The organism is Acetobacter pomorum, assembly GCF_002738225.1.
In the GTDB taxonomy this organism is placed as follows: domain Bacteria; phylum Pseudomonadota; class Alphaproteobacteria; order Acetobacterales; family Acetobacteraceae; genus Acetobacter; species Acetobacter pomorum.
Genome location: NZ_PEBQ01000135.1, coordinates 1 through 87,136, shown reverse-complemented (window position 1 = coordinate 87,136; position 87,136 = coordinate 1). Strand labels below are relative to the sequence as shown.

Sequence of the window (87,136 nt, the reverse complement as noted above, 5' to 3'; positions counted from 1 at the left end):
CGATGCACAGCGCCTCGGCGTCACAAAAATCGGGATCGTCGGACAGGAACAGTTCGCCGACGGGAAATGAGGCACGATTTGCCTCTATTGTTGCAGAAGAGTATCTGATTTCTGCGTCATTTTTTATTCATGAATAGCGGTTGATTGTCATGCTCCATACATTCCAGTCTCAACGCGGGATGGTGACATCACCGCACCATCTGGCAAGCCAGAGCGGTCTTTCCATCCTCAAGCAGGGTGGTACAGCCTTGGAAGCCGTTGTAGCAATGGCTTCCACCTTATCTGCTGTTTACCCACACATGACGGGTCTTGGTGGGGATGCATTCTGGTTAATTTCATACCCTGATGGTCGGGTAGAAATTATAGAAGCTTGCGGAGCAGGTGCCCTACAAACTTCGACAGATGCCTATCGCAAAGCCGGCCATACAACTGTTCCGTGGCGTGGTGGCTGGGCCGCCAACACAATGGCAGGCACTGTTTCTGGCTGGCAATTGGCCTTACAGCAGAGTGCGGCTTGCAAAAATACTCTTCCACTTCATGCACTTTTGGAAGACGCCATTTGGTATGCTGAAAATGGTTATGTTGTTTCGGAAAGTGAGGCCGCGCTTTTGCATTCCAAACAAACTGAACTTTTGCAAAATACAGATTTTGCTCAGTCTTATGCCCCCAATAGCCGTTTGTTCCAACATGGCATGGTGCGTAAGAACCCAGCATTAGCAAATACATTGCGCCAGCTTGTTCAAAATGGGCTACAAAGCTTTTATAAAGGTTCTATTGCTGAAAACCTGTTGCATGATCTGAAACGAGTAAACAGCCCTTTAAGTGCTGAAGATTTTTCATCTCATGAAGCTGTTTTCAAAAAACCTCTTTCTGCAAAATTGAAGCATGCACATGTTTACAACGCTCCACCGCCTACGCAGGGTGTAGCTTCTTTGGCTATTCTGCGGCTGTTTGAAAAACTTGGCGTGCAGGAAGGTGAGGGATTTGCCCACATACATGGGCTGGTGGAGGCTACAAAACAGGCTTTTCTGTTCCGTAATGCCCATGTGGGTGACCCACGATGGATGACGGAAGATGCCCAAGCTTTTCTGGATAATGAAAAACGCTGCATCGAACTGGCACATAAAATTGATATGCAGCGTGCTGCCCCTTGGCCTCAACCCTCTCAGGCAGGTGATACCACATGGATGGGAGCGATTGATTCCTCTGGCATTGCCGTCAGTATGATCCAGAGCCTGTATTTTGAGTTTGGATCAGGTGTTTTCCTGCCTCAGACAGGTATTTTATGGCAAAACCGCGGTGCTTCTTTCCAACTGGAAGAGGGAGCATGGAATGCTTTTGTTCCTGGGCGCAAACCTTTTCATACCCTCAACCCGGCACTCGCACATTTTGATGATGGCCGGGTGATGGTTTACGGCACAATGGGTGGGGAAGGTCAACCTCAGACACAAGCTGCGGTTTTTACCAGATACGCACAGTTTGGTACCCCCTTGCAGCAGGCTGTTACGGCGCCTCGTTGGCTTTTGGGCCGCACATGGGGCAGCGAAAGCCAATCCTTGAAAGTGGAAAGTAACATGGATGCAGGTGTTGTGGCTAAGCTGGAAAAAGCCGGCCATGCCGTAGAGCGTGTTGCACCTTTTTCTAGTATGATGGGGCATGCAGGAGCACTTGTGCGCCACGCAGATGGTGTATTGGAAGGTGCAGCTGACCCTCGTAGTGATGGATGTGTGGCAACTTTTTAAATGTGTGATGCGGCCATTCTAAGGCCGCACATATACTGGCTGACCATTTACCCATGTTGCTTTTATGCAGCGATCATCCCCCAAGACAATCAGGGGAAAGAGGGTGTCTTGCACAGTCTGACAATGAGCCGTTCTTTGTGCTAATATAGGGGTAGCTGCTGGATCCATTACACATAGATCGGCTTCCATTCCTGGTGCAATCCGGCCAATTTTTTCATCCAGCTTGAGAGCTTGCGCTGCTCCGGCTGTTGCAAGCCAAAATGCCTGAATGGCTTGCAGCCTCTCACCACCGGCCATGAGAGAAACTTTGTAGGCTTCCCCCATTGTACCAAGCATGGAAAGAGTGGTGCCCGCACCAATGTCTGTGCCTAGCCCAACATGCACTGGCCGGTTTGGCTGAGTGGCATCAAATAACCGGAACAAGCCACTGCCCAAAAACAAATTGGATGTAGGACAGTGGGCAAGTGTGCACCCGGCATGATGGCAATGCTGGAAATCTGTTTCTTGCAAATAAATTCCATGCCCAAAAATAGAGCGCGCGCCTACCAACCCGGCTTGCGCATACACATCCAGATAAGATGTGGTTTCAGGAAATAGGCTGGAAACAGTTTTAATTTCATCCATATTTTCAGCCAGATGCGTTTGCATAAAAACATCTGGATGGCGTGCCAACAAATCTCCTGCCATTTCCAACTGCTCTGGTGTGCTGGTAATGGCAAAGCGGGGTGTTATCGCATAGAGCTGGCGCCCGTTATTATGCCAGCGCTGGATTAAAGCTGTGGAATCATCATACCCACTTTTAGCGGTATCCCGCAGATTATCTGGAGCATTGCGATCCATCAGCACTTTGCCAGCAATCATACGCGTACCGCGTTTTTCCGACTGTCTGAAAAACGCATCAACCGATTGCGCATGAACTGTACAGTACACAGCCGCCGTTGTTGTGCCATTGCGCAAAAGTTCATCCAGAAATGCACTAGCTATAGCTTCTGCATAAGCGGAATCATTAAATCGCGCTTCCGTTGGAAAAATATATTCTTCCAACCACGGCAAAAGTTGCTGCCCCCATGATGCTATGGCTGGCATTTGTGGATAATGAACGTGCGTATCAATAAATCCTGCTGAAATAATACTATTTGGGTAATGTGTAACAGGGATTGTACTATCCAGCGTGGGTGCAAGATCAGCATACGGCCTACAATGCGTTATGCGGCCTGCTTCCATTACTATCAGGCCATCTTCTTCAATCATCAAGCTTTCTTCTGGAGGCACCAGAAATGGATTGCCCTCAAAGGTAATATAGCAACCACGGATAGCTGTTCTGGCCTGAATTTTTTGCATAATTTTAGAGCTGTTCCAAAAAGAAATTTTCAATTTCACTAATAATAAAACGTGCGGCCGTAGAAAGCTGGCGCGAACGATCTACACACAGCGCCAAGGATAGCGGCGTAAGTTTTTTATGGATAATAGGAGTAAAAGCCAGCTGTTTTTTTTGCACCTCGTCATACGCATCCAGATAACTCAAAATGCCAATACCCGTACCTTCCAGCACCAGAGATTTGATCATCTGAATATTATCTGCGCGTGCTACGGCAGCAATTTCGATACCAGTTTCTGCTTCCAAAAGCCCAATAGGTCGCCAGAGAGCTAGGGGAGGCGCGGGCACAATAACCGGATATTCTGCCGCAAGGCTAAAACGTGCCTCGCTTAACGCCGCAACGGGATGAGATGGCAAAGAAATAAAGCCAAGGGGAATTTCCTTATGTGCCCGTACGGTTAATTCCCGCATGTGGCTGGGGTTAAACATAAGGGCAAAATCCGCATGCCCCTTAACCAGAAGTTCACCCATATTCTGGCTTTTACGCACATGCACACTCACCAGAATACCGGGGTGGCTTTCACGTAGTCGGCCCAAAAGAACAGGCAGGAAACCTTTGGTTAGTGCATCTGGAATAAGAATATCCGCAGTGCCCTGGCGCAACCCTTTAAGGTTATCAAGCTGGATTTTAAGCGTATTTAAATCGCGCGACCAGTGGCGGCAGGATGTCAGCAGCAGTTCCCCCGCTGTTGTCAAGCGCAGTCCCGTGGGCAGGCGCTCGAATAACAATGTGCCCAGTAATTTTTCGCCCTGAAGAATCTGTCTATCAATAGCGGAAGCAGCAATATGCAGTTCGTCCGAAGCCTTGCGGATTGAGCCATGCTGGGCAACAGCCATGAAGTAACGAAGAAAACGGGAAAAAACCGGCATTTGCTTTTGCTCTCATTTTGCGAACGCACCATGCTGAAATATGTCATATACAAGAACGATGCGGATGTGAAACATTATGCGTGATTTTATCGTCGTTGTCAGGGGCATGAATCAGATTGTTTTCTGGCAACGCATATTTCGGACTGATATGCAGGCATGGAACAGCTTAATAAACGTGTGCGTGATGATCTCGCAAAAATTCAGTATGCAACAGGCAACTGGTGTATTCCTCACAAGCATGATGGTGAAGATGTTCTGGATGTTGCCATTATTGGTGGGGGACAGGGTGGTTTAGCCACCTGCTTTGGGCTGAAGCGGCGCGGTATTACCAATACCTGTATTTTTGATACGGCTCCCAAGGGCGGAGAAGGGCCGTGGGTGACATTTGCACGGATGCTTACGCTGCGCACACCCAAATATGTAACTGGCCCAGACCTGGGTATTCCCTCTCTCACCCCTCAATCCTGGTATGAGGCTCGCTACGGAGCAGCTGCCTGGCATACGCTGGATAAAATTTCCCGCCAGGATTGGCAGGCTTACCTAGACTGGGTGCGCGATGTTCTGGCTTTGCCCGTAAAAAATGAACATGAGCTGATAGATATTGAGTGGCAGGATAAGCTGCTAAAACTGACATTTTCCTGCGCCGGTGGTGTTAAAAAACAAATTTGGGCGCGCAAAATTGTGCTGGCAACGGGTATTGAAGGCGGTGGCGCATGGCATGTGCCAGACTTTATTACCAAAGCTCTGCCCAAAACACGTTATGCGCATACCTGCGAACAGATTGATTTTGAAAAACTGCGCGGCAAGCGGATTGGCGTGCTTGGTGCCGGAGCATCTGCCTTTGATAACGCAGCAACTGCTCTGGAGCACGGAGCCAAACAGGTTAACCTGTGTTTGCGCCGCAAAAAAATTCCATCTGTAAATCCATATCGCTGGATGGAAAATGCCGGTTTCCTGAGCTATTTTTCAGAACTCGATGACCTCACGCGCTGGCGCTTCATGCGTCGGATTTATGATCTCAATCAGCCGCCCCCGCAGGATACATTCTGGCGGTGCCGCAGCCACCCCAACTTTGCTTTTCATACAGGCACGCCGTGGCTTTCTGTGCGCGAAGAAGGGAAAGACGTGGTTGTGACCACACCGCATGGTGAAATGCGTTTTGACTTTCTGATTATTGGCACTGGTTTTGTTATTGATCTGGCCCAACGGCCGGAACTGGCCAAAATAGCATCTCATATTGCGCTTTGGCGGGATTGCTTTGCCCCACCTGAAGATGAACAGAACACTCTGCTGGGCAGTCATCCATATCTGGGTGAACGCTTCCAGTTTCTGCCGCGCAATGCATCCGATCCATTAGCTCCCATGCTGGCCTCCATTCATAACTTCACGTTTTCCGCCACACCCAGTATGGGGCTTTCTGGTTCCTCCATTAGTGGCATGCGCTATGGGGTGGAAAAGCTGACATTTGGTATCGGGCGCGACTTGTTTGTACAGGACGGTGAAAAGCATCTGCAAAGCCTTCTGGATTACAATGTAGATGAGTTGGTCAGCTTGGAACCACCTCAGTTTGCCTGATAATCTGGAAAGTAAATAAATGATGCAGAATTACCCGCGCGATATGATTGGATACGGTGCTTGCCCGCCAAATCCACATTGGCCCAATGCAGCCCGTATAGCTGTACAGTTTGTAGTGAATTATGAAGAAGGCGCCGAAAACTCCGTTCTTCACGGAGACCGGGGGTCTGAAGCATTTCTGTCTGAAATGATCGGCACAACCTCCATAGTGGGGGAACGCTGCATGCAGATGGAAAGCCTGTATGAATATGGCAGTCGTGCGGGGTTCTGGCGTTTACATCGGTTGTTTGAGCAGGCAGGTATCAAGCCCACTGTATTTGGTGTTGCCACAGCCATGGCACGCAACCCTGCAGCCGTTGCCGCCATGCAGAAAAGTGGGTGGGAGATTGCATCTCATGGTCTGCGCTGGATAGATTACCAGCATGTGCCAGAAGATGTTGAGCGTGAGCATATTCGCCAAGCCATAGAATTGCACACACAGGTTACGGGAGAACGCCCCTTAGGATGGTATCAGGGGCGCACAAGCCCCAACACGGCACGCCTTGTGGCTGAAGAAGGCGGCTTTGTGTACGATGCGGATTCCTATGCAGATGACCTTCCATATTATGACAGAACCTACGGCAAGCCACAGCTGATTGTGCCTTATACGCTGGACGTGAACGACATGAAGTTTGCGGCCCTGAACGGCTTTACAGAAGGCGAACAGTTTTTCTGCTACCTGCGGGACTGCTTTGATATGCTGTATCAGGAAGGCGGGCGCATGATGTCTGTTGGGCTACATTGCCGCCTGGCGGGAAAGCCCGCACGTGCATGGGCTGTTGCCAAATTTCTAAAACATATTCAGCAATATGAAAATGTATGGACACCAACCCGGCTGGAAATAGCCCGGCATTGGTTGCAGGTGCATCCGGCATGATGACCTTGCAGGATGTAAATGCTCTTTCTCCCCAACAGTTTGTTGAAACATTTGGGGGCATTTACGAACATTCTCCGTGGGTGGCAGAAGCTGCTGCAGCGCAGCGTCCCTTCACCTCATTTGAACACATGCAACAAGCGTTTTCCAATGCCGTGCAGCAGGCGCCAGAAAGCCAGAAGCTCGCTTTGGTAAAAGCGCACCCAGAACTTGGGCACCGTATGGGGATTGACCCGGCACTAAGTGCTGAATCAACACAAGAACAGGGAAGTGCTGGGTTAGATCGGCTTTCGCCGGCAGAATATACCCAGTTGCGTAACCTGAATGATGCGTACCAGCAAAAGTTTGGCATGCCGTTTGTTATTTGTGTCCGCAAAGCTACCAAAGCCATTATTCTAGAAGCAATGGAACAGCGTCTTGCAAGCTCTTTTGCCACCGAGCTTGCAGAAGCACTCAAGCAGATTGATGCCATAGCAGCCTTGAGATTACGCGATAAGGTGCAAGTATGAGCTCTCTTTCCACACATGTTCTGAATACTGTTTCCGGGCGCCCAGCCAGTGCTGTGCAGATCCGCCTTTTTGCAGGGAATACCCTTTTATTTACCGGGGAAACAAACGCCGATGGCCGCTGCCCTGAAATAAGGGAACTTGAGCTTAAAGCGGGACAGTATCGGCTGGAATTTGAAATTGGTGCCTATTTCCAGCAACAGGGCATGAATTTGCCAGAACCGCTTTTTTTAGATGTCGTGCCAATTGTTTTTGGACTGGGCGAGGCCATGCACGCCCATGTGCCATTGCTTGCCGCGCCTTATAGTTATTCCACTTACAGGGGAAGCTGAAAGATGAAAGCTGCCAGAAATGTTCCGCAAGCGGTTCATCCTGTAGATGAATTTCTGCCTTTCTGGCAGTTGGGTGTTTATGGTTTGCAGCATGTTCTTACGTTTTATGCTGCATCTGTTATCGTGCCCATTCTGCTTGCCAGCGCTCTTGGTCTTTCTCATGATGCGCTGGAACATCTTATTGAAGCTGATCTTTTCACCTGCGGCATTGCCTCGCTTATCCAGGCTGTGGGCATTGGGCCACTCGGGGTAAAACTGCCTCTTCTGCAAGGTGTTACATTTGTTTCCGTCACCCCCATGATTGCCATTGGCACTGCAGCAGGAGGGGGTATTGAAGGACTGCATCAAATTTTTGGTGCCGTTATTGTGGCGGGCATTTTTTCCTACTTTATTGCGCCGTTTTTTTCCCGGATGATCCGGTTTTTCCCACCCGTTGTCACGGGGTCTGTCATTCTGGTTATTGGTCTGGCGCTTCTGCCTGTGGCGGCAAATGATATTGTCAATGGTCAGGGCACGGGTACCATGCAAAACCCTGTCAGCCTGCGCAATGTTGCCTATGGTCTGGGAACGTTGCTTTGTATTCTTGCGGTTCAACGCTTCTTTAAAGGTTTTTTAGGCACAATAGCTGTGCTGATTGGCCTTATAATGGGCACTTTGGTGGCATGGTTTTTGGGTGATGCGCATTTTGGGGATGTATCATCCGCGCCATTACTGACAATTGTACATCCCCTGCATTTTGGCATGCCCAGTTTTCATATTGTTCCCATTCTCTCACTGATTATTGTGATGATGATTTCCATGTTGGAAACAACAGGGGACGTATTTGCCACCGGTACGATTGTGGACAAGACCATTACCCCGCGTGATATCACGCGTGCTATTCGGGCAGATGGTGCCGCCACAGTTCTGGGTGGGATCTTCAACTCCTTTCCCTACACCTGCTTTGCTGAAAACGTAGGCCTTGTACGCCTTACGGGTGTAAAAAGCCGGTGGGTTGTGGCTGCCGCAGCCCTTATCATGATGGTTATGGGGTGCCTGCCTAAACTGGCAGTACTTATGGCCTGCGTGCCACTCCCTGTTTTAGGGGGTGCTGCTTTGGCCATGTTTGCCGCTGTGGCCGTGGTGGGGATCCAGACATTGGCGCAGGTGGATTTCGATAATCAGAATAACGGCATTATTGTTGGCACCAGCGTTGGGCTGGGCATGCTTGCCACGGCGCAACCCCACATTGCAGACCATTTTCCTGCATGGGCCCAGATCATTTTTGGCAGTGGCATCACACTTGGGGCCATGTCTGCTGTTATCCTGCACCTCATCTTCAATCACGGCACGCATGATGATGTTGTTGTGGAAAATTTAGAAGTGACACCCCAGCCAGCAACCACGCATCCGGAAATGTGGAAGAATGTTGTTGTAATCTCAGAAGACAAACTTGGGTCTCGTCCTCCCAAATCCTGCTCCAGATAAATCCTGACCACTGCTTCTTCTACAGAGACCCCAAAATGCGACACCATATAAGGTTTTATCTGGGCCAGACCCTGCATGAAGTGTCTGATATTTCGCCCACGCTCACAGTATTGGACTGGCTGCGTGAACAGCAAGGACAAACCGGCACCAAGGAAGGTTGTAACGAGGGAGATTGCGGTGCCTGCACCATTATGACCGTGCGGCTTGAAAGCGGCCAACTGACATGGCGCAGTGTCAATGCCTGTATCCAGTTTTTATGGATGCTGGATGGTGCGCAGCTTTTTACCGTTGAGCATTTGCAAAACCCGGATGGCTCCTTGCACCCTGTGCAACAGGCTATGGTGGACATGCATGGATCTCAGTGCGGGTTTTGTACGCCCGGCTTTGTAATGTCCATGGTGGCTTATGTGCAAAATGGCGGGGGAGAAGACCCCAAAGCCATCAATACAGCTTTGGCTGGCAATTTATGCCGTTGTACCGGGTATGCACCCATTGTACGGGCCATGCAGCATGCATGCCGCATTATGGTAGAGCAGGGAAACCATTTTGATGTTGCAAAACAGAACATCATTCTACGTCTTTCAGCCCTGCAGGATGACAGTAGCGTAGATATTCAAAGTCACTGTGGCCGTATAACCCTGCCGGCCAGTTCCAATGTGCTTGCTTCTGTTTATCTGGAAAATCCGCAGGCTACTCTTGTTGCTGGCGCCACAGATGTTGGCCTTTGGGTTACCAAACATTTGCGAGACCTCCCTCATGTTATTTCTGTAAGATCAGCCAAAGATCTACACAAACTGGAACAACGTGATGGCGGCTTATGGATAGGCGCAGCCGTAACCTACACACAGGCCATGCCCGCTTTGGCAACCCATTTGCCAGATGCACTGGAAACCATAAAACGCATAGGCTCCACGCAGGTCAGAAACGCAGCCACTGTTTGCGGTAATATTGGCAATGCATCTCCCATTGGGGATGGCCCGCCATTGTTTATGGCTGCCAATACCATACTACATTTGCGACAAGGGCATATACGGCGGCAAATACCACTGGAAAACTATTTTCTGGAATATGGAAAACAGGATCGCCAACCATCCGAATTTATAGAAGGCATATTTATCCCGGATCAATCCGCACAAACAGTTATGCGCGCCTATAAGGTTTCCAAACGGTTTAATCAGGATATCTCTGCCATTATGGCTGCCTTTGCCATTTCTGTGGGCACAGATGGCACAATTACGCAGGCACGTCTGGCTTTTGGCGGAATGGCAGGCATTCCCTGTCGTGCCAAAATGGCCGAGAAAGCCTTGCTTGGCCAAAAATGGGATACACCCGCACTGGAAGCCGCACGCACAGCCATATTGAATGATTTTACGCCTTTAACGGATATGCGGGGCAGTGCCTGGTATCGTTCTACTGTTTCCGCCAATCTGTTAACGCGTTTTTTTGAAGAAACGGCACAACACGGTAGCGGTCAACCTCTCCGTCTGGAAGGTTGGAGAGAGATTTCCCATGCTTAAAAACCATAAAAGCGAACAGAAAATTGTTCCCGGTGGTGCCACACAAAATCTCAAGCACGAAAGTGGGCGACTACACGTTTCCGGTAAAGCAACGTATATTGATGATATTCCCACACCTGCAAATGTTGTGCATGTTGTACCCGGCCTGAGCACCAAGGCCCATGCGCGTATTGTCTCGATGGATCTGGATGCTGTTAAACGTTTTCCCGGTGTTTTATATGTTCTGACAGCGCAAGATATATTGGGAGAAAACCAGGTCAGCCCAGTTGGTGCGGGGGACGAGCCACTTTTGGCCACAGATGAGGTTTTTTATTACGGACAACCTCTTTTTGCTGTTGTTGCAGAAACTCGTCTGGCTGCGCGTAAAGCGGCACGTTTGGCAAATATTGTTTACGAAGACCTGCCCACCATTCTCTCCATCAAAGAAGCGCGCGAAAAAGACGGCGGTATGGTGTGCCGACCGTTGGAAATGGTGCGCGGCCATGCTGAAAACGCACTTAATAACGCGCCCCAGCGGCTTTCCGGGCGTATTACTGTGGGTGGGCAGGAGCAGTTTTATCTGGAAGGGCAGGCTGCACTGGCCATAGCGGGTGAAGAAGGAGAGATGCGTGTATGGTCTTCCACCCAGCACCCAACAGAAACTCAGCATATGGTAGCGCATATTCTTAACCGCCCCAGCAATCTGGTTACGGTGGAAGTGCGCCGTATGGGTGGGGGCTTTGGAGGAAAGGAAACACAAGCCAATGCGCCTGCCTGTTTGGCAGCTCTGGCCGCAGAAATAACCAAACGCCCCGCCAAATTTCGCCTTGATCGTGATGACGATATGATCATGACAGGCAAACGACATGATTTTATGATTGATTATGATGTCGGCTTTGATGCGCAAGGCCATATTCAGGGTGTGGATATGTTGCTGGCGGCACGGTGTGGATGGTCGGCAGATCTGTCTGGTCCGGTCACAGATAGAGCCTTGTTCCATGCCGATAATGCCTATTATTACCCAGATGTACGGCTACGTTCAGAACCTTTTCGCACCAATACGCAGTCTAACACGGCTTTCCGGGGGTTTGGTGGCCCACAGGGTATTGCCGCAGCTGAACGGATTATAGACGAAATTGCCTTTGCCACCGGGCTAGACCCGCTGGATGTACGTTTGCGCAATACATACGGCACGCAGGACAGAAACATCACGCCATATTTCATGACCGTGGAAGATTCAATTTCCAAGGAAATCATGGAACAACTTGCCAAGGAATGTGATTATCGCAAACGTCGGCAGGAAATCCGTGCTTTTAACCGTACCAATCAATACATCCGGCGCGGCATAGCGCTTACGCCTGTAAAATTTGGTATTTCCTTTACCGCCACGCATTTCAATCAGGCAGGCGCCTTGGTGCATGTTTATACGGATGGCTCTGTGCAGGTAAACCACGGTGGCACAGAAATGGGGCAGGGACTCCATACCAAAATGGTACAGATTGCCATGCGGGAATTCGGCCTGAGCGAAGACCGCGTGCGCATTACGGCCACAACCACAGGCAAAGTGCCTAATACATCTGCTACAGCAGCCTCCAGCGGAGCTGATCTGAACGGCATGGCGGTGTTGGATGCCATTAGCAAGATCAAAGATCGGCTAATCAGCTTTGCCGCAACACATTGGCAGGTGGCACCAGGCACAGTTCAGTTTACGGCCAATGGCGTGCAAGTGGGGGAAAACCGCATCCCATTTGCAGATGTGGTGAAGGCCGCCTATATGGCCCGAGTTTCACTTTCTTCATCAGGTTTTTATAAAACGCCCAAAATTTCGTGGGATGCAAAAACCGGGCGGGGTCGGCCATTTTACTATTTTGCTTACGGCGCCACCTGTGCAGAAGTTGCAGTAGACTTGCTAACTGGTGAAAACCGCATGGAACGTGTAGATATTCTGCACGATGCCGGACAGTCCCTCAATCCAGTTCTGGATATTGGCCAGATTGAAGGCGGCTTTATTCAAGGCGCTGGATGGCTCACAACAGAAGAACTGGTGTGGGACCAAAACGGCCGCCTGCGCACCCATGCTCCAAGCACTTATAAAATTCCAGCCTGTTCAGACAGACCTCCTGTTTTTAATGTCAAACTGCTGGAGCACGCCCCCAATAGGGAAGAAACCATATTCCGCTCCAAAGCTGTGGGGGAACCTCCCTTTGTGCACGGTTTTGCCGTGTTGCATGCTATTTCTGATGCCATAGCAAGCATTGCGGATTATCGCATCTGCCCTCAACTGGATGCTCCAGCTACACCTGAACACATTTTGCGTACAGTGGAAAAGCTCAAACAACAGAGCAAAGTACCGCATTAATGCGGAGTTGATCATGCAAGAGGTTGCAGGGGTTCTTCAACACTGGCACCGCCATCCAGAACAGCTCATTCTTGTGCGTGTGACTGAAACCAAAGGTTCAACCCCGCGTGAAACAGGGGCGTTTATGCTGGTTGGCACCTCTTTTCTGGCCGGAACGGTCGGGGGTGGGGCTTTGGAATATGAGTGTGTCTCCCAAGCACGCCAAATGTTGTGCCAGCATGAAAAACTGCGTGAAAATGAATTTATTTTAGGTGGGCAAAACACCAATCAGTGTTGCGGCGGCTGGGCCCGTGTGCGGCTGGAACGCGTAACGCCTGATCTTGCACGCGATCTGGAAAACAATATTCGCCATCAGTTGGAAGCACGCCCTACGCTGCTTATGTTTGGGGCTGGGCATGTTGGCCGGGCCTTGGCGTATGCTCTGGCACCCTTACCCTTAAGGTTGATCTGGATAGACCCCAGAGCAGAGGAATTTGGTAACGTGCCCCCAGGTGTAGAAACCCATATCACCAACCAGTGGGAAGCACTGTTACGCGCCGCACCTGTCGGGGCAGGTGTGCTGGTGCTGACCCCCAGCCACACATTGGATGCGCTGATTGTGGAAGCTGCTTTATTGCGGAATGATTTATCTTACGTAGGCCTTATTGGCTCTGCCACCAAACGCAGACGGTTTGAGCACAGTTTCCGCCAACTTGGTATAGAGGAGGCACGTTTACAATCTCTTATTTGCCCAATAGGAGAACGCGGCATAAAGGATAAGCGGCCAGAAGTTATTGCCGCGCTTGTTGCCGCGGAAGTGGTGGAGCATGTGCTCCACCCATCCCAATAAATTTTAGGCCAATTCTTTTTCTGGCAAGGGCACGCATCCCGCCAAACCGCTATTTTTCAATGCGCGTGCTATGCTGAACAATGCCGCTTCCCGCCCTGGTGCTGCAACAAGTTGCAGACCAAGCGGCAAGGTGCCCGTGTTTTTCAACGGCAGGCATAATACTGGCAAACCAGGCAAACTTAACGGTTGTGTAAACAGGCCCAGATTGGCCCGGGCCGATACAGGCTTGCCATCCACCATAATTGTGGGCTCATCCAGCAAAGGTGCTTCACCCATAACCGCTGGGGCTATCAGAACATCTGTGTTCTGAAACACCTCATGGATTTTTTGCCTGAACCAGTTTCTAAAACGCTGTGTTTGCAAGTAGGTAGAAGAAGGCAACAAGGCACCTGCAATAAGGCGATCTCGCGTTGCGGGGTCATATTCCTCTGCCTGTTTGCGCAGGCGGGGCAGGTGCAGGTTTCCGCCTTCTGCCGCAGTTATTAAAAAGGACGCGGCGCGTGCACTTGCCACTTCTGGCAGTTCAATCGTGTTGGTGGCCTGCAGGCTGGCACAAACGCGGTCTAACGCTGCACCAAGAGCGGGTGCCAGATTAGATGCAAACCATCCTCCCAACCGCGCTACCCGAAGCGTATCTGCGGCAGGTTCTGGCGCTGGGCTACTGCCATCCATTACGTAAAATGTTGTAATCAGATCATCCAGAGAGGATGCAAAACTGCCCACAACATCCAAACTGGCAGAAAACGGATAGGCACCCGCACGGGGCAGGCGGCCAAAAGTGGGTTTCAGCCCCCACACACCGCATAATGATGCTGGAATACGAATGGACCCATTGGTATCGGAGCCAAGGGTAAAAGGCAGAAAACCCGCAGCAACAGCAGCGGCAGATCCACCAGATGACCCCCCAGCCATGCGAGCCGGATCATGTGGGTTACGGGTGGTGCCATAATGGGCATTTACGGTTGCAAACCCGTATGCAAACTCATCCATGTTCAATGTTGCAACAGGAATGGCCCCGGCAGCTTTCAGCCGCTGCACAATGGCAGCATCTTTTTGCGCTGGCGGCATATTGCGCAGCACAATAGACCCGGCTGTGGTAACATGCCCTGCAATATCAAACAGATCCTTCACCCCAAACGGCACACCTGCCAATGGTGGCAATGTGTGGCCTGCCTGCCGCATGGCATCTATTTTCTGGGCCTGCTCCAATGCTTCGGATTCAAAAATGTGTGTCACGCATCGGATATCATTATCCTGTGTGCGCAACGTGTTTAATGTTTCCTGAATAGTGGAAACTGCGCTTTTTTTACCAGTGCGAATAGCCTCCGCAATGGCAAGCGCGCTGGAAAAACGGGTCATGGCACGTACTCATAAGCGGGTTCACACGTATCGGGCAAAGGGTGCTGTTCAACCAGTTTGGCATAATGTGCCAACAGAGCAGAATTTCTTAAAACTCCAGGCAAGCATGTGGGGGAAAGCTCCAGCTCTATGGCTGTAGCACGTGCACGCACAAGATTTTCCTGATCAGAGGAAGGCGCAGTCATGGGCCTGGTTCCTTATAAAGCAGGGCGTTCAGTTTCCGGGCGAGCCGCCATGAGCGAGACATGGGCCGCCAGAATTTTCCATCCATTGTCAGTCCGGATCCATGTCTGCATCTGCCGACCGATCCGATCCGATCCCTCACGCTGAAATTCCAGACTGACAACGGCACTTTCATGACCAATGGTGGTAATGGTGCGCCGCAGATTGCGCCGGGGTGGGCTCCCGCCTTTTCTGGACCGGCGAAACGCTGCTATTTCTTCCGGTCCATACAGGTTTTCTCCCACACCGTAGCGCACTACCTGCGGGCCATTCCAGAACAGATCATCCAGAATCTGCACATCATTTTCAGCCAAAGCACGCTCATAAAGATCGGAGCAGGCTTCAACTTGGCGGAGTATTTCTGGATTATTCAGTTCCATCACGTTTTTCTCCGCTGGTTACGGCCATAATGCCATTGCGGCATCCACAGCAGCCCCACGCGGCGGCTTAAAGCCTTCAGCAGCCAAAGCCGCTTCCAGCGCACCCAATGTCAGCAGAACTTTGTGTTTGACAGCATTGTAACCCATGGTGCCAATACGCCAGATTTTGCCTGAAAGCGGACCAAAAGCCGTGCCGATTTCGATACCAAAATCCTCACGCATGCGCAGGCGCACTTTTTCGCCGTCCACACTGGCTGGTATCCATACACCAGTTACATTGGCCATACGGTGTGCATCATCCCCAAAAACGCTCAGCCCCATTGCGCGCAGGCCCGCAATAAGGGCTGTGCTGGCTTTTTTGTGGCGGGCAAAGCGGTTTTCCAACCCTTCTTCCAATACAATACAGGCGGCCTCTCTGGCGCCGTACAGCATGGTTGTTGCTTCTGTATGGTGGTTCAGCCGCTTTTCAGACCAATAATCCATGATCATGGCCAGATCGAAGTAATTGGATGGAATACGCGGGCGCTGCCCATCCGCACTATTTGCACTCCGAATACCGGCCTCTACATGGCGGCGGGCCATAATATGCTTTGCAGCCCTGTCTGAAATAGTAATGGGAGCTGAACCCGGCGGCCCACCCATGCATTTCTGCAAGCCGCCAGAAATAACATCAATGCCCCACTGGTCTGTGCAAACTGGCACGCCACCCAATGTGGCCGTGACATCTGCATAGGAAAGCACATTGTATTTCTTACACAATGCGCCAACGCCATCCAAAGGCTGCGCCATTGTAGTGGACGTATCACCATGAATACAGGCCAGAACCTGTGGCTGATGCTGCTGCAAGGCGGCTTCTATCTGCTCCAGCGAGGCAACTTCCCCCCAAGGCAGATCCAACGTGCAGATTTCTGCCCCAATACGTTCGGCAATTTCTGAAAGCAGCAAGCCAAAACGCCCGGCACGGACAATAAGAATTTTTGCACCGGGTTCCACCAGGGAAACAAGAGCGGCCTCAATGCCTGCGCGCGCAGTGCCATCTACCAGAAATGTCCAGTGGTTCTGCGTCATAAAAACCTGACGGTACAACGCCATGGTTTCGTTCATGTATTCCGTCATTTCGGGGTCAAACTGCCCCAGCATATCGGCGGACATGGCCCGCAGAACCCGCGGATGGGCATTGATAGGGCCGGGACCCATCAAAAGCCGCTGGGGGGGATCAATCTGCTTAAACATTGGTGGGATCACGCGGGTTTGCTCCATTACTAGACGCTTTTTTCTGATGGAATATTCTGAATGAAATCACACATGACACGCAGGGCGGTTTCTACATCCTCATCCTGCACAGCTTCTGCAGGATTATGGCTTATACCCCGTTCACAGCGGATAAACAGCATACAGACAGGTGCCAGTGCCGCCATGATCATGGCATCATGCCCAGCACCACTTACCAATGAATAGGCTGGTTGCCCCGTAACTGTTTGGATAGAAGCCGCAAGAATGGCGCCAAGCTGCGGGTTACATGGTGAGGCGGAAAGATCGTGCTGAAGAGTTAATGTCATGTCCACATCACGTTTCTGGCTGATCTCCTGCAAGGCATGGGTTATTTTTTCCGCCGCTGCATTTCTTACACTTTCAGTGCCAGCCCGCACATCAATACTGAACTCCACCCATCCGGGCACAATATTGGGCGCACCGGGTTTGACGCGCATCTGCCCAACTGTCGCCACCAGATCATCCGGCCCGGATTGCGCAATTTTTTCTATACAGGAAATAGCTTCCGCCGCCGCCGCCAGCGCATCCTGCCGCAGGTGCATGGGCAATGTACCCGCATGCCCGGCCATTCCTTTCATGACCACCTGAAAACGGTATTGCGCCGCAATGGATGTCACCAGCCCGACAGCATGGTGTAAGCTTTCAAGCACCGGCCCTTGTTCTATATGCGCTTCAAAATATGCCAAGACTTGGGAAGGCTTGTAGGCGGCCTCCAGATATTGCGCCGGATCCAGCCCATTTTCCTGAAGCGCTTGCTGGATACTCGTCCCTTTTTCATCCTCTATTGTCGGCAACTTATCCAAAGATCCGGCAACAGCGCGTGAAGTGAGCATGGAAACAGGAAAGCGGGAACCTTCTTCATCCCCAAAACCAATTACTTCTATAGCGAAGGGAAAACGTTTTTTTTGCGCATGAAAATACGCCACAGCTTCTATGCCCAGAATAACACCCAGCATGCCATCATATTTGCCAGCGTTTTTCACGCTATCAAGATGAGAGCCGATCAGAAGGGCTGGGGCATCAGGAACAAGACCTTCATACCGACCAATCAAATTTCCCGCGGCATCTATCCGGCAGTGCATACCGGCTTCTTCCATCCAAGTACGCACCTGCTTTACCGTTGCCTTATAGGCGGGAGAAAGATAGGCGCGGAACAAACCATGCGGCATATCTGAAAACGGCGGGTGACCCAGAAGATCACAACGCTGTACAGCTCTTTTCCCCGACGCATCTGCAACACTCGGAACATTGGGCAGGGTTTGCATGCGGGCCTCTAGGGTTGGGCAGTCAATAAAAAACGTTACATCTTTTGCCATATCAATGGCGTAACGAACTATACACAGGTTTTTCTCGTTCTCTCAAAAGCAAAAAAAGCAATGTTGCATTGCCAATTTCAGGGTGGGTAGTGCTCTTAAAACAGCAACAAGAGAGTGCCTTTTTTGTTTTTGTGCGTTCGGTCGGAACTCATTATATATCGAAATCGTATCGTTTATTAGCACGCTGCCCGGAGCCCTCATCTCATGTCGGAAGCTTACACAAAAATATCTGTTGATTTTCAAATGCCGCCTTCATCCAAGGCTGATTTGAAAAAAAAGGAGTGCCTCTCCCGCATCGTTGTTAAGCTGCCCTGCTGAGGAATTTTCTCATGTCCTTTCGGATTATTGCGCCATCGCGCCTTATCCTGTCCCGACTGACCTATCGTCAGCATCTTGCTGCTTTGTCCTGCCTTGTTAGTGCTGTCGGATTTTGCGCAAGCTTTTCCACAGCGCATGCACAAACGGCTACGCCCGCCAAAAAGTCCTCTCAACTTGCGCGTGCAGCTTCAACATCTTCCGCAGGACATGCCCGCACACGCTCCACAAAAGCTATTGAGGCGCATGGGGCAGAGGAAATTTCGGTAGGGTCCTCCCGTCGCAAGCGCAATGGCGGCGGCGGCATGATGCGGCTGGAAACAGCCCCCCATGCCGTACAAACGGTTACCAAAGAATATATTGATATGCGCAGCCCTGTTTCTACTGCGCTGGATCTGGTTAAAAACCTGCCAAGTGTGAACGTCACCACACCGGATACATCGGGCATGCAGGGCGGGCAGGTGCAGACACGCGGCCTGACAGACCGTGACATGGCCATTATGGTAGATGGCATTTCTGCCGGGCAGGCAAAATATCTGGCAGAAATTATTGATTCAGAAAACGTGGATGAAGTCAGCATCACACCTGGCAGTGCTGCGCGTGATCTGCCTGTAATGTCTGCTGCTGGCGGGGTGATGAACTCCAAATCCCATATCGCGTCACACAAATTTGGCGGTATGACGGATTTCTCCTACGGCACCAACAATCTCTCGCGCGAGTTCATTCGCCTTGATTCAGGGGATATCGGCAATACCGGTATTCGGGGGTACTTCTCGTTCTCTAATACGCATGCACGCAGCTGGATGGGCTCTGGCATCAATGAGCGCAAGCATATTGATTTTGGCGCACGCAAGGATTGGGAAAACGGCTCCAACGCAAACCTGTTTATCTCCTGGAACTCTGCTGACTGGACGATTGATAACTACCCCACTGAAGACCAGTTTATGCAGTACAAGCACACGGGGCAGGGTTGGGATCGTTCATCCCATCCGGGGAATGCAAACTACTGGAAAAACAATGCCGACCACTGGAACCAAATCTTCCTGAGCGCGCCTATCCACACCGTTATTACAGATAAACTCTCATTTGACCTGCATCCTTATCTCACCTACGGGCAGGGCTGGAGCGCTAAACCCAATGGTGCAGAAGCCAATCCTGCGGGTGATATGCAGAACACCGTTGGCTACTTTCAGGAACATGGCAACCGCGTGGTGGGGGCCACGGCATCGCTCGGCTACGATATTGACAGGCACAACCACCTGACATTCGGCTACTGGTATAACAACAGCGTATCAGACCGCAGCTACCCCACCAGCTTTGCCATGCCAGCAGGCGGCGCACCCAGCCCGAACTGGTCTCAGTATCGCATTGATAAGGGCGATCGGCAGGTTGCGGGGTATGAAATCCACTCACTGTTCATTCAGGACACAGCAAAATATCTGCATGACAAACTGCTGATTAACGGTGGCTTCAAGTTTGTCATGTCCAATGCATGGAACAAGGATTACTACGGCAGGCAGGGCCGCAACAGCACAGCACCATTGCCGCAGCTTTCCATTAGCTACAACATCAATGATCAGAACCAGATCTATGTGAATGCGGAAGGGGATTACCGGCAACCTACAGAAAACGATATGGGCTGGCTATACACGGATGTGCCAATCCTGAAGAACCAGTATTCCATTAAGGAAGAGCTGGGGTATCGCTACCACAACCGCTACATGATGATGGATCTGTCATTCTTCAACTACAACGTCACCAACCGTGTGGTTGACCAGTATCTGGGCATGAACAACTACCGGCCATTCTCCATCGGTAGCCAGACCATGCGCGGGCTGGACTTCATGATCGCCGGGCGTGAAATCCACGGCTTCAGCCCCTATGCCTCTGTGGAGTATCTGCATGCCACGCAGGACAGTAACGTGTTTGACCCGTATCAGAACGTCATGCTGCATTCCAAGGGCACGCAGGCTATTATGGCGCCGCGGGTTATGGCCAACTTTGGTCTGACCTATAAGTATAAAGGGTTCTTCGCCAACGGGTCCGTGCATTACACCGGTCCGCAGTCTGTCAGTGTTGCCGGGGACCAGAGAATACCGGGTTACGTGACCAATAGCCTGACTGTTGGGTATCATTTCAAGCCATTTGGCTTTGTGAAGTCTCCAACTTTCCGGTTGAACTTCACCAACCTGACAGGCTCCATTGTGCGCACGGGCGCCATGGGTGCTGTTTACAGCAAGCATGACCCCGGCACCGTTTATAGCGGTAGCTCCGCCGCTTACACAGGTTACGGCAATACCTTCATGGTAGAACCACGCTTCTCCATGACAGGCACAATTTCCACCTCTTTCTAATACCGTCCTGAACAAACTTAACGCCCCTCTCTTTGCTACAAAGGGAGGGGCTAGGTGTTTTTGCCATGTCACATAGATACTTGCTGAAAAATGCCCTGTGCCTCGTCACGATGAATGATGACAGGCAAGAGCTGAAAAACGGGTGGATTGTGATAGAAGAGCGGCAGATTGTCGCCCTTGGTGGTTTGGAAGACCCACACCCCCCGGCTGATACCGTGCTGGATATGTCTGGCCATGTGGTAATGCCCGGCATGGTGAACACTCACCACCACATGTACCAGTCCTTAACGCGGGTTATTCCGCAGGCTCAGGACGCATCCCTGTTTCAATGGCTGCAAACACTTTACCCCATCTGGGCACGTCTTACGCCAGAAATGGTCAAAGCCTCCACCCGTACGGCCATGGCGGAACTGCTGATGTCTGGCTGCACCACCACCAGTGATCATCTCTATCTCTTTCCCAACGGTTGCCGCCTTGATGATGAAATTGAGGCCGGGCTTGAAATGGGCATGCGGTTTCATGCCTGCCGTGGCAGCATGAGTGTGGGAGAAAGTGCTGGGGGGCTGCCGCCGGATCATCTGGTAGAAAAGGAAGCCGATATTCTGCGGGATACGCTGCGCGTTATTGAAACGTATCACGACCCGGAACCTCTTGCGATGCTGACTGTAGGGGGCGCACCGTGTTCTCCTTTTTCTGTCAGTCGGGAACTAATGCGCGATATGGCAGAGCTGGCCCGTGCCACCGGCACCCGGTTGCACACGCATCTGGCTGAAAACCAGCATGATGTGGCTTACAGTCTGGAGCGTTTTGGGCAAACGCCAGCAGAATATGCGGAAGATGTTGGCTGGGTTGGTGCAGATGTATGGCATGCCCATTGCGTAAAGCTGGATGAGGCAGGTATGGCCCGTTTTGGCCAAACAGGTACAGGCGTTGCGCATTGCCCATGTTCCAACATGCGTTTGGCATCTGGCATTGCCCCTGTTTGGGCCATGCAGCAACAGGGTGTTCCTGTCGGGCTGGGAATTGATGGTTCGGCTTCTAATGATGGCGCCAGTATTCTAGCAGAAGCACGCCAGGCCATGCTGGTTTCCCGCCTGTTATCTGCACAGGATGAACAGGCCATTATGCTAAAAGCGCGTGATGTATTGGCATTGGCCACGCGCGGAGGAGCCAAGGTTCTGGGCCGCTCCGATATTGGCCAACTGGCTGTAGGAAAAGCGGCTGATATTATTGCGTTTGATATGCGCAAGCTGGAATATACCGGCGCGTTAAGTGACCCGGTAGCTGCTTTGGTTTTCTGCACCCCATCTTCCGTTGCCTTCAGCATGGTTAATGGCAAGGTGCTGATACAGGATGGTCATTTCACAAAACTGGACGTAACTGCCGTCATAGAACAGCATAATCATCTGGCACAAAAACTGTATGAGGGGCGCTAAACGCCCCCATACGTTACCCTTTACTTGTGTTTTTGCACAAAATTGGCATGTAGCCGCTGGTAAATGTAATCTTCCGCTGTAATGGGCGGATATTTACCTTCTGGTCCTTCAATTACGGCTTCCCGATTTGCTTGACAGAAAAATGGAACAGACAGGCGCGGACCAAGATATTCTCCCGGTTGCGGCATACGTACACGGTGGAGGGTGGACTTCAGCTTGTCATCACTCCAACGCATCAGCATATCACCAATATTACAGGTCACGGCACCTGCAACGGGAACAACTTCTGTCCAGGCATTGGATTCAATTTCGTTGCCCGGACAAAGCTGCAAGCCGCCTTCACCTTCGCGCAGATGCAGGAGTGTCAGGCAATCAAAGTCTGAATGCGCACCAGCACGCCATTGTTTGAAGTCTTCCGGCTTGGCATTTTCCATGCTCATGTAATGGATAAGGCGCAAAGTGCATTGGTAGCCTAGTGAAGATCTTTTACAGCACTCTGCAAAGAAATCTTTTTCAAACCCAAGTTTTTCTGCAAAACAGGACAGTATTTTCATGGCAAGCTGCCAGTTATCTTCCTCAAATTGCAGAAGTTTTTCCTGAAACCCGGGAAGAAGCTGCTCATCTGGCCACAGGTTATCCATTTCCGGCAAAGTAATCTGGTAAGATTCCTTGTTATCCGGCGTGCCGGTTGAGGGACGCACCTGAGAACAATATTCCCACCCGGCATTTACGGTTGGTTTCTTTTTGAACACTTCTTTTTTAGACATAGGAAGCGCAAAAAATCTTTTTGCTTCTGCAAAGGCGCTGTCAATATCTTCCAGCGAGATACCGTGGTTGATGACCTGGAAAAATCCATCTTTTGTGGCGGCATTCCACAAATCATCCGCAATCTGGCTACGTCTGTTTTCGTAATCTGAAAGATCAATAACGGGAATGGAACGCGCGGAGGTTGTGCCCATACTGCCAATGGTGGCCTCACGCTTAAGCTCCTCCATAGCGTAATCTGGGGTGGTTTTGGTATTTAGAGTCATGGCGGTTCTCACACACAAATTGCAAACTGGCCCCTGAGGGCAGGCAGTTGGTTCAACCAGCATGAGGGAAAGTGTATGACGTAGCGGTGCAGGCTTCCCCCATGCCGGGTAGACCCAACATGGCGGAGCAATGCCCAGAATATTTTATTCCGACCGCTTCTACTCACTTGTTGCAGTATAGAATTTAATATTTCGAACAGTCAACAAAAAGGCATGGGTAAAGTGCCGATTTTTAATGCTGAATACGATTATATAGCACCAGTTTTCTGATACTGCTGGTGGCCATATAAAGAGCAAGACCTGTAAGGGTAATCATGAACAGCGCAGCAAACATGCGCGGAATATCCATTTGAAAACCGGCCTGTAAAATTTCGTAAGCCAAACCTGCGCTATTACCCCCTGTGCCTGCCACAAATTCTGCAACAACAGCCCCCACAAGCGCAAGGCCGCTGGAAATTTGCAAGCCCGCCATAAACATGGGCAGCGCGCTTGGTATTTGCAGGCGTAAAAGTGTTTTGAGGCGTGAGGCTTTATGCATTTTGAAAAACGCAGCCAACCCTGGATCAACACTTTTAAGACCCTGTAATGTATTGGAAATAATAGGAAAAATTGCAATTAAAGTTGCACAGACAATAAGAGCTAGCAGTGTTGTTTTTACCAAAATAATAATCAATGGAGCAAGAGCCACAACAGGGGTTACCTGCATAAGCACGACGTAAGGCATCAGGCTACGCTCTATCAGCGGATGTTGTACCAACACAAATGCAACCAGAACACCAAAAACCACAGAAACCAGAAGTGCAGCCAACGTAACAGTTAACGTGCTGTATAAAGCATGGCACAATGGATTAATATTGCTGAAAAGAGAGTGCGCAATATCAGATGGCGCAGGCATAAGATAAGGCGGAATGTGCCAGATATAACAGATACCCTGCCATAACAGAAGAAACAGAACGCCAACAGCCAAAGGCGCAAAAAGAGAGATCAGGCGGGCAGGCATAGATTAGGCCACCTTTGCAACAAGGGAGGAATGAGAGGCTTCAATCAACAGCTTGCTCAGATCCTGACAGATCATGGCAAACGTATCGCTCAGGCGAAAAGCCTCGTCTCTGGGAATGGCAGGATCAATTTCGTATTCAGCAAATATCCGTCCCGGATGTGCGGCCATAACCATCACCCGTGTAGAAAGAAAAGCGGCTTCGTACAAAGAATGTGTTACAAACAAGAGGGTGAGATCATCCTTGCCACATAAATTTGCCATGTCCTCATCCAGGCGGTTCCGGGTCAATTCATCCAGGGCGCCAAAGGGTTCATCCATCAGCAACAGATTAGGGCGCGTTACCAATGCGCGGGCAATGGAAACGCGCATCTTCATTCCCCCAGAAAGCTGGGCAGGAAAGCGCTCCGCCGCATGCTCCAACCCCACAACTTTCAGCGCCTCTTGCACGCGCGGTTCTGATACCGCAGGGGCAATACCTTCCAGATCCAGCGGCAGGCGCACATTTTTGCGCACTGTGCTCCATGGCATCAAAGTCGGTTCCTGAAACACAAAGGAGAGCCTGTGGTTTTCTTTACCCACTTCGCTAAAATCTTTGTTCCACCAGCTCAGGCTGCCCTCAGAGGGCTGATGTAAATTGGCAATCAGCTTGAGCAACGTGCTTTTGCCGCAACCAGAAGGGCCAATCAGGCTGATACGTTCCTTTGGAAAGATATCCAGAGTAATGGGCGCCAGACCCTGAACACCGTTTGGAAATGTTTTTTCAGCAGACTGAATGCTGATAACGGTTTCTTGCATGATGCATCCAAACTTTGCGGGAGAGGAACCAAAAGATCATTCGGGCAGCTGCACGTAAATGCACACAACCATGGATGTTTTGGCTAACCGGAACATTCCTGTATAGAAATGATTTATAATGTTTAGGCCATTCAATACTGCGAAGATCAAGGGGGAAATCGTTATAAAAAAAGCAATGGAGCGTACTCTATTTTACAGCTTCCCAAAGATCCACATTCCGTATGAACATATCGTTATCGAAATAAATATCCATGCCTGTGCAGGAACCCGGAATGTCTCTTACGCGTCGCTCATTGCTTTCAGTTGCCGCGGCATCATCTATTGCTGCTTTTACACCACTTTCTCGCGTGCATGCGGCAACTCCGGTCAAACTGCTGCTTTCATGGTTCGCTCAAGCTGAAGTGGGTGGGTTCTATCAGGCTCTGGCAAAAGGATTTTATGCGCAGGAAGGGCTGGATGTACAAATAGATATGGGCGGCCCACAGGTAAACACCATGCAGATTCTGGCCGCAGGACGAGCAGATTTTGTAACAGGTTACGATTTTCAAACCTTGCGCGGCATACAGGGGGGCATGCCGTTGCTCACCGTCATGTCCTCTTTCCAACATGATCTTCAGGGGTTGATGACGCATGACAACATCACAGACCTGGCCCAGTTACGCAATCATCCCATTCTGATTTCCAGCCCGGCCCATGCCTCTTACTGGGGGTGGCTGTGCAAAAAATTCGGTTACAGCCCAGCGCAGGCAAAACCTTATACCTTTAACTTGCAACCCTTTTTTCTAAACCCGGAAATGGCCGTGCAGGCCTATGCATCATCCGAGCCTTATGAAGCCCAACAGCATAATGTACCGGTACATTTTTTCCCGTTTGCAGATCTGGGCTACCCGCCATATGGCACACCCGTGCTGACAACGCATGAGTTTGCAGACAAAAATGATGCCACCACACAAGCCTTCGTGCATGCCTCTCTGTTAGGGTGGCAGGATTACATGCGTGATCCAGAACCAGGGAACGCCCTGATACGCAAAGCCAACCCTCGGATGACAGAAGGGCAAATTATGTTTGGCCATAACGCCATGGCCAAAGCCAATGTGGTAGAAGGCGGAGATACAAAAACACTGGGTTTGGGCTGCATGACAGAAGCCCGCTGGCAAGCAACGTATCAATTTATGGTAGAGAACGACCTGCTGGATAAAACCGTCAACTGGCAATCTGCCTTTACAAGCAAATTCACTGATCGCGCCAAGGTGATGCCCGCATGAATGATCTGGTCATCCGCAATGCATCGGGCATTCTTACGGGGCTAAAAGGGCCGCAGGAACGACGGGTAGGAGATATACGCATACGGGCAGGGCGTATTGTCAGCATTGGCCATATTCCAGAACAGGCGGGCGATACAGTCCTGGATGCGCAGGGGGGTGTGATTACGCCGGGGTTGGTTTCCACCCACCATCATTTGTTCCAGAGCATGCTCAAGGGAATTCCTTCCGCCATCAATGCTCCGCTTGAAAAATGGCTGCGGCTGGTGCCCAACACATATTGGCGGTATCTGGACGAAGACACGCTACAAACAGCGGCTCAGGTTGGCATGGCGGAGCTTCTGCTCTCTGGCTGCACAACAGTCGTGGACCACCATTATCTGTTTGCGCGCAGTTATCAGTATGATCCAGCCGCCGTTCTTTTTGAAACGGCCGAAAAAATGGGCATGCGGCTGGTTCTGGCCCGTGGCGGTACAACGCGCGCCCGCAAATTTGACACGGATGAAATTGTTCCAGCCCCCACGGAAACGCTGGATGACATGCTCAAACAGGTGAGTGATCTGGTAAGCAGATACCATGATCCGGCACCGGATAGCAGCCGGCGCATTGCCATTGCCCCCAACACCCCCACATGGGGTGTAACACCGGATGAACTGCGCACCTTGGCAGAAGCTGCACGCAGCATGGGCATTGGCCTGCACACGCATCTTTCAGAAACTGAAAATTATGTAAAATACTGCAATGAAATGTACGGCATGAGGCCTGTTCAATTTGTAGGGGAACATGGCTGGCTGGGGCCAGATGTCTGGTTTGCCCATTTGGTGCATTTGGATGCCAGTGAAATAGCCTTGCTGGCACAAACACAAACAGGCATGGCTCATTGCCCGCAAAGTAATGGTCGTCTGGGTTCTGGCATAGCCCCGGCACCCGCTTTGGAACAGGCAGGTGGGCGTGTTTCTCTGGCGGTTGATGGTGCTGCTTCAAACGAGGCCTGCGATATGGGGGCAGAAATGCACATGGCATGGCTTTTGCACCGCTTTGTGCACGGGGCAGATGCCATTCGTTGCGAGGACGTTGTGCGCTGGAGTTCTTACGAGGGTGCGCGTATTCTGGGCCTGCCAGACATAGGCTCTGTGGCTGAAGGCATGGTGGCAGATCTGGTTGTGCATGACATCAATCATCCACGCCACGCAGGATTGGCAGATCCGCTTATTGCCCCGGTGGCTTCAGGCGCGGCTACCGTACGCCATGTGCTTAAAGCAGGCAAACCCGTGGTTTACGAGGGGATGATTAAGGGCCTGAACATGCCAGAACTCATGCAGCATTCACGCCAAGTTGTAAAACGTCTGGCGCAGGCCGTATCTGTGTAAGGAAATTTGCCGCAATATCTATAGATTGAAAAACAGATACTTCAGCAAGATATTGGATGTATTGCAGATAGCAGGGAAAGAACAAGGCTATTGAGTGGCGTTTCAATACCATGTTTTTTCCCCGCTTTTACAACCTGCCCAGTTAACGCACCATATTCCAGCGCGCGCCCAGCCTGACGATCCTGCAACATGGAGGTGATGCTTTCTGCCGATATGGTCTGAAGCCACGCAAGACTATTTTCAATATGCTGCGTTGTCAGCTTTGCGCCTTCAGCCTGCCCAACCTTTACAGCTTCGGCCATTATCTGGCGTGCAGTTTCCAAAATAGCGGGATCTTGCATCACGCCCGTACTACGGCCAGTTAATGCCGTGATCGGGTTGGCGGTAATATTTGCCAGTAATTTCAACCAGAGAGCTGTTGTTATGTCTGCGGTTGTTTGCACCCGCATGTTTCCCTTTTGCAGGCTATCTGCAAAACAGTGCGCTGTTGCGGTATCTGGCAGGCATAAATCATGCTCTCCAATATGTTTCAGCACTACCTTACCGGGGCCAGAACGTTGTGCATTAAAATACACAATAACAGGTAAAATATTGGCCTGTGGTGCAAAACTGGCCACACGCTCTTTTTGCCCAAGCCCGTTTTGCGCAACCAGAAGAGTGGCGCTGGCACGGTTAAACGCTTGCAGCCAATGAGAAACACTCTGGGTTTGATGAGATTTCACAGCCAGAACAACTGTATCGCACTCACCAATCTCAGCCGGTGTCAGAGCATGACGAATACGGTGTGTATGCGTTTTTGCACCTTCTGTTTCTTCTATTTGCGCAAATGGTTGACGCGCGCCACACACCACAACCTGCCATCCCGCTTTTGCAAAAGCTGTGGCAAGGCAAAGCCCAACAGCACCAGCACCTATAAGAGCAACGGTTTTGATGTTTGAGGAAGGCTGCATGGTCATGGATGTCAAAACAAGGTCCGGCAAGTCAGAGGACGCATGTTTGATAATGCGCCCTCTGGTGAAGTAATCAGGATTTTTTCACAAATTCAGATTTCAGATTCATCGCGCCAAAACCGGCAATCTTACAAGCAATGTTGTGGCCATCGCCCGCATCCACCAGCCGAATATTTTTAACCTTGGTGCCGCCTTTAACTGCCTGAGAAGACCCTTTGATTTTCAGATCTTTAATAACCGTTACCGTATCACCATCGGCCAACTGGTTTCCATTGGCGTCCCGCACAACAGAGGTATCCGCTGTTGTGTCTGCATCTGCTGCCGCATCTTCATTCCATTCATGGGCACATTCCGGGCAAACCCATAGGTTTCCATCATGATAGGGATACTCGGACCCACAAGAAGGGCACTTCATTTTCTCATCCTTCAATTTTTCTGCCTGAAATCCTGCATCAACAGGGAAGGGCAGAAGATCTTTTGATAAATACCATTTATCATGGATGAATGTGAAATAAGACCCATTTCATATCCATAGAAAATTGTGATGGGCTAAATCCGAACTCTCAATATCAACCAACAAGCGGATATGGCAGATTATTGCCAGCATTGAAGAACAGGAGAAGATTTTTATGAAATCACGTGCCGCTGTAGCATTCAAACCAAACCAGCCATTGGAAATTGTTGAAATTGATGTTGCACCCCCGCAGGCAGGGGAAGTGCTGGTTAAAATTCTAAACACCGGTGTTTGCCATACAGATGCCTTCACCCTTTCCGGGAATGATCCAGAAGGGCTGTTCCCTGTGGTTCTGGGGCATGAGGGCGCAGGTATTGTTATGGAAGTAGGGGAAGGCGTGACCAGCGTTAAACCCGGAGACCACGTTATTCCGCTTTATACGGCAGAATGCGGAAAATGTGAGTTCTGTACCTCTGGCAAAACCAATTTATGTATTGCCGTGCGCGCAACACAGGGCAAGGGCGTTATGCCCGATGGCACCAGCCGTTTTTCCTACAAAGGCCAACCGCTTTACCATTACATGGGGTGCTCCACGTTTAGTGAATACACCGTGGTTGCAGAGGTTTCTCTGGCCAAAATTAACCCGCAATCCAACCCGGAGCATGTTTGCTTGCTTGGGTGTGGCGTTACCACAGGCATAGGGGCTGTGCATAATACAGCCAAAGTGCAGGAAGGAGATTCCGTAGCCGTTTTTGGTTTGGGTGGTATTGGTCTGGCTGTTATTCAGGGGGCCCGCCAAGCCAAGGCCGGCCGGATTTTTGCTATTGATACCAACCCAGACAAGTTCGAGCTGGCAAAAGCTTTTGGTGCAACAGATTTTATCAACCCCAAGGATTATGAAGCCCCCATTCAACAAGTCATTATTGAAATGACAGGCTGGGGTGTGGACCACAGCTTTGAATGTATTGGCAATGTGGAAGTCATGCGGGCCGCATTGGAATGTGCGCATCGGGGTTGGGGCCAGTCTGTGATTATTGGCGTGGCCGGGGCCGGGCAGGAAATTTCTACCCGCCCATTTCAACTTGTAACCGGGCGCACATGGAAAGGCACCGCATTTGGTGGCGTTAAAGGCCGCACGCAACTTCCCGGCATGGTGGAAGATGCCATGGCCGGTAAAATTGAGCTGGCCCCATTTGTAACCCACACCATGCCGCTGGAAGATATCAACACAGCGTTTGACCTAATGCACGAAGGCAAGTCTATCCGGAGTGTGATTCACTACACCCCGTAATATTTCACCTTCTGCTCACGGGCCATCCTGCTTGGCTGGTTTGTCTGATGATGGCGCACTGTGCGGAGCCTCCTGCGCAGGCGTGTCATCATCATCGTCATCATCATCCTTGTTGAACTGCTCCGTATTGAGGGATGATAAAGGCACGCCACGCAGCGGAGAGCGCTCTTCCACCGGAATATCGGGGCCTTTTGCATCCCACGCATCAATAGGTGGCAGCGGTTCTTGCGAGGGCTGATCAGCCAGCGGGTTGTTATCCAACACCTGCCGCGTATTTTGCGGGTAGCGATTCATAAAGCCAACCAGGGTGCCGTTCGTCCAGCCAAAGCCAATCTGCATGGGGTATTCCCCACCGCCCTTACCACCTGTGGGGCTGATCTCGGTAGCAGAAACATCGTATTTTTCCAGCAGCACACCGCTCCGTTCAAAGGTGCCAATCACGCGCGCCATCCAGCGGCGTGCAATATCGGCGGCAAATTCATGGTGCCCATATTGTTCCAGACCTTTAACAGCCATCCATTCCAATGGGGCCCAACCATTCGGGGCATCCCATTGCTGGCCTGTCGGGTGCTCGGTGGCTGTCAGCCCACCCACATGCAGCAAACGCGTTTTGAGTGTTTCCGCCACTGCATCCGCCTGATGCACACTGGCCTGATGCAAAAACAGGGGAACAGACGTGGCAATGGAGAGAATATCTGTCTGCTGCCCAATGCGCCAATTATAGTCAAAATAGGCACCCTGTTTTTCATTCCATAAAAACCGGTTTATGGCCGATCGCAGGATTTCTGCCTGCTGCGCATAGTAACCTGCCTTTTCCTGGTCGCCATTTAATGCATAGGCGTGGGAGAGTGTCTGATCCAGATGCACAATCAGGCAATTAAGCTCAATGGTCAGCAATGAAGTGGTCTGAATTGTTGTCAGCGTTTTGCCATCTGCCAGCCAGCGGGATGAAAAATCCCATCCGCTTTCAGCCGCCGCGCGCAAATCACGCCAGACCTCACCAGAAGGGCGGCTTGTTTCCTGCGCGGTGGCCATATCCTGCGGCCAGCTTTCATCACGTGGGGCGCTGCGTGTATCCCAATGGCGGAACATAAGTGTGCCATCTGGCAAACGCACAACATGGTGCCGCGCCATACCCGGCGGCAGATTGGCTGCGCCATATGTCCAGTAATCATACTCCTTCTGCAATTCAGGCAGGAAGGATGTATAGGCAATCTGCCCATCATGGCTGGCCAGTAAATCCAGCATCAGGGAAAAAAACGGCAGGCCGGAACGGCTAAGGTAATAGGTTCGGTTACCATTGGGCATATGCCCGTATGTGTTGATGAGCGATGCAATATCGCGCACCATATCGCGCATCAGATCTACATGATCATCCTCATAGAGGCCGATCATGGTGAAGTAACTGTCCCAATAATATATCTCGGCAAACCGCCCACCCGGAACAATATATTTATAGGGCAGGGGCAGCAGAGTAGACCACGGCATGGCCACATCCGGGTCTCGCGTTAGAACATCCCACATGCCGGAGATGTAATCATGCACACTTTCATCTGGCCTGCGGGTATAGGCGGCAGAGCGCAAGGCAGGGATGGTGAAGTGCTGGGTTACAAAATCCTTCAGGTTAAATCCTGGTTTGTCTTTTTCCTGTTTCCATAATGCCACCACATCTGTTGGCGAGCGGTCTGGCACAATATCCGAAACCACTTTTGGATCTGTAAACATGCGTGTTTGATGAATGGCCGCAAAAAGGCCATCAAACGCAATGGAGGGCGGCCGCATATCCTGCTCAACCGGAACAGGAACACTGCCCGTGCTTTTATCTGCAGCAACCACAGGCTTTGGCACCTCCGGCTTAGAGATTACTGGCGTTGGACTGCCTGGAGGTAAAGGTACCAAGCTAAGCAGCGGTTGCGCCCCCTCTGCATCTGCAGCGGCGGGTGTATCCTGCGCGAATGCAATGGGTGCCACGCTCAGAAAGGCAAGCAATGCCAGACTGCCAGCAGGAAGGGTGCGCTTATAAAGAGAACCAGTAAAACAGAGCATGCCAAAACATAGGCATTGCACCCACCCGCCTGCAAGAGCACCGTTCACCGAAAAATGGCGTTGCCTTAGTTGGCCTGTAGGGCTTCTCGCTTCATTTCCAGTTCCAGCCAGCGTTCTTCAGATTCTGCCAGCTTTGTTTCGAGCTTCTGTAAATCAGCCGAAAGTTTTTCAAACTGTGCGGGATTTTTTCCATATAAATCTGGATCTGCCAGTTTTTCACGCAGGGTTGCAGCCTGTGCTTCCAGCTTTTCCATTTCCTTGGGCAGATTATCCAGCGCAAACTGGTCCTTATAACTCAGCTTTTTGGTCGGGCCACGCGCAGCAGTTGTCTCTTTGGGTTTTGTGGGTTCGTTTTCCACCACAACGGCCGTTGTCAGCGGTTTCTGGTGCCGCTGAGCCAGCATGTCACTGTATCCGCCAGCATATTCTATCCAGTTGCCATCTCCCTCCGTCGCCAAGACGGATGTTGCAACCCGATCCAGAAAATCACGATCATGGCTTACAAGCAGCACTGTGCCTTCATAACTGGCGAGCATGTCTTGCAAAATATCCAGTGTTTCCAGATCCAGATCATTGGTGGGTTCATCCAGCACCAGCAGGTTGGAGGGCTTGGCCAATGCGCATGCCAGCATTAACCGCCCTCGCTCTCCGCCAGAAAGGGCACTTACGGGTGTGCGTGCCTGTTCTGGCCGAAACAGAAAGTCTTTCATATACCCCACAACGTGGCGCTTTTCCGTGCCAACCTGCACCATATCGCCTCCGCCTTCTGTCAAGGTATCGGCTAGTGTGCGTTCCGGGTTCAGGGTACGTCGCTGCTGATCCAGCGTGACCATATTAAGGGAAGGACCAAGTGAGATTGTACCACTATCGGGTTGGTCCAGCCCTGTTAGCATCCGCAGCAATGTGGTTTTGCCTGCACCATTGGCCCCTACAATACCAAGCCGGTCTCCACGTAGAATGCGCAGGTCCAAATGGCGAACAACCTGCTTTTCACCCCATGCCTTACTAATATCTTCGGCCACAGCCACCAGCTTGCTGGATGTGGCCGCAGCCTGCGTGTTCAGGGTAAGGGTGCCGGGTGCTCGAATGGCCTCCTTACGGGCTGTGCGCAAATCTGCCAGTTCCCGCACACGGCGTACATTGCGTTTGCGGCGCGCCGTTACGCCATAACGCATCCAGTCTTCTTCCCGCGCGATTTTCCGGTCCAGTTTATGCGCATCACGCTCTTCCTGTTCCAGAACCTCCTCTCGCCAGGCTTCAAACCTTCCAAATCCTTCATCAAGCCTGCGGGTTACACCCCGATCCAGCCACACAACAGAACGTGAAAGGGTGGAAAGCAGCCGCCTATCATGGCTGATAATTACCATGGCGCAGCCAAGGCTCAGCAGTTCACGCTCCAACCATTCAATGGTAGGCATATCCAGATGGTTGGTGGGCTCATCCAGCAGCAGCACATCGGGGGCCGCCGCCAATACACCAGCAATGGCACAACGCCGACCTTCACCGCCTGAAAGATTTTGCGTGCTTTCCCTACCTGTCAAGCCCAGAGCATCCAGCAATGGCGTGGCGCGCCATGCCATATCCGGGTCTCCAATCTGGCCCACAACGTAATCCGCCGTTGTGGCGTAGGCGCTTAAATCCGGCTCTTGCGGCAGATAGCGCAGGGAAGCACCGGGCTGGACAAACACAGACCCCGAATCTGGCTGAATAACACCCGCAGCAATTTTGAGCAGGGTGGACTTTCCCGAACCGTTTCGCCCCACAAGGCAGAGGCGCTCACCACGTCCAACGGCAAAACCGGCGCCATCCAGCAGCGGGTTCCCTCCTAATGTAAGAGTAATGTCCTGAAGATGAAGAAGGGGAGGATGCGCCATGCTGGAAAAAAATAATCCGTTTTGTAGAACTGGAAATGGAGACCGCTTTTTTGCTTATACGGCCTGTGTGCGTGCGCTGCTCACTGCCTGATACGTTGCAACAGCAAGGGTAAGGGGGTCAAACGGCTTGGTAATAACAAAACTGGGCTCCATGGTTTCCCCAGTTAGCAAACGTTCTGGATACGCCGTTACGTATATAACCGGCACACTGAAAGATGAGGTAATTTCCGCCACCGCCTGTATGCCATCCCCACCTGGGCCAAGGTTGATATCTGCCAAAATAAGCCCCGGTTTGGTTTCTTTCGCCAATTTTACCGCGTCAGCCTGCGTGTGGGCAATACCCGCAACCTGATGCCCACATTGCAGCACAAGCTGTTCAATATCCATGGCAATAATGGGTTCATCTTCTATAATCAGCACCGATGTCTGCACATTCTTGTGCAGGCGGCCCTGTGCATCTTCCAGTTCCTGTTCCGCCTGTTTAAGAGGCATACCCATAATACGGGCGGCCATTTCAACAGGCACTTCTTCCAACGTGATCAAAAGGAGAAGTTGGCGTTGCGAGACAGAAAGCCCTGCAACATCATATTCCGCAGCAAACCCTTTACGGGCAAATAGCCCTGAAATTGCCTCATAAAGCTGATAAAGAGGTGTAAAGCCTTCCTTCAGCCGTTGCGCAGAAAGGCCACGCAGGCTTTCGGCCACCAGCAGATCACCTTCTGGTTGGCTGCCTGTCAGCGCCCGCGCGTAACGTCTGCCATAAGGGAGGGCCCGGATCAGGCCGTCACGCAGCGACTCTGACATGGCAAGTCTCCTTCATAATGGGTCATGACAAAAACATGCGAGAACGCGAGGATGCACGCGCACCGGTTTTCCGGAAAGGGGATTTATCCTGAATCGCACTCCACATTCCACCCATGTTGCCACGCGGCGCACGTTTCGCACAGAACTTCTTGCAAGTATCCCTGCATTGCGTGGCTTTGCCCGCTTTTTAGCGCGAGATTCCAGCATTGCTGATGATCTGGTGCAGGATACAATAGTGCGCGCGCTGGACAAGGCAGACAGCTTTACACCCGGCACAAACCTGCGGGCGTGGTGCCTTGCCATTTTGCGCAATCTTTTTCTGGAACAACATCGCCGCCGCAAAAGAGAGCGTATTGCGCTGGAAGATTACGGGCATCAGCCCGCCCCAGCACCCGAATCGTCTTCCTCCACCCAGACCGAAATGCAGGAACTGGAACATTTCCTGTGGCAAATATCTCCATTGCTGCGCGAGGCTCTGGTGCTTGTAGGCGCACAGGAACTGACATACGCCGAAGCCGCAGAAATATGCGGTGTAGAAGTGGGAACAATGAAGGCACGCGTCTCTCGCGCACGCACAGCCCTTAAAAAAGTTATGGCCGCGCAGGATCAGGCAGAGCCCAAAAATGGATCAGGCAGGGCATAAACCCAAAATCTCGCGTTTTCGTGAAGTGGCTCTTGTTTTTGAATGTAACCTTTTCCTTCCGCCGAACATTGAAGGGGTAAGAGATCCACAAGGCGGAGAATATAAAAATGACAGCCTCTTTCCATGATCAGGTTATTGCCATTCTTCCCAAGCTGCGGGTGCAGGCACTGGCACTGACCCGTAACCGTTCTGTGGCAGAAGACCTTGTGCAGGATACGGTGTGCAACGCCCTTTCAGCCCAGGACAGTTTTGTTATGGGCACCAATTTTGCCGCATGGATGCACCGTATCTTGCGCAACCGCTTTATCTCTGACCTCCGCAAAAAGCGCGAAGTTGCGAACATTGATGATACGCCCCAATCCCTGTTGTCTGTCAGCGGACGACATGAGGACAGGCTGGCCCTAAAAGAGCTTGATGCAGCGCTTGCACGGCTGCCAGACGACCAGCGGGAAGCTTTGGTCTTGGGGGTTCTGGAGGGGATGAGTTATCAAGAACTGGCGGATATTGCCGGATGCGCTGTGGGTACAGCAAAAAGCCGGGTCTTTCGGGCACGCCGACAGCTGGAAATCTGGCTGATAGGGGAAGAAGACGACGTTTCTGGCAAAACTGGCACAGAGTCTGCCAGCAGGATGTCTTCTACCCGACGGAAAACCCGCACGGCCCGGAATACAACGCGCACCGCACAGCAGACGGCGTAACCGCAATGGCGTACGATACTGATGTCAGGGATGCAAAGCCTGCAGAGTCGTGCAAACACAGCACCCAACTGGCCATGCCCACATGGATGGTATGGCAGAAACCGGAGTTCAGGATGGGAAAAAGCAGAGACACGACCCCCTCCCGAAAGCCGAAAAAAAAGCGGGATAAAGCTTTTGACCTGTGGCTGAAACGCGGCCTACATCAGATGTTTGATAATGTTGTGAATGAACCCATACCTGAAGAACTGTTAAAGCTTATTCAGGAAGACCGTGAAAAACAGGATTAGGCACTTTGCATATCAGTGGGCGAGGGGAAGGCCCTGCAAGCCGGGTAGTGGCCTCCCTTCTGTCTGGCCTGGGGCGTATTTTCAGCACCACCAGCGCACGGATGCGGCTGTTGATCTGCCTTTCGGCCGTTCCTGTTATTGCCATTGGCGCTGTACTGGCACTGCATAATTATCGTGAGGTTACCCTTGGCAGCGCACAACGTGCTGGCAATGCCATTATGCGGCTGGACCTGCAATTTCGCCATGATACAGACAGGCTGCGTAGTGCCCTTGAAACCATAGGCCATATGGATCTGACACCGGATCAGATCGTTCACGCCCTTCGGTTGATGGAAACCATAAGTGGTCAGCGTTACTGCTTTCTTTCCGTCATGGATGATGAAGGCAAGCCCATTCAGTCTGTTTCGCCACAAGGGCGGGATTGTGCGGAGGTCGGGGCGCTTGCCATGCCCTCAGATGTGCATTCCACATTGCTGGAAGCCGTGCAAACCAGTGGCGGACCGGGGGAAGGTGGCGCTTTTTTACGTATTACAGTGCCAGCAGGCTTTCTTGCCCTACCTGAAGCCCATGGATACCTGATGGGTATTCTCCAGATATCGCGGCAAAGAGCCTATCTGGGCAGTGCTTCCGGTTGGCAGGTTTTTGCCGAAGATGACAACCCCATACAAGCCTGGTTGCTCATGCATAATGGCCAATTGCTGCCAGTGTGCTCGGATTGCGGGTGGCAATCTCCCCCACCATCCATTGTGCATGATCTCAAGAACGCGCTGGAAAATAGCGAGCGCAGCATTATTACGCTGCCAACCGGCCTTGGGGGCTACGCCCTGGGGGCAATAGCGGGGGGAGCGGATATTCTGGTTTCCACCCAGCGTACCTCCATGGAATCTGATGCCCTGCACACCATGATCCTGCAAATTGTCGGGCTATTGTTGCTGCTGGTTATTGGTTTGGTGGCCGTAACACTGGCAGCCAATATTGTGCTGATAGGCCCTTTGCGCCGACTGACATATTCTGTGCAGAAATGGCAGATGGAAGGCATTTTTGATGCTCGCATTACCCGCTCCATGCCCCTTGAGCTCCAGCGGTTGGGGCAGGCCTTTACCCGCGCCACCCGCCGCCTTTCCCGCCATGAGGCACGGCTGAAAAAAGCCATGGCGCATCAGGAACTCCTGATGAAGGAAGTGCATCACCGGGTTAAAAACAACCTTCAGATTGTGGCCTCATTACTCAATCTTCAGGCCAATCAGATTGAGCACCCGGAGGTCCGAGCGGAATTTGCGCTTGCGCGGGATAGAATTCGCGCACTGGCAACGCTGCACCGCACACTCTATGCAGAAGATGCCCTGAATAGTCTGAACATGTCTGTTTTTCTGCAGGAGCTATGTGAGCAGACACTCCATATTGCCGGAGAATCTGAATCGGGGCGCATTACGCTGGATGTGGTTTCGGACAGTTTTTGGATGGATCCAGATCAGGCCGTGCCGCTCGCTCTTGTTGTTACGGAAATTATAACAAACTCTATCAAATATGCATTCCCCAATGGGCAAAAGGGTACCATATACGTGGGCCTGCACCGTAAAAACGGGCTTCTTACTCTTCAGGTAGGAGACAATGGTGTCGGCTGCATGTGGGAAGAACCTCCAGCGCATCAAGGTATTGGGCTGAAACTGATTCATGCCTTTGCGCGCCAGCTTAAGGCAAAACTCACGTATAAAGGGGAAGGTGGCGTGCAATATACGCTTGTTATGCGTTTGCCTGAAAACCCGCCAGATACCAGAAAATAAGGCAAAAAATGGACGCTATGCCCAGATTGCAGCAGGGGCTGGCTTTCTAAACTGTTTGCGTCTTGCGTCTGTCGGTATAAACGCCTTGTGTTATGAGCAACGAGAAAGCAGCAATCCGCAACTGGACACGGACACAATCGCGTCTGGGGCGTCAGGCAGCGCGATCAGTGGTTGGAGCCGGGCTGCTCTCCAGTCTTGTCGGCATAGGGCAGGTCTGGTGTGTGGCCGTGGTGCTAGGGCATGCCCTGGTTAACTGGAAAATGGCAGATGCCACGGGCTCCATGCCTGTATGGCCGTTTCTGGCTTTTCCTGTTCTGGCCATTTTACGCGCTTTGGTTATGGTTCAGGCCGATACAGGTGCTGCACGCGCCGGTATTGCCGCACGCCGCCGCTTACGTGGTGAGGTTCTGGCCTCTGTCCTTACAGGTGGGCCGGCACTTTTACGCCGCGTGCATAGTGGTGTGCTCGCGTCCACCATTGTGGATCGGGTGGAAGCGCTGGACGGCTTTTTTGGCCGCTGGATACCGGCTTCCATTCTGTGGATTGCAGCACCAGTTGCCATTCTTATTCCCGTGGCCTTTGTGCAACCGCATGCGGCACTGGTTCTGGGGTTATGCGGCATAGCCGTACCTTTTGGGCAGGCGCTGTTTGGCATTGGGGCGGCCGTGGCCTCCCGCAATCAGTTTTTGGCTATGACACGCCTACAGGCGCGTTTTCTGGACCGGGTTAAAGGCATTGCCACCATTGTTCTGGCAGGGCGTGCGGAAGATGAAACCCGCAAACTGGGTGATGCAGCGGAAGAACTGCGCCAGCGCACCATGAAGGTGCTGCGGGTGGCCTTTCTGTCTTCCGCTTCCATCGACTGCGCCATGGTTGTTGCTTTGATTGCTATTGCCATTATGGATGGCCGGCAGGCTCTGGCCCTACAGGCGGAGGGGAGTGCCCCTGCATTGGTGCATGCCGTTACAGCGGGGCTGTTTGTTCTGCTGGCTGTGCCCGAGTTTTTTGCGCCCCTGCGTGGCTTGGCTCTTGCTTATCAGGATAGGGCACACGCCCAAGGGGCCGCCACGGCTGTTCTGGAACTGCCTGAAGCTCAGGAACGCCCTGCGCCGGAGGGTGCACGCACCGTTAACGCCAATGGTGTGATGGTCTCCTTTGATGATGTCAGCTTTTCATGGGATCCGGCCCGCGGTCTGGCGCTGGACCATGTTAGCTTTACCGTGCCTGCAGGTGAAACCTTGATTTTGGCAGGGGCTTCAGGCTCCGGCAAATCCACCATCATGGAATTGCTGCTGGGCTTTATTCAGCCCGATACAGGGCGCGTTCTGTTTAACGGTGCACCGCTGGATAGCATTGTGCCCGATGCACTGGCACGCATGGTCTCATGGATCGGGCAAAAGCCTGTTCTGTTTGCCGGCACGTTGCGTGAAAATATTCTGTTTGCAAAACCCGATGCCAGCGATGCAGAACTTCAGGCAGCCCTGAAATCTGCCGCTGTGGACCAGTTTCTACCCAGTCTGCCCGAAGGGCTGGAAACCCGGATTGGGGAAGGCGGGTTTGGTCTTTCCGGCGGGCAGGCGCAGCGTATTGCCATTGCCCGCGCTTATCTGAAAAATGCCCCGGTTCTGCTGCTGGATGAACCCACAGCGCATCTGGACCCGGCAACAGAAAAAAGCGTGTTTGAAAGCCTGCAACGCTTAGCCGTGGGCCGCACCGTTATTCTGGCCACCCATTCTGCCGCCGTGCATATGTTTAAAGGCCGCCGCATAGATTTGGCCGGTGGCCGCGTTATCAGCCGACAGGGAGCAGCCTGAGCATGACCTCTCTGCCTAACCCACGCCCCACCGGGGAACTAACAGACTGGCAAGCCATCCGCACGGTTTTTGCGCTCTGGCGCAAACAGGGTGTGCGCCTTGCCGGTGGTATTGTTCTAGCTCTGCTGGCTTTGGCTTTCGGGCTGGCGCTCATGCAAACCTCTGGCCTGCGTCTGGCCGGTTGCGTTATGGGCGAAATTGTTATTGCCACAGCCGCCTTGCGCTGGATTGGTGCTGGCCGTGTGATCCTGCGTTATGCAGAACGCCTGTTTGCGCATGATGCCATGTTCCGTGCGCTAGCTGATTTGCGTGTATGGTTTTTTCATTCTCTCGCACAAGGTGCTGCCGCTGGCCTGGGCTTTCGCAGAGCGGGAGATATGCTTTCCCGCCTTGTTTCAGATATTGGCACGCTGGATGGCCTTTATCTGCGCATTGTGGTGCCGCTTATCTGTGCATGCGTCACCTTTCCGGCTCTTGTCATTATCGCAGCGCATGCAAGTGTGTTGCTGGGGCTTGTGGTCGGGCTGCTGTTTGCGTGTTCTGCCTTTATTGTGCCGTGGATGATTGCACGCTCAAGCCGCGCATCCACTAGCCAGATCGTGCATCATCTGGCTCATTTGCGCATTACCGTTCTGGATCTGGTGGGTGGCCTGCGTGAAATCCGCGCTTTTGGCGCAGAAGGCCGGATGCTGGCACGGGTACAGGCGGCAGACGCTGCGCTCTTGCAAGACCAGCTTCGTCTGGCCCGACGTGCGGCCCTTGCCAATGCCATGGCTTTTTTGTCTGGACAGATTGCTGTGTTTGCCGTGCTGCTCAGCATTGGCGGTCTGTTTGCTGAGCATATTCCCGCGCTTGAAGGTGTGGGCATCCTATTCCTGACGGTTGCCGCTTTTGAAAGTGCTGCAGCCCTGACCCGTGCCGGGCTACAGGCGGGAGCAATGGGGGCGGCAGCACGCCGTGTGGTGGAAGTGGCAGAACAGCCATCTGCCGCGACTATTCCGGTTGCCGAGCAGACTGATGCGCCGCTGGATACGCATATTCACATTGAAGGCGTAAAGTTCCGTTGGGCCGCCAATCGCCCATGGGTGTTTGATGGCCTTACGCTGGATATTCCCGCAGGTGCGCGCGTGGCCATTCTGGGGCCTTCTGGGGTAGGTAAATCCAGCCTTGCCGCCCTGCTTCTCAAAGCAGCCACACCAGAAGCGGGCACAATCACACTGGGTGGAGAAGATATCTCTCACATCAAGGCAGATTCCCTGCGTCAGCGCATTGCATGGCTTTCTCAGGCTACACATCTGTTTGATGATACCATCCGCGCCAACCTGTTGCTGGGCCGGCCAGAGGCTACGGAAGAAGACCTGTGGCGTGCATTGGAAGAAGCCGCGATTGCAGATGTTGTGCGAAATCTGCCGGAAGGACTGGATACATGGTTGGGTGAGGGCGGTATAAAGTTATCTGGTGGGCAAGGGCGGCGTATTGCGCTGGCACGCACTTTGCTAACACAGGCCCCCATCATGATTCTGGATGAGCCCGCAACCGGGCTGGATGCCCAGACTGAGCAGGACTTTTTGCGCACGCTTAACACCGTTACAGAAGGGCGCACGGTTATCCTTATTGCGCATCGTCTGACCGGCGTGGAAAAACTGGACCGTATCTGGCGGCTTTCTGCCGGTGTAGCCAAGGCAGCCGTTGCATAAGCAAATCTATGTTGACGGAATGCCCCCGGCAGGGCACCAGTGAAGAAATAAGCACATATCTTGATTAGGACATTTTACATGCGCCGCTTGCTTCCTGTTGCTGGTCTCTGCCTTCTGGCTGCCTGTGCTGGCAACGCACCACGCAAATACGTGGTTTTCTTCTCCGCTCGCTCAACAGAGCTGGATGATAATGCCCGCAATGTTTTGTTGCAGGTGGCGGAAAAATCCAAAAGACATCCTTCCCGCATTGTAAAGGTAGAAGGTTACGCACGTGCAGGGCAGGATTTGTCTGCCGATGCGCTTCTGGCCATCCAGCGCGCCAAAGCCGTAGCACAGCAGCTGAGCGAAGATGGCGTGGCGGGTGACCATATCGTCCAGACCCCACGCGCACCTTCTAGCAGTGAAGGCATGCAGGTTGGCTCCCGCCGCGTGGAGATTGAACTGGTTAACCCCTGATAGAATGACAGAAACCGACTCCATATCCACGCACGCTCAGTATTCACGGAACATGCTGGAACGGGATCGGTTTGCTGGAAAACCGCCTCAGGAAGTCCTGCAGGCGGTTTTTGGCTTTCCCGGTTTCCGCAGCCTACAGGCGCAAGCTGTTGAATGCGTTATGGAAGGCAGGGATACGCTGGTGCTTATGCCAACCGGCGGCGGCAAAAGTGTCTGTTACCAAATACCCGCCCTGTGCCGGGAAGGCATGGGGCTGGTTATTTCTCCCCTTATTGCCTTGATGGATGATCAGGTTGCGGGCCTGCGCCAGCTTGGCATCAACGCAGCGGCTCTCCATTCTGAACTGGAAGGGGATGAGGCCGCTAAAATCCGTTCAGATCTAGCAAACGGACGCATAGACCTTTTGTATATCTCTCCAGAACGGCTGCTTTCATCCGGCACGCTGGATAGGCTGGTGCGCATACCGCTTTCAGTTATTGCGATTGATGAAGCCCATTGCATTTCAGCATGGGGGCATGAGTTCCGGCCAGAATATCGTGCTCTTACCGCGTTGCCTCGGCATTTTCCGCATGTACCACGCATTGCCCTTACAGCCACAGCGGATGAACGCACGCGCGAAGATATTTTAGCTGCGCTGGATATGCCGCATGCCGAAGTGTTGGTTTCCAGCTTTCACCGGCCCAATCTCAATATTTCCGTGCAGCCAAAGGCTTCTGAAACGCGCCAGCTTGTTACAGCGCTTGAGCGGCACAAGGATGCCGCCAGCATTGTGTATTGTGGCAGCCGTGCCCGCACGGAACGCATGGCCGCATCCCTGCGTGAACGTGGATGGCCTGCCCTAGCTTATCACGCAGGGCTTTCCCCCATAGAAAAACGTGCCGCACTTCTGCGTTTTCGGTCTGGGGAACCTCTTGTAATTGTTGCCACCGTTGCCTTTGGCATGGGTATAGACAGGCCAGACGTACGGGCCGTTGTACATCTGGATATGCCAGCCTCACCCGAAGCCTATTACCAGCAAATTGGCCGAGCAGGGCGCGATGGTCTGCCATCAGACACACTCCTGCTTTATGGCGGTGAGGACATGGCCCGTGCCCGTTACTGGCTGGATCAATCTGCCGCCCCAGAAAGCGAAAAGCGGGTTATGCGCAGCCGGTTGGAAGCCATGATCGCGCTGACAGAAACCACAGGCTGTCGCACCCGCGCGTTGCTCCACTGTTTTGGCGAGGAACTGGCCGAGCCCTGCGGCCACTGCGATAACTGTCTGCACCCGGTGTTAACCTTCAATGGCACGGAAGCTGCCCGCAAACTGCTTTCTGCCGTATATCGCACGGGGCAATGCTTTGGCGCGCTGCATGTTATCAGCGTGTTACGTGGCAAAACAACAGAAGCCGTAAAACGTAACGGGCATGACAAGCTGACCGTATGGGGAATAGGCAAGGATAAAAGCGAGCAGTTCTGGCGCGGTGTTGTTCGCCAGTTGATTGCTCGTGGTGCCTTGCGCACAGAAGGACAGTATGGCGGCCTGATTTTAAACCAGAATGTTGCCCGCCCCATTTTACGTGGGGAGGAAGAAATTCACCTGCGGGCAGACCCCGTGGTGGAAACTTCTGGCCGTACGTCAGACAGGGGCAGCCAAAGCGCAGGTGTTACCCTTACAGAAGACAGCAAAGCCCTGTTTGACGCCCTACGCCAATGGCGGCGGGAAGAAGCTCAGGAACAGGAAATACCGCCTTACGTTATTTTCCACGATTCCGTGCTGCGCGATATCGCCATGGAAAAACCATCGGATCTGGATGAGCTGGGAGATATCAAAGGGGTAGGGCGCTCCAAGCTGGAACGGTACGGAGAAGCTGTTCTGGAGGTTCTTGAAACAGCACAGGTATGACAGAGGCAGTGCAACAACGGCGGTTCCGTATTCTCAAACTGGTGCAGCAGCATGGCTATGCAACCAGTGAAGATTTGGCACGGGAACTAAATGTCACGGTTCAGACTGTGCGGCGGGATGTCAACACCATGGCCGCGCAGGGGCTTCTGGCGCGCCATCATGGGGGTGCCAGTTCTTTGTCTCCCTCAGAAAATATTGCATATTCCGATCGGCAGATCCTGCACCTGCGCGAAAAGGAAGCCATCGGGCGCGATGCTGCACAGGCAATTCCCAATGGCGCCTCACTTTTCATCAATATTGGCACCACAACAGAAGCCTTTGCCCAGTCTCTCCGCGCTCATAAGGCGCTGCGTGTGATTACCAACAATATTCATGTTGCCACGTTACTGGCACCTGCACCTGAATGCAGCCTGATTATTACAGGCGGGCATGTACGCCTGCGCGATGGCGGAATAGTCGGCCCCACGGCGGCCGCCATGATTGAACAATACAGGGCAGATTTTGGCGTAATCGGCATTAGCGGCATTGATGAAGATGGTACACTGCTGGATTTTGACGCCGATGAAATCAGCGCGGCACAAGCCATTATCCGCAATGCACGCACAGTTTTTTTGCTGGCAGACCATACCAAATTCCGCCGCAGACCCATGGCGCGGGTAGGGCATATTACGCAGGTTAACGCGTTTTATACCGATCAACCGCCCCCGGCGGGCATTCGCGCCCTGTTAAAAGAACATGATGTCAAGCTGCATATTGCGCAGTCATGATGCATCGTTTTCGTAAAGGAAAGCACGAAAACACGTCAAAAACCGCCATCTGGCCATATTGGCGCCATTCTTCTTGCGTTTTCTTTTCGAATACGAATAAAAGACTGAAGTTTGCGTTCTGACCGAAACCGGAAGAAACCATGACCACACCTACAGCATCTCCCGCCCGCATTTATGATCTGCTCATTGTTGGAGGAGGGGTAAACGGCGCAGGCATCGCACGAGATGCTGTAGGCCGTGGGGCCTCTGTTCTGCTGGTGGAGCAGGATGACCTTGCCAGCTACACATCCTCATCCAGCACAAAGCTGATCCACGGCGGCCTGCGCTACTTGGAATACTACGAATTCCGCTTGGTGCGTGAAGCCCTGATGGAACGTGAGCGCCTGTTGAAAATGGCCCCTCATATTATGTGGCCGCTGCGCTTTGTGCTGCCACACTCCAAGCTGGTGCGCCCGGCATGGATGCTCAAGGCCGGGCTGTTCCTTTACGATCACCTTGCTTCCAACATGACGCTGCCGAAGTCTCGCGGCATTGATTTTCGCACGCATTCATCCGGCGCGGCGCTGAAGCCCGAATACACCAAGGGCTTTGTGTATTCCGATGGTTGGGTGCAGGACAGCCGCCTTGTAGTGCTGAACGCCATGGATGCCGCAGAACGCGGCGCGGATATACGCACACGCACACGCCTGATTGCTGCCAGCCGCGCCAACGGCGTGTGGGAAGCCACGCTGGAAGATCGTGCAACTGGCAAAACCACAACCGTGCGCGCCAAAGCGCTGGTTAACGCCGCGGGCCCATGGGTTGCGCGCTTGTTGGCCGATACGCTGAAAATTCCCAATTCCAAATCCGTTCGGTTGGTCAAGGGCAGCCATATTATTGTGCCGCGTGTGTATGAAGGCCCACAGGCTTACATCTTCCAGAACCCGGATAAGCGCATTGTGTTTGCCATTCCATATGAACAGAAGTTCACGCTGATTGGCACCACGGATATTCCGTGGAAGCAGGAACCAAGCAAAGTGAACATTGCGCCTGATGAAGTGACTTACCTGTGTGAAAGCGTCAACCGCTACCTGAACGTGCAGGTGAAGGAAAGCGATGTGGTATGGAGCTACGCTGGCCTGCGTCCGCTGTATGATGATGCCTCTGCCAACGCATCTGCCGTAACACGTGATTACGTGCTGGATCTGGATACGCAAGACGGTGCGCCGCTGCTTTCCATTTTTGGCGGCAAGATTACCACCTACCGCAAACTTGCCGAACACGCGCTGGAAAAACTGGCGCCTGTTTTGCCCGCAGTAGCTGGCCAGAGCTGGACAGCACAGGAAGTTCTGCCCGGTGGGGATATGGGTGATGGCGGGTTTGATCAGGCGCTGGCACGCCTGCGCCGCACTGCACAGTGGTTGCCTGAAGGCTTGGCATGGCGCCTGATGCGTAACTATGGCAGCCGCACATACGAAATTATTGGTGAAGCCAATAGTATGCAGGATATGGGCGAACTGCTGGGTGGAGACCTGACATCACGCGAGGTGGATTATCTGATTTCTCGTGAGTGGGCCCGCACGGCGGAAGATGTTCTGTGGCGGCGCAGCAAACTGGGCTTGCATTTGAGCGATGCAGAAAAAGCCAAGGTTGATGCCTATATCGGGAAAAAAGTTGCCTGATATCTGAAAACCATAGAAGAGATTACGTCCTTTCCAACAAGAAAAATAATAATGAGGAAGGTCATGGAAAAAACAGGAAAAGCCCTGCTGGGTGAAATGATAGCCGAATGCCTGGCTGTTATCATTATTGTGACAATTGGGGATTCAGTGGCAGCAATGTACTCACTGTATGACCCAAGCCCTTTCAAGCAGGCTTACTGGGGTGTTGCCATTACATGGGGGCTGGCGGTTACGCTGGCCATCTATGTTACGGGCTCTGTATCTGGCACGCATGCCAACCCGGCAGTTACACTGGCTTTGGCATGCTACCGTGGTTTTTCATGGAAAAAGGTTCTGCCTTACTGGGCGGCACAAATTGCTGGCGGTTTTTTGGGTGCAGCACTTGTGTATGCCATGTACGGCTCTGTTATCCAGCATTACGCGCTGGCCAATCATCTGGACTGGGTGAATGACGGCGCAGCTTCTGGCGTTTTCTTTACCCATCCCGGCGATTTTGTAACTCCGCTTCATGCCATGATGAACGAGGTTATTCTCACCGCCATTCTGGTGCTGGGTATCTTCGCCATTACCTGTGAATACAATACCGTGGCCCCGCAGGCCAATTCTGGCGCGCTGTTTATTGGCCTGCTGGTTGCCATCTTGGGGGCTTCTTCCGGTTATCTGGAAGGCTGGGCCCTTAACCCTGCGCGTGATCTTGGGCCGCGCATTTTCTGTTTTGTTGCAGGATGGGGACGTGCCGCGTTTCCTTCCCCCGGCAATTATTGGTGGATGCCTATTGCTGGCCCCATGGCGGGCGGGTTGATAGGTGCCACGCTTTACCAGACACTTCTCCGCCCATTTATGCCCGCACGGGCCAGGGTGACCACGACGGCGGCAGACTGACCGCAACACGCAGAAGGAATACTCCTTAATGAGCAAGCAAGACTGTGTCCTGGCGATTGATCAGGGAACGACATCAACACGCAGCATTGTCTTTGATCGTAATGCGCAGGAACTCGCCGCCGCCAGAGAGGAGTTTCCCCAGCATTACCCCAAGGCAGGCTGGGTAGAACATTGCCCCGAAGATATCTGGAATGATGTTATCAGCACCGCACGGGCTGCACTGGAAAAATCTGGCGCAGCAGACAGAGTGGCGGGCATTGGCATTACCAACCAGCGTGAAACCATTGTGGTATGGGAACGCGCAACTGGCAAACCCATCCACCGCGCCATTGTCTGGCAGGACCGCCGCACGGCAAATGTCTGCCAGAAACTGCGTGACGAAGGTGCTGAAACACTGGTGCGTGAGCGTACCGGGCTTTTGCTGGATCCGTATTTTTCTGCCACCAAACTGGCATGGCTGTTGGACAATGTGCCGCAGGCACGTGCCCGTGCAGAAAAAGGCGAGCTGGCTTTTGGCACTATTGATTCCTTCATTCTCTGGCGGCTGACTGGCGGCAAGGTGCATGCAACAGATGTGACCAACGCAGCCCGCACCATGCTGTTTGATATCCATCGCCAACAGTGGGATGAAGACCTTCTGCGTCTTTTCCGTGTACCTGCGGCATTGCTGCCAGAAGTGAAGGATAGCAGCTGCATTTATGGTGAAACTGACCCCGAACTGCTCGGTCGGTCCATTCCTATTGCCGGCATTGCGGGAGACCAGCAGGCCGCTATGGTTGGGCAGGCGTGCTTTACACCCGGCATGGCCAAGGCCACCTATGGCACAGGTTGCTTTTTGCTGCTGAACACGGGGGATAAACCCGTAACATCACGCAACCGCATGCTCACCACCATTGCCTACCGTATCAATGGCAAAACAACCTACGCGCTGGAAGGCTCCATTTTTGTTGCTGGAGCGGCTATTAAATGGCTGCGTGATGGGTTGCACCTGATCACTCATGCCTCCCAGACGGATGATATGGCCACGCGCGTGCCAGATAGCCACGGTGTTTATATGGTGCCGGGCTTTGTGGGCTTGGGCGCCCCGCATTGGGACCCGGACGCACGCGGGCTGATCTGTGGGCTTACGCTGGATTCAAGCGCTGCACATATTGCCCGTGCGGCTTTGGAATCCGTGGCGTATCAGACGCTCGATCTGGTAACGGCCATGATGCAGGATGGTGGCGGCACCACAGACAGCATTCGTGTAGATGGCGGCATGTCTGCCAATGACTGGTATTGCCAGTTTCTTGCAGACATGCTGCAGGCCAAGGTTGAGCGCCCGCGGAATGTGGAAACCACGGCTTTGGGCGCTGGCTTTCTGGCAGGCATTGCAACCGGTGTGTGGGATAGTGAACAGACCGTTGCTTCCGAATGGGCACGGGGCGCACTGTTTGAACCCAAAATGGACAATGAGCAGCGCCGCACCATGATAGCTGGCTGGCATCAGGCCGTTAAGCGCACACTTAGCAACTATACAGGCAACTAAGCCTGTCATCTCTGGCAGGGCATTTTTCCTGCCAGAGCATTTTTTGTGCTACGAAAATATACATCAGTCTGGCTGATGGTCACTTTCTGCATCCGTGCCCGCGCCCATAACGGGAACAGATACTGTTTTTGAAGACCCACCCATAAATGTAAATGTAAACTGCACGGTCTGGTTGGGCTGTACGTTGCTGGAAAGGCCAAAGCAAAGCAGGTGATAGCCACCAGGCGGAAACACCAGCGTAGAATTGCCGGGCAGGGCCAGATGGGTAAACAGCACGCGGGTACCGGGCGTACTTTCCTGATCAGCATGGTGGCCCATAAGCTTTTGGCAGACAGGGGAGCTTACACCTGTCAGCAGGTGCGCTGTCTCACTGGAATTGGAGAGGGCAAAGTAAACTGTTGCGGGCTCTCCGGGCGGGGCAAGGTGTAAAGATGTGTTAAATATGGTAATATCTTTTTGAGCGTCTGTCTGTTCCGGCAACACAGGCAAAGGGGGCTGATTATCGGCCCACGCCTGCGGTATAGCATAGGCTGAGCAAGAAAGAGCTGCACAGAACAGAACAGCAAAATGGCTGCGTTTCATAATTTCTCCATCCAGAAGAGCCGCCACATGGTATGGACGAAACGGCCCAAAAGAAATAAGTGGTGCCTTTACATAAGCGCTCTTTTAACAACAGAAAACGCCAGCCAGAAATGCGCCTGAGGGAAGGTTGATACCACCATGCGTTGTCCTTTTTGCGGGAACCCGGATAGTCAGGTCAAGGACAGTCGCCCCAATGAGGAAGGGCTGGCCATTCGGCGGCGGCGTGCGTGCCTGTCCTGTGGGCAGCGTTTTACCACAGTAGAACGTGTGCAACTGCGTGAACTGGTTGTTGTGAAGAATGATGGCAGACGTGCCCTCTTTGATCGGGAAAAAATTGCCCGCTCCATTCGCATTGCCCTGCGTAAACGCCCTGTTTCTGAAGAGCAGATCGAGCAGATCGTAACGGGCATTGTACGCCAACTGGAAGGAAATGGGGATACAGAGGTAACATCCACCCGCATTGGTGAGCTGGCAATGGATGCCCTTAAGGAAGTGGATGGCGTTGGGTATGTGCGGTTTGCAAGCGTGTATCGCGACTTTACAGAGGCCAAGGATTTTTCAGAAATTCTGACCCTTATGGAAACCGGCAGCGCCCCAGCCCCCGAAAAAGACTAGACCTTGGAACAGAAAAACGCCATGAAACCCGGCTTTGCAAGTTGCTGGTCGGGCAGGAGGGATGGATGACAGAAATACAGGATGAACCCCGTTTAAAAGGGGCGCAGCGCCCCCGCACAGCAGCACGTGTTGCCGCCGTGCAGGCTCTTTTCCAGATTGACCAGAACGCAGACCGTCCAGAAGCCGTTATTGAGCAGTTTCTGGTCCATCGCTTCGGCACAACGCTGGATGGCGCAGGCTATGAAGATGGCTGTATTCCAGAAGCCGATACGCAGCTTTTCTGCCATATCGTGCGGTTGGTTACATCTTTGCGCACGCAGGTTACGCAGGAAATTGAAAAAACCCTTCCTGAAACATGGCCCATTACACGTCTGGATCCTGTTCTGCGCGTTTTGCTCCTTGCTGCCGCAGCAGAGGCTACAGAAGGCGATGCACCGGCACCCGTGCTGATCAATGAATACATGGATGTTGCCCATGCATTCTTCTTTGGTGACGAACCGCGCCTTGTAAATGGCGTATTGGATACGCTCTTCAAACGTCTGGCGGCGGAACGGACCCATGATACAGAACAAACCCAACAGCCAGACTGACCTGCCACAGGAATTTGCGTTTATACGGCAACATTTTTCTGCTCTGGCAGGGACCGCTGCTCTTGGTTTGAGAGATGACGCCGCTGTTTTTACACCGCCAGAAGGGCGGGAACTGGTAATTGCAGCGGATGGTATGGTGGAAAATGTCCACTTTTTACCAGATGATCCGCCAGAAACTGTGGGCCGTAAGTTGCTGCGTTGCAATTTGTCGGATCTGGCCGCCATGGGCAGCCGTCCTGAAGGCTGGCTGCTGACATTTGCGCGCCCGCCCCATATTACCGAGCATTGGGTGGCGCAGTTCTGTAAAGGGTTAAAAGCAGATCAGGAGCGCTTTGGTCTCCAGCTTTTAGGGGGAGATACAACCTCCACGCGGGGGCCGCTGGTGTTATCGCTTACCATTCTTGGCTCCGTTCTGCCGGGGCATGCCATTCGTCGACAAGGCGTACAGGCGGGCGATGGATTGTGGGTAACCGGCACTATTGGTGATGGTGCATTAGGCTTGCATGCACTGAAAGCTGAAATACCAGATCCATCCGGATATCTGGCGGAGCGTTACCGCTTGCCTCAACCCCGTGTTGGCTTGCCCTTATACGGCCTTGCTTCCGCTGCCATGGATATTTCAGACGGCCTGTTACAGGATGCAGGGCACCTTGCGCGGGAAAATACGCTGCATGTTACAATTCATGCAGATTCTGTGCCTCTCTCGGATGCCGCGCATCAAGCTGGATCAGAATGGTTGGAAACCTGCCTGACCGGTGGTGATGATTACGAAATATTATTTGCCGTGCCACCCCAGCACGAAGCAACATTGCTTAACCAAGGTATGCTGGACACACTATGTGGCCCCGTTAAGGTCACGCGCATCGGGCAATTTACACAGGGCCCCACAGGGGTAACTGTTCTGGACCAGTCAGGCCAGAAACTGCAATTCCGTTCCCACGGGTGGAGCCACCTTTAGGTCCTCCACCTGTAAGAACGTGCATTTTATTCCGTAAGCACTTTTTCATACATACGGTGCCGTTTGTATGGCTTGGGGGAAATGCGCTCTATCAGCTTGCGCAGCCCTTCGTGCGTTTCCAACACCCAGCCAAGCTCAATACTGCGATACGGCAGCACGTGGCCGCGCTTCATCAGTTCATCAATAATCAGAGCCGGAAGCATGGCGCGCAGGGCGGTGCCCAGATATTTCTTGCGCACCCCCAGCAGCACAACACGTGCTGAGCGGAAATCATGGCTCACCACGCGTGAGGCCAGCTTAAGCCAGCCGAGCGGAGAGGGCGCGCCACCCAGATCTCCACTGATATCGAACATGTTGGGAATAACCAAGGCAATGGCTGCCGGTTCTCCGCTCACCTCTGCCAGCACATACTGTTCAGGCCGCAAGATCGGCTTAAGTGCTTTAAGCAGACTTTTGACTTCATCCTGCGTAAGGGGAATATTGCCCCATGTATCTGCCCATGCATCATTATAGATCTCGCGCAGGATCTCGGCATCTTCATTGACCTTGTCCATGCGCAGACCTCGCATGGTAATAGCCCCCAGACGTTGCCGAATATTGGCGGGTATCTGGTTGGCACGCTCTGCAGAAAGGCTTGTTTCCATCCGGTAAGACAGCAGATCTACCGCCCGTTTAAACCCGGCAGCCTCAACCGCAGGACCCAAAATTTTGGGGTGCCATGGTATGCCAATCATGGGAGGTTCTTCCTGACCCTCCACCATAATGCCGGATTCACCGTTACTGTTCAGTGTCCACGGGCCACGTATGCGCTCAATTTTACGCACCTTCAGCCATTGTGTGGCGGCTTCAAGCAGGGGTGCCACACATTCTGGATCTAGCGTATCCAGCGCACCAAAAAAGCCTGTACGTGGGCCGGGCTGCTTAAGGGCCAAGGCGTCTATCTGGGCAGATATACGCCCAATGGGCTTTCCATTCCGCCATGCAAGGAAATAACAGGCAAATCCGTGCTCAAAAAATGGAGCATGCGTGGGTGAAAAAATATCCCGCTGCTCCATATCTAAAGGAGGCACGTAACTGGGTAAGCCATCGTAAAGCAGACGTGGGAGCTTTATAAAGAGAGAAAGCTGGCGTGAACCCGAAACAGGTGTAACCGTAATCTGAGTGGAGGAAGACATTGCCACTCCGTTGTGTGAAAGCCAAAAGCCAGTGGGTGATGCCTTATTACGCAACATTGGGAAAGGGAAAAGTGTGAAAGTTGTTGCCAACGGAAAACACACTGCACGTTCTGTTCTACTTACAGGCGCCACTGGTGGAATTGGCATGGAGTTGGCCAAACGCTATGCACGCCCAGGCCGTACGTTGATATTGTGGGGAAGAAACCCGCAACGCCTTACAGAAATTGCCACCACTTGCTGCGCACGAGGCGCTGTTGTTTTTACCCGCCAGATAGACCTGTGCGATGGTGAAGCTGCTTTGGCAGCATTTGAAGTGGATTATGCCAACCATAAACCAGATCTGGTTATTCTTGGTGCTGGCCTGTCAGACATACAGCCTCTGGAGAGCATGACGGAAGACCCAAACAAGGTCTTGCAGCTTGCTCAGGTGAATTATGCCACACCTGTGGCCTTGGCCACAGCAGCGGCACAGAACATGATTCCAAATGGAGGCGGGCATATTGCCCTTATTGGTTCCGTTGCAGGGTTTTACGAGCTTCCTTGTTCTCCAGCTTATAGCAGTTCCAAATGTGGGCTGGATTTCTTTGCGCGCGCGGCAAGTCTGGCGTGGGAAGACAAAGGAGTGGGCCTGACACTGATTGTACCGGGCTTTATAGACACCCCCATGAGCCGCAGGCTGGAAGGACCACGCCCTTTTCTGGTATCTGCCCAAAGCGCCGCGCGGCGTATTATCCGTGCCATTGGCCAAAGAAAAAAAGTTTACATCTTTCCATGGCCCTTTAAAGCGCTGCGGGTTCTGGAACGTCTACTTCCACAATGCGTGCGTGAACGTATTTTACGCAGTCTGGTTGTCAGCCAAAAAGAGCGGCAATAATTTTTTATGCCTCAAGCCTGTGTTCGGTGAGAAAAAGCAGCACACAGGCATGATGGGCTGGAAAAATGTCTAGTTACCGCCACCCGGTAACCTGCCTTTTGCAACCCACAAAATAAGAGGTGGCAGAAAAAAGTAAAATGCCATGATAAAAATCAAATCACGCACCAGATAGGCTAGATCAATATGCAGGCCAAAATGGCAGATCAAGTTTGCCAACCCCAGCATGAAGCAAACACATAGGAAAGCTCCGGCGCTGGCATAAATGGATCGACCTGCATTTATCTGCTCTACTTTTTCCAGAAAAACAGCGACAAAATTTTTCTGCACAGTCCAATCCTTTACAGCGAAATATTTACGGTCGGCCCGAAAATACCGAATCCCAAGACACGCGGGCAGACGCATTTTTATAGATTCGCTGCCCGCAATATCTTTTATTCCGCAAAATTCGGAAGCGTGAGGTTCTGATCTTTCGCCAACTTCTGAATAGCAACTTTTGTCAGACCAAGCAGATTGGCCGTATCAACAAACGCAGCATCAGCACTTGCACCCGGCGTTGGCGGTAGCGTCACGGTTACAGAAAATTCAATATTCTGATCCTGCTTCGTAAAGCACAGCTTTGCCTTGGTGCTTCCGTCCTTCAACACTTTAACAGAACGCAAAACACCATTTTGTACGGTCGTATCATTACTCACGAGAGTATCCTTTTATAAAATTATAACCGCGGGAATGTGAACGCAGCAGCACCAAGAGGCAACGCCTCTACCTGCACCCCAGACTATCCAAAATAAGCAGACTGCCCAAAGCCTTACTGTGAAATTTTTACCCAAGCTGAAACGGCAAGAATTTTTTTTAAAAACCCGTTTTGATTAAAATAGTAAAAATTATCCGAACAACCTACAGGTGCGAGCCAGATATCTCTAGAACATAGACATTTCACACATTATTGGAGATACCCCAAAAATTTTTTGGCATGCTTCATCATGTCATACGGACAAGAGCTGACAACCGCAGTTTTCTGCGGAAAATGTCAAGCATTGTCTTTTAGCTTCGTAGGGAGATGGAGGTCTGGGCGGGAATCGAACCCACATTCGCGGATTTGCAGTCCGCTGCATCACCATTCTGCCACCAGACCATCGGGTGATGGAGAGCCTTATCTCCTGTTCTGTCGCATTGGTCAAGCCGTTGTGTTGTGCGAAACTTAAATCAGTATGTCACAAAATGTTTTGCCCTTGATCTATCGGGAACCCTAAAGGGCACATATTAACCGCAAGGGATAGGAAAACGTGACAGTTCAGGCCGCAATTTTGCAGAATTCCTCTCCAATGCCGCTTTCAAAAGGCAAAGATATGGAAATTACACGCAATCTTATGGTGGATGATCAACTCCGTCCTTCAGAAATCACCAACCTGCCATTGCTATCCGCCATGCGGAAATTACCTCGTGAATATTGCGTCATGCCCGACCAACATGATGTTGCATACGCAGACATCACACTCCCTTTGGGGCAGGGCCGCCTATTGGCCCAACCTTTACTGACAGCACGCCTTGTTCAGGCCGTTATGCCCGTAGAAAAGATGCGTGTGCTTGTTGTAGGTGCTGCCACCGGATACACCGCTGCACTTTTTGCCGCACTTGGTGCCAATGTTACAGCGCTTGAATCCAATACCCGCCTGGCTGAACAGGGAAAGCATTTTTGCCAGCAAGAAGCGCTCAATGTTTCTTGGATAATTGCACCCCTGAATGCAGGTGTGGCCGAAAATGCACCTTATGATGTCATTTACTTTGATGGAGCCATCCTCCATTTTCCCGCTTTCTGCGCTGCTCAGCTTGCTGCCTCCGGATGTATGGCAGGTGTAATGGCCAGCCCCCACAAGCTGGCTGAAGCTTTTGTGGCCATGAGAGAGCCAGAAAATCAGTCTGGATTTATTGTTACCACTCTTTTTGAAACACAGATGCCACTCCTGCCAGATATGGCCGAGCCCGTTACTTTTGAATTCTGAAAATAAACTTTTAGAAACATATTCTGCGGCAAATGATTACAAATTTGTAGAAATAGGTTCAGTATCGTGGCATGAGCAGTGCCTTAGGCGGCAATTACGGTAACTGAAGCAGGAGTATCAGATGCGGCGTATTTGCGGAGCAGGGGTAAGTATGGCTGTTGTGCTATGCAGTTCCACTGCATGGGGGCAGAAATACGATGGCAGTGGTTCGCCAACCTTTGTGCCACATACGCTGCAAGAAGCTCTTTCCGCAGCTTATCTTACAAACCCAACCCTACAGGAAGCCCGTGCCGTCTTGCGTGCTACAGATGAACAAGTACCCACGGCTCTGGCTGGCTGGCGCCCGACCGTAACGGGCACGGTCGGGCTGAGTTACTATAAAGGTGTAAACGATTATCAGGGCAGCGCGGATCAACCATCTAGTGGGTATATTCGTAAGTATAGCACCCCCGGCTATGCGGCAGGTGTCAGCATTAACGAGCCTTTATATACGGGCGGCAAAACCACAGCCTCTACCCATCAGGCTGTCAACAAGGTTATGGCAGCCCGCGCACATCTGATTTCTGCTGAACAGCAAGTCTTCAAGCAGGTGGTGAACGCCTATGTTTCTGTTATTGAGGACGAACAGCTTTTACAGCTGAACATCAACAACGAACGCGTGCTTCAACAGCAGTTACGCGCAACAAATGAACGCTTCCGAGTAGGGGAAATTACCCGCACAGATGTTGCACAGGCAGAATCCGCCTATGCAACGGCCAAGGCCACCCGCCAACAGTCTGAAGGCACACTTCAGACTGCTCAGGCCACGTACATGCAAATTGTTGGCATGGCGCCGCCACCTAATCTGGTACCACCTCAGCCATTGGTTTTGCCCGTTAAAAATGAGCAGATGGCTGCAGCTATGGCGGTTAAGAATAACCCGGATGTCATCAACGCACTTTTCACCGAATCTTCCCAAAAAGATGCTGTAGCTGTTGCAGTAGCAGCCATTATGCCCAAAGTTTCCGCTACACTCGCCTATCAGAGACAGGTCAACCAAAGTCTGAACAATCAGGTTGATGAAAACAAATACGCCATGATCAACTTTAATATTCCGGTGTATCAGGGTGGTTCAGAATATTCAGCTGTGCGCCAGGCCAAACAGCAGGCGCAGGCGGCGCATCGTGAAGTCGATGTGCAGCGTAGAACCGCTGCTCAGGATGCCGTTTCAAACTGGCAAAAACTGGTGGCCTATCAGGCGGCTATCAACAGCAACCGCGCCGCCATTCAAGCCGGCACTGTTGCCCTTGATGGGGTGGAACGACAGGCAATTGTTGGCACCAGCACAACGCTGGAAGTGCTGCAGCAGCAACAGACATTGTTGCAAGCACAGGTGGCTCTTGTACAAAGCCTGAGCAACATGGTGCTAAGCTCTTATAACGTTGCCGCGGCCATTGGCCGATTGACCGCAGCCGATCTTAAATTGAATGTTCCTCTTTATGATGACAAAGCTTACTATAACGCTGTAAAAGATCGCCTATGGGGGCTGAACGATTATGCGGTCAGCCAACCAGGACGCTAAAAGCTGAGCAGCAAGGGTAAGGGCAGGGGTTATTGTATGGCATCGTCACAGGGTTCATCAGAAGGTACGGGTAAATCAGTTGCAGATGTACTGTCTTCCATCCGGCAGACTTTGCATGATGAGCATCTGGCAGCCACAGTTCCTTCTTCTTCGGATACAGAATCCGCAGAGGGTGATGCAGACGATGATATGCTGGTTCTTTCTCCTTCCATGATGGAAGGGCTTACACAGGAACCCGCGCAAGATCATCAATCCAGCCAGCCCAGCAGCTCAGCGCAACATCCAGTCAATATGGGAGAAGATACGGGTCTTGTGCAGTCATCGCCTATCGCTCATGATGACGGTATTCTATCCGTAACCGATCTAAGACAGATCCCGCTCACTGAAAAGGCAGAACACGATATGTCTGGCCCTCTCCCAATCCCCCTGAATGACGAAACCATGTCAGATACATCAAATTCATTCGCTGTTCTGCAGAAGACCCTGCAGGATAAGTATCTAAGAGAGCATGAGGAGAGAAAAGTGGCTATTTCACATGAAGGGTCTCTGACTGTTGAAGATATCGTGCGCCAGGAAGTGCGCGTGTTCCTGAAAAAATGGCTGGACGCACACCTTGCAGGTATCGTGCAGGCTGCTGTCCGTAAGGAAGTGGAACGTCTGACGCAGCGCGGTCTGTAATACCGGGTATCAGACACGCCGTTACTGAGTAACACAGCTACTTTCAGTAACGGATACTCTGCCAAAACCGGATGATTGCTCTGCAAAGGCGGAGGCAGTACATGCCTGCCGCCTTTTTTACGTTGTGTGGTGGAATACATATGCTGAACAAGTCTTTTGAGCCGGCCCAGATAGAAACACGCCTGTATGAATTATGGGAAAGCAGAAAGGCATTTTCTGCCCAGCCCAACAGCGGCAAAAAGCCGTTCACCATTATGATTCCACCGCCGAATGTTACCGGTACCCTGCACATGGGCCATGCCCTGACCATGACATTGCAGGACACACTTATCCGCTGGAAGCGCATGCAGGGGTTTGATACCCTGTGGCAGCCCGGCACAGACCACGCAGGCATTGCCACCCAGATGGTGGTGGAACGCACTTTGGCCACCGAAGGCAAAACGCGCCAGGAAATGGGCCGCGATGCGTTTATCGAACGCGTGTGGGAGTGGAAAGAACAGTCCGGCGGCGGCATTACAAAGCAGTTGCGCCGCCTTGGGGCATCGCTTGATTGGCCGCGCGAACGCTTTACAATGGATGAAGGCCTTTCCCGCGCAGTGCGGGAAGTGTTTGTAACCCTTTACAACGAAGGGCTGATTTATCGTGACCGCCGGCTGGTAAACTGGGACCCGGTTTTCCGCTCCGCCATTTCTGATCTGGAAGTGGAAAGCAAGGATGTTGCCGGTAACCTATGGTATATCCGCTACCCGGTTGAAGGGGCAGAGGATACCACAATAACCGTTGCCACCACCCGGCCCGAAACCATGCTAGGCGATACGGCTGTGGCAGTTCACCCGGAAGATGAGCGTTATAAAAGCCTGATTGGCAAATCCGTTCGTCTGCCACTCACTGGCCGTCTGATCCCGATTGTTGCGGATGAACATTCAGACCCGGAAAAAGGCACCGGTGCTGTTAAAATTACCCCCGCGCACGATTTTAACGATTTTGAAGTCGGCCGCCGCCACAACCTGCCCATGATCTCTGTTCTAGACGATCAGGCCCGCATTGTGCTGGATGAAATTGAGCAGGATCTGACTGCTGCTGAAGGGCTGGCTGACCCAGCCTTTGTGCGCAGCCTGTCTGGCCTTTCCCGCGAGGAGGCTCGTAAAGCCATTGTCGCCCGTCTGGAAGAAGATGGCTGGCTGGAAAAAATTGAACCCCATCGCCATCAGGTGCCACATGCTGAACGTGGCGGAGCCGTTATTGAGCCGCGCCTGACCACCCAGTGGTACTGTGATGCCGGTAAACTGTCCGGCCCAGCAGTAGAAGCCATTACATCCGGCCGTGCCAGCTTTATTCCCAAACAGTGGGAAAACACTTTTTTTGCATGGATGCGTGACATCCAACCGTGGTGCATTTCGCGCCAGCTTTGGTGGGGCCACCGTATTCCTGCATGGTACGGGCCGGATGAACACGTGTTTGTGGCGCATGATGAAGCAGATGCGCAGGCACAGGCCAACGCCCATTACGGCAAGGCCGTAGAACTGCGGCGTGATGAAGATGTGCTGGATACGTGGTTTTCTTCTGCCCTCTGGCCGTTCTCCACACTGGGTTGGCCGGATAAAACACCAGAACTTGCTCGGTATTACCCCACTGATGTGCTGGTTACAGGTTTTGATATCATCTTCTTCTGGGTTGCCCGGATGATGATGATGGGCCAACACTTCATGCACGATGTGCCGTTCCGCAACATCTTCATTCATGGCCTTGTGCGTGATGAGCACGGGCAGAAAATGTCCAAGAGTAAAGGCAACGGCATTGATCCGCTGGAACTGATTGATCAGTACGGCGCGGATGCCATGCGCTTTACCATTTGCGCGCTTACCGGCATTGGGCGAGATGTTAAGCTGGGCCGCAAGCGGGTAGAAGACTACCGCGCGTTCATCACCAAGCTCTGGAATGCCGCACGTTTCTGCGAAATGAACGGCGTTAAACCTGTAGAAGAGTTTGACCCGGCAACCGTTAAATCTCCGCTGGGCCGCTGGATTATTGCGGAAGCTGCTGCTGCCATTACGGAAGCAACCCGGGCGCTGGATTCCTATCGTTTTGATGAATACGCGCTCAGCTGTTACCGCTTTGTCTGGAACCGCTTCTGTGACTGGTTCCTGGAGTTTGCAAAGCCCGTATTCAACTCCACGGATGAAGCCGAAGCCGCAGAAATTCGCGCTGTAGCGGCTTATGTTCTGGGCGTTATCCTACGTCTGTTGCAGCCTGTTATTCCGTTTGTAACGGATACGCTGTGGCATTCCTTTGGGTATGGGGAAGAAGGCAGCCTCATTTCTGCTAGCTGGCCAGAACCTATCGTGCCAGCCGATGCAGAAGCCGCTCAGGCAGAGTGCGATCAGATTATCCGCCTGATTACAGAAATCCGCACGGTGCGCGCAGAAATGAACGTGCCACCGGCGCAGAAAGCTCCGGTCTTTTTGAAAGATGCCTTGCCGCAAACCTTGGAACACGCACAGCGTTGGCAGGAAGCCATTGGCCGTATGGCCCGCGTTTCGGAAATTGCGCCATTGCAGGGTGATATTCCGCATGGTTCCGCGCAGGCTGTTGTGGATGAGGCAACCCTTATTATCCCACTGGCCGGGTTGATTGATCTGGATGCCGAACGTGCTCGTCTGAAAAAGGAGTTAGGCAAGGCGGAAGATGAAGTTGCCAAAACGGAAAAGAAACTTGGCAACCAAAACTTCGTCACCCGCGCCAAACCGGAAGTGGTACAGGAAATGCGGGACCGCCTAGAAGCGCAGCAAGGCGAATGTGTACGCCTTAAGGCCGCTCTGTCTCGCATCGGGTAACAACCGCGCGAGCCGATATAGCCTGCTGGCTTAATTGCTGGCAGGCTATTGCCCACACAAGAAAGGGGTGAACAGAAGCATGGAAACAGCAATATTAGGCGGTGGATGCTTCTGGTGCCTGGAAGCCATTTACCGCGGCATGAAAGGCATTCTCTCCATTGCCCCGGGCTATGCTGGGGGCAATGTGCAACACCCCACCTATCAGCAAGTGTGCACCGGGCAGACAGGCCATGCCGAGGTTATTCGGCTGGAGTTTGATCCGACCATCATCAGCTATGCTGAAATTTTACGCATCTTCTTTATCATGCACGATCCCACAACCCTGAATCGGCAGGGGAATGATAGGGGGACGCAGTATCGCTCTGTTATTTTCTATGAGAATGAGCAGCAAAAACAGATTGCAGAACAAACCAAACAGGCCATCACGCAGCAAAAAATATGGGGTGATCAGCCTTTGGTGACTGAAATTCAGCCCCTAACAACCTTCTGGGCAGCAGAAGAAGCGCATTTTGATTATTATGCCCGCAACCCTATGGCTGGCTACTGTCAGGCTGTTATCAGCCCTAAAGTTGCCAAAGCCCGCAAGGAATTTGCCCGTTACTTTAGCCCCACATAAAAACAGACTGCACGTTATTCCGGGGCTGCATCTTCCAGAAAGAAGCGGTCTCCTTCTTCATCGTAATCAAAAAGTTCGGCAAAGCGGCCCCAACCAATAATGGTCTGAAGGGTCTGGCGCGCGTAGTCGGCAGACATGCTGTCTTCCAGCTCACTACGGAAACGCTCTGCTTTAATGCTGTGCGTGGGCCGTTCATCCAACAAGGTGCAGATCATACGCACCAATGGCACATTATGGAGCAGCGCATGCCCCATAATAGCCTTACGCTCATCCAGATCACTCAGAACAAAATGCACGCCTTCGTTGGTGAGCAGGATATCGCCATCTTCCAGTTCAGCAAGACGCAGAAGTTCTAGAGATTCCCCCAATGGGAACAGATCATCCAGTTCAAGCTGAAGTTTTTCTGCCAGCACAGGTAAATCTGCCCGCCCATTGAGTGGTGGAGCAGCCAAAGCCTCCATCATCCCGATCATCATGGTAATGGAAACCGGCACTAAAGCCCTGAAAGAACGGGTGAGGGGCGAAGCCTGCGCCTTACCCATACGTGCCAGATCAGCCTCAGACACAATAGGGGCGCGTTGGGTCATCAGCGCGTAGATATGATCCACCAGCTTGCGAAACTCCGCATCCTCGCGGTTGCGTGGATGTGCAAACGGCACATGGAGCACGTGAGCAATACGCCCGGGATTGGAAGACGCAATAATGATGCGATCACACATCAACACGGCTTCTTCAATATTATGCGTCACAATCAGCATACTTTGAACAGGAAGCTTTTCTTCCGACCAAAGCTCTATCAAATCGGTGCGCAGATTTTCGGCTGTCAGCACATCAAGGGCAGAAAAAGGCTCATCCATCAACAGCAGATCAGGATGCACCACCAAGGCGCGAGCCAGCCCCACACGTTGCTGCATGCCGCCAGAAAGTTCCTTGGGCCACGCATTTTCGTATCCGCCCAAACCAATCAGGTCTATGGCATCATCAACCAGTTTATCCCGCTCCGGGGCCGCAATCCCACGGGCATCCAGCCCCAGCGCCACGTTTTCTTCCACAGTCATCCACGGAAAGAGCGCGAAGGACTGAAACACCACAGCAATTTCCTGTGTAGGCTTGTGCAGGGGCTTCCCCTTCCACAACACTTCTCCCGATGAAGGAGGAAGCAAACCAGCCAAAATGCGCAATAAGGTGGATTTACCGGAACCAGAACGCCCCAAAAGCCCCACTATTTCTCCAGCGCGTAAAGTAAGGCTGATGTCATCCAGCACCTGCACATCTGCCGCGCTATCCTTATGATAAAAACGGCTGACACGCCGTGCTTCTGCCAGAACAGAGCCAGATGGTAATGCTTTTTTCTCTGGGCCAGATGCCATTGCTCTCTATCCGGTTCAGTTCAGTTTCAGGCGGCGTGCCACAAAATCAGACAGGGGGCGCCATACCAGCGCATTGGTCAGCATTACAAATACGCACATCACAACCGTGCCCAACCCGACATCACTGATGTGCCCAAGCTGGGTACTTTGCGCGATATATGCACCCAACCCATGTGCCGTCAGAGTGGTTTGCCCCCATTGCGCAACTTCGGATGCAATAGCGGCATTCCATGCACCACCCGCCGCCGCCATAACACCTACAAGATAATACGGCGCAATACCTGGCAGCATGATACGCCGCCACCAGAACCATCCCTTAATCTCAAAATTACGTGCCACTTCCAACAGATTGGAGGGAAAAGAGGAAGCTCCAGCAATAACATTAAACAAAATGTACCACTGGGCCCCCAAAATCATCAGTGGTGTTAACCAGATATCCGGGGTCAGATTGAAATGCACAATCACCACAACAAAGACCGGGAAAAACAGATTAGCCGGAAAAGCTGCCCCATACTGTGCCAATATCTGTGCACGCCGCGCGCGCGTTGGGTCCAGCCCGCACCAGATCCCTACCGGTACCCAGATCAGAGAAGCCAGCGCAAGCATACTGACAACACGCAGCAGCGTTATGCCACCAAGCCCAAATACATAGGCCATCTGCCCAAGCGTATAATGTGCATGTGCATACGCCCAGACCTGCCATGAGGCCCCAAGGCAGACAAGCAGAAGAAAACCCCACCACACCCAATCTGCCCGGGCGCTCTCATCCGATTTCATCTGCACGGCACCCGGGCGGGAACCAAGAGGCAAATAACTTATGCGCCGCCCCACAGAAAGGAGAGCATTGCCGCACATCCGCAGCAGACGTGTCCGACGCACCAACCGCAGAAACCACGGCTCTACGGCCTGCCCGGTATTGGAGCTTTCCAACCGAAAACGCCCCGACCATGCAGCCAACGGCCGAAAGAGCACCTGATCGTAGGCTAAGATAACCACCATCATGGCCAGAATGGCCGCCACGACAGCGCCAATATTCTGCTGATCTATGGCCATGCCCACGTAGGAGCCTATGCCCGGCAAGGTAATATCCGTGCTGCCAACGGTAATGCTTTCAGAATACACGACCATAAACCAGCCACCTGCCATGGACATCATGGCGTTCCACACAAGGGAAGGTATGGTGCAGGGTACTTCCAGCCGCCAGAATTTTTGCCAACTTGTCAGGCCAAAACAGCGGGCTGTTTCTTCCAGCTCTGGTGGCACAGAGCGCAGGCTTTGATACATGCCCAGCGCCATATTCCATGCCTGACTGGTAAAAATGGTAAAAATGGCTGCACATTCCGCGCCCAATATCCGGCCCGGAAACAACCCCAGAAAAAAGGTGATGGTAAAGGATAAAAAACCAAGGATAGGCACTGATTGCAGTACATCCAGCAATGGCACCAGAATTTGCCCGGCACGTCTGCTTTTTGCCGCAAGCGTGGCATACACAAATGTAAACAGCAAAGAACACCCAAGTGCTGCAAACATGCGTATGGTGGTACGCAGCGCATAACCGGGCAAATGCCACATATCCAGATGTATGGGTGTAACCGCAGGCGCAACCAGAGGCCCCAGCATATGCCGCACCGCAGCGCCCAAAGCGATGGCGAGCGCAGCCAGGCACAAAAGCAAAAGGGCATCAACACTGTTAAGATAGCGGAGAGGTAAAGAAGATGAACCTTGCGATTGCGGGGTAAGGTTCATCCAGCTTCTGTTCATGGCGCTCCGGTTCCCGTGCTGCCAAACCCTCCTGCGCCACGCTGTGTTTCATCCAGTTCATCACATTCTGCCCAGACCACCCGTGTTACAGGGGCCACAACGGCTTGGGCAATGCGCATGCCACGCTCAATGGTAAACGGAGCCTGCCCGGCATTCAGAACAATAATACCCAGTTCCCCCCGGTAATCTTCATCCACAGTTCCGGGAGAGTTGGGAAGAATAATGCCGTGCTTGAGGGCCAGACCAGAGCGCGGACGGACCTGAAGCTCATAACCCTGCGGCAGGGCAATGCGCAGCCCTGTTGGCACCAATATCCGCGCCCCGGGCAACAGCACCACTGGTTCTGCCACAGCGGCCAGCAAATCCATCCCCGCTGCGCCAGCCGTAGCATAAGATGGCAAGGGCAAGCCCTGTGCATGGGGGAGGCGTTGCACCTGCACACAAAGATCAGCCGAAGAAGAAACAGGTGCAGACATCAAACAAGCCCCTATAAAAATTTTAAAAACAGTCTATCAGAATTCAGCAAACCAATCAGCCATGCGGGAAGCAAGCCTTTGTGCAACGTCTTCCTTTGGCATATGCGGCCAGCGTTCATTCCCTTGGGCAGTTATCAGAATAACCTGATTATTATCACCCCCCATAACGCCAGTGCCAGCACTTACATCATTTGCAACAATCCAGTCACATCCCTTGCGCTGGCGCTTGGCTGATGCGTGCTCCACAACTTTTTCGGTTTCAGCAGCAAACCCCACAACAAGGGCAGGGCGTTGTGGCCCCTGTGCTGAAATTTCGGCCAGAATATCCGGGTTGGGCACCAACCGGATAGGGGCAGGTACATCATCCCGACCAGTTTTTTTAATTTTTTGCCCAGCCTGCACCTCTGGCCGCCAATCGGCAACGGCTGCTGTGCAGACCGCGGCATCAAACGGAGCCGCCGCTTTAACACAGGCAAGCATTTGGCAGGCTGTTTCGCACGCAACAAATGTTACACCAGCAGGCGGGCGCAACATGGTTGGGCCACTTACCAGCGTCACTTTGGCACCAAGGTCCGCCAAAGCGGCTGCAACAGCATAGCCTTGTTTGCCAGATGATCGGTTGGCCAGGTAGCGCACCGGATCAAGCGGTTCATGCGTGGGGCCGGCTGTTACCAGAACAGATTTACCCGCCAAGGCACCATCTTGCTGTTGCCTGCGCCGAAAAAACGCCAGCACGGCATTCAATATATCTGCAGGTTCTGGCATACGGCCTGCACCAAATTCACCACACGCCATGGGGCCAATGGCGGGTGGTACAATATGCACACCACGTTGCTGCAAGGTGGCAACATTATCTTGCGTGGCTGCGTGTTCCCACATCCTCACATTCATGGCGGGAACAGCCATAACCGGTGCATCCGTAGCCAATAAGAGCGTGCTGGCCAGATCATCCGCCAAACCCGTTGCCATGCGTGCCAGCAGATTAGCCGAGGCAGGGCAGACAAGAACCATATCTGCCCAGCGGGAAAGCGCAATATGTCCCATTTCCTGCTCCGCCGTGAGGGAGAACAGGTCTGTGTAAACCGGCTCCTCACTTAACGCTTGCAGGGTAAGGGGCGTTACAAACTGGCTTCCACCTTCCGTCAGCACGCAGCGCACCTGCATGCCCGCACCTTTAAGCAGACGAAGCAACTCTGGCGCTTTAAAGGCGGCAATACTACCGCTCACAATCAGCAAAACGGAACGGGAAGGCCCAGTCACATCCATACTCTTGGGCCTTACACACGCCAGCCGGAATGAATGGCCGCAATACCGCCAGAAAGAGACTGATACCGCACGTGAGAGAACCCGGCCTCGCGGAACATGTCGGCCAGTGTTTCCTGATCCGGGAAGGTGCGGATACTTTCTGCCAGATACTGGTAGCTATCACGGTCCTTGGCAATCAGGTTGCCCATGGCAGGCAATACCTTGAAAGACCACGCATCATAAATAGGGGCCAGAGCTGCCACCTGAACGCGGGAAAATTCGAGACACAGAAAACGCCCACCGGGCTTGAGCACACGCCGCGCCTCACGCAGCACGGCCATTTTATCTGTGCAGTTGCGCAGGCCAAAAGCGATGGAGACCCGATCAACTGACATATCACGCAGCGGAATGGCCTCAGCATCTACAACGCAAAAGGACAGGTCGGACACAAAACCACGATCAATGGCCCGATCCCGCCCAACAGAGAGCATGCTGCTGTTGATGTCGGTCATGATAGCGGAACCACCGCCACCTTTCAGCCAACCAAAGGTGATATCACCCGTGCCACCGGCCAGATCCAACAAAGACATACCGGGCTGCGGGCCAAGCTCTGTGACAAAAATACGCTTCCATACCCGATGGATGCCAAGGGACATGATGTCATTCATCACGTCATACTTGCCGGCGACGCTATCGAACACGTCACGAACAAGGTTTTTCTTTTCTTCCTTCCTTACGGAACGGAAGCCGAAATCCGTTTCTTCCACTGTTGCGTCAGAAGAAGCGGGGGAGGGCGTAAAGCTGTTGTCGGTCATGGGGTTCCCCTATACCCTGCTTTTTAGCCATGCCGGAACTCCCTGAAGTAGAAACCGTAATGCGCGGGATGCAGATTGCCCTGCAAAACGGTACCATCCAAGAAGCAATTGTGCGCCGTCACGACCTGAGATGGCGGATTCCTGCCAATTTCTCACAAACACTCAAAGGCCGCCGGATAGAAGGCTTTCGCCGCCGGGGCAAATATATTCTTATGCGCCTGTCTGGTGGAATGTCCATTATCTGGCATTTGGGCATGTCTGGCCGCGTGTTGCTCGATTCTCCGGCTGAGCCATTATTGCATGAACATGTCACTCTGATTCTGCAGGATGGAAAGCGCTGCGGATATATAGACCCGCGCCGTTTTGGCATGCTGGATCTGGTCCCTACCGATCAGGAAGAGACATACCCGTTGCTGGCAGGCATGGGGCCAGAACCGCTTGAGCCAGACTTTACACCCCAGACCTTATTAACAGCCAGCACGGGCCGACGAATGCCTATTAAGCCTTTTCTGCTCGATCAGAAGATTGTGGCTGGGTTGGGCAATATTTATGTGTGTGAGGCCCTATTTCGCGCAGGTATTGCCCCAACCATGCCTGCTGGCAATCTCACACGCCCCAAAGCCCGCAAACTGGTGCAAGCCATCCGCGATGTTCTGGAAGAAGCCATAGCGGCCGGGGGATCCAGCCTGAAAGATTATGTGCGCCCGGAAGGTGGCTTAGGATATTTTCAGCACGCATGGCGGGTATATGGGCAAACAGGCAAACCATGCCCCAATTGCCCTGGTACCCCCGCATGTTCTGGCGTGCAGCAGATAACACAAGCCGGACGTTCCACATTTTTTTGTCCCCAAAGGCAGAAAAACGGGTAAAATCCCAGTGGTTGACACGGAAGAAGCTTGACGGAAGGCGCTTTGGTGCATTACAGCACCGCTTACTCTTTTGGGTAGCGCGTTTCGGCGTGCCTGCCCTTTTAATCTTTCTTAAGTGCTGGACAGAATAGAAACTCATGGCGAATATCGCTTCGGCGCGTAAGCGCATCCGGCAGACCGCGAAGCGGACTGCCCGTAACACCGCCCGCAAATCCCGCATGCGTACTTTCATCAAGAAAGTAGAAACCGCAGTTGAAGCTGGTGATCATGGCGCTGCGCGCGAAGCACTGCGCCTTGCTCAGCCAGAAATCCAGCGTGCGGCCAGCAAGGGCGTTATCCACCACAACACTGTGGCCCGCAAGATTTCTCGCCTGTCTGCCCGTGTGAAAGCACTGGCTCCGGCCTGAGGAAAGTGCAGGGCTGCCTAAAGGTGGCCATCTGACGCTTTGAGATAAAGCCGAATCATCACCCTGATGGTTCGGCTTTGTTTTTGTCACACCTTGGTCAGATAAAGCACAAGCAGGGCAGGCAGCATGAAATATTGATTGCTCCCCTTGCGCTCACTGCTTTACCTTACAAGGTGGCTTGGCGCTGTTCGGGCTCTTTTTCTGCCAGATTTGGTCAGCAAGCCCGCACATTTGGCCGCCAAGGCAACAGATGTTGCACAGCACTGGCAGCAGAGCCGCTGCCTGCTTTGTAAACTGCGTGAATATATTCACGCTTCAATGACCGCTCGGGAGCAAAAATGACAATCGGAGTGGACGATGACGAAAGCGCCTTTTCCCGGCTTGAAGACGGCAAGGGGCTTGAGGAATCGTGGCTGCGTATCTGCGCCCGCCTGAAGGGCGAAGTTGGCGAAGTTGAATACCGCACCTGGCTGACCAAAATTGCGCTGGGCCCGATTGATGGTGATGAAATCACTCTACTTTTACCCACGCGCTTTTTGCGTGACTGGGTGCGCAGCCAATATGGTGACCGCCTGAGTGAGCTGTGGAATCAGGAAATCCCCAGTATTCGCCGGGTAGAGCTTCAGGTCGCTCGTGCGGGTGATCCTGCACCCATCCCCTTGGAAGATATTCCCAACGCCAGTGCAGCCACCCCTGCGCAGGAAGAGGCCACCCCGGCAGCACGCACGGCGCCAGAAGTGCGGAGTGATCTGGTTACCGCGCTGGACAGCCGCTTTACGTTTGATACGTTTGTCGTAGGCAAGCCGAACGAGTTTGCCTATGCCTGTGCGCGCCGCGTTGCGGAAAAACCTTCCAGCGTTGGGTTTAATCCGCTCTTTTTATATGGCGGTGTCGGGTTGGGTAAAACACACCTGATGCATGCCATCGGGGCTGAGCTGATCCAGCGTGGCAACGTTTCCGTGGCCTACATGTCTGCGGAAAAGTTCATGTATCGGTTTATTGCCGCCATTCGTTCGCAATCCACAATTGAGTTCAAGGAGCAACTACGCTCTGTGGATGTGCTGATGATTGATGATTTGCAATTCCTGATCGGCAAGGACAACACGCAGGAAGAATTCTTCCACACCTTTAATGCATTGGTGGATGCCGGTCGGCAGATTGTGGTGTCTGCCGATAAATCCCCATCCGATCTGTCCGGGCTGGAAGATCGGCTGCGCACGCGCTTGGGCTGCGGCATGGTGGCGGATATTCATGCCACGACGTTTGAGCTGCGCATTTCCATTCTGGAGGCCAAGGCCGCAGCATCCGGCGTTGTGGTGCCCGGCAAGGTTCTGGAATTTCTGGCACATAAAATCACATCCAATGTGCGAGAACTGGAAGGTGCGCTTAACCGCCTGATTGCCCACGCCAACCTGTTTGGCCGCCCGGTTACGCTAGAAGCCACGCAGGAAGTTCTGCACGATATTCTCAAAGCGCACGACCGCCGTGTGACGATTGAGGAAATCCAGAAAAAAGTTGCAGAACACTGGAATATCCGCCTGACAGACATGTCATCCGCCCGCAGGGCGCGCAATGTAGCGCGGCCCCGCCAGGTTGCCATGTATCTGGCCAAGCAGCTTACAAGCCGTTCCCTACCGGAAATCGGGCGCAAGTTCGGTAATCGTGATCATACAACCGTTATGCATGCGGTAAATCGCGTTACGGAACTTATGGGGCTGGATGCCGCTTTTGCAGAAGATGTGGAACTCCTGCGGCGGATGCTGGAAAGCTGAAAACGTAGAGATTCCAAAGGGATTGACTGATAACGCCCACCTGTTACTTTTCGGGGTGGAAAAAGAAGGCGCCTCCTGCAAAACAGAGGCCCTGCCTTGCAGGAAAGAGGGTTAGATGAAGTTTTCGGCGGAACGCGCAATACTGCTTAAGGCGTTGGCCCATATCCAGAGTGTTGCTGAAAAGCGTAACACCATACCCATTCTAGCCAATGTTCTTATTCAGGCCGCTAACGGACAGCTCAGCCTGAAAGCCACAGATATGGAAATTGAAGTGGTTGAGGAAGTTCCCGCCAAAATCACGCGGGAAGGGGCCACAACGGCCCCTGCAGCTGTTTTGTACGAAATTGTGCGCAAACTGCCCGATGGCGTGGATGTAGAACTGGATCAAGCCGATAGCGAAGGCCCGCTTCTGCTACGTGCCGGCCGTTATGCCACCCGCCTGAACGTGCTGAGCGTGGATGATTTTCCATCCATGGGGGCAGGGGACTTCCCACATCGCTTCAAATTGCCTGCAACCACTCTGCATTCACTGATAGACCGTACCCGCTTTGCCATTTCCACCGAAGAAACCCGCTATTACCTGAACGGTATCTTTCTGCACGCCACAGATGTGGAGGGAGACCCCAAACTGCGCGCCGTTGCAACGGATGGTCATCGCTTGGCCCGCGTAGAGGCTGATCTGCCTGCAGGTGCCGCCGGAATGCCGGGTGTGATTGTCCCACGCAAAACCGTGGCCGAAGTGCGCAAGCTGATTGATGAAGCTCCTGAAGAAGTGGAAGTTGCTCTTTCTGAAACACGCATTCAGTTCACGGCAGGCCCGGTTACACTGACTTCCAAGCTGATTGATGGCACATTTCCTGAATATGAACGTGTCATTCCCCGTAACAACACACGTATTCTGCGGGTTGGCAAAAAAGATTTTGCCGATGCTGTGGCTCGTGTGGCCGCCATTAGTCAGGAACGCTCCCGCCCGGTAAAGCTGACACTGGAGCCCGGCCTTTTAACTCTGTCTGCCAGTAGCGCCGAGCAAGGCGTGGCCAAGGAAGAACTGGATGACAACCGCATTTCCTACGATGCAGAAGGGTTGGAAATCGGCTTTCAGGCCCGCTATCTGAACGACATTACCGATCAGGTGGAAAAAGAGGTGGAATTCGCGTTTGCAGATAGCGCATCTCCCACCATTGTGCGTGATGTCGATAGCCCATCCGCACTTTATGTTCTCATGCCGATGCGCGTGTGATTTCGCCTTTTCCTTCAACGCTTATGGTCTGCCTGCACCATTCCTTTGCAGGCAGACTTACAGAAGCAGCGCGGCATGCCCCGGCTTCTTAAACTCACGCTTTCCAGTTTTCGTAATTACGAACGGCTCGTATGGTCACCAGATGCAAGCCTGCTGGTGCTAACTGGCGAAAACGGAAGCGGCAAAACCAACCTGCTGGAGGCTGTTTCTCTCCTTTCTCCGGGCAGAGGATTACGCGCAGCACCCCTTACACAACTTGGCCGTATGGGCAGTGCAAACTGGGGCATTTCCGCACGTATTGAAACCAGAGATGAATTCCTTGAACTCGGCACCGGAACACAGGGCGGGCAGGAAAAGCCACGCCGTGTTTTTTTGCTGAATGGGCGGCAGATCCGCGGGCAGGAGGCTTGGGAAGATACCCTTGCCACGGTATGGATTACCCCGCAGATGGATCGGTTGTTTAGTGAAGGGGCATCTGGCAGACGGCGCTTTCTGGACCGGCTGGTTATGGCCGTTACCCCCCACCATGCGCGGGAGCTGGCAGCGTATGACCGCGCCATGACACAACGTAACCGCCTGCTGCAAACACGGTTTTCCGAACATTCATGGCTCTCCGGGCTAGAGGCCTCCATGGCGCGTCATGCCGTGGCTGTTGCCGCCGCAAGGCAGGAAACCGTGCGCCAGATTTGCCATTACGCTCAAAATGGTCTGGGGGCTTTTCCTGCCGCTATCGCCACATTGCAATGTAACGTGGCCCAAAAACTGGAAACATCCCCCGCTTTGGTTGTGGAAGATTGGCTGCGGGAAAAACTCGCCCAGTTGCGTGAAGACGATGCAGCACGTGGGCGCGCCACCTTTGGCACGCATCGCAGTGATTTTCTGCTGGAGGATCTTACGTCCGGGCAACCCGCAGCACTGGCCAGCACCGGCCAGCAAAAATCCTTGCTCATTGGCATTGTGCTGGCGCATGCCCGACTTGTAACAGACTACCGCGGGCAGCCACCCATTTTGCTGCTGGATGAACCTTTGGTACATCTGGATGCCGCGCGCCGGGCCTCTTTGCTGGAAATTGTGCAGGATTTTCGCACAACTGTGTTGCTTACCGGCACGGATCAGGCACCTTTTGCACCGCTTAAACATGCAGCCCGGTTTGAAACCCTGAAAAACGGTGCTTTTTTACCTTCCAGCCCATAAAACACGCAGCTCAATCTGGCCCCAGAGGTTTGATCAGGGTATAAGAATAAAAGGTTTTTTGTTCTTTCCTGTACGGAGCGTACCGTTCTTATGACCGACCTCTCTCAGCCCACGCCATCTGCCGTTTCCGAAGAGTATGATGCCGCGTCGATCTCTGTGCTGAAGGGGCTGGATGCTGTCCGTAAACGGCCCGGCATGTATATTGGTGATACGGATGATGGCTCCGGCCTGCACCACATGGCGTTTGAAATTATTGATAACGCAGTGGATGAGGCTCAGGCCGGTTTTGCAACGCGCTGCATCGTCACTTTCAACGCAGATGGCAGCGTTAGCGTGCGTGATAACGGGCGCGGCATTCCTACAGATATGCATGCTGAAGAAGGCATTAGCGCTGCGGAAGTGGTGCTGACTCGCCTGCATGCTGGCGGTAAGTTCAACCAGAACTCCTACAAGGTTTCCGGCGGTCTGCATGGCGTAGGTGCCGCTGTGGTGAATGCTCTGTCTGAATGGATGGAAGTACGCATCTGGCGTAATGGGCAGGAGCACTTTATCCGCTTCCAGCACGGTGAGCGTGATGCCCCGTTGGAAGTGGTTGGTCCTTCTTCCGAACCCTCAGGCACGGAAGTCACTTTCAAACCCAGCAGTGAAACCTTCCCCAAAACGGATTTTGATTTCACCATTCTGGAACGCCGCCTGCGTGAACTGGCCTTCCTGAACTCCGGGCTGGAAATTGTGCTGCGTGATGCGCGCGTTACCCCCGTGCGGGAAGAAAAATTCTTTTATGAAGGCGGGTTGGAGGCCTTTGTAAACTGGCTGGACCGCTCCCGCACTTCGCTGTTTACGCCACCTATTACTGGTAGTCTGGAAAACCCGGAAAACGGCATTAAGGTCGAATTTGCGCTGAGCTGGAATGATAGCTTCCACGAAACCATGCTGTGCTTCACCAACAACATTCCGCAGCGTGATGGTGGGGCGCATCTGGCCGGTTTCCGTCAGGCGCTTACGCGTGTTGTGGGCAAATATGCTGAAAGCATTGCCAAAAAAGATGCACTTTCCCTGCAAGGGGAAGATATGCGTGAGGGACTGACGGCTGTTCTGTCCGTTAAGGTGCCAGACCCCAAGTTCTCCTCCCAGACCAAGGACAAGCTGGTTTCCTCCGAAGTGCAGCCCGTTGTGCACGCAGCGGCGGCCGACATTATCAGCCACTGGTTTGAAACCCACCCCAAAGAGGCAAAAATTGTTGTCTCCAAGGTGCTGGATGCTGCCTCTGCGCGAGAAGCCGCCCGTAAGGCGCGCGAGCTGACACGCCGCAAAGGTGTTCTGGATGTTTCTTCGCTTCCCGGCAAATTGGCAGACTGTCAGGCGCGTGACCCCGCCAAAGCTGAACTGTTTATTGTGGAGGGTGATTCCGCAGGCGGTACCGCCAAGCAGGGGCGAGACAGACGCTTTCAGGCCATTTTACCGCTCAAAGGCAAGATCCTGAACGTAGAGCGTGCACGGTTTGACCGTATGCTGGGGTCTGCCGAAATTGGCACGCTTATTACCGCATTGGGCACAGGCATTGGCCGCGGTGAACCAGAGCAGGGTGGTTTCTCTATTGAGAAACTTCGCTACCACCGCATTGTCATCATGACTGACGCTGACGTGGACGGCTCTCATATCCGCACACTGCTGTTGACATTCTTCTTCCGCCAGATGCCGGAACTGATCGAACGTGGTTACCTCTATATCGCCCAGCCGCCTCTTTACCGCGCCAAACGCGGGAATGAAGAAACGTATCTGAAAGATGATGCCGCGCTAGAGCAGTATCTGCTCAACAAGGCTCTGAGCAACGCCAGCTTTGTTTATACAGACAAACGCCTTGTAAGCGGTGAAGAACTGGCAGCAGACCTTCCGTTCATCCGGCAGGCGGCGCAGGCTATCAACCGCCTTTCCAACCGTATTCCTTCCTGGATTATTGAACAGGTAGCCTTGGCTGGCGCGCTGACAACAGATGTTGAACAGCTTCAGCAGCGGATGCCAGCACTTCAGCAGCGGCTTGATGCGGCATCTGCTGAAAATGAAAAAAGCTGGAAAGCCGTTGCCAGTGCTGATGGTGTGGAGCTGGCCCGCAATGTGCGTGGAGTAGGGGAAGTGTACCGCATTGACCCAACCATGTTGGCCAGTAACGATGCCCGCTGGCTGACCATACAGGCAAACCGCCTGCAAAAAGATTTTGCAGAAGGCGTGGTGTTGAAAAACGATACCACCGAGCATCAGCTTAGCGGTCCGGCTGATCTTTATGCCCGCCTGCTGGCACAGGGCCGCCGTGGGCTGACCATCAACCGCTTCAAAGGTTTGGGTGAAATGAATGATGCCCAGCTTTGGGAAACCACGCTGGACCCGGCTATGCGCACATTGTTGCAGGTACGCGTAGGCGATGTGGAAGAAGCTGGCGATGTGTTCACCACTCTGATGGGGGATATTGTAGAGCCGCGGCGTGACTTCATTGTCGGCAACGCACTCAAGGTTGCCAATCTGGACGTCTGAGACAAAGGAGAACGGGAGAGATTTTTCTCTCCTGTGCAGAATTATAAAAAAAAGCCGCAGCCTGAAAAAATCAGGTTGCGGCTTTTTGCTGGAAAGCAGGTTGGCTACTTACCCCTTAATAAGAGCATCAATCTGTTTAAACTGCTCCAGCAAAGCTGGCAGGCTTTTAATTGGCAGCATGTTGGGGCCATCGCTCGGAGCGCGATCAGGATCCTCATGCGTTTCAATAAACAAAGATGCCACACCAATGGCCAAAGCAGCGCGAGAAAGCACAGGGGCAAACTCACGCTGGCCACCAGATGCGCCGCCCAAACCACCGGGCTGCTGCACGGAGTGTGTGGCATCAAACACAACAGGGTAACCGGTCTGAGCCATAATGGGCAGGCCGCGCATATCGTTTACCAGCGTATTATAGCCAAAGCTGGTGCCGCGTTCGCACAGCATGATGCGATTATTACCGGTGGAAGCAATTTTGGCCGCCACGTGCTTCATGTCCCACGGAGCAAGAAACTGGCCCTTTTTTACATTCACCGCAGCGCCTGTTTTCCCGGCGGCTAACAGCAAATCTGTCTGGCGACATAGAAAAGCGGGAATTTGCAGAACATCTACAGCTTCAGCCACAGGGGCGCACTGTTCTGGCGCATGCACATCTGTCAGCACCGGAATATCCAGCGTGTTGCGCACATTTGCCAGAATATCCAGACCTTCCGCCATGCCAATACCCCGCGCGCTGGAAATGCTGGTGCGGTTGGCTTTATCGAAGGAGCTTTTATAGATCAGCCCGATACCAGCCTTCTGGCAGATTTCCTTCAGCGCTGTGGCTGTTTCCATGGCATGAGCCGCAGATTCAATCTGGCACGGACCGGCAATCAGAACAAATGGCTGGTCATTCCCGATGTACAAAGACCCGATCTGGAAATCTGACCCCAATGCTTGCATCATGCTTTTTTAGCCTTTTCCAGCGCTGCCCCCACAAACCCTGCAAACAGCGGATGCGGTGCAAATGGGCGGGACTTCAGTTCCGGATGATACTGTACGGCAATGAACCACGGATGATCTGGGTATTCCACCACTTCTGGCAAGATGCCATCTGGTGAAAGGCCAGAGAACTTCATACCCGCTTTTTCAAGCTGATCCTTGTAGTGGATATTCACTTCATACCGGTGGCGATGCCGCTCACGAATAGACGTGGCATTATAAACCTGTGCCACGCGGGAACCTTCAATCAATTTGGCAGGGTAGGCACCAAGGCGCATGGTGCCCCCCAGTTCTCCACCTTCGCTGCGGCGCAGGCGTTCGTTCCCGCGTGCCCATTCCGTCATCAGGCCCACCAGAGGTTCTTCCGTATAGCCAAACTCGGTGGAAGATGCATTGGGCAGATCCGCCAGATTGCGGGCGCATTCAATAACCGCCATCTGCATGCCAAAGCATATCCCAAGGAACGGAATACCTTTTTCACGCGCAAAGCGAATGGCTTCAATCTTGCCCTGAGAGCCACGCTCACCAAACCCGCCGGGCACCAGAATGGCATCTACATCGCCCAGCTTGGCTTCCAGTGATGTGGGGTCTTTTTCAAAAACCTCTGCATCCACCCAATCTAGGACAACCTTTGTACGATGGGCAATACCACCATGCAGCAGGGCTTCGTTCAGAGATTTGTAGCTATCCAGTAGGGCTGTGTACTTACCCACCACAGCAATACGCACCTCGTTATCCGGGTGGCGGATGGCATCTACAATTTTTTCCCAACCTGTCAGATCAGGTTCTTCTGCATGCGGCAGGCCGAAGTAACGGAGCACTTCGGTATCCATGCCCTCTGCATGGTAAGAGAGGGGGCAGGAGTAAATGGTATCCACATCCCGCGCGGCAATAACAGCCTCTGGCCGCACGTTACAGAAGTTGGCAATCTTGCGTCGCTCTGTAGGCGGAATGGGGCGATCACAGCGGCAGAGCAGAATCTGGGGCTGAATACCCACATTCTGCAATTCCTTAACGGAATGCTGGGTTGGCTTGGTTTTCAGCTCACCCGCAGAAGGAATCCACGGCAGCAGCGTAAGGTGCACAACCATGGTCTGGGCCGGGCCCAGATCATTGCGCAGCTGACGGATGGCTTCTAAAAACGGCAGACTTTCAATATCGCCAACTGTGCCGCCAATTTCCACCAACACGAAATCCAGATCATCCGTATTGGCAACCACAATATCTTTAATGGCATCCGTAATATGCGGAATAACCTGCACGGTTGCGCCCAGATAATCACCACGCCGTTCACGCGCGATAACATCTGAATAAATCTTGCCTGTTGTGGTGTTGTCTTCCTTGGAAGCATTCACCCCTGTGAAGCGTTCATAATGGCCAAGATCAAGATCTGTCTCGGCGCCATCCTCAGTCACAAACACTTCCCCATGCTGGTAGGGGCTCATGGTGCCGGGATCAACGTTCAGGTAGGGATCAAGCTTGCGTAGGCGCACTTTATAGCCACGCGTCTGCAGCAGGGCAGCAAGGGCAGCAGATGCAATGCCTTTGCCAAGAGAGGATACCACACCACCGGTGATAAAAACAAAGCGGGTCATGAGCAGACTTCCTACACGGACAAGGCCGGGCGGGTAAAGATGGACAAACGCAAACTACCGCATGCCACAGGACATGCGGAGCTGAAGGGATAAAAGGGCTCTCTCCTTACACATGGCGGAAAGGAGAGAGAAACCTGCATTTTACGGATGCGCCGGCGTAGCTGGCTGCGGAGCCGGAGCCGTTGTTGCCGGAGCAGCAGGTGCGGGCGTGGTGGCTGCGGGAGGCTGGGCCAGAATATCGTGCCCTTCACCCGTAACAGAGCCTTTGTAAAGCACGGCCAGCAACAGGGAAAGCAGCATGAACACGCCAGCCAGCACAGCCGTTGTACGCGTAAGCAGGTTGGCTGTTCCACGGCCGGACATAAAAGCCCCCATGCCCTGGCTGCTCCCAATTCCAAGGCCGCCGCCTTCACTCCGCTGAATTAGCACAACGCCAATCAGGGCTATGGTCACACAGAAATGCAGGATCAGCAGGGCTGTGGTCATGTCAGATTCCAGATCAGAACAGCAAATCAGGCAGCAGATGCTGCGCTGACGATGGAAAGAAACGCGTCCGCCTTAAGGCTGGCACCGCCAACAAGCGCACCCGCCACTTCAGGAATGGGCAAAATGGTGGCCGCATTCCCGGCGTTTACGGACCCTCCATACAGGATTTTGATGACTTTTCCAGCCTCTCCAAACTGCCGCACCAATTCTTCGCGCAGGAATTTCATGGTTTCAGCAATCTGATCAGTGGTGGCAGCAAGGCCTGTGCCAATGGCCCAGATTGGCTCATATGCCAGAATACCGTTGAAACCATCGGGCAGGGAACCCTTGATCTGCCAACCCAATGCATCAAAGTGCTCACCGGTTTCGCGCTGGTCTTCAGTTTCACCAATACAGACAATGGGGGTTAGCCCGGCTTTGGCGGCAGCCATAGCTTTTTCACGCACCGTTTCGTCCAGCTCACCATGTTCCTGACGACGTTCTGAATGCCCCAAAATCACGTAAGACACGCCCAGATCTGCCAGCATGGGGGCAGAAATATCACCCGTATGCGCGCCAGAAACTTCCTGATGGCAATCCTGCGCACCCAGCTTAACCGGCGTGGGCTTGAGCGCTTCTGTCAGCAACCCAAGTTGGGTAAAGGGCGGGCACACCACCACATCGGCACTGTTGGCGGGCAAGCCACTGGTAATGGCCTTGACGAGTTCCTGCGAATCACGGCTCAGGCCATTCATTTTCCAGTTGCCGACAATAATCTGTCTGGTCATGCCCAGCTCCTTATCTGTAACGCGCCATGCCATTGGGCATGCGTATTTTACAATATGGTTCTTTCATAAAGGCTAAACCATAGAGGCACCCCTTGGGGCAAGAGAGCAGGCTCCTTATTCTTGCCTGTCTGGCGTGCAGGCACGGTTATGTCTGGTCAAGCACCGCAGCTACCCTTATGGTGCCGCGCCTGTGCATACCCTTTTGTGGTGTGATGTTTTAAAGCATAGCTGTGGATCCATCGGGTCATGATTTCCTATCTACGTCGCGTTTTTGTTGAGTCCTGGCTGGGCCGGGTGACTGCAATTGTCATTTTCCTGGCGTTTGTCGGCTGGGGAATAGGCGATGTTATGGGCTATATGGGGGAAGAAACAGACGTTGTTGCCAAAGTTGGGCAGCAGCAGGTTTCTGCCGATGACCTGGCCACAGCCCTGCGCTCCGAACTGCCAACAATTGCACGCCAGATGGGGGTGACGGACCCTTCGCAAATCCCTCTGGCCATGCAGCGGCAGATTGCCTACCAGATTCTGCGCCGCCTGATCGGGCAGGCCGAACTGCTGAATGCCGCGCAAAAACTTAAAGTGTCTGTGCCTGATTCGGCTGTGCGGGATGAAGTGTTCTCCCTCCCTTATTTCAAGGGCGCCAATGGCCAGTTTGACCGTGCCAGCTTCAATCAGAAACTGCGTGACCGTGGGCTGACGGAACAGCACTTTTTGGATATGGTGCGCAATGACCTGACAACCCGCACCATTTTACAGCCCTTGGCACAGGCGGGTAGCGTTTCAGACACAATGCTCCAGCGTTTTCTGACCTATGGTGCTAAAACCCGCGTGGTAGATTTTGTAAGCATTCCATTTGCCGCTCAGCCAACGCCCAAAGCCCCAGATGATGCTGTGTTGCAGCGCTATTATAACAACCACCCATGGATGTTCCGCACGCCAGAACTGCGCCATGCCAAGATTGTCGTGCTATCTCCCCAAACTGTTGCAGACAGCATCAATATGGATGAAGCCGATATCAAGCGCATCTATGATGAACAAAAAACGCGCTACAACGTGCCGGAAACACGCGATATCCAACTGATCACCGTGCAGGATCAGGCGCAGGCAACAGCGCTTGCCAACGCATGGAAAGCAGGTGGCAACTGGCAGGCTATTCAGAACAGCGCAAAAAATGCCGCTGCGGTAGAAATGCCAAACGCCCGGCCATCCACCATTCCATCTGCCACGCTGCGTCAGGCTGTTTTTCAGGCTCCTGAAGATCGGATTAGTGATCCGCTTAAAACAGAAAGCGGATGGGCTGTTTTTCGCGTCACAAAAATAACGGCTCCGCATATCACGCCATATGAAGAGGCCAAAAAAGACATCCTTTCCCAGTATCGGGCAGCTGTTGCACCATCTGTTGTGGGGGAACGCAAACGCAAGCTGCAAGATGCGCTGGCTGGCAAAGGGCTAGATGCCATTCCGTCTGATCTGGGCGCTGTGGCTGCGGCAGGCACGTTGGATGCACAGGGCATGACAGCGGATAAGGAGCCTGCTCCTCTGCCAGCATCCGGCAAACTACGTGAAGTCATTATCCACCAGATTTTCACCCAAAAACCCGGCGCGCGCGCAACCCTTGTAGATGGGCCGGATAACAGCAGCTTTGCCGTGGAAGTAGATACAGCCACACCAGCAGCCCCACGCACTTTTGCACAAGCGCATGCAGATGTTGTGACCGCATGGGAGGCCGAAGCCCGCAAACATGCGGCAGATGAGCAGGCAACAAGCCTGTACCTGACCGCCAAAAACAAGCAGGCTTTGGGCATTACAAACGCACCGGGCGCACAGCTTACGCGGGATGCGGCATTTTCCTACGCCATGCCCAACAAAAACATTCCGACAGCACTGATGGATTATCTGCCACATATGCAACCGGGGCAGGCGGTTATGACAGAAGATGACGGCCACTTCCTGGTAGCTGTTGTGACAAAACTGTTTGTTCCCAACCCACCAGCCCCGGCTGATGGCGTAAAGCGCCTGAAAGACTCTCTCGCACAGGCGGACAGCGATGATCTGGTTGCCAGTTATATTGAAGCGCTTAGCAAGCATACGCCGCCCCATATTAACGAACGCGCCGTTATGGCCACACTATCTGCCGCCGGATTTGGAGGAGAAGCCACGCCATGAGCATTACCGCACGCATTGCGCCTTCACCCTCTCGCCAGGAATGTGAAGCAGCTTGGGCACAGGGGCAGCCCTCTGTCGTGTTTTCAGTAGAAGCGGCAGATCTGCTCACTCCTGTTTCTGCCTATCTTCGCCTTGCACGCTTTGATGGTGGCACAGGCAAAAACACCCTACTTTTGGAAAGCGTGGAAGGCGGCACATCGCGCGGGCGCTATTCGGTAATTGCCCTTAAGCCGGATATTATCTGGACCTGCCATAACGGGCAGATCACGCTGAATGAAAACCCAGAAAACCCGGATATCGCGCCCCGTATTCTTACGGAAAAACCACTGGAAAGCCTGCGCGCCCTTATCCACGCCACGCGGCTGGAACTGCCCGAAGGGGTTCCTCCCATGGTGGCGGGTTTATTTGGGTATCTGGGCTATGACATGGTGCGCCAGATGGAACATTTGCCAGATGCGCCACCGGACGACCTGAATCTGCCTGAATCCATTCTCATGCGTCCCGGTCTTTTTGCCGTATTTGACACAGTGAGTGACGAACTCATCCTTGCAGCTCCTATACGCCCACAGAAAGGCGAAAACGCGGGGGAAGCATGGGACAAGGCGCAGGACCTGTTACACCGAGCGCGGGCATGTCTGGCCGGGGCTCTTCCACCACTGCCAAAACCGCCTGAAAATCTGCCAGAACCAGCCGAACCACGCTCTTCATTCAGCAAGGAAGCGTTCTGTCAGGCTGTGGAGCGTATTCAGGACTATATTGCCGCTGGCGATGCATTTCAGGTTGTGCCCAGCCAACGCTTTTCTGCGCCGTTCCCGCTGCCATCTTTAGCACTGTATCGGACATTGCGGCGTATCAATCCGGCACCATTCCTGTTCCATCTGGATTTTGGTGACTTCGCGCTTGTTGGATCTTCACCCGAAATTCTGGTGCGTTTGCAGGATGGCACCATGACGGTGCGCCCACTTGCTGGCACCCGGCCGCGTGGCAAGACGGCAGAAGAAGATCTGCAACTTGAAAAAGACCTTCTGGCCGACCAGAAAGAACTGGCCGAACATCTGATGCTGATTGACCTTGGGCGCAATGATGTGGGCCGCGTGAGTATTCCCGGCACGGTAAAAGTGACCGAACGATTCGTTATTGAGCGCTTCAGCCACGTCATGCACATTTCTTCCAACGTGCAGGGCACGCTCAAGCCGGAGCTGGAAGCATTGGATGCCCTTGTGGCGGCCTTTCCCGCAGGCACCCTTACAGGCGCCCCCAAAATTCGCGCCATGGAAATTATTGATGAAGTGGAACGCACCCGCCGCGCTACCTATGCTGGCTGCATTGGATATTTTGGGGCAGGCGGCAACATGGATACATGTATTGGGCTGCGCATGGCTGTTGTAAAAGATGGACAAATGCATGTGCAGGCAGGCTGCGGCGTAGTGGCAGACAGTGTGCCCGAAATGGAATATGAAGAAACACGCCATAAAGCCCGTGCTGTATTCCGCGCTGCTGAAGCCGCACTGGAACAGGTTAGGGCTGGGCGCTCATAATGTTATTTCTGTTCCATTCTTATTTGACCCCAACAGCACATAAGGTCATCATTCGGCTATGATCCTTCTGATCGACAATTATGACAGCTTCACATTCAACCTTGTTCACTACTTGGGTGAACTGGGCGCACAATGTGATGTACGCCGCAACGATGCCCTGAGTGTAAAAGATGCACTGGCCCTTAAACCGGATGCTATTGTGCTTTCCCCCGGCCCATGCTCACCCAATGAAGCCGGTATCTGCTGTGATCTGATATCTGCCGCAGCCGGTAAGGTGCCTGTTTTTGGCGTATGTCTGGGGCATCAGGCTATTGGGCAGGTATTTGGCGCGCAGGTGGTCCGCGCACCCACACCCATGCATGGCAAGGTCAGCCCGGTTTTTCATGACGGGCAGGATGTGTTTGCAGGTTTGCCAAATCCGTTCAATGCCACGCGCTATCATAGCCTTACGCTTGAACCGAGCAGCATTCCGGAAGCTCTGGAAGTTACCGCATGGACAGAAGATGGCGTGATCATGGGGGTGCGGCATCGGCAGTATCCCATATCAGGCGTGCAGTTTCATCCTGAAAGCATTGCCTCGGAATATGGTCATGAGCTGATGAGAAATTTTCTTTCCATTGCATCCGCCTGGAAAGAACAACAGGCCGTTGTCTGATGGCCGCAACCACGCAAGACACAGACTCTCTCCACACAGGGGAACAGTTTTTCTCCACCATTCTGGCGCGTGTTGCTGAAGGCCAAACCCTGAACGCAGCCGAGGCCGAGGCCGCATTTGGCGTTATTATGGACGGCCAGATTGCGCCAGAGCGCATTGCGGCTTTTCTGATGGCCTTGCGCGTGCGTGGAGAAACACAGGATGAACTGCTTGGTGGTGTAACGGCTTTACGCGCCCGCATGCATGCTGTGCCCGCCATGCCCGCCGATACCATAGATGTATGCGGCACGGGTGGAGACAATTACGGCACACTCAATGTTTCTACCGCCGTGGCTTTTGTTCTGGGCGCACTAAACGTACCTGTTGCCAAACACGGTAATCGTGCTGTTTCTTCTCGTTCCGGCGCATCTGATGTGCTGGCAGCATTAAGTGTGCCTCTTTCTGCACAAGCTGAAGTGCTGGCCGAGCAGATGCAGGCACAGCGCGTTATTTTCCTTTCTGCGCCACATCATCATCCTGCCATGCGTTTTGCTGCCCCTGTACGTAAAACGCTGGGGGTGCGCACACTGTTTAACCTGATGGGGCCCTTGGTAAATCCGGCAGGCGTTAAGCGGCAGCTTGTGGGCGTTTTTTCACCCGCATGGCTGGAGCCTTTGGTGAATGTGCTTAAAAACCTGGGTTCCCAAAAGGTCTGGGCTGTGTGCGGTCTGCCAGCAGACGGGCAGGGTGGTATTGATGAAATTACTCTGGCTGGCCCCACACAGGTTGCTGCGCTGGAAGATGGAGATATTTGCACGTTTTCCATCACGCCGGAAATGGCGGGCCTTGCCCATGCGCCTGTCAGCGCCATATTGGGCGGAGATGCCCACTATAATGCACAGGCTTTGGAAGCTTTGTTGCATGGCGCAGCGGGGGCATATCGTGATACAGTGATTCTGAACGCCGCCTGCGCACTGCATGTAGCGGGGCGGGTAACACTCCTGCGGGACGGACGCATTGATCCGCAGGCCTTGCGGGAAAGTGTAGCTTATGCCGCACGCCCACTGGATGATGGCACGGCTTTAGCAGTGCTGAATGGTTTGCGCGCTTCCAACCCGGATGCACGCGCCTGAGACATGACAGGATAATCATGAACGACACACCACTCGCGTCCTCGGCAGCTTCTGCTCCGGACATTCTTGCCAGCAAGATTGAAGAACTGCCGGATGTTCTCTCCCGCATCTGCGCACGCACCAAGCTGGAAGTAGAACACCGCTCCACCCTGATGTCCCTTAAGGAAATCACGGCCAAGGCGCAGGAAACTCAGGATTCCCCGCGTGGGTTTGGTCGGGCATTGAAGGAAAAGGCCGCAGACCGCGCCGTGGGTCTGATTGCAGAAATCAAGAAGGCCTCTCCCTCTGCCGGTATCCTGCGTGAAAATTACGATCCAGCCCAGATTGCCGCAGAATATGAACAGGCAGGCGCAACCTGTATTTCCGTGCTGACGGAAAGCTCCTGCTTTCATGGTGACAATGAAGATCTGGGCAAGGCGCGGGCGGCATGTTCCCTGCCAGTGTTGCGCAAGGATTTTATTCTTGATCCGTGGCAGGTTTATGAAAGCCGCATGATTGGCGCTGATTGCATTTTGCTGATCATGTCCATCCTGTCCGATGAAATGGCGCTGGAACTGGTTGACCATGCCAAAGGGCTGGACATGGATGTGCTGGTAGAAGTGCATGATGAAGAAGAACTGAACCGCGCCTTGGCGCTGGATACCTTCCTGATCGGCATTAACAACCGTAACCTGAAAACGCTTCAAACCAATTTGGATACAACTCGCCAGCTTTCTCCTCTTGTGCCGCCAGACAGGATTATTGTGTCTGAAAGCGGAATCAAAACGCATGAGGATATTATGCAGCTTGCCAGCATTGGGGTTACCGGCTTTTTGGTAGGTGAATCTCTGCTGCGCGATCCGCACCCCGGTGATGCCGCCAAAAAACTTCTGGGGTTGGCCTGAAGTGTCTTCCCCAACACTCACGCATCTGGATGAGGCCGGGCGCGCGCATATGGTGGATGTTTCCGCCAAGCCTGCAACGCGCCGCAAAGCCGTTGCAACTGGCGCCATTGTGATGCAGCCCAAAACGTTGGAAATGATTCTTTCAGGCCATGCGCCAAAAGGTGATGTACTGGCAACAGCCCGTATTGCCGGTATTATGGCTGCAAAAAAGACGGCGGATATTATTCCGCTGTGTCATCCGCTTAGTCTCAGCAGTGTCTCTGTAGATCTGGCGCCCGCTGATAACAGAATTGAGATTACAGCAACTGTTACAACAACCGGTGCAACCGGGGTGGAAATGGAAGCGTTAACGGCCGTATCTGCCGCAGCTCTTACGCTTTATGATATGTGCAAAGCAGTTGACCGCGGCATGCAGATAGAAAATATAAAGCTCCTTCACAAAAGTGGAGGCCGCTCGGGAGACTACAACGCTGCATAATGAATAATGCGAAACACTGCGCGTTTTGCCGGTTCTTCTGAAATTACCCTGAAGAACTGAAGATATTTGTTGTGTTACGCACCATTTATTACGAACTGTTTACATATCGCAAAAGGTTCATCACACATGGGAACGAACGCCAAACAGGTCGGAAAGGCAGGAAATAACGGTCCTTCCTTAACACGAGACCAGTTTCTCAAAGCCTACTATGACATGCTTCTGATCCGCCGTTTTGAAGAAAAAGCGGGGCAACTTTATGGCATGGGTCTGATTGGCGGTTTCTGCCACCTGTATATTGGGCAGGAAGCTGTGGTGGTTGGTATCCAGATGAGCCTGCATGAAGGTGACAAGCTGATTACATCCTACCGTGATCACGGACAGATGCTAGTAGCAGGCATGACACCCCGGGGCGTGATGGCAGAACTTACCGGGCGCTCTACCGGGTATTCCCACGGTAAGGGCGGTTCCATGCACATGTTCTCCCGCGAGAAGAATTTTTATGGCGGGCACGGCATTGTCGGTGCGCAGGTTTCTTTGGGTATCGGGCTGGCGTTTGCCAACAAATATCGCAATACAGATGAAGTTTCTGTTGCCTATTTTGGTGATGGTGCCGCTAACCAGGGGCAGGTTTATGAAAGCTTCAACCTGGCAGCCCTGCTGAAACTACCGTGCATTTTTGTTATTGAAAACAACCGCTACGGTATGGGCACATCTGTTGAGCGTGCATCTGCATCGCACGAGTTATATAAAAACGGTGAGCCATGGGGCATTCCCGGCAAGCGGGTTGATGGCATGGATGTTGCTGCCGTCTATGCAGCTGCAGAAGAAGCCGTAAAACATTGCCGTGCAGGGAAGGGACCTTACCTGCTGGAAATGATGACATACCGCTACCGCGGCCATTCCATGTCAGACCCGGCAAAATACCGCACGCGAGATGAGGTGGACGAAGTCCGCAAAACGCGTGATCCCATTGAACATGTCAAACACATCCTGCTGGATTCTGGCGTTACAGAAGCAGAATTGAAAACCATGGAAACCGAGATCAAGGGCATTGTAAACGATTCTGCAGAATTTGCGCAGACCAGCCCGGAACCGGATCCGGCCGAACTTTATACGGATGTTGTTCTGGAGGCTTGAGCATAAACATGGCGACTGAAATTTTAATGCCCGCCCTTTCTCCTACCATGACAGAGGGCAAGCTGGCCCGCTGGCTGAA

Annotated in this window: 76 protein-coding genes, 1 tRNA gene and 1 pseudogene; 49 read left to right on the top strand and 29 right to left on the bottom strand. The window is 52.9% G+C overall.

What is annotated here, in order from left to right; genetic code table 11:
• Both CSR02_RS17210 and CSR02_RS09515 read left to right on the top strand, forming a co-directional pair.
• A pseudogene (locus tag CSR02_RS17210) lies at nucleotides 1-70 on the top strand (biopolymer transporter ExbD); the annotation flags it as partial.
• A 79-nt stretch (nucleotides 71-149) separates the two neighbouring features.
• The gene (locus tag CSR02_RS09515; RefSeq protein WP_099541487.1) at nucleotides 150-1,742 is read left to right on the top strand and encodes a gamma-glutamyltransferase family protein; all 1,593 of its coding nucleotides are present in this window, start codon (nucleotides 150-152) and stop codon (nucleotides 1,740-1,742) included.
• Nucleotides 1,743-1,760: 18 nt separating this feature from the next.
• On the opposite strand, the gene guaD is transcribed toward CSR02_RS09515, so the two are convergent.
• Both guaD and CSR02_RS09505 read right to left on the bottom strand, forming a co-directional pair.
• The gene (gene guaD, locus CSR02_RS09510; protein ID WP_099541486.1) at nucleotides 1,761-3,083 is read right to left on the bottom strand and encodes a guanine deaminase; all 1,323 of its coding nucleotides are present in this window, start codon (nucleotides 3,081-3,083) and stop codon (nucleotides 1,761-1,763) included.
• Nucleotides 3,084-3,087: 4 nt separating this feature from the next.
• Nucleotides 3,088-3,990 carry a LysR family transcriptional regulator gene (locus tag CSR02_RS09505; RefSeq protein ID WP_099541485.1) on the bottom strand — a complete coding sequence of 301 codons (903 nt, stop codon included), beginning with the start codon at nucleotides 3,988-3,990 and terminating at the stop codon, nucleotides 3,088-3,090.
• 156 nt (nucleotides 3,991-4,146) lie between these two features.
• On the opposite strand from CSR02_RS09505, the gene CSR02_RS09500 reads away from it, so the two are divergent.
• Genes CSR02_RS09500 through xdhC form a run of 8 tightly spaced genes read left to right on the top strand, consistent with a single transcriptional unit; the run spans nucleotide 4,147 to nucleotide 13,467 of the window.
• A complete protein-coding gene (locus tag CSR02_RS09500) occupies nucleotides 4,147-5,565 on the top strand; it encodes an NAD(P)-binding domain-containing protein (protein WP_042787232.1) in 1,419 nt (472 codons plus the stop codon).
• A 22-nt stretch (nucleotides 5,566-5,587) separates the two neighbouring features.
• The gene (gene puuE, locus CSR02_RS09495) at nucleotides 5,588-6,481 is read left to right on the top strand and encodes an allantoinase PuuE (protein ID WP_183172584.1); all 894 of its coding nucleotides are present in this window, start codon (nucleotides 5,588-5,590) and stop codon (nucleotides 6,479-6,481) included.
• The gene (gene uraD, locus CSR02_RS09490; RefSeq protein ID WP_099541484.1) at nucleotides 6,478-6,987 is read left to right on the top strand and encodes a 2-oxo-4-hydroxy-4-carboxy-5-ureidoimidazoline decarboxylase; all 510 of its coding nucleotides are present in this window, start codon (nucleotides 6,478-6,480) and stop codon (nucleotides 6,985-6,987) included. Before puuE ends, uraD begins: the two co-directional genes overlap by 4 nt.
• Nucleotides 6,984-7,316: a hydroxyisourate hydrolase gene (gene uraH, locus CSR02_RS09485; RefSeq protein ID WP_099541483.1), complete on the top strand. Its 333-nt coding sequence runs from the start codon at nucleotides 6,984-6,986 to the stop codon at nucleotides 7,314-7,316. The genes uraD and uraH overlap by 4 nt, the downstream gene beginning before the upstream one ends.
• A 3-nt stretch (nucleotides 7,317-7,319) precedes the next feature.
• The gene (locus CSR02_RS09480; RefSeq protein WP_099541482.1) at nucleotides 7,320-8,783 is read left to right on the top strand and encodes a nucleobase:cation symporter-2 family protein; all 1,464 of its coding nucleotides are present in this window, start codon (nucleotides 7,320-7,322) and stop codon (nucleotides 8,781-8,783) included.
• A 35-nt stretch (nucleotides 8,784-8,818) separates the two neighbouring features.
• The gene (xdhA, locus tag CSR02_RS09475) at nucleotides 8,819-10,300 is read left to right on the top strand and encodes a xanthine dehydrogenase small subunit (protein WP_099541481.1); all 1,482 of its coding nucleotides are present in this window, start codon (nucleotides 8,819-8,821) and stop codon (nucleotides 10,298-10,300) included.
• The gene (xdhB, locus tag CSR02_RS09470; protein WP_099541480.1) at nucleotides 10,293-12,638 is read left to right on the top strand and encodes a xanthine dehydrogenase molybdopterin binding subunit; all 2,346 of its coding nucleotides are present in this window, start codon (nucleotides 10,293-10,295) and stop codon (nucleotides 12,636-12,638) included. The genes xdhA and xdhB overlap by 8 nt, the downstream gene beginning before the upstream one ends.
• A gap of 13 nt (nucleotides 12,639-12,651) precedes the next feature.
• Nucleotides 12,652-13,467: a xanthine dehydrogenase accessory protein XdhC gene (gene xdhC / locus CSR02_RS09465; protein WP_099541479.1), complete on the top strand. Its 816-nt coding sequence runs from the start codon at nucleotides 12,652-12,654 to the stop codon at nucleotides 13,465-13,467.
• Between the two features lie 3 nt (nucleotides 13,468-13,470).
• On the opposite strand, the gene CSR02_RS09460 is transcribed toward xdhC, so the two are convergent.
• Genes CSR02_RS09460 through CSR02_RS09440 form a run of 5 tightly spaced genes read right to left on the bottom strand, consistent with a single transcriptional unit; the run spans nucleotide 13,471 to nucleotide 18,016 of the window.
• Complete coding sequence (locus CSR02_RS09460; protein WP_099541478.1) at nucleotides 13,471-14,826, bottom strand: AtzE family amidohydrolase; 1,356 nt, start codon at nucleotides 14,824-14,826, stop codon at nucleotides 13,471-13,473.
• Nucleotides 14,823-15,011, bottom strand: a complete 189-nt coding sequence (locus CSR02_RS09455) for a DUF4089 domain-containing protein (protein WP_099541477.1) — start codon at nucleotides 15,009-15,011, stop codon at nucleotides 14,823-14,825. The genes CSR02_RS09460 and CSR02_RS09455 overlap by 4 nt, the downstream gene beginning before the upstream one ends.
• 12 nt (nucleotides 15,012-15,023) lie before the next feature.
• Nucleotides 15,024-15,428: an oxalurate catabolism protein HpxZ gene (hpxZ, locus tag CSR02_RS09450; RefSeq protein ID WP_042787240.1), complete on the bottom strand. Its 405-nt coding sequence runs from the start codon at nucleotides 15,426-15,428 to the stop codon at nucleotides 15,024-15,026.
• Between the two features lie 18 nt (nucleotides 15,429-15,446).
• Nucleotides 15,447-16,688 (bottom strand): pyridoxal-phosphate-dependent aminotransferase family protein, encoded by a 1,242-nt coding sequence (locus CSR02_RS09445; RefSeq protein ID WP_099541476.1) that lies wholly within the window; start codon nucleotides 16,686-16,688, stop codon nucleotides 15,447-15,449.
• A gap of 2 nt (nucleotides 16,689-16,690) precedes the next feature.
• Nucleotides 16,691-18,016: an allantoate amidohydrolase gene (locus CSR02_RS09440; RefSeq protein WP_099541475.1), complete on the bottom strand. Its 1,326-nt coding sequence runs from the start codon at nucleotides 18,014-18,016 to the stop codon at nucleotides 16,691-16,693.
• A gap of 329 nt (nucleotides 18,017-18,345) precedes the next feature.
• Between CSR02_RS09440 and CSR02_RS09435 the strand changes: the two genes are divergently transcribed.
• Nucleotides 18,346-20,685 carry a TonB-dependent receptor gene (locus CSR02_RS09435; protein WP_099541474.1) on the top strand — a complete coding sequence of 780 codons (2,340 nt, stop codon included), beginning with the start codon at nucleotides 18,346-18,348 and terminating at the stop codon, nucleotides 20,683-20,685.
• 65 nt (nucleotides 20,686-20,750) lie between these two features.
• The gene (locus tag CSR02_RS09430) at nucleotides 20,751-22,121 is read left to right on the top strand and encodes an 8-oxoguanine deaminase (protein WP_099541473.1); all 1,371 of its coding nucleotides are present in this window, start codon (nucleotides 20,751-20,753) and stop codon (nucleotides 22,119-22,121) included.
• 20 nt (nucleotides 22,122-22,141) lie between these two features.
• On the opposite strand, the gene CSR02_RS09425 is transcribed toward CSR02_RS09430, so the two are convergent.
• The 3 genes from CSR02_RS09425 to CSR02_RS09415 all read right to left on the bottom strand — a co-directional run bounded on the left by CSR02_RS09425 (nucleotide 22,142) and on the right by CSR02_RS09415 (nucleotide 24,947).
• Nucleotides 22,142-23,152, bottom strand: a complete 1,011-nt coding sequence (locus CSR02_RS09425; RefSeq protein ID WP_099541472.1) for an isopenicillin N synthase family dioxygenase — start codon at nucleotides 23,150-23,152, stop codon at nucleotides 22,142-22,144.
• Nucleotides 23,153-23,384: 232 nt separating this feature from the next.
• Complete coding sequence (locus CSR02_RS09420) at nucleotides 23,385-24,152, bottom strand: ABC transporter permease (RefSeq protein ID WP_099541471.1); 768 nt, start codon at nucleotides 24,150-24,152, stop codon at nucleotides 23,385-23,387.
• Nucleotides 24,153-24,155: 3 nt separating this feature from the next.
• Entirely contained in the window at nucleotides 24,156-24,947 is a 792-nt protein-coding gene (locus CSR02_RS09415; RefSeq protein WP_099541470.1) for an ABC transporter ATP-binding protein, read from the bottom strand.
• A 251-nt stretch (nucleotides 24,948-25,198) separates the two neighbouring features.
• On the opposite strand from CSR02_RS09415, the gene CSR02_RS09410 reads away from it, so the two are divergent.
• Nucleotides 25,199-26,212 carry an ABC transporter substrate-binding protein gene (locus tag CSR02_RS09410; RefSeq protein WP_099541469.1) on the top strand — a complete coding sequence of 338 codons (1,014 nt, stop codon included), beginning with the start codon at nucleotides 25,199-25,201 and terminating at the stop codon, nucleotides 26,210-26,212.
• On the top strand, nucleotides 26,209-27,579 hold the full coding sequence (locus CSR02_RS09405; protein WP_099541468.1) for an amidohydrolase family protein: 1,371 nt from the start codon (nucleotides 26,209-26,211) through the stop codon (nucleotides 27,577-27,579). Before CSR02_RS09410 ends, CSR02_RS09405 begins: the two co-directional genes overlap by 4 nt.
• 41 nt (nucleotides 27,580-27,620) lie before the next feature.
• Here the strand turns inward: CSR02_RS09405 and CSR02_RS09400 are convergent, their stop codons facing one another.
• Together CSR02_RS09400 and CSR02_RS09395 are read right to left on the bottom strand one after the other, a co-directional pair.
• Nucleotides 27,621-28,535, bottom strand: coding sequence for a ketopantoate reductase family protein (locus tag CSR02_RS09400; protein WP_099541467.1), 915 nt, complete (start codon nucleotides 28,533-28,535; stop codon nucleotides 27,621-27,623).
• Between the two features lie 67 nt (nucleotides 28,536-28,602).
• Nucleotides 28,603-28,944 carry a zinc ribbon domain-containing protein YjdM gene (locus CSR02_RS09395; RefSeq protein ID WP_099541466.1) on the bottom strand — a complete coding sequence of 114 codons (342 nt, stop codon included), beginning with the start codon at nucleotides 28,942-28,944 and terminating at the stop codon, nucleotides 28,603-28,605.
• Nucleotides 28,945-29,158: 214 nt separating this feature from the next.
• Between CSR02_RS09395 and CSR02_RS09390 the strand changes: the two genes are divergently transcribed.
• Complete coding sequence (locus CSR02_RS09390; protein WP_042787252.1) at nucleotides 29,159-30,274, top strand: S-(hydroxymethyl)glutathione dehydrogenase/class III alcohol dehydrogenase; 1,116 nt, start codon at nucleotides 29,159-29,161, stop codon at nucleotides 30,272-30,274.
• A gap of 15 nt (nucleotides 30,275-30,289) precedes the next feature.
• Here the strand turns inward: CSR02_RS09390 and treF are convergent, their stop codons facing one another.
• The 3 genes from treF to CSR02_RS09375 form a co-directional block, all read right to left on the bottom strand.
• Nucleotides 30,290-32,320: an alpha,alpha-trehalase TreF gene (gene treF / locus CSR02_RS09385; protein WP_099541465.1), complete on the bottom strand. Its 2,031-nt coding sequence runs from the start codon at nucleotides 32,318-32,320 to the stop codon at nucleotides 30,290-30,292.
• Between the two features lie 65 nt (nucleotides 32,321-32,385).
• Nucleotides 32,386-34,194, bottom strand: coding sequence for an ABC-F family ATP-binding cassette domain-containing protein (locus CSR02_RS09380; RefSeq protein ID WP_099541464.1), 1,809 nt, complete (start codon nucleotides 34,192-34,194; stop codon nucleotides 32,386-32,388).
• 54 nt (nucleotides 34,195-34,248) lie between these two features.
• Nucleotides 34,249-34,998 (bottom strand): response regulator, encoded by a 750-nt coding sequence (locus CSR02_RS09375; RefSeq protein ID WP_099541463.1) that lies wholly within the window; start codon nucleotides 34,996-34,998, stop codon nucleotides 34,249-34,251.
• Between the two features lie 166 nt (nucleotides 34,999-35,164).
• Here CSR02_RS09375 and CSR02_RS09370 point away from each other — a divergent pair, with 166 nt between their 5' ends.
• The 12 genes from CSR02_RS09370 (at nucleotide 35,165) to glpK (ending at nucleotide 49,100) form a co-directional block, all read left to right on the top strand.
• The gene (locus CSR02_RS09370) at nucleotides 35,165-35,641 is read left to right on the top strand and encodes a sigma-70 family RNA polymerase sigma factor (RefSeq protein WP_099541462.1); all 477 of its coding nucleotides are present in this window, start codon (nucleotides 35,165-35,167) and stop codon (nucleotides 35,639-35,641) included.
• Nucleotides 35,642-35,748: 107 nt separating this feature from the next.
• Entirely contained in the window at nucleotides 35,749-36,339 is a 591-nt protein-coding gene (locus tag CSR02_RS09365) for a sigma-70 family RNA polymerase sigma factor (RefSeq protein WP_042787257.1), read from the top strand.
• Between the two features lie 74 nt (nucleotides 36,340-36,413).
• Entirely contained in the window at nucleotides 36,414-36,626 is a 213-nt protein-coding gene (locus CSR02_RS17160; protein WP_052013527.1) for a NepR family anti-sigma factor, read from the top strand.
• A 101-nt stretch (nucleotides 36,627-36,727) separates the two neighbouring features.
• A complete protein-coding gene (locus CSR02_RS09355; RefSeq protein WP_099541491.1) occupies nucleotides 36,728-38,410 on the top strand; it encodes a sensor histidine kinase in 1,683 nt (560 codons plus the stop codon).
• Between the two features lie 92 nt (nucleotides 38,411-38,502).
• Nucleotides 38,503-40,224 (top strand): thiol reductant ABC exporter subunit CydD, encoded by a 1,722-nt coding sequence (cydD, locus tag CSR02_RS09350; protein WP_099541461.1) that lies wholly within the window; start codon nucleotides 38,503-38,505, stop codon nucleotides 40,222-40,224.
• A 2-nt stretch (nucleotides 40,225-40,226) separates the two neighbouring features.
• Nucleotides 40,227-41,921 carry a thiol reductant ABC exporter subunit CydC gene (gene cydC / locus CSR02_RS09345; protein WP_099541460.1) on the top strand — a complete coding sequence of 565 codons (1,695 nt, stop codon included), beginning with the start codon at nucleotides 40,227-40,229 and terminating at the stop codon, nucleotides 41,919-41,921.
• A 78-nt stretch (nucleotides 41,922-41,999) separates the two neighbouring features.
• Nucleotides 42,000-42,377, top strand: a complete 378-nt coding sequence (locus CSR02_RS09340; protein ID WP_042787261.1) for an OmpA family protein — start codon at nucleotides 42,000-42,002, stop codon at nucleotides 42,375-42,377.
• Between the two features lie 4 nt (nucleotides 42,378-42,381).
• Nucleotides 42,382-44,262, top strand: a complete 1,881-nt coding sequence (gene recQ, locus CSR02_RS09335) for a DNA helicase RecQ (protein ID WP_099541459.1) — start codon at nucleotides 42,382-42,384, stop codon at nucleotides 44,260-44,262.
• Nucleotides 44,259-45,029, top strand: a complete 771-nt coding sequence (locus tag CSR02_RS09330) for a DeoR/GlpR family DNA-binding transcription regulator (RefSeq protein ID WP_042787263.1) — start codon at nucleotides 44,259-44,261, stop codon at nucleotides 45,027-45,029. The genes recQ and CSR02_RS09330 overlap by 4 nt, the downstream gene beginning before the upstream one ends.
• A 140-nt stretch (nucleotides 45,030-45,169) precedes the next feature.
• Nucleotides 45,170-46,690, top strand: a complete 1,521-nt coding sequence (gene glpD, locus CSR02_RS09325) for a glycerol-3-phosphate dehydrogenase (protein ID WP_099541458.1) — start codon at nucleotides 45,170-45,172, stop codon at nucleotides 46,688-46,690.
• Between the two features lie 51 nt (nucleotides 46,691-46,741).
• Nucleotides 46,742-47,572 (top strand): MIP/aquaporin family protein, encoded by an 831-nt coding sequence (locus CSR02_RS09320; RefSeq protein WP_099541457.1) that lies wholly within the window; start codon nucleotides 46,742-46,744, stop codon nucleotides 47,570-47,572.
• Between the two features lie 28 nt (nucleotides 47,573-47,600).
• Nucleotides 47,601-49,100 (top strand): glycerol kinase GlpK, encoded by a 1,500-nt coding sequence (glpK, locus tag CSR02_RS09315; RefSeq protein ID WP_099541456.1) that lies wholly within the window; start codon nucleotides 47,601-47,603, stop codon nucleotides 49,098-49,100.
• A gap of 63 nt (nucleotides 49,101-49,163) precedes the next feature.
• Here glpK and CSR02_RS09310 read toward each other — a convergent pair whose 3' ends face one another.
• Nucleotides 49,164-49,682 carry a copper chaperone PCu(A)C gene (locus CSR02_RS09310; protein WP_099541455.1) on the bottom strand — a complete coding sequence of 173 codons (519 nt, stop codon included), beginning with the start codon at nucleotides 49,680-49,682 and terminating at the stop codon, nucleotides 49,164-49,166.
• Between the two features lie 138 nt (nucleotides 49,683-49,820).
• On the opposite strand from CSR02_RS09310, the gene nrdR reads away from it, so the two are divergent.
• The 3 genes from nrdR to thiL all read left to right on the top strand — a co-directional run bounded on the left by nrdR (nucleotide 49,821) and on the right by thiL (nucleotide 51,845).
• Nucleotides 49,821-50,297 carry a transcriptional regulator NrdR gene (gene nrdR / locus CSR02_RS09305; protein WP_042787268.1) on the top strand — a complete coding sequence of 159 codons (477 nt, stop codon included), beginning with the start codon at nucleotides 49,821-49,823 and terminating at the stop codon, nucleotides 50,295-50,297.
• A 65-nt stretch (nucleotides 50,298-50,362) separates the two neighbouring features.
• Nucleotides 50,363-50,887, top strand: coding sequence for a transcription antitermination factor NusB (gene nusB, locus CSR02_RS09300; protein WP_099541454.1), 525 nt, complete (start codon nucleotides 50,363-50,365; stop codon nucleotides 50,885-50,887).
• On the top strand, nucleotides 50,856-51,845 hold the full coding sequence (gene thiL, locus CSR02_RS09295) for a thiamine-phosphate kinase (RefSeq protein WP_099541453.1): 990 nt from the start codon (nucleotides 50,856-50,858) through the stop codon (nucleotides 51,843-51,845). Before nusB ends, thiL begins: the two co-directional genes overlap by 32 nt.
• Before the next feature lie 26 nt (nucleotides 51,846-51,871).
• On the opposite strand, the gene CSR02_RS09290 is transcribed toward thiL, so the two are convergent.
• Entirely contained in the window at nucleotides 51,872-53,020 is a 1,149-nt protein-coding gene (locus CSR02_RS09290) for a hypothetical protein (protein ID WP_099541452.1), read from the bottom strand.
• Nucleotides 53,021-53,051: 31 nt separating this feature from the next.
• Between CSR02_RS09290 and CSR02_RS09285 the strand changes: the two genes are divergently transcribed.
• A complete protein-coding gene (locus CSR02_RS09285; protein ID WP_183172547.1) occupies nucleotides 53,052-53,894 on the top strand; it encodes an SDR family NAD(P)-dependent oxidoreductase in 843 nt (280 codons plus the stop codon).
• A 69-nt stretch (nucleotides 53,895-53,963) separates the two neighbouring features.
• Here the strand turns inward: CSR02_RS09285 and CSR02_RS09280 are convergent, their stop codons facing one another.
• From CSR02_RS09280 to CSR02_RS09270, 3 genes are all read right to left on the bottom strand, one after another.
• On the bottom strand, nucleotides 53,964-54,221 hold the full coding sequence (locus CSR02_RS09280) for a hypothetical protein (RefSeq protein WP_244176916.1): 258 nt from the start codon (nucleotides 54,219-54,221) through the stop codon (nucleotides 53,964-53,966).
• Between the two features lie 104 nt (nucleotides 54,222-54,325).
• Entirely contained in the window at nucleotides 54,326-54,586 is a 261-nt protein-coding gene (locus tag CSR02_RS09275) for a hypothetical protein (protein ID WP_099541450.1), read from the bottom strand.
• A gap of 366 nt (nucleotides 54,587-54,952) precedes the next feature.
• Nucleotides 54,953-55,026, bottom strand: a tRNA-Cys gene (locus CSR02_RS09270).
• 151 nt (nucleotides 55,027-55,177) lie between these two features.
• On the opposite strand from CSR02_RS09270, the gene CSR02_RS09265 reads away from it, so the two are divergent.
• The 5 genes from CSR02_RS09265 to msrA all read left to right on the top strand — a co-directional run bounded on the left by CSR02_RS09265 (nucleotide 55,178) and on the right by msrA (nucleotide 61,583).
• Nucleotides 55,178-55,894, top strand: coding sequence for a protein-L-isoaspartate O-methyltransferase family protein (locus CSR02_RS09265; protein ID WP_244176914.1), 717 nt, complete (start codon nucleotides 55,178-55,180; stop codon nucleotides 55,892-55,894).
• A gap of 121 nt (nucleotides 55,895-56,015) precedes the next feature.
• Entirely contained in the window at nucleotides 56,016-57,455 is a 1,440-nt protein-coding gene (locus CSR02_RS09260) for a TolC family outer membrane protein (protein ID WP_042787276.1), read from the top strand.
• Between the two features lie 36 nt (nucleotides 57,456-57,491).
• On the top strand, nucleotides 57,492-58,133 hold the full coding sequence (locus tag CSR02_RS09255) for a DUF2497 domain-containing protein (RefSeq protein ID WP_099541448.1): 642 nt from the start codon (nucleotides 57,492-57,494) through the stop codon (nucleotides 58,131-58,133).
• Between the two features lie 140 nt (nucleotides 58,134-58,273).
• Entirely contained in the window at nucleotides 58,274-60,967 is a 2,694-nt protein-coding gene (locus tag CSR02_RS09250; protein ID WP_099541489.1) for a valine--tRNA ligase, read from the top strand.
• Between the two features lie 79 nt (nucleotides 60,968-61,046).
• On the top strand, nucleotides 61,047-61,583 hold the full coding sequence (gene msrA / locus CSR02_RS09245; protein WP_099541446.1) for a peptide-methionine (S)-S-oxide reductase MsrA: 537 nt from the start codon (nucleotides 61,047-61,049) through the stop codon (nucleotides 61,581-61,583).
• Nucleotides 61,584-61,597: 14 nt separating this feature from the next.
• Here msrA and CSR02_RS09240 read toward each other — a convergent pair whose 3' ends face one another.
• From CSR02_RS09240 to CSR02_RS09220, 5 genes are read right to left on the bottom strand one after another with little or no spacing between them, the layout of a single operon-like run.
• Complete coding sequence (locus CSR02_RS09240) at nucleotides 61,598-62,953, bottom strand: ABC transporter ATP-binding protein (RefSeq protein ID WP_099541444.1); 1,356 nt, start codon at nucleotides 62,951-62,953, stop codon at nucleotides 61,598-61,600.
• 15 nt (nucleotides 62,954-62,968) lie between these two features.
• On the bottom strand, nucleotides 62,969-64,714 hold the full coding sequence (locus CSR02_RS09235; protein WP_099541442.1) for an ABC transporter permease: 1,746 nt from the start codon (nucleotides 64,712-64,714) through the stop codon (nucleotides 62,969-62,971).
• Nucleotides 64,711-65,190 carry a dUTP diphosphatase gene (dut, locus tag CSR02_RS09230; RefSeq protein WP_099541441.1) on the bottom strand — a complete coding sequence of 160 codons (480 nt, stop codon included), beginning with the start codon at nucleotides 65,188-65,190 and terminating at the stop codon, nucleotides 64,711-64,713. The genes CSR02_RS09235 and dut overlap by 4 nt, the downstream gene beginning before the upstream one ends.
• 36 nt (nucleotides 65,191-65,226) lie before the next feature.
• Nucleotides 65,227-66,456 carry a bifunctional phosphopantothenoylcysteine decarboxylase/phosphopantothenate--cysteine ligase CoaBC gene (gene coaBC, locus CSR02_RS09225; protein ID WP_099541439.1) on the bottom strand — a complete coding sequence of 410 codons (1,230 nt, stop codon included), beginning with the start codon at nucleotides 66,454-66,456 and terminating at the stop codon, nucleotides 65,227-65,229.
• Between the two features lie 11 nt (nucleotides 66,457-66,467).
• A complete protein-coding gene (locus tag CSR02_RS09220; protein ID WP_042787282.1) occupies nucleotides 66,468-67,250 on the bottom strand; it encodes a class I SAM-dependent methyltransferase in 783 nt (260 codons plus the stop codon).
• A gap of 29 nt (nucleotides 67,251-67,279) precedes the next feature.
• Here CSR02_RS09220 and mutM point away from each other — a divergent pair, with 29 nt between their 5' ends.
• From mutM to gyrB, 6 genes are all read left to right on the top strand, one after another.
• Nucleotides 67,280-68,119 (top strand): bifunctional DNA-formamidopyrimidine glycosylase/DNA-(apurinic or apyrimidinic site) lyase, encoded by an 840-nt coding sequence (gene mutM / locus CSR02_RS09215; protein WP_099541438.1) that lies wholly within the window; start codon nucleotides 67,280-67,282, stop codon nucleotides 68,117-68,119.
• Nucleotides 68,120-68,256: 137 nt separating this feature from the next.
• Nucleotides 68,257-68,526: a 30S ribosomal protein S20 gene (rpsT, locus tag CSR02_RS09210; protein ID WP_042787284.1), complete on the top strand. Its 270-nt coding sequence runs from the start codon at nucleotides 68,257-68,259 to the stop codon at nucleotides 68,524-68,526.
• 338 nt (nucleotides 68,527-68,864) lie between these two features.
• The gene (gene dnaA, locus CSR02_RS09200) at nucleotides 68,865-70,298 is read left to right on the top strand and encodes a chromosomal replication initiator protein DnaA (protein WP_042787286.1); all 1,434 of its coding nucleotides are present in this window, start codon (nucleotides 68,865-68,867) and stop codon (nucleotides 70,296-70,298) included.
• Between the two features lie 115 nt (nucleotides 70,299-70,413).
• Nucleotides 70,414-71,538, top strand: coding sequence for a DNA polymerase III subunit beta (dnaN, locus tag CSR02_RS09195; RefSeq protein WP_099541436.1), 1,125 nt, complete (start codon nucleotides 70,414-70,416; stop codon nucleotides 71,536-71,538).
• 45 nt (nucleotides 71,539-71,583) lie between these two features.
• Entirely contained in the window at nucleotides 71,584-72,732 is a 1,149-nt protein-coding gene (recF, locus tag CSR02_RS09190) for a DNA replication/repair protein RecF (protein WP_099541435.1), read from the top strand.
• A 90-nt stretch (nucleotides 72,733-72,822) separates the two neighbouring features.
• On the top strand, nucleotides 72,823-75,261 hold the full coding sequence (gyrB, locus tag CSR02_RS09185; protein ID WP_099541434.1) for a DNA topoisomerase (ATP-hydrolyzing) subunit B: 2,439 nt from the start codon (nucleotides 72,823-72,825) through the stop codon (nucleotides 75,259-75,261).
• 108 nt (nucleotides 75,262-75,369) lie between these two features.
• On the opposite strand, the gene kdsA is transcribed toward gyrB, so the two are convergent.
• From kdsA to tpiA, 4 genes are all read right to left on the bottom strand, one after another.
• Nucleotides 75,370-76,203, bottom strand: coding sequence for a 3-deoxy-8-phosphooctulonate synthase (gene kdsA / locus CSR02_RS09180; RefSeq protein ID WP_099541432.1), 834 nt, complete (start codon nucleotides 76,201-76,203; stop codon nucleotides 75,370-75,372).
• Entirely contained in the window at nucleotides 76,200-77,834 is a 1,635-nt protein-coding gene (locus tag CSR02_RS09175; RefSeq protein ID WP_099541430.1) for a CTP synthase, read from the bottom strand. The genes kdsA and CSR02_RS09175 overlap by 4 nt, the downstream gene beginning before the upstream one ends.
• Before the next feature lie 141 nt (nucleotides 77,835-77,975).
• The gene (gene secG / locus CSR02_RS09170) at nucleotides 77,976-78,320 is read right to left on the bottom strand and encodes a preprotein translocase subunit SecG (protein WP_099541429.1); all 345 of its coding nucleotides are present in this window, start codon (nucleotides 78,318-78,320) and stop codon (nucleotides 77,976-77,978) included.
• 26 nt (nucleotides 78,321-78,346) lie between these two features.
• The gene (tpiA, locus tag CSR02_RS09165; protein ID WP_099541488.1) at nucleotides 78,347-79,087 is read right to left on the bottom strand and encodes a triose-phosphate isomerase; all 741 of its coding nucleotides are present in this window, start codon (nucleotides 79,085-79,087) and stop codon (nucleotides 78,347-78,349) included.
• Between the two features lie 246 nt (nucleotides 79,088-79,333).
• Here tpiA and CSR02_RS09160 point away from each other — a divergent pair, with 246 nt between their 5' ends.
• The 7 genes from CSR02_RS09160 to pdhA all read left to right on the top strand — a co-directional run bounded on the left by CSR02_RS09160 (nucleotide 79,334) and on the right by pdhA (nucleotide 87,057).
• A complete protein-coding gene (locus CSR02_RS09160) occupies nucleotides 79,334-81,253 on the top strand; it encodes a SurA N-terminal domain-containing protein (RefSeq protein WP_099541427.1) in 1,920 nt (639 codons plus the stop codon).
• The gene (gene trpE / locus CSR02_RS09155) at nucleotides 81,250-82,791 is read left to right on the top strand and encodes an anthranilate synthase component I (protein WP_099541426.1); all 1,542 of its coding nucleotides are present in this window, start codon (nucleotides 81,250-81,252) and stop codon (nucleotides 82,789-82,791) included. The genes CSR02_RS09160 and trpE overlap by 4 nt, the downstream gene beginning before the upstream one ends.
• Nucleotides 82,792-82,849: 58 nt before the next feature.
• Entirely contained in the window at nucleotides 82,850-83,446 is a 597-nt protein-coding gene (locus tag CSR02_RS09150) for an anthranilate synthase component II (protein ID WP_042787296.1), read from the top strand.
• Nucleotides 83,446-84,558 carry an anthranilate phosphoribosyltransferase gene (gene trpD, locus CSR02_RS09145; protein ID WP_099541425.1) on the top strand — a complete coding sequence of 371 codons (1,113 nt, stop codon included), beginning with the start codon at nucleotides 83,446-83,448 and terminating at the stop codon, nucleotides 84,556-84,558. Before CSR02_RS09150 ends, trpD begins: the two co-directional genes overlap by 1 nt.
• A gap of 17 nt (nucleotides 84,559-84,575) precedes the next feature.
• Complete coding sequence (trpC, locus tag CSR02_RS09140) at nucleotides 84,576-85,442, top strand: indole-3-glycerol phosphate synthase TrpC (RefSeq protein WP_042787298.1); 867 nt, start codon at nucleotides 84,576-84,578, stop codon at nucleotides 85,440-85,442.
• A 1-nt stretch (nucleotide 85,443) separates the two neighbouring features.
• Complete coding sequence (moaC, locus tag CSR02_RS09135; protein WP_042787299.1) at nucleotides 85,444-85,920, top strand: cyclic pyranopterin monophosphate synthase MoaC; 477 nt, start codon at nucleotides 85,444-85,446, stop codon at nucleotides 85,918-85,920.
• Nucleotides 85,921-86,046: 126 nt separating this feature from the next.
• Nucleotides 86,047-87,057: a pyruvate dehydrogenase (acetyl-transferring) E1 component subunit alpha gene (gene pdhA, locus CSR02_RS09130; protein ID WP_042787300.1), complete on the top strand. Its 1,011-nt coding sequence runs from the start codon at nucleotides 86,047-86,049 to the stop codon at nucleotides 87,055-87,057.
• Nucleotides 87,058-87,136 lie beyond the last annotated feature (79 nt).

Bases quoted from the DNA above. Each gene is read 5' to 3' on its own strand.
- CSR02_RS09515 (WP_099541487.1), top strand. From the start codon at position 150: ATGCTCCATACATTCCAGTCTCAACGCGGGATGGTGACATCACCGCAC.
- guaD (WP_099541486.1), bottom strand. From the start codon at position 3,083: ATGCAAAAAATTCAGGCCAGAACAGCTATCCGTGGTTGCTATATTACC.
- CSR02_RS09505 (WP_099541485.1), bottom strand. From the start codon at position 3,990: ATGCCGGTTTTTTCCCGTTTTCTTCGTTACTTCATGGCTGTTGCCCAG.
- CSR02_RS09500 (WP_042787232.1), top strand. From the start codon at position 4,147: ATGGAACAGCTTAATAAACGTGTGCGTGATGATCTCGCAAAAATTCAG.
- puuE (WP_183172584.1), top strand. From the start codon at position 5,588: ATGCAGAATTACCCGCGCGATATGATTGGATACGGTGCTTGCCCGCCA.
- uraD (WP_099541484.1), top strand. From the start codon at position 6,478: ATGATGACCTTGCAGGATGTAAATGCTCTTTCTCCCCAACAGTTTGTT.
- uraH (WP_099541483.1), top strand. From the start codon at position 6,984: ATGAGCTCTCTTTCCACACATGTTCTGAATACTGTTTCCGGGCGCCCA.
- CSR02_RS09480 (WP_099541482.1), top strand. From the start codon at position 7,320: ATGAAAGCTGCCAGAAATGTTCCGCAAGCGGTTCATCCTGTAGATGAA.
- xdhA (WP_099541481.1), top strand. From the start codon at position 8,819: ATGCGACACCATATAAGGTTTTATCTGGGCCAGACCCTGCATGAAGTG.
- xdhB (WP_099541480.1), top strand. From the start codon at position 10,293: ATGCTTAAAAACCATAAAAGCGAACAGAAAATTGTTCCCGGTGGTGCC.
- xdhC (WP_099541479.1), top strand. From the start codon at position 12,652: ATGCAAGAGGTTGCAGGGGTTCTTCAACACTGGCACCGCCATCCAGAA.
- CSR02_RS09460 (WP_099541478.1), bottom strand. From the start codon at position 14,826: ATGACCCGTTTTTCCAGCGCGCTTGCCATTGCGGAGGCTATTCGCACT.
- CSR02_RS09455 (WP_099541477.1), bottom strand. From the start codon at position 15,011: ATGACTGCGCCTTCCTCTGATCAGGAAAATCTTGTGCGTGCACGTGCT.
- hpxZ (WP_042787240.1), bottom strand. From the start codon at position 15,428: ATGGAACTGAATAATCCAGAAATACTCCGCCAAGTTGAAGCCTGCTCC.
- CSR02_RS09445 (WP_099541476.1), bottom strand. From the start codon at position 16,688: ATGGAGCAAACCCGCGTGATCCCACCAATGTTTAAGCAGATTGATCCC.
- CSR02_RS09440 (WP_099541475.1), bottom strand. From the start codon at position 18,016: ATGGCAAAAGATGTAACGTTTTTTATTGACTGCCCAACCCTAGAGGCC.
- CSR02_RS09435 (WP_099541474.1), top strand. From the start codon at position 18,346: ATGTCCTTTCGGATTATTGCGCCATCGCGCCTTATCCTGTCCCGACTG.
- CSR02_RS09430 (WP_099541473.1), top strand. From the start codon at position 20,751: ATGTCACATAGATACTTGCTGAAAAATGCCCTGTGCCTCGTCACGATG.
- CSR02_RS09425 (WP_099541472.1), bottom strand. From the start codon at position 23,152: ATGACTCTAAATACCAAAACCACCCCAGATTACGCTATGGAGGAGCTT.
- CSR02_RS09420 (WP_099541471.1), bottom strand. From the start codon at position 24,152: ATGCCTGCCCGCCTGATCTCTCTTTTTGCGCCTTTGGCTGTTGGCGTT.
- CSR02_RS09415 (WP_099541470.1), bottom strand. From the start codon at position 24,947: ATGCAAGAAACCGTTATCAGCATTCAGTCTGCTGAAAAAACATTTCCA.
- CSR02_RS09410 (WP_099541469.1), top strand. From the start codon at position 25,199: ATGCCTGTGCAGGAACCCGGAATGTCTCTTACGCGTCGCTCATTGCTT.
- CSR02_RS09405 (WP_099541468.1), top strand. From the start codon at position 26,209: ATGAATGATCTGGTCATCCGCAATGCATCGGGCATTCTTACGGGGCTA.
- CSR02_RS09400 (WP_099541467.1), bottom strand. From the start codon at position 28,535: ATGACCATGCAGCCTTCCTCAAACATCAAAACCGTTGCTCTTATAGGT.
- CSR02_RS09395 (WP_099541466.1), bottom strand. From the start codon at position 28,944: ATGAAGTGCCCTTCTTGTGGGTCCGAGTATCCCTATCATGATGGAAAC.
- CSR02_RS09390 (WP_042787252.1), top strand. From the start codon at position 29,159: ATGAAATCACGTGCCGCTGTAGCATTCAAACCAAACCAGCCATTGGAA.
- treF (WP_099541465.1), bottom strand. From the start codon at position 32,320: ATGCTCTGTTTTACTGGTTCTCTTTATAAGCGCACCCTTCCTGCTGGC.
- CSR02_RS09380 (WP_099541464.1), bottom strand. From the start codon at position 34,194: ATGGCGCATCCTCCCCTTCTTCATCTTCAGGACATTACTCTTACATTA.
- CSR02_RS09375 (WP_099541463.1), bottom strand. From the start codon at position 34,998: ATGTCAGAGTCGCTGCGTGACGGCCTGATCCGGGCCCTCCCTTATGGC.
- CSR02_RS09365 (WP_042787257.1), top strand. From the start codon at position 35,749: ATGACAGCCTCTTTCCATGATCAGGTTATTGCCATTCTTCCCAAGCTG.
- CSR02_RS17160 (WP_052013527.1), top strand. From the start codon at position 36,414: ATGCCCACATGGATGGTATGGCAGAAACCGGAGTTCAGGATGGGAAAA.
- CSR02_RS09355 (WP_099541491.1), top strand. From the start codon at position 36,728: ATGCGGCTGTTGATCTGCCTTTCGGCCGTTCCTGTTATTGCCATTGGC.
- cydD (WP_099541461.1), top strand. From the start codon at position 38,503: ATGAGCAACGAGAAAGCAGCAATCCGCAACTGGACACGGACACAATCG.
- cydC (WP_099541460.1), top strand. From the start codon at position 40,227: ATGACCTCTCTGCCTAACCCACGCCCCACCGGGGAACTAACAGACTGG.
- CSR02_RS09340 (WP_042787261.1), top strand. From the start codon at position 42,000: ATGCGCCGCTTGCTTCCTGTTGCTGGTCTCTGCCTTCTGGCTGCCTGT.
- recQ (WP_099541459.1), top strand. From the start codon at position 42,382: ATGACAGAAACCGACTCCATATCCACGCACGCTCAGTATTCACGGAAC.
- CSR02_RS09330 (WP_042787263.1), top strand. From the start codon at position 44,259: ATGACAGAGGCAGTGCAACAACGGCGGTTCCGTATTCTCAAACTGGTG.
- glpD (WP_099541458.1), top strand. From the start codon at position 45,170: ATGACCACACCTACAGCATCTCCCGCCCGCATTTATGATCTGCTCATT.
- CSR02_RS09320 (WP_099541457.1), top strand. From the start codon at position 46,742: ATGAGGAAGGTCATGGAAAAAACAGGAAAAGCCCTGCTGGGTGAAATG.
- glpK (WP_099541456.1), top strand. From the start codon at position 47,601: ATGAGCAAGCAAGACTGTGTCCTGGCGATTGATCAGGGAACGACATCA.
- CSR02_RS09310 (WP_099541455.1), bottom strand. From the start codon at position 49,682: ATGAAACGCAGCCATTTTGCTGTTCTGTTCTGTGCAGCTCTTTCTTGC.
- nrdR (WP_042787268.1), top strand. From the start codon at position 49,821: ATGCGTTGTCCTTTTTGCGGGAACCCGGATAGTCAGGTCAAGGACAGT.
- nusB (WP_099541454.1), top strand. From the start codon at position 50,363: ATGACAGAAATACAGGATGAACCCCGTTTAAAAGGGGCGCAGCGCCCC.
- thiL (WP_099541453.1), top strand. From the start codon at position 50,856: ATGATACAGAACAAACCCAACAGCCAGACTGACCTGCCACAGGAATTT.
- CSR02_RS09290 (WP_099541452.1), bottom strand. From the start codon at position 53,020: ATGTCTTCCTCCACTCAGATTACGGTTACACCTGTTTCGGGTTCACGC.
- CSR02_RS09260 (WP_042787276.1), top strand. From the start codon at position 56,016: ATGCGGCGTATTTGCGGAGCAGGGGTAAGTATGGCTGTTGTGCTATGC.
- CSR02_RS09255 (WP_099541448.1), top strand. From the start codon at position 57,492: ATGGCATCGTCACAGGGTTCATCAGAAGGTACGGGTAAATCAGTTGCA.
- CSR02_RS09250 (WP_099541489.1), top strand. From the start codon at position 58,274: ATGCTGAACAAGTCTTTTGAGCCGGCCCAGATAGAAACACGCCTGTAT.
- msrA (WP_099541446.1), top strand. From the start codon at position 61,047: ATGGAAACAGCAATATTAGGCGGTGGATGCTTCTGGTGCCTGGAAGCC.
- CSR02_RS09240 (WP_099541444.1), bottom strand. From the start codon at position 62,953: ATGGCATCTGGCCCAGAGAAAAAAGCATTACCATCTGGCTCTGTTCTG.
- CSR02_RS09235 (WP_099541442.1), bottom strand. From the start codon at position 64,714: ATGAACAGAAGCTGGATGAACCTTACCCCGCAATCGCAAGGTTCATCT.
- dut (WP_099541441.1), bottom strand. From the start codon at position 65,190: ATGTCTGCACCTGTTTCTTCTTCGGCTGATCTTTGTGTGCAGGTGCAA.
- coaBC (WP_099541439.1), bottom strand. From the start codon at position 66,456: ATGGATGTGACTGGGCCTTCCCGTTCCGTTTTGCTGATTGTGAGCGGT.
- CSR02_RS09220 (WP_042787282.1), bottom strand. From the start codon at position 67,250: ATGACCGACAACAGCTTTACGCCCTCCCCCGCTTCTTCTGACGCAACA.
- mutM (WP_099541438.1), top strand. From the start codon at position 67,280: ATGCCGGAACTCCCTGAAGTAGAAACCGTAATGCGCGGGATGCAGATT.
- rpsT (WP_042787284.1), top strand. From the start codon at position 68,257: ATGGCGAATATCGCTTCGGCGCGTAAGCGCATCCGGCAGACCGCGAAG.
- dnaA (WP_042787286.1), top strand. From the start codon at position 68,865: ATGACAATCGGAGTGGACGATGACGAAAGCGCCTTTTCCCGGCTTGAA.
- dnaN (WP_099541436.1), top strand. From the start codon at position 70,414: ATGAAGTTTTCGGCGGAACGCGCAATACTGCTTAAGGCGTTGGCCCAT.
- gyrB (WP_099541434.1), top strand. From the start codon at position 72,823: ATGACCGACCTCTCTCAGCCCACGCCATCTGCCGTTTCCGAAGAGTAT.
- kdsA (WP_099541432.1), bottom strand. From the start codon at position 76,203: ATGATGCAAGCATTGGGGTCAGATTTCCAGATCGGGTCTTTGTACATC.
- CSR02_RS09175 (WP_099541430.1), bottom strand. From the start codon at position 77,834: ATGACCCGCTTTGTTTTTATCACCGGTGGTGTGGTATCCTCTCTTGGC.
- secG (WP_099541429.1), bottom strand. From the start codon at position 78,320: ATGACCACAGCCCTGCTGATCCTGCATTTCTGTGTGACCATAGCCCTG.
- tpiA (WP_099541488.1), bottom strand. From the start codon at position 79,087: ATGACCAGACAGATTATTGTCGGCAACTGGAAAATGAATGGCCTGAGC.
- CSR02_RS09160 (WP_099541427.1), top strand. From the start codon at position 79,334: ATGATTTCCTATCTACGTCGCGTTTTTGTTGAGTCCTGGCTGGGCCGG.
- trpE (WP_099541426.1), top strand. From the start codon at position 81,250: ATGAGCATTACCGCACGCATTGCGCCTTCACCCTCTCGCCAGGAATGT.
- CSR02_RS09150 (WP_042787296.1), top strand. From the start codon at position 82,850: ATGATCCTTCTGATCGACAATTATGACAGCTTCACATTCAACCTTGTT.
- trpD (WP_099541425.1), top strand. From the start codon at position 83,446: ATGGCCGCAACCACGCAAGACACAGACTCTCTCCACACAGGGGAACAG.
- trpC (WP_042787298.1), top strand. From the start codon at position 84,576: ATGAACGACACACCACTCGCGTCCTCGGCAGCTTCTGCTCCGGACATT.
- pdhA (WP_042787300.1), top strand. From the start codon at position 86,047: ATGGGAACGAACGCCAAACAGGTCGGAAAGGCAGGAAATAACGGTCCT.